The 90,092-nt window shown below is 66.9% G+C and carries 81 protein-coding genes, 3 tRNA genes and 1 riboswitch; of the genes, 17 read left to right on the forward strand and 67 right to left on the reverse strand.

What is annotated here, in order from left to right:
* The 20 genes from QUS11_02215 to QUS11_02310 all read right to left on the reverse strand — a co-directional run.
* Window positions 1–1,639: T9SS type A sorting domain-containing protein (locus QUS11_02215; protein MDM7992107.1), on the reverse strand; the 1,639-nt coding region annotated here is incomplete at its 3' end.
* Window positions 1,640–1,771: 132 nt separating this feature from the next.
* Entirely contained in the window at window positions 1,772–3,313 is a 1,542-nt protein-coding gene (locus QUS11_02220) for a hypothetical protein (GenBank protein MDM7992108.1), read from the reverse strand.
* A 29-nt stretch (window positions 3,314–3,342) separates the two neighbouring features.
* On the reverse strand, window positions 3,343–3,975 hold the full coding sequence (locus tag QUS11_02225) for a hypothetical protein (GenBank protein ID MDM7992109.1): 633 nt from the start codon (window positions 3,973–3,975) through the stop codon (window positions 3,343–3,345).
* Window positions 3,972–4,952 carry a VWA domain-containing protein gene (locus QUS11_02230; protein MDM7992110.1) on the reverse strand — a complete coding sequence of 327 codons (981 nt, stop codon included), beginning with the start codon at window positions 4,950–4,952 and terminating at the stop codon, window positions 3,972–3,974. The genes QUS11_02225 and QUS11_02230 overlap by 4 nt, the downstream gene beginning before the upstream one ends.
* A complete protein-coding gene (locus QUS11_02235; protein ID MDM7992111.1) occupies window positions 4,952–5,881 on the reverse strand; it encodes a VWA domain-containing protein in 930 nt (309 codons plus the stop codon). The genes QUS11_02230 and QUS11_02235 overlap by 1 nt, the downstream gene beginning before the upstream one ends.
* On the reverse strand, window positions 5,878–6,669 hold the full coding sequence (locus tag QUS11_02240; GenBank protein MDM7992112.1) for a hypothetical protein: 792 nt from the start codon (window positions 6,667–6,669) through the stop codon (window positions 5,878–5,880). Before QUS11_02240 ends, QUS11_02235 begins: the two co-directional genes overlap by 4 nt.
* 59 nt (window positions 6,670–6,728) lie before the next feature.
* A complete protein-coding gene (locus tag QUS11_02245) occupies window positions 6,729–7,613 on the reverse strand; it encodes a DUF58 domain-containing protein (protein ID MDM7992113.1) in 885 nt (294 codons plus the stop codon).
* A 9-nt stretch (window positions 7,614–7,622) separates the two neighbouring features.
* The gene (locus QUS11_02250) at window positions 7,623–8,615 is read right to left on the reverse strand and encodes an AAA family ATPase (protein MDM7992114.1); all 993 of its coding nucleotides are present in this window, start codon (window positions 8,613–8,615) and stop codon (window positions 7,623–7,625) included.
* The gene (locus QUS11_02255; protein MDM7992115.1) at window positions 8,587–9,954 is read right to left on the reverse strand and encodes a phosphomannomutase/phosphoglucomutase; all 1,368 of its coding nucleotides are present in this window, start codon (window positions 9,952–9,954) and stop codon (window positions 8,587–8,589) included. The genes QUS11_02250 and QUS11_02255 overlap by 29 nt, the downstream gene beginning before the upstream one ends.
* The gene (locus tag QUS11_02260) at window positions 9,926–10,765 is read right to left on the reverse strand and encodes a hypothetical protein (protein MDM7992116.1); all 840 of its coding nucleotides are present in this window, start codon (window positions 10,763–10,765) and stop codon (window positions 9,926–9,928) included. The genes QUS11_02255 and QUS11_02260 overlap by 29 nt, the downstream gene beginning before the upstream one ends.
* A 63-nt stretch (window positions 10,766–10,828) precedes the next feature.
* The gene (locus QUS11_02265; protein ID MDM7992117.1) at window positions 10,829–12,574 is read right to left on the reverse strand and encodes a tetratricopeptide repeat protein; all 1,746 of its coding nucleotides are present in this window, start codon (window positions 12,572–12,574) and stop codon (window positions 10,829–10,831) included.
* The gene (gene hutI, locus QUS11_02270; protein MDM7992118.1) at window positions 12,575–13,858 is read right to left on the reverse strand and encodes an imidazolonepropionase; all 1,284 of its coding nucleotides are present in this window, start codon (window positions 13,856–13,858) and stop codon (window positions 12,575–12,577) included.
* 13 nt (window positions 13,859–13,871) lie between these two features.
* Window positions 13,872–14,123: a 50S ribosomal protein L27 gene (gene rpmA / locus QUS11_02275; protein MDM7992119.1), complete on the reverse strand. Its 252-nt coding sequence runs from the start codon at window positions 14,121–14,123 to the stop codon at window positions 13,872–13,874.
* 11 nt (window positions 14,124–14,134) lie between these two features.
* Window positions 14,135–15,745, reverse strand: coding sequence for a M14 family zinc carboxypeptidase (locus tag QUS11_02280; protein ID MDM7992120.1), 1,611 nt, complete (start codon window positions 15,743–15,745; stop codon window positions 14,135–14,137).
* A 320-nt stretch (window positions 15,746–16,065) separates the two neighbouring features.
* A tRNA-Pro gene (locus QUS11_02285) sits at window positions 16,066–16,142 on the reverse strand.
* A 51-nt stretch (window positions 16,143–16,193) separates the two neighbouring features.
* Window positions 16,194–18,560 (reverse strand): glycosyltransferase, encoded by a 2,367-nt coding sequence (locus tag QUS11_02290; protein MDM7992121.1) that lies wholly within the window; start codon window positions 18,558–18,560, stop codon window positions 16,194–16,196.
* Window positions 18,561–18,584: 24 nt separating this feature from the next.
* Window positions 18,585–19,577 carry a hypothetical protein gene (locus QUS11_02295; GenBank protein MDM7992122.1) on the reverse strand — a complete coding sequence of 331 codons (993 nt, stop codon included), beginning with the start codon at window positions 19,575–19,577 and terminating at the stop codon, window positions 18,585–18,587.
* Window positions 19,574–21,529: a TonB-dependent receptor gene (locus QUS11_02300; protein ID MDM7992123.1), complete on the reverse strand. Its 1,956-nt coding sequence runs from the start codon at window positions 21,527–21,529 to the stop codon at window positions 19,574–19,576. The genes QUS11_02295 and QUS11_02300 overlap by 4 nt, the downstream gene beginning before the upstream one ends.
* An 85-nt stretch (window positions 21,530–21,614) precedes the next feature.
* Window positions 21,615–21,736, reverse strand: a riboswitch (cobalamin riboswitch).
* 90 nt (window positions 21,737–21,826) lie between these two features.
* Window positions 21,827–23,155: an FAD-dependent oxidoreductase gene (locus QUS11_02305; GenBank protein MDM7992124.1), complete on the reverse strand. Its 1,329-nt coding sequence runs from the start codon at window positions 23,153–23,155 to the stop codon at window positions 21,827–21,829.
* Window positions 23,142–24,125: a lysylphosphatidylglycerol synthase transmembrane domain-containing protein gene (locus QUS11_02310; GenBank protein MDM7992125.1), complete on the reverse strand. Its 984-nt coding sequence runs from the start codon at window positions 24,123–24,125 to the stop codon at window positions 23,142–23,144. The genes QUS11_02305 and QUS11_02310 overlap by 14 nt, the downstream gene beginning before the upstream one ends.
* 49 nt (window positions 24,126–24,174) lie before the next feature.
* Between QUS11_02310 and QUS11_02315 the strand changes: the two genes are divergently transcribed.
* Both QUS11_02315 and QUS11_02320 read left to right on the forward strand, forming a co-directional pair.
* Window positions 24,175–25,071: an ABC transporter ATP-binding protein gene (locus QUS11_02315; GenBank protein MDM7992126.1), complete on the forward strand. Its 897-nt coding sequence runs from the start codon at window positions 24,175–24,177 to the stop codon at window positions 25,069–25,071.
* A complete protein-coding gene (locus QUS11_02320; GenBank protein MDM7992127.1) occupies window positions 25,068–25,907 on the forward strand; it encodes a hypothetical protein in 840 nt (279 codons plus the stop codon). The genes QUS11_02315 and QUS11_02320 overlap by 4 nt, the downstream gene beginning before the upstream one ends.
* Before the next feature lie 18 nt (window positions 25,908–25,925).
* On the opposite strand, the gene QUS11_02325 is transcribed toward QUS11_02320, so the two are convergent.
* The 3 genes from QUS11_02325 to QUS11_02335 are packed head-to-tail and all read right to left on the reverse strand — an operon-like array spanning window position 25,926 to window position 31,819.
* A complete protein-coding gene (locus QUS11_02325; protein MDM7992128.1) occupies window positions 25,926–27,200 on the reverse strand; it encodes a M18 family aminopeptidase in 1,275 nt (424 codons plus the stop codon).
* The gene (locus QUS11_02330) at window positions 27,179–31,432 is read right to left on the reverse strand and encodes an acyl-CoA dehydratase activase (protein ID MDM7992129.1); all 4,254 of its coding nucleotides are present in this window, start codon (window positions 31,430–31,432) and stop codon (window positions 27,179–27,181) included. The genes QUS11_02325 and QUS11_02330 overlap by 22 nt, the downstream gene beginning before the upstream one ends.
* A 54-nt stretch (window positions 31,433–31,486) precedes the next feature.
* Entirely contained in the window at window positions 31,487–31,819 is a 333-nt protein-coding gene (locus QUS11_02335) for a hypothetical protein (GenBank protein ID MDM7992130.1), read from the reverse strand.
* A 21-nt stretch (window positions 31,820–31,840) separates the two neighbouring features.
* Between QUS11_02335 and QUS11_02340 the strand changes: the two genes are divergently transcribed.
* From QUS11_02340 to QUS11_02350, 3 genes are read left to right on the forward strand one after another with little or no spacing between them, the layout of a single operon-like run.
* The gene (locus tag QUS11_02340; GenBank protein ID MDM7992131.1) at window positions 31,841–33,901 is read left to right on the forward strand and encodes an alkaline phosphatase family protein; all 2,061 of its coding nucleotides are present in this window, start codon (window positions 31,841–31,843) and stop codon (window positions 33,899–33,901) included.
* Window positions 33,898–35,856, forward strand: a complete 1,959-nt coding sequence (locus tag QUS11_02345; protein ID MDM7992132.1) for an alkaline phosphatase family protein — start codon at window positions 33,898–33,900, stop codon at window positions 35,854–35,856. Before QUS11_02340 ends, QUS11_02345 begins: the two co-directional genes overlap by 4 nt.
* Window positions 35,849–36,664, forward strand: a complete 816-nt coding sequence (locus tag QUS11_02350; protein MDM7992133.1) for a hypothetical protein — start codon at window positions 35,849–35,851, stop codon at window positions 36,662–36,664. The genes QUS11_02345 and QUS11_02350 overlap by 8 nt, the downstream gene beginning before the upstream one ends.
* Here QUS11_02350 and QUS11_02355 read toward each other — a convergent pair.
* The 3 genes from QUS11_02355 to sat are packed head-to-tail and all read right to left on the reverse strand — an operon-like array spanning window position 36,639 to window position 38,424.
* Window positions 36,639–36,836, reverse strand: a complete 198-nt coding sequence (locus QUS11_02355) for a hypothetical protein (GenBank protein ID MDM7992134.1) — start codon at window positions 36,834–36,836, stop codon at window positions 36,639–36,641. The genes QUS11_02350 and QUS11_02355 overlap by 26 nt on opposite strands.
* 29 nt (window positions 36,837–36,865) lie before the next feature.
* Window positions 36,866–37,243, reverse strand: coding sequence for a hypothetical protein (locus QUS11_02360; GenBank protein MDM7992135.1), 378 nt, complete (start codon window positions 37,241–37,243; stop codon window positions 36,866–36,868).
* Window positions 37,240–38,424: a sulfate adenylyltransferase gene (gene sat, locus QUS11_02365; protein ID MDM7992136.1), complete on the reverse strand. Its 1,185-nt coding sequence runs from the start codon at window positions 38,422–38,424 to the stop codon at window positions 37,240–37,242. Before sat ends, QUS11_02360 begins: the two co-directional genes overlap by 4 nt.
* Before the next feature lie 107 nt (window positions 38,425–38,531).
* Between sat and QUS11_02370 the strand changes: the two genes are divergently transcribed.
* Genes QUS11_02370 through QUS11_02385 form a run of 4 tightly spaced genes read left to right on the forward strand, consistent with a single transcriptional unit; the run spans window position 38,532 to window position 41,119 of the window.
* Window positions 38,532–39,404, forward strand: coding sequence for an ABC transporter ATP-binding protein (locus QUS11_02370; GenBank protein MDM7992137.1), 873 nt, complete (start codon window positions 38,532–38,534; stop codon window positions 39,402–39,404).
* Window positions 39,401–40,156 carry an ABC transporter permease gene (locus QUS11_02375; GenBank protein MDM7992138.1) on the forward strand — a complete coding sequence of 252 codons (756 nt, stop codon included), beginning with the start codon at window positions 39,401–39,403 and terminating at the stop codon, window positions 40,154–40,156. Before QUS11_02370 ends, QUS11_02375 begins: the two co-directional genes overlap by 4 nt.
* A 22-nt stretch (window positions 40,157–40,178) precedes the next feature.
* On the forward strand, window positions 40,179–40,466 hold the full coding sequence (locus QUS11_02380) for a hypothetical protein (GenBank protein MDM7992139.1): 288 nt from the start codon (window positions 40,179–40,181) through the stop codon (window positions 40,464–40,466).
* Window positions 40,463–41,119, forward strand: coding sequence for a hypothetical protein (locus QUS11_02385; protein MDM7992140.1), 657 nt, complete (start codon window positions 40,463–40,465; stop codon window positions 41,117–41,119). Before QUS11_02380 ends, QUS11_02385 begins: the two co-directional genes overlap by 4 nt.
* Here QUS11_02385 and QUS11_02390 read toward each other — a convergent pair.
* Window positions 41,106–41,960, reverse strand: coding sequence for a GNAT family N-acetyltransferase (locus tag QUS11_02390; GenBank protein MDM7992141.1), 855 nt, complete (start codon window positions 41,958–41,960; stop codon window positions 41,106–41,108). The two genes, QUS11_02385 and QUS11_02390, sit on opposite strands and share 14 nt — an antisense overlap.
* Before the next feature lie 66 nt (window positions 41,961–42,026).
* On the opposite strand from QUS11_02390, the gene QUS11_02395 reads away from it, so the two are divergent.
* Together QUS11_02395 and QUS11_02400 are read left to right on the forward strand one after the other, a co-directional pair.
* Window positions 42,027–42,557, forward strand: a complete 531-nt coding sequence (locus tag QUS11_02395; protein ID MDM7992142.1) for a cyclic nucleotide-binding domain-containing protein — start codon at window positions 42,027–42,029, stop codon at window positions 42,555–42,557.
* 24 nt (window positions 42,558–42,581) lie between these two features.
* Window positions 42,582–43,112 (forward strand): cyclic nucleotide-binding domain-containing protein, encoded by a 531-nt coding sequence (locus QUS11_02400; GenBank protein MDM7992143.1) that lies wholly within the window; start codon window positions 42,582–42,584, stop codon window positions 43,110–43,112.
* A gap of 106 nt (window positions 43,113–43,218) precedes the next feature.
* Here the strand turns inward: QUS11_02400 and rdgB are convergent, their stop codons facing one another.
* The 6 genes from rdgB to smpB are packed head-to-tail and all read right to left on the reverse strand — an operon-like array spanning window position 43,219 to window position 47,536.
* On the reverse strand, window positions 43,219–43,806 hold the full coding sequence (rdgB, locus tag QUS11_02405; protein MDM7992144.1) for an RdgB/HAM1 family non-canonical purine NTP pyrophosphatase: 588 nt from the start codon (window positions 43,804–43,806) through the stop codon (window positions 43,219–43,221).
* A 7-nt stretch (window positions 43,807–43,813) separates the two neighbouring features.
* Window positions 43,814–44,548: a ribonuclease PH gene (gene rph, locus QUS11_02410; GenBank protein MDM7992145.1), complete on the reverse strand. Its 735-nt coding sequence runs from the start codon at window positions 44,546–44,548 to the stop codon at window positions 43,814–43,816.
* A complete protein-coding gene (gene murI / locus QUS11_02415; protein ID MDM7992146.1) occupies window positions 44,541–45,356 on the reverse strand; it encodes a glutamate racemase in 816 nt (271 codons plus the stop codon). Before murI ends, rph begins: the two co-directional genes overlap by 8 nt.
* A gap of 5 nt (window positions 45,357–45,361) precedes the next feature.
* The gene (locus QUS11_02420; GenBank protein ID MDM7992147.1) at window positions 45,362–45,961 is read right to left on the reverse strand and encodes a hypothetical protein; all 600 of its coding nucleotides are present in this window, start codon (window positions 45,959–45,961) and stop codon (window positions 45,362–45,364) included.
* 5 nt (window positions 45,962–45,966) lie between these two features.
* On the reverse strand, window positions 45,967–47,103 hold the full coding sequence (locus QUS11_02425) for an N-acetylmuramoyl-L-alanine amidase (protein MDM7992148.1): 1,137 nt from the start codon (window positions 47,101–47,103) through the stop codon (window positions 45,967–45,969).
* The gene (gene smpB / locus QUS11_02430; GenBank protein MDM7992149.1) at window positions 47,096–47,536 is read right to left on the reverse strand and encodes an SsrA-binding protein SmpB; all 441 of its coding nucleotides are present in this window, start codon (window positions 47,534–47,536) and stop codon (window positions 47,096–47,098) included. The genes QUS11_02425 and smpB overlap by 8 nt, the downstream gene beginning before the upstream one ends.
* Window positions 47,537–47,604: 68 nt before the next feature.
* On the opposite strand from smpB, the gene QUS11_02435 reads away from it, so the two are divergent.
* Window positions 47,605–47,690 (forward strand) — tRNA-Leu (locus QUS11_02435).
* On the opposite strand, the gene QUS11_02440 is transcribed toward QUS11_02435, so the two are convergent.
* Entirely contained in the window at window positions 47,669–48,913 is a 1,245-nt protein-coding gene (locus QUS11_02440; protein MDM7992150.1) for a sodium ion-translocating decarboxylase subunit beta, read from the reverse strand. The genes QUS11_02435 and QUS11_02440 overlap by 22 nt on opposite strands.
* Window positions 48,910–49,458 carry a dTDP-4-dehydrorhamnose 3,5-epimerase family protein gene (locus tag QUS11_02445; GenBank protein ID MDM7992151.1) on the reverse strand — a complete coding sequence of 183 codons (549 nt, stop codon included), beginning with the start codon at window positions 49,456–49,458 and terminating at the stop codon, window positions 48,910–48,912. Before QUS11_02445 ends, QUS11_02440 begins: the two co-directional genes overlap by 4 nt.
* A 107-nt stretch (window positions 49,459–49,565) precedes the next feature.
* Here QUS11_02445 and nth point away from each other — a divergent pair, with 107 nt between their 5' ends.
* On the forward strand, window positions 49,566–50,201 hold the full coding sequence (gene nth, locus QUS11_02450; GenBank protein ID MDM7992152.1) for an endonuclease III: 636 nt from the start codon (window positions 49,566–49,568) through the stop codon (window positions 50,199–50,201).
* Between the two features lie 51 nt (window positions 50,202–50,252).
* Here nth and QUS11_02455 read toward each other — a convergent pair whose 3' ends face one another.
* A complete protein-coding gene (locus tag QUS11_02455; protein MDM7992153.1) occupies window positions 50,253–50,891 on the reverse strand; it encodes a hypothetical protein in 639 nt (212 codons plus the stop codon).
* Between the two features lie 258 nt (window positions 50,892–51,149).
* Here QUS11_02455 and QUS11_02460 point away from each other — a divergent pair, with 258 nt between their 5' ends.
* Genes QUS11_02460 through QUS11_02470 form a run of 3 tightly spaced genes read left to right on the forward strand, consistent with a single transcriptional unit; the run spans window position 51,150 to window position 54,642 of the window.
* Window positions 51,150–52,193 (forward strand): radical SAM protein, encoded by a 1,044-nt coding sequence (locus tag QUS11_02460; GenBank protein MDM7992154.1) that lies wholly within the window; start codon window positions 51,150–51,152, stop codon window positions 52,191–52,193.
* The gene (locus QUS11_02465) at window positions 52,194–53,669 is read left to right on the forward strand and encodes a hypothetical protein (protein MDM7992155.1); all 1,476 of its coding nucleotides are present in this window, start codon (window positions 52,194–52,196) and stop codon (window positions 53,667–53,669) included.
* A 4-nt stretch (window positions 53,670–53,673) separates the two neighbouring features.
* Window positions 53,674–54,642 carry a CoA-binding protein gene (locus QUS11_02470; protein MDM7992156.1) on the forward strand — a complete coding sequence of 323 codons (969 nt, stop codon included), beginning with the start codon at window positions 53,674–53,676 and terminating at the stop codon, window positions 54,640–54,642.
* A gap of 3 nt (window positions 54,643–54,645) precedes the next feature.
* Here QUS11_02470 and QUS11_02475 read toward each other — a convergent pair whose 3' ends face one another.
* The 27 genes from QUS11_02475 to raiA all read right to left on the reverse strand — a co-directional run bounded on the left by QUS11_02475 (window position 54,646) and on the right by raiA (window position 82,876).
* On the reverse strand, window positions 54,646–55,524 hold the full coding sequence (locus tag QUS11_02475; GenBank protein MDM7992157.1) for a GNAT family N-acetyltransferase: 879 nt from the start codon (window positions 55,522–55,524) through the stop codon (window positions 54,646–54,648).
* A gap of 28 nt (window positions 55,525–55,552) precedes the next feature.
* Window positions 55,553–56,884 (reverse strand): sulfatase, encoded by a 1,332-nt coding sequence (locus QUS11_02480; protein MDM7992158.1) that lies wholly within the window; start codon window positions 56,882–56,884, stop codon window positions 55,553–55,555.
* A gap of 4 nt (window positions 56,885–56,888) precedes the next feature.
* Window positions 56,889–59,447, reverse strand: a complete 2,559-nt coding sequence (locus tag QUS11_02485; protein MDM7992159.1) for a DNA polymerase — start codon at window positions 59,445–59,447, stop codon at window positions 56,889–56,891.
* Window positions 59,444–60,358, reverse strand: coding sequence for a glycosyltransferase family 9 protein (locus QUS11_02490; GenBank protein MDM7992160.1), 915 nt, complete (start codon window positions 60,356–60,358; stop codon window positions 59,444–59,446). The genes QUS11_02485 and QUS11_02490 overlap by 4 nt, the downstream gene beginning before the upstream one ends.
* Window positions 60,359–60,361: 3 nt before the next feature.
* Complete coding sequence (locus QUS11_02495) at window positions 60,362–61,252, reverse strand: hypothetical protein (GenBank protein ID MDM7992161.1); 891 nt, start codon at window positions 61,250–61,252, stop codon at window positions 60,362–60,364.
* Window positions 61,249–61,941: a hypothetical protein gene (locus tag QUS11_02500; GenBank protein ID MDM7992162.1), complete on the reverse strand. Its 693-nt coding sequence runs from the start codon at window positions 61,939–61,941 to the stop codon at window positions 61,249–61,251. The genes QUS11_02495 and QUS11_02500 overlap by 4 nt, the downstream gene beginning before the upstream one ends.
* Window positions 61,938–62,543: a CDP-alcohol phosphatidyltransferase family protein gene (locus tag QUS11_02505; protein ID MDM7992163.1), complete on the reverse strand. Its 606-nt coding sequence runs from the start codon at window positions 62,541–62,543 to the stop codon at window positions 61,938–61,940. The genes QUS11_02500 and QUS11_02505 overlap by 4 nt, the downstream gene beginning before the upstream one ends.
* Window positions 62,524–63,186, reverse strand: coding sequence for a hypothetical protein (locus QUS11_02510; GenBank protein MDM7992164.1), 663 nt, complete (start codon window positions 63,184–63,186; stop codon window positions 62,524–62,526). The genes QUS11_02505 and QUS11_02510 overlap by 20 nt, the downstream gene beginning before the upstream one ends.
* Before the next feature lie 14 nt (window positions 63,187–63,200).
* Window positions 63,201–63,276 (reverse strand) — tRNA-Gly (locus QUS11_02515).
* Between the two features lie 50 nt (window positions 63,277–63,326).
* The gene (dapF, locus tag QUS11_02520) at window positions 63,327–64,142 is read right to left on the reverse strand and encodes a diaminopimelate epimerase (GenBank protein MDM7992165.1); all 816 of its coding nucleotides are present in this window, start codon (window positions 64,140–64,142) and stop codon (window positions 63,327–63,329) included.
* Window positions 64,139–66,364, reverse strand: coding sequence for a hypothetical protein (locus QUS11_02525; GenBank protein MDM7992166.1), 2,226 nt, complete (start codon window positions 66,362–66,364; stop codon window positions 64,139–64,141). The genes dapF and QUS11_02525 overlap by 4 nt, the downstream gene beginning before the upstream one ends.
* Entirely contained in the window at window positions 66,348–66,926 is a 579-nt protein-coding gene (locus tag QUS11_02530) for a hypothetical protein (protein MDM7992167.1), read from the reverse strand. The genes QUS11_02525 and QUS11_02530 overlap by 17 nt, the downstream gene beginning before the upstream one ends.
* Before the next feature lie 111 nt (window positions 66,927–67,037).
* Window positions 67,038–69,971: a DUF2723 domain-containing protein gene (locus QUS11_02535; GenBank protein MDM7992168.1), complete on the reverse strand. Its 2,934-nt coding sequence runs from the start codon at window positions 69,969–69,971 to the stop codon at window positions 67,038–67,040.
* Entirely contained in the window at window positions 69,968–70,876 is a 909-nt protein-coding gene (locus QUS11_02540) for a tyrosine recombinase XerC (GenBank protein ID MDM7992169.1), read from the reverse strand. Before QUS11_02540 ends, QUS11_02535 begins: the two co-directional genes overlap by 4 nt.
* Complete coding sequence (topA, locus tag QUS11_02545; protein ID MDM7992170.1) at window positions 70,840–73,026, reverse strand: type I DNA topoisomerase; 2,187 nt, start codon at window positions 73,024–73,026, stop codon at window positions 70,840–70,842. The genes QUS11_02540 and topA overlap by 37 nt, the downstream gene beginning before the upstream one ends.
* A gap of 47 nt (window positions 73,027–73,073) precedes the next feature.
* Window positions 73,074–74,435, reverse strand: a complete 1,362-nt coding sequence (locus QUS11_02550) for a hypothetical protein (GenBank protein ID MDM7992171.1) — start codon at window positions 74,433–74,435, stop codon at window positions 73,074–73,076.
* A gap of 85 nt (window positions 74,436–74,520) precedes the next feature.
* Entirely contained in the window at window positions 74,521–75,123 is a 603-nt protein-coding gene (locus QUS11_02555; GenBank protein ID MDM7992172.1) for an ADP-ribosylation factor-like protein, read from the reverse strand.
* A gap of 3 nt (window positions 75,124–75,126) precedes the next feature.
* Entirely contained in the window at window positions 75,127–75,315 is a 189-nt protein-coding gene (tatA, locus tag QUS11_02560; GenBank protein ID MDM7992173.1) for a twin-arginine translocase TatA/TatE family subunit, read from the reverse strand.
* Between the two features lie 18 nt (window positions 75,316–75,333).
* Window positions 75,334–75,606, reverse strand: coding sequence for a DUF4321 domain-containing protein (locus tag QUS11_02565; protein MDM7992174.1), 273 nt, complete (start codon window positions 75,604–75,606; stop codon window positions 75,334–75,336).
* A gap of 24 nt (window positions 75,607–75,630) precedes the next feature.
* Window positions 75,631–76,179, reverse strand: coding sequence for a Gx transporter family protein (locus QUS11_02570; GenBank protein MDM7992175.1), 549 nt, complete (start codon window positions 76,177–76,179; stop codon window positions 75,631–75,633).
* On the reverse strand, window positions 76,163–77,257 hold the full coding sequence (locus QUS11_02575; GenBank protein ID MDM7992176.1) for a glycosyltransferase: 1,095 nt from the start codon (window positions 77,255–77,257) through the stop codon (window positions 76,163–76,165). The genes QUS11_02570 and QUS11_02575 overlap by 17 nt, the downstream gene beginning before the upstream one ends.
* Entirely contained in the window at window positions 77,254–78,336 is a 1,083-nt protein-coding gene (locus QUS11_02580; protein ID MDM7992177.1) for a glycosyltransferase family 1 protein, read from the reverse strand. Before QUS11_02580 ends, QUS11_02575 begins: the two co-directional genes overlap by 4 nt.
* Window positions 78,311–79,288 carry a sugar phosphate nucleotidyltransferase gene (locus QUS11_02585; protein ID MDM7992178.1) on the reverse strand — a complete coding sequence of 326 codons (978 nt, stop codon included), beginning with the start codon at window positions 79,286–79,288 and terminating at the stop codon, window positions 78,311–78,313. Before QUS11_02585 ends, QUS11_02580 begins: the two co-directional genes overlap by 26 nt.
* A complete protein-coding gene (gene ptsP, locus QUS11_02590) occupies window positions 79,288–81,051 on the reverse strand; it encodes a phosphoenolpyruvate--protein phosphotransferase (protein ID MDM7992179.1) in 1,764 nt (587 codons plus the stop codon). The genes QUS11_02585 and ptsP overlap by 1 nt, the downstream gene beginning before the upstream one ends.
* Window position 81,052: 1 nt before the next feature.
* Entirely contained in the window at window positions 81,053–81,319 is a 267-nt protein-coding gene (locus QUS11_02595) for an HPr family phosphocarrier protein (GenBank protein ID MDM7992180.1), read from the reverse strand.
* Window positions 81,320–81,342: 23 nt separating this feature from the next.
* Entirely contained in the window at window positions 81,343–82,305 is a 963-nt protein-coding gene (gene hprK / locus QUS11_02600; GenBank protein MDM7992181.1) for an HPr(Ser) kinase/phosphatase, read from the reverse strand.
* A 1-nt stretch (window position 82,306) separates the two neighbouring features.
* Window positions 82,307–82,876, reverse strand: a complete 570-nt coding sequence (raiA, locus tag QUS11_02605; GenBank protein ID MDM7992182.1) for a ribosome-associated translation inhibitor RaiA — start codon at window positions 82,874–82,876, stop codon at window positions 82,307–82,309.
* 234 nt (window positions 82,877–83,110) lie between these two features.
* Between raiA and gatE the strand changes: the two genes are divergently transcribed.
* The gene (gene gatE / locus QUS11_02610) at window positions 83,111–84,805 is read left to right on the forward strand and encodes a Glu-tRNA(Gln) amidotransferase subunit GatE (protein ID MDM7992183.1); all 1,695 of its coding nucleotides are present in this window, start codon (window positions 83,111–83,113) and stop codon (window positions 84,803–84,805) included.
* A 9-nt stretch (window positions 84,806–84,814) separates the two neighbouring features.
* Here gatE and QUS11_02615 read toward each other — a convergent pair whose 3' ends face one another.
* The 4 genes from QUS11_02615 to QUS11_02630 form a co-directional block, all read right to left on the reverse strand.
* Window positions 84,815–86,095, reverse strand: a complete 1,281-nt coding sequence (locus tag QUS11_02615) for a sigma-54 dependent transcriptional regulator (protein MDM7992184.1) — start codon at window positions 86,093–86,095, stop codon at window positions 84,815–84,817.
* Window positions 86,092–87,726, reverse strand: a complete 1,635-nt coding sequence (locus tag QUS11_02620) for an ATP-binding protein (GenBank protein ID MDM7992185.1) — start codon at window positions 87,724–87,726, stop codon at window positions 86,092–86,094. Before QUS11_02620 ends, QUS11_02615 begins: the two co-directional genes overlap by 4 nt.
* Window positions 87,723–88,541 (reverse strand): glycosyltransferase family 2 protein, encoded by an 819-nt coding sequence (locus QUS11_02625; GenBank protein ID MDM7992186.1) that lies wholly within the window; start codon window positions 88,539–88,541, stop codon window positions 87,723–87,725. Before QUS11_02625 ends, QUS11_02620 begins: the two co-directional genes overlap by 4 nt.
* Window positions 88,538–90,092: hypothetical protein (locus QUS11_02630; protein MDM7992187.1), on the reverse strand; the 1,555-nt coding region annotated here is incomplete at its 5' end. The genes QUS11_02630 and QUS11_02625, both read right to left, overlap by 4 nt.

Below are 90,092 nucleotides of genomic sequence, written 5' to 3' on the forward strand. Positions count from 1 at the left end.
CGAGGACCATCCTTGCGCTCTGGGTCGAGCCCTGGGAGGTCATGCGGCAGATGTAGACGCCGCCCGGGACGGGTGCGCCGGAAGCGGTGCCGTTCCAGGTGACCTGATGGCTGCCGGAGGCGAAGGATGAACCCTCGGCAAGAGTCGTGACGAGCCTGCCGCTCATGTCGAAGATCTCGATGCTGACGGGGCCGCCGTTGTCGAGGCTGAAGCTGATGGTCGCGACGTCCATGAACGGGTTCGGGGAGACCCCGAGCCCTGTGACGGTGGAGACATCGCCGTCGGCTATGCCCGTGTTGTTGAAGCTGTCGAAGTAGAGGTCGTAGTCAGTCCTGGTGTACTCGACGGCCGAAAAGGAGCCCTCTGTGAGCCAGCCGGCGGTCGGCCCCCAGCTCACGGCAGCCTGGTCGTTGATCTGGACCGGATCCGTGAAGTCGCTGGGATCGGAGACGTTGGACCAGGCGAAGTTGACTATGTCACCCGGGTCGACGTTATAGGCGATCGTGTTGTGGCCCGAGCCCTTGGATGCGCGCATGGAGCCGGCGTACTCGTCTTCGACGTTCGGGAACGTGGTGCCGTACGTCCATGCCGCGCCGGAGTTGGTCGAGTAGTAGTAGCCGAGGTTGATGCCGCTGCTCGAGAAATCGAACGAAACGCAGATCCAGGCGCTCGTTCCCCTGGCGTGGGCGATGTCGGGGTCGTCGAGGCTGGCGCCGCCGGAGTTGTTGCTGACCTGCTGGGAGTCGAGCCAGGAGGAACCGTAGTTGGTCGAGCGCTTGATCCTGACCTCGTCGTTGGTGGTGAGCCTGGTGTCGATGAAGGCCACCGAGACGACCCCGCCCGTGCCGGCTGCGATGGCCGGGTACGGATGGGTGTCGGCGTCACCGAACAGCGATACGTTGTTGACCCAGCCGGCGCCGGAGAGCGCGTTGCGGGCGGCATAGACGTCGTAGTAAGAAGCATCTTTGGGAACGTAGGTTACGTAGAGATAGCCCGAGGAGCCGATGTCGCCGTCCATGTCGGCGAAGATGACGTCGTCGTCGACCTGCTCCCATGTGGCGTTGGAGCCGTCGGTGCGCCATCTCCGCATCCAGAGGGTGTCGCCGCCGCTTGCCTCGTCATAGAGGCAGAGCACGCATACCCAGGTGTAGCCGCCGGCTGTCACGACGCGGATCTTTGCGTTCTCGAGTTCTCCGTCGGTGTTGGTGCACACGCCCCAGCTAGACCAGGTTACGCCTTGGTCAGTTGAGCGGTAGACCCAGATGCTGTCGCCCGTGCTGTGGAAGGTGTCGAATGCGGCGTAGAGATAGCCTGTGCTCGCGTCGACGTCGAAGTCCTGGCACTGGCCTACTCCGGCGCTGCTGGAATAGATGAGATGGTCAGGACCCCAGTCGGAGCCCTCCCAGGGAAGGGTGCTGTATTCATCGTCCCTGGCGGGGGGCAGGACACCCTCGAGCGGGTTCTGGTGCCCCGGGATGTAGGTCGGATCGTCCGGATTGACGAGGGACGACGCTAGTATCGATCCGTAGTTGGGCTGTACCACTACGCCCTCGGGCGTGTCGACGCTGCTAGCTGCGGCGGTTCCGGCCGTGAGAGCCAGAACTGCGGCTGTCAGAACTGCTGACAGTCGGTACGTCATACTTCCCCTCCCTGGCGGATTCACCGCCCGATCGGTACCCTCCGAGCCACCCCGGCTTTGATGAGGGATACCATCGAACCGACATTTTCCTCCATTCCGGAAGAGATGTCAACGGAAGGGGCCTGTAGATAGTCAGCCCTTTCTCTCTCGCCCTGCCTCCGCGAGGACCTCCGAGCACTCGGACCTCAGCCGGTCGAGAGCCGCCCCGCCGGGCTCCCCCACCGCCAGGGCCTGCTCCAGGTCCTTCCAGAGCCTCTGGATGCGCCTCTGGAGCATGAGTGGCGCCCCTCTCTCGCAGAGGAGTTCGATGGCCTCGTCCCTCGCCAGGAAGGGTTTCCTCGAGGAGAGGACTCCGGCGATCCCCCTCTCGAAGGCGGAGAGCAGCTCCTCGACGTCTCCCGCATCCTCGATGCCTGAAGAGGGGTCGCTCCTGCGGCGGCTGCGGAGCAGCAGCACCAGGGAGAGCGCGGCAGTGCACGAGGCCACTGCTATGAGGATTATCACTGGTCCGGATCCATCGTCGGGCCGATCCATCCCGGCGGAAACCGCCGCGTCGCATTCGGGGGGCATGTAGTCGACGTGGACCGAGCAGGCGGGGATCGTGGCGTACCTGTACTCTAGGCTGCCGGTGTCGAACCAGGGCAGGCTGTCCCCGCCCGCCGAAACCGTTCCCGAGTCGGTCTGGACGAGGAGGAACCTCTGCCTGAGGGTATCGCCCGACATGGAGGGATCGCCGATCGGGGTGACGGTCGCCGGACCCTCGACACGAGGGATGGGCATCGAACGCATGGAGCGCGTTCCCGGGCCGGTCGCCTCGAGGAGCAGCAGCCTGTCGCATCCGCTCCTGGAGGTGTCGACGAGGCGCAGGCCGACGCTGTCGGCCACACCGGCGAAACCCAGAGGCATCCCGTCCGACGGGAACGGAGTCACATCGATGCGCATGGTGTCTCCGGTTACCGTGTGGATGGGGCCGTCGCCGAAGAACATCTCCCCCGCCTCGTACACGTTCGCCGACATCACGGGAAGGCGCACCTCACCATCCGAGGCTGCGGTCACCTCGAGGGTGTTGAGGCGGCTGCGCCTGGCGCCGTCATCCATGACGCGCCATACGAGGGTCTCCGGTGACGACACCAGCCTTGCGGTCCCGTTCTCCGGAGGCCCCCACCCCGTTTCCACGCTCTTCACCATCAGCCGTGACACCAGGTAGTAGTCCACGTCGAAGGGAACACCGGGGTAGATGCGCTCGGCCTCCACCACGGTCATTATCGCGAGCGGCTTCCCGTAGGGTGCCCCTCCTGAGGACCGCATCCCTCCGACGGGAATGACGAGGATGCTCTCCGCAGGCATGCGGAACACCCCGCCGCCGCCGAGGATCACGATCATGGGACCTATGCTCTGCGGACCCTCGAAGCCCTGGTATGTCTGGAAGATGAGTTCCAGCCTGCACAGTGACTCGGTGACACCGTTCACGGACCTGGTGCTCCGCATGGAGCGGCTCGAGAGGAATGCCAGCCCGTCGGAGAACACCGGCTGCGTCGAGAGGGACGTGCAGGACGGGTCGTTGGAGGAGAGCGAGAACGTGAAGGTCGATCCGGCTTCCATGGAATCGGGGTGTTCGACCACGATCGAAGGCTGTCCGAGGAGACAGGCGCTCAGGAGGAGCCCCGGGATCACCAGTCCGGACCTCCCGCGGTGCCGGCGGGCTATCCCCGCAGGCTGTCGGAGGGCGAAGCCTCCTGGACGAGGTCGAGCAGCAGCCGGGCCTGCTCCTCGGTCATCCCTGTCTCCGGATTGACGGAGTCCTGCTGATCCTGCTGCTCTTCCTGGTCCTGCTGGTCCTGCTGCTCTTCCTGATCCTGCTGGTCCTGCTGGTCTTCCTGATCCTGCTGGTCCTGCGGCGGATGATCGTCCAGCCAGTTGAGCGCGGCCTCCAGGTTGTGCGCGTCGCATTCAGGGAATTCCCCGTCTCCCAGCAGATCCTTGAGCATCCCGGCGGCTCTCTCGACCCCGGCTCTGTCCTCTCCCGCAACGGACGCTGCGAGCAGTGCGGCTGCCCTGGCGGATTCGAGAGTGTCGGGGCCGGCGCAGCCGGAAAGCGTCGACAGGATAGAATCGGCGCGCACATAGTCACCCAGCATGAAGAGAGTCGCCGCAAGGTCGTACGGGGCGCGTTCGAACCCGGGCATGCGTTCCGTCAGTTCCTCGAAGCACTCCCCCGCTTCCTCGAACCTTCCGCCCGCATATGCCGATACGGCCCTTTCGTAGATGTCCCTCAGAGGTTCGACCGCCGGCTGGGCGGGGAGGATCTGCAGGAGCGGCAGCAGCATCGCGATCATCTGCCCCTGGCCTCCAGGGTGAGTGCGACACAGGCGAGTACGAGCCCGCCCGCGAGGAACAGATGGAACCTGCGGCCGCCGGAACCGCCGGCCACCCTTGCGGCCATCCGGGCCCTCTCCCCCGAAAGGAGTTCGCTCACGAGCGCCGGGAAGTCGTCGGTCTGGGACAATCTGACGTAGAATCCCCCGGTCCTCTCTGCCAGGTCCCTGAGAGGCTCCTCGCACAGGGCCGTCCGCACCGTGTCGCCGCCAGTCGTCCTGAAGCCGCCCGTGCCGTCGGGGAGGGGTATCGAATCGAGCCCGCCCAGCCCCACCGTCACTATGGTGAGCCCGGCCTCCCGCGCCGCCTCCACCGACCTCTCCACGGAGAAGTCGTGGAAGCCCCCGTCGCTGAAGATGATCCCTATCCTGGTCTCGAGGTCCTCCTCGGGCAGAGAGGCCGACATCGCATCGACGAGGGTGCCCAGCTCGGTGCCGGCCGGCAGTGCGTTGTCGCCCCAGACGCCCGCGGGGAGCCGGGATGCCAGGAATTCCCTGTCCAGGGTGCCCGGGACGGCCAGCCTTGCCTGGGACGAGAAGAGGACGAGGCTGAACCTGACTCCCGGGAATCTGTCCATGAGGCCCAGGATCTCTGCCGAGGCCCTCCCGAGTCTGGATGGCGTCTCGTCCATCGAGGACATCGACGAGGAGACGTCGAGTGCCAGGGAGACGTTGTCACCTCCGGCCGGGATCGATGCCTCCACGCCTCCCCAGAGCGGGCCGGCCGAGGCTGCTGCCAGCAGCGCAGCCGTGATGCACCAGAGGATCCTCGATGCGATGCGCGCGGGCGGCGGGCAGATCTCCACCCTCCCCCACAGGGCGGGCCTCACGAACTCGCGCAGGCGCTTGTTCTCTGATTCGAGCCACCTCGAGCGGAGCCACCACCACAACGGGGCGGCGAGCGCGAACAGGAGGAGGAAAGGTCTCTCGAAGGACATCAGTCGCCCGCCACCTTCCTGAGCCTCCACCGGAGGATTTCGCCGAGTGCCAGCAGGATCGAGCCTGCGACGAGGAAGGGCATGTAGATGTCCTTGTAGACGAACAGACCCTCCGGGGGCAGCGTGGATGCCTCGAGGGAGTCGATGGCGGCGTACACGTCGGCGAGGTCGGACGGGCTGCCCGCGTCGAAGAGCCTGCCGCCGGTGATGGAGGCGATGCTCGAGAGCGTCTCCGTGTCCACCCCATAACTGCTCGATCCGGTGCCTATGGCCACCGTGTACACCCTCAGGCTGTCGCCGTGCAGCGTCCTGATGGCCTGCGCCACCTGGATGGGATCCACCGTCCCGGCGTTCTCCATGCCGTCGGAAAGCAGGACGATGACCCTCCGCGAGGTCTGCGAGCCCTCGAGCTCACGGGCTGCGACCGCCAGGCCCGCTCCTATCGCGGTGCCATCCTCTAGGGTGCCTATGCCCGCCTTGTCGATGAACCGTGACAGCGTGCCGTGGTCGAGGGTCGGGGGGCACAGGGCCAGAGGCTCGGCGGCGTAGATCACAAGGCCCACCCTGTCCGTCGGGCGCCCCTCGATGAACGTCAGTGCCGCATCCTTTGCGGCTTCGAGCCTGTTCGGGGCGTAGTCCTGCTCCAGCATGCTCGTGGAGACGTCCAGCGTGATGATGAGATCGACGCCCTCACCTGCGTCGGGCAGCCTCTCGAACCCGTTCTGCGGGCGGGATGCCGCCACCGCCAGCAGCAGGAGACCCGCGAGGGTCGGCAGACGCAGCGGGAATGTCGACGATGCGGCCTTCCCCGTGTCGAACGGGCCCGTGTAGCACTGTGCGGGGCCCCGCGACCTCCGGGTCGAGGCCAGATGGATGGCCAGGAAGACGAGGAAGGCCATAAGGACGGGCCAGAGCTCCAGCCGGGTCATTTCCCGCCCCCGAGCGATGCGAGCTTCCTGATGTCGGACTGGGCCTTCTCGCGGGTGGAGCCCCAGCCGGCATATCTCTGGAGTCCGATCTCGCGGACCAGATCCTCCGACCCTTCTAGTATCGTCACGATTCCGGAGTCGCCTGCGAGCGCCTTCCTTATCTGCCTGTGGGTGAGGGCGTGGAGGTCGCGGCCCGAGCGCATCCCCAGGAGCTTCCTGAGAAGGAGGTCCAGCTCCCTGTACAGCGCCATGTAGTCGCCGGAAGCGAGATACGGGCTATCGAGCAGGGCGAGGACCGCCTCGGCGAATCCATCCCCGGACAGAACAGGCCCGGTGCGGACGGGGGCCTCGGAACGCCTCCTCCTCCGCGCGAACCATGCGGCCAGGGCCGCGAGCACGGCGGCTCCGGCGCCGACGGGCAGCCAGGGGAATCCCGGAGGAGCCTCGCTCCACAGGGCCCAGAACGCCAGACGATCCAGATAGTCGGACGGGAAGCCCGGAGGGATGTCCATGGCGAGAGGGGCGATGAACACCTCGGCGACGTACGATGTGTCCGGCATCGTCCTGTCCACCACGAGGACGGGCGGTGCGACCATGAGCGTCTCCGGAGCGCCTCCCGGCCCCGGATCCACGACCGCTGCGAGAGCGGGAAGAGCCAGCGTGTCGAGCGCGAGCGGGACGATGAGGAAACCCGTCGAGTCGGAGGACAGGACGGTCCAGTCCTCCGTGGACTCGAGCGGCTGCAGGGTCGCGCCGGACGGGAAGTCGTAGGGAGCCCTCACCGGCACCCCGAGGCCTGCGCCGGCTGCGATCCCGGCGGCGGAGAGAAGTGCTGCCGCTGGACGGATCAGTGCCTGCGCCTCCTGCGTCTGAGCTCGAAGAACCTCCGGAGAGGGAGGACGAGGTCGTCGGATGTCGAGATGCTAACGAGATCGAAGCCGCATGTCCTTGAGAGGGCCTCCCGCTGGGCATTGATCTGGGCGACCATGGACGAGAAGGACTTCCGCCACGATGGCGATCCGGTGTCGACCACCCGGGTGGCGCCCGTTTCGGGATCCCTGAAGCGGACGAGGCCGATGTCCGGCATGCTGACCTCGCGCGGGTCGAAGACGTGGATGCCCACCAGGTCGTGCCTCCTCGATGCAGCCCCGAGGAGCCTGGAGGCTCGCTTGAACCTGAAGTCGCTTATCACGAACAGGAGAGCCTTGCGATGGATCACCCTGCCCAGGTAGGCGAGGGCCCTGTCGATGTCCGCCTCCTCCTGCCTGCCCTTCGAGGAGAGCACCTTCTGGACGACGGCAAGCGCGTGGTTCCTTCCCTTGTCGGGAGGTATGTAGTCGACCACGTCGCCCGCGAAGGAGAGCATGCCTATCCTGTCCCCCGTCCGAACCGCCGCGAGTGCCAGCAGGGCGGCAGTCTCCGCGACGCGCTCCTCCTTCGTCAGATTCATCGAGCCGAACCTGAGACTCCCGGAGAGGTCGAGCAGTATCACGACCTGGAGCTCCCTCTCCTCAGTCATCAGCTTCACATGAGGGATCCCGGTCCTGGCTGTGACGTTCCACTCGATCAGCCTGGGGTCGTCACCCTCCTGGTAGGTCCTGATGTCGGAGAACTCCATGCCCCGGCCCCTGAAGGCGGAGCGGTACTCCCCCCCCATGAGCTGGTCCACGAGTCGGCGGGTCGTGATCTCGATCCGCCTGACCCTCTTGATGAGGGAATGGGCGTTCTCCACGACTCCGACCTACTTGACCGGGACCCTGCCGAGGATCGTCTCGATGATCTCCTCGACGCCGACCTCCTCGGCTTCGGCCTCGAAGGAGCGGATGATGCGGTGTCTCAGTACGTCGGGGGCGACGTCCTTGACATGGTCGGGCGTGACGAAGCCCTGGCCCTCGAGCATGGCCCTGGCCCGTGCAGCAGCCTGGAGGCCCAGCGAGGCCCTCGGGCTGGCCCCGAAGCTTATCAGGCCCGCCAGCTCGGAGAAGCCGGCCTGCTTGGGGAACCGGGTCGCGGCCACTATCCTGACGATGTATTCCATCACGCTCTTCTCGACCGTGACGTCCATGGCGAGCCTCTGTACCTCGATCACCTCCGCGGGGGACATGACCTCCTCCGCCGAAGGCGGCTGCGAGGCGCCCATGCGGGAGATGATCTCCAGCTCCTCCTGCTGGGAGGGGTAGTCGACCCGCAGCTTCAGGAGGAACCGGTCGATCTGGGCCTCCGGGAGCGGATAGGTGCCCTCCTGCTCTATCGGATTCTGGGTGGCCATGACAAAGAAGGGTCTGGGAAGAGGGTGCGTGTTCCCCCCGAAGGTGACCTGCCGTTCCTGCATCGCCTCGAGAAGGGCGCTCTGGACCTTTGCCGGCGCCCTGTTGATCTCGTCGGCGAGAAGGATCTGGGCGAAGACCGGTCCTCTCCTGGCCTCGAAGACGGCCTTCTCGGGGAGGTAGACCATGGTGCCGGTGAGGTCGGCAGGGAGGAGGTCCGGAGTGAACTGGATCCTGGAGAAGGAGGCGCTCACACACGAAGCCAGGGTTCTGGCAGCGAGGGTCTTGGCCAGGCCCGGCACGCCTTCGATGAGCACGTGGCCGTCGCAGAAGAGGGCCGTGAGCAGCCCGAGCCTGAAGTCCTCCTGCCCCACGACGACCCTCGAGAAAGTGGCCTTGAGCCTCTCGATGCGCGGGGAGAGCTCTCCTATCCTCTTCTCAGTATCCTCGATGTTCTGCCTCGACATCCAGTTTCCTCCTGGCTTCGGCTAGTTCGTCCCTTACGATCCGCTCGTACAGGGCCAGATCTCCAACTTCGGAGGCCTCGAAGCGCATAACGAGAACAGGCTGGGTGTTGGACGCCCTTATGAGGCCCCATCCCCCGGGGAAGTCCACTCTGACCCCGTCGATGCTGGTGGTCGGGAAGCGGCTCGAGATCGACTCCCGGACGAGGTCTACGATCCTGAACTTGTCCCTGTCCGGGCAGTCCTCCCTGATCTCGGGCGTGGCGTGAGCTTCGGGAAGGCCGGACAGAAGGTCGGACATGGAGCCGCCGCTCGATGATATGGTCTCGATGAGCCTGAGCGAGGCGTAGAGGGCGTCGTCGAACCCGTAGTACCTGTCGCGGTAGAAGATGTGCCCGCTCATCTCGCCGGCCAGGAGGGCGTTCTCGTCGAGCATCCTCTGCTTGATGAGGGAGTGCCCCGTCGCCGACATCACCGGCCTGCCGCCCGCGGCCTCGACCAGATCGTAGAAGATGCGCGAGGCCTTCACCTCCGAGATGACGGTCGCGCCGGGATTGTCCTCGAGGAGAGCAAGAGCGAGCACGGTGAGGACCCTGTCGCCGAACACCGTCCGGCCGCGGTCGTCCACCACGCCCAGCCTGTCGGCGTCTCCGTCGAAGGCTATCCCCAGGTCGGCCTTCTCGGATACCACGGCCTCCTTCAGGACCGCGAGGTTCTCCTCGACGGTCGGATCCGGGTGGTGGTTCGGGAAGCGTCCGTCCATCCCGCAGAACAGAGGCACTACCCTGCAGCCCAGCTCACCCAGGATCCTGCAGGCGGGCATGCCGCCCGTGCCGTTGCCCGCGTCGACCACGACCTTGAGCGATCTCTCCAGGCAGAACTCCGCCCGGAGCCGGTCCATGTAGGGTTCCAGGACGTCCATCCGCCCGATCGCCGGTTCGCTGAACTCCCGAGGGGCCCGGGAGTCGGCCAGTACAGCGATCTCGTCGCCGGAGAGGGTATGAGTGCCCTTCATCAGCTTGAAACCGTTGTATTCCGGGGGGTTGTGGCTCCCGGTGATCATGGCCGTGGCGTCGGGGCCCGCGGTGTAGGCCGCGAAATAGGTCATGGGCGTGGTCTGCACCCCGAGGTCGACTATCCGGGCACCTGCGGATGCGGCGCCGATGGCGAGCTGTCCGGACAGAGCGCCTCCCGAGAGGCGGCAGTCCCGACCTATGGCCAGGAGGCCTCCGTGGCCGGCCAGCATCCCCGTGGCGTATCCGATCGTGCGGACCGTCAGGTCGTCGAGGTCCTCCGGGTAGAGGCCCCTGATGTCATACTTCCTGAAGATCTCTCTGTTCATCCGGTTCCCCCTGCGATCCTCGCGGAGCGGAGATGGTGGGGAGCTCGATCGTGAACTGGCCCTTCTTCGCAGCCTCCTGTATCCAGCCGCCGTGTCCGGCGACTATCTGCCTCGCGAGTTCCAGCGACAGCAGGGAGGGCGATGCTTCCGTGTTCACAGAGCCTCTATAGTCGAGCGAAACTCGGGCGGTTCCCTCCCCTGCGGACAGGTCGACATGGACCATGCCGCCCCTTCCGGCGAACCGTTCCGTCTCCGAGACGATCGCATCGAAGGCCTGCCGCAGGTATCCCTCGTCACCCGCCACGAGCACGCCCGTGTCCATGGCGACAGTCATCGAGACGCCCCGCTCCGACAGACGGGCGGAGGATGCCTGCACCACGTCCGTGAGCACGGCTTCGAGATCGGTGACCGCACCGCCCGAGAGCGGCGGCGAGGCCGACTTCCCCGAGAGCTTGTCCAGTGTGACTATCTCGCCGATCAGGTCGATGAACTTGCCTATGTTGTCGATCTCCTTGGAGAGGAGGCCGAGCTGCTCCTTCATCCATTCCGGGCATTCCAGCGGACGGGATATCTCCTCCGTCGCCGACCGGATGGACTCGAGCGGTTTCTTGAGGGACTGGCCTATCCTGGACAGCAGTTCCGAGCGCAGATTGGCCGCGGAATCGAGTTCCGCGAGCGCTCCGTCGAGATCGCGCCTGAGGGCTTCGTTACGCCTGCGGGCAGAGTTCAGCCGGCGCCTCGTGATCTCCAGTGCGAACAGGGCGCCGATGATCAGGAGAGCAGCGAGCCAGAAAGGGACGCTCTCGATCATTGCGGCACTTTCTCCGGGGATTCGGTGAAGGGGTGCTCCGGGCTTCCTGCCCGGGACGCCCCCCTACTCGACACGGGCCTGGATCCGCACCAGGACCGGGTCCAGCTTCTCGGCCGCCTTCCTCTCGGCTTCCGCCTGCCGCTTCCTTCCCGTGGCCTCGAACACCTGGGCGGTGTTGAGGTGGAATCCGACGAGGGCGACGGTATCCTTGCCGGCCAGGGTCATCCCCTTCTGGAAGTGCTCCTCCGCTTCGTCGAACCGGCCCATGTTGAGGTAGCACCTGCCGAGCATCTCGCGGGCCTTGATGCGGTGTTCGGGGCTGGCCAGGACCTGGCTGAACTCGTCCACCGCCTCGCGGAGCAGCCCCATCTCCCTGTAGGCTATGCCCAGGTCGTAGTGGGTGTTGTAGTCGTCGGACGGGACGGCGGCCTCGATGCCGTCCTGGAACTCCTTGACCAGCGCCGCGAGGGCGCGGGCCGAATCGGAGTCGAACATGCGGTCGATGTCGGCCAGGATCGACGCGATGTCGGCGTAGTTGTCGGCGTCGGCCAGGCCGGGCCGCACGCCCTCGAGCAGGGTCACGGCCATCGTGAAGTCGGGATCCGCCTGTACGGACGCATCCAGTGCGGCCACGGCCTCGTGAGGGCTGTCGTTGAGAAGGTACGCGACGGCGAGCCTGTAGAGCGATCGGGCCTGGCCCTCCGGGCCGAGAGAGGTCCTGGTGCGCACCAGCTCGCGCGCCGCCGCCAGGGATTCTGGGCAGATGTCGAGAACGCCCTCGAGAAGCTCGAAGACCATCTTCTCCCTGCCCGTCGCCCTGTATATCTCGGCCGCCTTCAGATATGCCTCGACCGCGCCGTAGAAGTCGCTGACATCGAGCAGGAGGTTGCCCAGCTCCACGTAGCCGAGGGCGTCGCCGGGGCGCTTCTCGAGGCGCTGCTTCATGTCGAGCACCTGTTTGGAGAGCGCCTCGCGCACCTGCCGGGTGGAGACCAGCCCCATGTCCACGAGCACGTCGCCGAGCCTCTTGTGGTCGCGCGAAGCGAGCTGGATCTCGAGACCCCTGAGGACGTCGCTCGCTTTGAGGAGGCCGTCGGCTACGAAGTACTCCCCTATCCGCTTCCGCTGGGGGACCTCGGGCTCCTCCTCCGCGTCATCGGCCTCTATGATGTCGCCCGAGTCGAAGGCGACCTGCTCTATCTTGATCTCCTCCTCGACGGTCTCCTTCGGCCTGAGTTCCTGGCGGAGCTCCTCGAGCATGCTGACCATCTTCTTGTGCTCGGGGAAGCCCCTCTCTGCAGCCATGGAGACGCAGCGGTCGAGGATGCTCTCCTTCTTCTGCACGAAGGCCACCCTGGCCAGGCGGAGCACCCAGTTCCTGTCCTCGGGATCCAGCCTGGCGAGCGCCGTCAGGGCCGTGAGGACCATGGGATCGTTCTTGTCGGTGGCGCTCTTCAGGAATGCGACATACTCGCGGCGCGCCTGATCGGGCTTGCTCTGCTCGTCGAAGCAGGCGCCCATGACGAAATGGGCCGAGGCGAAGGACGGTTCGGCCCTCAGGGCCTTCCTGCTCACGGACAGGGCCACCATGTGCAGCCCGTCCTTCATGTAGAGCTCGGACGCCCTGGCGAAGTGCACCAGGGCCTCGTCCTTGCGCTTGAGCTTGAGCAGCACGTCCCCCGCGCTGTTGTGGACCGAAGCCTCCTCCGGGTCCTCCTTCAGGACCGCCTGGAAGACGCGGAGGGCGCTGTCCAGCTTGCCCTTCTGGAGCAGGTCGTGCGCCTTCTTCTTCAGGGAGATGTCGGCCATCTATCGACTGCCCAGCCTTCCGTCCACTCTGTTCCAGGCGGGTTTCGACGAGGTGTGGACCGAGAGAATATCGGGCGCGGCGAGGTGATAGGGTATCCCCCTGTAGTCGTCCAGGTCCCAGATGGTGAAATCGGCGTCGGCTCCCGGTGCCAGGGTGCCCTTCAGGCCGCCGAGTCCGAGCGATGCGGCCGCGTTGGCCGTGGAGGCCACGAGCGCCTCCTCGACGGTGAATCCGCACCTCGATACGGCGGTGCTGATGACGAAGGGCATGGACGGGCAGTAGCAGCTCCCCGGATTGAAGTCGGTGGCCAGGGCCACCGCCGCGCCGGCGTCGAGGAATCTCCGGCCGTCCGGGAATGCAAGACCCAGGTTGAATGCAGTGCCGGGCAGAAGGATGGCCGTCGTGCCCGAGGCGGCCAGAGCCGCCACGCCGGCATCTGCCGCAGCCAGGAGGTGGTCTGCGCTGCCCGCGCCGATCCGGGCGGCGAGTTCCGCCCCTCCGCAAGCCGTGAACTCGTCCGCGTGGATCCGCAGACCCAGACCCGCATCGGAGGCGGCTCCGAGGAATCTCTCGCTCTGGGCTGCATCGAAGGCGCCATGCTCGCAGAATATGTCGGCGAAGACGGCGAGCCTTCTCCCTGCGACGACGGGCAGGACCTCCGAGATCAGGAAGGAGATGTAGTCGTCGGGCCTGCCTTCGTACTCGGGGGGTACGGCATGGGGGCCCATGAACGTGGGCACGATGGTCTGGTGCGATGAGCTGGACGCCTCGCGCAGGAGCTCCAGCGCGGCGATCTCGCCTTCGAGGTCGAGGGAGTACCCGCTCTTGGCCTCCAGGGTCGTGGTGCCGAACCTGAGCATGTCGGCCAGGTGCCTGTCGAGTGCGGCGGCAAGGGTTTTCCTGCCGGCCGAGCGGGTGGACCTCATGGTGGAGGCTATGCCGCCGCCGGCGCCGGCTATCTCCAGGTAGCTCCTGCCTTCGGCGCGCATGGCATACTCGGCCTCGCGAGTGCCTGCGAAGACGGGGTGAGTGTGCGGATCCACGAAGCCGGGCATGACGAGCATGCCCCCCGCATCGAGGGTCACCGCGCATGGCGATGCTGTGACTGCGGAACGGAGTTCATCGGTGGGGCCGGTCCAGACGATCCTGCCGCCACGGCAGGCGGCGGCCCCGTCCGTCACGATTCCGAGGAGGCGGGCGTCTGCGCCGCGCCGGGCGGCGGGGCCGCCCGGCACGGTGATCAGCTGGCCCGCGTGTACGAGCAGGAAATCGGCATCAGGCAACACGCCCTGCCCATCACTCCGGGAGTACGGAAGCGACCCTCCTGCTGTTCATGGTATGGAACCTGACCACGCCGTCCGCCTTGGCGAACAGGGTGTCGTCGGAACCGATCCCGACGTTGGTCCCGGGATGGATCGGAGTACCGCGCTGCCTGAGGATGATCGTGCCGGCGGTGACGAAGCTGCCGGCGGGGGCCTTCACGCCCAGTCTGCGGCCAGCGGTGTCCCTGCCGTTCCTGGAGCTGGAGCCGGATTTCTTGTGAGCCATGAGGTACCTTCCTAGTTCTGGCGTACGAGTCTGGCGGATGCAGTCCCGCTGCCGTCAGTGAGCCTGGCGATGTAGACTCCGGCCGGCACCGGGGCGCCCTCCCCCGTTGTACCGTTCCATGTGATATCGGCACCGCCTGCCGGAACATCGGCGGCGAAGACCGAACGGCCGGTAATATCGAAGATTGTGAGGCTTCCCTCAAGCCCTGTCGTGCAGCTGAGCGCGACAGGCCCGGAGGAGGGATTTGCCGATGCGGAGACGGCGAGGGAGCCTGCACCGGGCGTCGAGCCTCCGATGCCCGTGGCGTCGAACACGAAGCTGACCTCGACCCTCGCCGAGGAGCCGAGCACCACGTCGGACACGGTCTGGGGCGCGAACCCGGATACGGTGGCCGTGATGTCGTAGGTTCCGGGGAGGGCCGGCTTGGCGTAGTCGCCCATGGTGACGTCGTTGCGGCAGAACATCATCGGCTCGCTGTCGGCACCGTCCGTCCTGGTGACCTGGATGTTAGCGTCGAGAGGCGTTCCGTAGCTGTTGGTCACGGTGCCCCAGAATCCGTAGGTGCTGTTCACATAGAAGTCGAGCAGCGCCATGTAGTGCTGCGACGCAAGGAGTGGCCAGTCGGTGTACTGCTTGTCGCCGTGAACCTCTACCGTGTGGTCGATCCCGCCGTATTCGCCGTAGCTCCAGTCGTTCACGTCGCCGGTGATCACGTACCAGGCCCAGCCCTCGGTCACCCAGAATCCGGGAACCTGGCACAGGGCCGCGTAGTCGTTCGCCATGGAGACTATCAGGGTCGTGTCGGGGACGGCGGCCGAGGAGTAGTTCCACACGTAGTTGAAGCAGGCCTCCCCTCCGTGCAGCGACATGCTGGCGCAGAACGGATTGTGCAGGGAGGTCTGGGCGGGCCATTCCGTCATCGTGATGTCCCTGAGGTGCTGGGTCTCTGGTTCCGAGAACGGGCTCGATCCGCCGCCGGCACCCGGCTGCCAGTGGTAGCTGAGGTTGCGGTTCAGGTCGATGCCGTTGCCGTTGTAGCGGCTGTTGGAGAAGTAGCCGTCCGGGTTCATGACCGGGATCACCCAGGTCTCGGCCGTCTCCACCACGTATTCGCACATCGGGCTCGTGTCGGCGTTGTCGGCCAGGTTCCTGAGGAAGTTGAGGGCCACCATGCCGCCGGCCTTCTCGTCCCCATGGATGGCGCCGATGAGGCGGAACTCGGGCTCTATCTCCTCGGTGGCCACGTTGTCGGAGACCACCACGGCGTAGATTGGCCTGCCGCCGTAGCTGCTGCCGATGTTCTCGAGCCTGCAGATGCCGGGGTTGCGCGCCACTATGGCCTCCAGGGTGTCGTTCACTGCCGCGAGCGACGGATACGGGACGAGGGGCTCGGGCTGGGACACAGCCGCGGGCATGAAGCCCATGCGGAACAGGAGAGCCTCGCCGTCGGCATCGACGTAGATGCGCGCGCGGGAGTCGCGCACCGACTCTATGTCGAATCCCGCTGCCTCGAGTGCACGGATGTCTGCCGGGCCGACGGGGGCGATCCATACCGAGTGGTAGGCGCTTGGTTCGGAGTATGCGGCCTGGAACAGCAGGAAGAGCAGGGGCAGGAAACGCATTGCATCGCTCCCGGGTTGGGATGGGTGTATTCTGGATAGACTGGTATAAAATCGCCCGGGATGTCGTGCAAGTCAACACGGCGATTTCGCTCCGCGAAATCGCAGGGTAGCGTCTGAAGAAGTACGCTTCGGCCCTCTCATTGCCCGCCACGCAGGTGGATCCGGGAAGTGGCGGGCAACTGCCGGGCCTGCTTGTTCCTGCAGGCGCAGGAACAAGCGAACAGCGAGTGCGCGTGCAGCCAGCTTCCGGCTGGATCGCTCTCGCGACTTTGCTTCGCAAAGTCACTGTCGCTTCCGCCTCGCCCGCGACGCGGGCGAGGTGGTCGGGGCGGCCGGATTCGAACCGGCGACCCCCTGCTCCCAAAGCAGGTGCGCTACCGGGCTGCGCCACGCCCCGATCGCCACATTCTACGTCCTGGAGTCCGATCATTCAAGCCGGACAGGGGTCCTATGATCCCGAACCGCCGCCAGCGCCCGCGCCGGGCTCCGGCATGGCGTCCCATACGGCGTCGAAGGCCTTCTCCCACGTCCTCTCCATGGCCCTGCGCCTCGCGGCCTCCCCCATCCCCTTCCGGAGGGATGCATCGCGGGCCATGGCGAGGATCGCCGAGGCGAATCCCTCGACGTCGCGGCCACGGGCGACCACGCCCGAGACGCCCGGCTCGATGATCTCCATGGGCCCGCCCATGTCCGTGACGATGGACGGCACCCCGGATGCGGCGGCTTCGAGGACCACGTTCCCGAAGGTGTCGGTGGTGCTCGGGAAGACGAAGACGTCGGCCGAGGCATAGGCCCTGGACAGGTCATCGCCCCTGAGGATGCCGCAGAAGTGGCAGCCTCTCCCGCTCAGCCCGAGCGTGAGCTCGGCCAGATAGGGCCCGTCGCCGACGATGAACAGCTCGATATCCGGGAACTCCGCCCTGGCGGCTAGGAAGGCCTCGGCCAGCACGTCCAGATCCTTCTCGCGCGACACCCTTCCCACGTAGACCAGGCGCACCGAACCCTCCGAGGCTCCGAAGCGCCCGAAGAAGCCGGGATCCCGCCAGGACGGCGAGAAGGCTCCCGTGTCTATCCCTCTGGGGAAGATCGTCATCTTCTGTCTGGGCACTCCCAGCTTGTCCAGCTCCTCCATGTAGTAGCGGCTGGGGACCATCACATGGTCGGTGGCGGAGTAGAACCAGCCCATGGCCGTGGCTGCGAACTCGCCCATGTGCCCGTCGCGGGATATCTGGTTCACGTGCCGCGGCAGGTCGGTGTGGTAGATGCCGAAGGACGGGATCCCGAGGAGCTTGGATATGAGCAGGGCCGAGAGGCCCACCGGCCCCGGCGTGGAGATGTACAGCGCCTCGAAGTCGTTGTCCTCGACGAACCGCAGGAGGTCGAGGAAGGGCGGGATGGCGAGCATCTTCGACTCGTAGTCCGGCACGGGGAACTCGCGCACCGGCGGGAAGTTCACTACCCACCCCTCGAAGGACAGGGGCCGTTCCTGGCTGGCTATCACCGCGAGCTTCCGTCCCGAGTCGAAGGCCAGGCGGCTGAACTTCTGCAGGGTCCTGGAGACCCCGTTCAGGTCGTCTATGGTATCGGTGAACCAGGCCCTTGCTCCGCTGGACGGAGGCGGGGAGCATCCCGGGGTGCCTGCCGCGAACTCGGCGGCAGCCCTCCTGCCCCGCCGCATGTTGAAGAACGACATCGGGTAGGGCGCGTTCAGCAGCAGCACGGGGATCAGGGCCGAAACCGCCTCGAACGCCTCGAGGAACTTGCCGTCTGTTATGCGGCGGAACAACAGGCCGGAGAGGCGGTCGATGAGACGGTTCGTCGTGTTGCTGAAGATGCGGAACGTACGTTCGTCGATGTCCTCGCCCCTGGGCTCGCCCCTCGCCCAGAGGTCCTTGCCGATCTCGAGCAGCTCCTCGAGCAGGAAGCTCTCCGGGCCCGGGTCGGGTGAGGAGAGGGTCCGGTGATAGAGCGAATGCAGGGCCAGGTCGGCCTTCTGCCACAGGGTGGGAGGCTCGGGCCTCCCGGGTCCGAACATCCTGTCGGCCGCGGCCGAGGCGAAGAGCGGCAGCTTCTGTGCCTGGAGCCTCTCCCTGTAGAAGGAGTAGGCGATGGAATAGGTGGAGTAGGCCGACCGTATCGCCGAACCGGATGCGCCGCCGGGCGCTCCCCTCCCCGAGGCCACCTCCTTCAGGAACTCACCCGCCGTCGCGGCCCGGGGAACGGCGGTGAAGGCGTTGCCGATGAAGCGCCCGCAGCGGTCGTCCGAACCGCCGATGAAGCCCGCGAATCCCGGATCACCCCTGACGATCCCGACCGACGGTGCCACCATCGCGTTCTCGGCCGCCAGCCTGCTTCCGTTCAGGGCCTCGACGAGCGGACATCTTCTCATGGCCAGGGCCAGCTCGGCATAGGCCGGGGAGGGTCCCTCGGAATGGAACGGGTGGGCCAGGGCGAAGGGGATGCCCCTGTCGGAGAGGAAATCCGTCAGGTCCTCGAAGCTCTCGCGCAGCCTGGACATCTCGTCGTGGTCGGCCGGGTCGAAGCCGTAGGCCAGGATGTGGACGGCCGCCCTGCTGCCGTGGAGGAAGGTTCTGATCTCCTCGCCGGTGAACGTGCCGGGCAGGTCGATGATCCTCATCACGCCTTCGATGGTGTTGATGTCGGTTATCGTGACGAAGTCCATGCCCCTGTCGCGGGCCTTCTCGTACAGGAGCTCGGGCGGCGTGAAGCTCTCTGGGGCCTGCAGCGCCCTGAGGAACCAGTATCCCGTGGCGCGGGAGTACATGGAGTGAACGTGCATGTCGCACCTGGGCACCGCGGCCTCCTCCCCTCTGCTGTTCTATTCGGGGATTATCAGGATTCCCTGGGGGCCGTCGCCAGCCTGGAGGGTGTCGACCGGAGCCATGGTCGAGCCGTCCATCACCAGCATGATGTCGGAATCGAAGGCCGTCATGAAGAGGGTGTCCCCGGTCGCCGCGATCCCCGTGATGCCGAACCCGGCGTCGAAGGTCTCCATCGTGCCGGCTTCGTCGTAGAGATACACTCGCGAGGACGACCAGGAATCGCCGGCGACGAACCGGTCGCCGATCCTGCACGGCAGGCCCGGGGTTCCTCCGGTGGCGATGGTGCCTGCGATGGCCGGGGCGGATGGATCGATGATGGTGATGGCGCCGTCGTCGGTGTAGGTCGTCGAGGAAGCGTGGATCATCCCCGTCGCGGGGAAGTATCTGAGGGTGGTCGTGTTGGGCGGAGTGGCGAGCGTGTCGAGCACCTCCCCTGTCTCGGGGTCGAGCACGAACGTGCCCTGCACCGAGGCATCCGGCCAGTTCTGGGTGCTGACGAAGAGCCTGCCCGATGCAGCAGCGATCCCGCTCGCGTTGGGGACTCCGTAGAACTCGTCGATCACCTCGTGAGTCGAGAGGTCTATCACGCAAACTCCCGGCCCCCCGCTCGACTCTCCCAGGAGGCAGGATACGTAGAGCCTCGATCCGTCGACGCAGGCGCAGTACGGGTTCACGCCCGCGGGCAGGATGGTCTCGGCGACGAGCTGTCCCGGCTCCGCCGGATCGAAGAACGAGACGGAGTACGAGATCGAGTTGACCACGGCGATGGTGCCGTCTTCGAGCAGGACGATATCGTTGGGGGCCACGCCGGTTACGAAGGCTCCAGGAGAGAGGGTGCCGTCCTGCGGATAGTAGATGTCGACAGTGCAGGCGATCCCGTCGAACCAGGCCACGCCGGCGCCGGCCCCGGGACCGGATGGCCCCGTGCTGGAACCGCATCCGGATATCGCTGCAAGGCATGCCGCAAGAGCGGCTGAGAGCTTCTTCAACGGGGTCCCTCCCATCTGAGTTCGGCCGAGAATGTCCGGCGGCGGCCGGGATAGCCGTTCGTCTCCTCGTACCTGGTGTCGAGAACGTTCGTGCCGTCGAGCTCGAGTGAAAGGCCGCCGATCCACGGGACCGGAGCCGAGAGCGATGCCCCGAGAAGCGAATACGAGGGCAGATCGATGGTGTTCGCGGCGTTGATCCACCTGTTCCCGGTCGTCGAGATCGAGATGCCCGGGGTCATGCCCATGATCTCCGCCTCGACGAGGAGTCCGGCAGTGATCTCCGGTCTGTAGGGCAGCATCATGCCTTCGTTCGTGGAGCCTTCGACCGCATCGGTGATGCGCTGCAGGGTCACGGAGCCGGCGGCTGTGAAGGCTCCGGCGCGCAGCGTCCCGTCCAGCTCGACCCCGCGGCGGAGGGCACGTGAGATGTTGCAGGGGCTCCAGACCCCGCCGGCCCCCGGGGTCCAGATTATCAGGTCGTCGGAGACGGCGTAGAAGAGCGAGATGCCCGATGAAAGCAGACCGAGGGAAACCCTGGCCGACACATCCGCCTCCGTCGACGTTTCCGGCCCGAGATCGGGATTGCCTTCGGCGAAGGGGTCGGAGGGCCAGTAGAGTTCGTTGAACGTCGGCCTCCTGAAGCTCCGTGACAGGGCCGCCTCGACCGTGAGCCACCCCCGGTCCAGGGTCGCGGATACCCGCGCCCCTATGCCGGGGCGCTCGTCCGTGGCCGTCTCTGCCCTGGCGGCGGCCGAGACGAGCAGCGGACCTGCGAATGCGGAGCCCAGAACGCCGATCGAGGAAAGGGTCCTGCTCCGGGAACCGAGTGCCGTGCCGCCCGCCCATTCCCTCCTGATGTCGGCCGAGGTCTCGATGGAGAGGGGCAGGCCCGACGGGGTGAACGCCAGCGCGGCGTCCGAGGCGCCTTCGGAATGGCTGTCGCGCGTCGAATCGGGCGAATCCGAAACGTACCGCGTCCCCCCGGCATGGATCGAACCCTCTGCGGAGAATCCGCAGCCCATGCCGCATGTGACCCAGGAATCGAGCGACGAGCGGCGGATCGAGGCTTCCGAGGGAGACCAGTCCGGACTCTCCACCTCGCCGGAGGAACTGGTCATCAGCGTGCCCGTCGAGAAGGCCCCGGCCGATGCGGTGAAGAGGGTCCCCCCGGAACGCCCGTCTCCGCCCGAGGGTCCCTTCGGCGAGGAGAAGGAGAGGGAGAGTCTCGAGGAACCGCCGAGCGGGCTGGAGGCGCCGGCCCATAGGCCGTTCCTGGAATCGGCTCCTGCGAAGATCGACGGAGGGTCGCCCGGTGAAGCCGCGGCCAGTTCGACGGTGCCGGCCAGGCCTCCGTCGCTGAAGGCCGATCCCCCCCCGCGCGCCAGGCGCATGGAGGCGAAGAGCCCATGGAAGATGCAGACTGCGGGGGTGCCGTCCATGGAGCTCCCTATCCTGTGGCCGTCTATGCTCCAGCCTATCTGCGACGGGTCGGAGCCTCTCACGGAGAAGGAGAGGACGGATGCGGCCCCTCCGTACTCGCGCACGGCCACGCCGGGTGAGACGATCTCGATCCCGTGGGCGCCCGGCATGCCTGCCGACGGTATCCCGCCGGCCTCCACCTCCGTGACGGCCAGCCCCTGCGAGGCGGCCGAGTGTCTCCTCGCGGTCACGGGTATGAGAACGCCGCTCGGAAGGGCATCGGGGAAAAGGATTATCCCGCCATCCCACGGGACAATGCCGCTCCATGGCTCGTAGCCCATCGCGCTGACGCGGGCGGTGTCGCCCGGCATCACCGGCCCGGTGAAGCTGCCGTCGGGGCCGCTCATCGAGACGGTGCCCCCGGTCTCGAGGACCGCTCCTGCGACAGGGGAGCCCGATGGATCGAGCGCGCGGACGGGCCGGGAGGCAACCCCGGCCGCCGTGATCACCGCGATGATGGGCAGGATGAACAAACCGCCTCCTCCGCTTTCGGTGCGGATGGAGGCGGACCCGGGAATCCCCCTGGAGCGGAGGGATCGTTCCCGCTGTCACGCGGCGCAGTATCCTGGCTTCCGGATCATCCCCTTCCCGGCCTTCCCGCCCATCCGGGCAGTGGCAGCTATCGGTTCGGGTCCCCGGTCACAGTGGCGCCACCGCGGCGGATTCACACCGCCTTCCTGCACCCGCACAGGGTATTGATCGGCTGGGGGGAGCGGAGTGTCAAGGAGCCGCCGGAAGCCATGGCAAGACCCTGGAGGATATTGATGTTTCTAACTGGTCCCGACCGAAGCCTTCCAGAACTCTCTCGGGACGTCCCCGCCGGAAGCCATGGCAAGACCCTGGGAGATCGAATGATCCATGTTGTTGTACCAGAACGTACCGCAACGGCCCAGGAGCCTGAGGCCGGCGGGAGGGCGGATCGCAGCGAGGCGCTCCTTGTAGTCCAGCGTGTAGACGGGATAGCTCCGCCGGACCTTCTCGGGCGAGATGAAGAGGATGTCCTCCGGCGCCGCGGCACCCACCCTGCCAAGATCCTCCATCAGACGCTGGATCATGGACGAGGGCGAATCCCAGAGCGGATCCCCCGGCGGGCAGGTCACCTCGGCGACGAGGCTGTCGGCGCCCCTGGGCACCATGGCCTCGCTGAAGTTGCGGGGGATGGAGAGCCGGCTGAAGCAGATCCCGGGCTCCCCGAAGTAGCACCACTGGTATGCGTTTTCCGTCCTGGCCCTGAGCGCGACGTTGTAGACGATCGTGTCTATGAAGTGGAGTTCGAGCCCGGGGAAGGCTTCCGTGACTGGTGCGGACCAGAAGACTTCCGAACCTTCGACCTCGCTCCCGTCCGAGAGCCTGACCCCGCGTACGGCTCCCCCGTCCTCGAGGAGGCCCGCGACCCGGGTCGACAGGCGTATCGTGCCGCCCGACGCCTCGATCCTTTCGGCCAGCAGGTCGGGGAATCTCTGTATCCCGCCACTTTCCGGATAGATGAAGCTCGTGGTCACCGGGGAGGGGAAGACGAGGCTCCTGGCAAGAGAGAGCAGACTGTCGGCCTTCACCTTCCTGTCGATCACGGCCCTGTCGACACCTGCGGCGGCCCAGTCCGTGTGCAGCTCCGATCCGTCGAGGCCGGTGAACTTGCGCGTGTAGCCCCTGAAGAAATGCCGGTACAGGTTCCTTCCGTATCTCGCGATGATGTGGTCGGCGAAACTGGCGGGGGTCCCGCGGGTTCCCACCCTGAACAGGTCGAGCGCCGACGGGAGGAGCATCGAGAAGGGCAGCTTCGTCACGCCCCCGAGCGAGAGCGGCCAGTCCTGATATCTGCCGGCGATGTAGACGCTGCTGGCCCTGGGGATGGCCGTGATCTCGGAGCCGAGTATCTCGAGCAGGTACGACTGAACGGCTGTGTCGGAGGTGTGGAACCGGTGCGGGCCGATGTCGAAGCGGAAGCCCTCGCGCGTGAAGGTGCGGGCCAGCCCGCCCGGGGACTCCTCCCCCTCGAGGACGGTGACCTCGCACCCGCCTCCGGCGCAGAGCCTCTCGGCGAGGGTGAGTCCGGCCACTCCGGCGCCCACCACGATCTTCCTCTCAGCGATTGCCATGTCCGCCACCTTGTCCCGGGCGGCTGCTCCAGAGCAGGGGCACAGCCGCGAGCAGCCCGAGGAAGGCCATCATCATCCAGAGGATGTGCACGCCGAAGCCGGCCGTCACTATCCCCTCGCCGGACACTCCGAGAACCGCGAAGCCGGCGGTCCAGCCGGCCTCGGCCGTGCCCAGGCTGAAGAGCCCGTGGACCGGCAGGGCCATTATAAGATCGGTCACGGCTCCGGCAAGGAAGATCTGCCAGAACGGAGGCTCCTGCAGCCCTACCGCTCTCGCCAGCAGCACGAACATCGACATCTTGGCCGCCCAGGTCGCGACGGAGAGCACGAATGCCCATGCGAACCTTCGCTTCGACGTCATCCAGATCGCCGATGCCTCCGCAAGGGAATCCATGAAGCCCCTGGCCCGGCGGCCGCCTCCGAAACGCCTTCCGATTCCTGCGAGAATCCTCATCAGGAACGGGAGGAGCAGGATCCCGGCAGCTCCCGCGATGACCGCCACGCAGGCAGCGATCAGCACCCCGCCCCCGGCTCCGTACAGGATCGCACCCGACACCGTCAGGCCGAGAGACGCGACATCCAGCAGCTTGGCGATGATGACGATGCCCGTGCCCTGCCCCGCAGGCACGGATGCGTACCCCCGCAGGAGCCCGACGAGAGCCACGTCGGAGAGGCGGAGAGGCAGCGCGTGCCCCAGGCCGGCATGGATGGCGGTGATCCGGAGTGCTTTCGTGGACGGGATGCCGTCGCTGCTGAGGAGATGCATCCTGACGGCGCGGATGCAGATGCTGGCCGCGTAGAGCAGGAATGCCGGCGCCAGGAGGGATGCATCGGTGGATGCCAGGGTGTCGGAGATCTGCGACACCCTCTCGCCCAGCCTGCCGGAGGCCCCGCCCAGCATCAGCCATGTCGCCGCCGCCCCGGCGAGGACCGAGAGCGCAACTCTTGCCCAAGGGAACCGTTTGTCCAATGTTCCTCTCCGGTTTGCCGAAAACCCTCATGGATGGACACAAGCTATGATGCCTGCAGCTCTTCGTGTCGAGGGCCTGTCCAAGACCTACGGACGCCTCCGGGCGCTCGAGCCCCTTACCCTTGATATCCCTGGAGGCGCCGTCTTCGCCCTGCTCGGGAGCAACGGGGCCGGCAAGAGCACCTTCATGAAATCCGTCCTGACTCTGGTGAGGCCGGACTCCGGAACGGCTCTGATCGGAGGGGTCGATTCCAGGATCCCCACATCGCGGGAGCACGTCAGGTATCTCCCCGAGATAATCCGGTTCCCCGGCAACCTCACCCCTTCCGTCATGCACGGCATGCTCCTGCGCGTGAGGGGACGGGGCACCCAGGCCGACCTCATGGAAAGGTGCGAGCAGCTGTCGTGCACCGAGCTGGCCAACCGGCCGTTCTCGAAGATGTCCCGCGGGCAGGTGCAGCGCACAGCGCTCGCGATGGCCTTCGCGGGCGAGCCCGGGATGCTCTTCCTCGACGAGCCGTCCAACGGCCTCGACCCCGAAGCCAGGATCGAACTGAGAACGATGGTCAGGGAGCAGGCCTCGAGAGGCTCCACGATCGTCATCAACTCCCACCTCCTCGGCGAGGTGGAGGCGGTGTGCGGCATGGCCGCATTCATGAAGAAGGGCAAGGTCGTCGCCTCCGGAGAACTGTCCGGGCTCGTCCGCCACACCGGCAGGGCGAGGATAGAGACCCCCTCCCCCGTCGAGATGGCCTCGTTCCTGAGGAGATCGGACCTCGAGGTCTTCGAGTGCGATCACGGGATCGAAGCGACGGTCTCGGAGGAGGCCTTCCCCGGGTTCGTCGCCCTCGCGGCAGGCTCGGGGATACCCTTCACCGCCGTGGAGATGAGGCGCGAAAGCCTCGAGGACCTCTTCGTGCGCCTGGCGGGTGGAGGTGCGGCATGAAGGGCATGGCTGCGCTCTTCGAGGCGGGGATGAAGCAGATGTCGAAGAACCGCCTGATCACGGTCCCCGTGGGTCTCGCCCTCCTATATCCCCTTCTGGTGACGCTGCTGCTCACGGGGATCAGGACCACCGACCCGGGCGAGGCAGCGAGCCCCGACACGGCCTTCGGCGTGATCTTCATGACGGTGCCGATGGCGGCAACGCTGGCCACGGGCTTCATAATGATACTCGGGAGCTCCCTGCTCCCCGAGGAGATCTCTGCGGGCAGGGCGGGATACTGGATAGCCCAGCCGGTCTCCAGGAATTCCTACTTCTCCGGGATGACTGCGGCTTCCTTCGCGGTCTGCTGCGTCGTCACCTCGATCCTGTTCTACGGTACGTCGGCGTCGATACTCGCATTCCTGCCCTACAGGCCTGCTGCGATCGTCTGGGCCTTCGCCTGCCCGCTGTTCTGGACGGCCGCGAACCTCGCGCTCGTAACCCTGGTGTCCCTCCTGATCCCCAGGATCGCCTCCGTCATCGTCTGCCTCGGCGTGGCCGGAGTGTCGAACTTCCTCGGCAGCGTCTCGCAGGTGGCGGATGCCGTACCGCAGGGTGCCTTCTCCGAAACCGTTCGGGTGGTCTCGACGGCCGGCTTCTTCATCTTCCCGGCGGACCCGATGCTCCGGCTGGCGATGGCGGGTCTGAGGCCCGCGGACTCCTCGATCCAGGATATGATCACCTCGATGGGATTCGCGACGACTCCGCCGGCGTGGCAGATAGCCTACGCGGTCGTGTGGTCCGCCGCCGTCTTCTGGCTTGCAGCCGCCAGGTTCAGGAGGATCGACCTGGCCTGAAGCGCCTCGTGCCGGACTTCAGAGTCCGACTGCGCCCTCGAGGTGCTTCGCGAGCACGGCGGTCATCCGGCCGTGATCCTCGATCCCCGTGCACTCCCTTATCGAATGCATGGACATCACGGGATTGCCCGCGTCCACGGAGGGGACTCCGAGACGGGTGGCCAGCATGGGCCCGATGGTGCTCCCGCACGGGATGTCGTTCCTGCATGCGAAGACCTGTACCGGAGAGCCGGCGGCCGACGCGCACTCCCTGAAATAGGCCTCCGTGAGGGCCGATGTGGCGTACCTCTCCTGAGCGTTGACCTTGATCACCGGGCCTGAGTTGGAAACTGGCCTGTTGCCGCGCTCGTACTTCGACTCCCAGGCGGGGTTGACGGCATGTGCGGCGTCGATGGAGACCAGGATGCTTCCCAGGAGAGCCCTGTGCATCTCCCGGGTGCCGCCCGAGAGGCATTCCAGCACGGTGTCGAGGAATCTCGACTGGGCACCGGCGCCGGTCGAGGAGCCGACCTCCTCGTTGTCGAAAAGGCAGAGAACCGATGTGGACGGGGCCCTGCCCGCAGAGAGCAGCGCCTCGATCCCTGCATGGCACATGGCCAGGTCGTCGATCCCCTGCCCGGTCACGAATCCGCCCCGGATCCCGCCGACCGACGGCGGCTGGACATCGACGAGATGGGCCGTCCATCCCGACAGTTCCTCAGCCGTCAGCCCGCAGGCGCCCGCAACGGCTCCCGCCAGGTCTTCGTTGGAGAAGGAACCTGCCGTCAGGATCGGCTGGATGTGGTCCTCCTTGTTGAAGGAGAAGCCATCCTCGTTCATCCCCCGGTTCAGGTGCATCGCGGGCATCGAGACCCGCGCCGCCATCCCGGGGATGCGGAACGGCACGGTGCCGAGGCGGCCGCCGGGCTCCCTGCGGACCGCCGTGCCCGCCAGGCCCAGGTCCCTGTCGAACCATGTCGAGAGTATGGGTGAACCGTAGATCTCCACGGACAGTACGGAATGACCGCCTGCCTGCCTGACGGGGTTGTTGCGCAGGCGGAGTCCGGGGAAGTCGGTGTGCGCGCATGCGATCCTGAAGCCTGCGGCGGCGGGTTCATCCGTGCCGAGCCTGGCTGCGATCAGGGAGCCGGTGCCGCGCCTGACGAAGAACTCGACCGGGAACTGCCCGTCCAGCAGTCCGTATTCGGTCGTTTCGGAGAAACCGCCGCTTCGCAGCAGGTCGCAGGCCTTCCCGACGGCATGCCCGGAAGTGGGCGAGGATGCGAGGAAGTCTAGGAGTCCCTCCGATCCCATGCGGGAGCCTTCCTTTCTTCGGAATGGATGCGCTCCGGGGCGCCCGGGCGGTCCGCGGAGGCATCGGATCCGGCGCGGCGATCCGAACCTCGTGCTGCTGCGCCGCTCCTGACCTGGAACATGAATGCCTCGAGCCTCGCGTCGTTGTCGGTATCCTCCTGGCCGTCGAAGGCCAGGTTCAGCCACGGCAGGCCGGGCAGATCCCTGCGGAGGCGCTTGGACACAGCTGTGACGATGGTCCCGGGCAGGCAGGTGAACGGGAGCACGTTGACGGCCCCGTCGATCGCCCCCCTCCGGGCGAGGGCCACGGGCGCCCCTATGCAGAGTATCGCCTCTCCCCCGATGTTTTCCTTCATGTAGGGTCCGGCGGCTTCGAGAACCTCGGCCGCCCCCGGGTGGTGCCGTCCCTCAAGCAGCCCTGCGAAGGGGCGTTCCATGGAGCGCTTGACATACTTCATGAGCAGGCTCTTGGCCGCCGCCCTGAGGATGTCCGCGGGTTTCCTCGAACGCAGGGCGCGCGTCATGAACGTGTGGTTGACGAACTCGAACCACTCCAGCACCCAGGTAGGCAGGACCTCCCCGCCGAGCGCCTCGATCCGGTCCTCCGTCCATGAGTTCGCGTAGGGATCGTTCCTGACGTAGATCTCGCCGAAGACGAGCACCAGGGGCCTTTCGACTCCCGACAGGGGGATCCGGCCGAAGAGGCCGGCCGACTTCCGCATGGCTTCGCCCAGGCCTTCGCCCTTTTCCATTGCGTTCTCCACCAGGGACATGGCGATGGTGAACGCCCTCGTTGCGTCGCCTTCCCTGGCCTCGTACGGGCTCGTGCGCCTGTATGCGGCCTTCAGGATGTCCGCACAGGTGGTGCCGCGGAGCAGGTCGAGCTGGAACGACGGCGAATCCAGGCCGGGCACCGATGTGTACGAATCCCTCGAAGAGGCGGTGATGATGGGCACGGAGGAGAAACCGGACCGGTCGAGCAGGATCCTGTGATATGTGCAGTACTGGCCGAACCGGCAGGGACCCGATGCGGTGCCCATGAAGAAAGCCGTGCGGTCGGGATCGTTCTCCCCCAGAACCTTGAGCATGTTGCCCGAAGTGATGATGGCGGGATAGCACTCCTTGCCGGAGGTTACGGTCCTGCCCATCGCGACGGTCTCGCGGTCCGTCTCCGGCATCTCCCTGGCGTCGAGCCCCCTTCTCCTGGCGGCTGCGGCCACGAGTGCCGTGCCCGGGCCCAGCCTGGGGACCCAGATCGTGCGGCCCTCGACTCTTCCGGCCCGCCTTCCGGGGGCTTCCGTGAGGCCGGCCCGACCCGCGCCGGCCGAGGCGGGGAGGGAATCGAGGAAGGCCTCGCAGCGCGTGATCATCCCGGCATCGGCCGAGTGCTCGTCGGCCTCCAGGGTGAGGAACGGCGTCCCATCCATGAGGGAGGAGAAGTGGTGGTGGATGAAGGAATCCGGCCCGCAGCCGAAGTTCGTGAGATAGACGGCGCGGAGCCTCGGATCCCTCTTCACGGCCAGGGCCGCGGCCAGGATCTTCTGGCCGTAGTGCCAGTACATGTCGGGGCAGAGTCCGGCAGTCTCCCTCATCGGCAGGTCGAGCATCTCGGCGGGCATGACTCCGACCCCCATCCGCGACAGCTTGGCGGGGAGATCGGAGCTCACGGAGGGGTCGCATCCGTTGTAGGGCCTGCTCACTATCACGAGCATCGTGCCGTTGTCGGGCAGGGAGTCGAGAGCCTCCCTGCCGGCCTCCCGGATGGACCGTTCGAACGAGTGCTGCGCCTCGAGAGCCTCCTCGACCGCCCTCGAGGCCTCGCCCGAAGTGCATCCCATCGACTCGCCCAGGGAGATCATCGCGGCCTTCCAGTCCGACGTCTGCCCGGTGAAGTCGAGCACGGGGGCCAGCACCCCGACTCCCCTTCCGGCGAGTCCGAGGGAGGATTCGATGACGTAGGGAGAACCCGACACGTACGGGCAGTTCTGGGCCTCCTCGAATCCCTCGTGCCTGAAGGCTCTGAGCATGGATGGGAGGAAGATCCTGCCGGCACCCCGTTCGAGGAGATCCAGCACATGGCCGTGGGCGATCTTCACGGGGAAGCAGGTCTCGGCAGCGACGTTCTCGACGCCCTTGTGCACGGTAGCCCCGGTCGAGGGCGACGACAGCACCACCCCGAAACCGAGGGACTCGAAGAAACTCCTGAAGAACGGGAAGAACTCCCAGAACCAGAGAGCCCTCGGGATGCCGACCAGCCTCGACGGGTCTGCGCCGGGATCAGGCGGCGAGTAGCCCCGCAGGAGGATCTCCTCCCGGACCGGGAAGAGGTTGACGCCCTTCCCGCCGGCCGGTCTCCTGCCCGTCTCGTACTTCTCGCACCTTCCGCCGTAGTGGAGCCGCCTGCCGTCGTCGAACCCGACCGAGTGGATCTCGCACCTGTTGGGGCAGCCCTCGCACACGAAGCTGGACTGGGTGTAGGAGATCCCTGAGAGGCCGAAACCGCGGAAGGACGAAGGCTTCCCTCCCGACCTGTCCCTTGCGATGAGTGCGGCCCCGATGGCGCCGGTGACGTCGTGGTCCGGGGGGACCGTCACGGGTCTGCCGAGGACGGAGTTGAAGGCTGCCACCACGCCGGCGTTGTACGCCGTGCCGCCCTGGAAGAGTATCCTGCGGCCGGGCTTCCTGTCGCCGACCACCCTGTGGAGGTAGTTCTGGACTATCGAGTAGCACAGGCCGCCCACGATGTCCTCGACGGGGGCTCCCGCGGCCTGATGGGCGACCACGTCGCTCTCCATGAAGACGGTGCACCGCTCGCCGAGCCCGGAAGGGGCCGGAGCCTCAAGGGCCACCGGCCCGAACTCCCGGATGCCCAGTCCGAGCCGTTCCGCCTGCTCTTCGAGGAACGATCCGGTACCGGCGGCACAGACCTTGTTCATCTCGAAGTCGACGACCCTGCCGCCCTGGATGCTGATGTACTTGGAGTCCTGGCCGCCTATCTCGAACACGGTATCCACGTCGGGGCAGGCCTCGACGGCCGCCCTGGCCTGTGCGGTGATCTCGTTGACCACGGTGTCGGCTCCCGTGAAGTCGCCGATCATGTAGCGGCCGGATCCGGTGACACCCGCGGAGAGGATTCTCACCCCCTCGCCGAGAGTCGCGCCCACCAGCGCAAGGCCCTTCTTGACGGCCTCGATGGGCCTGCCCGCCGTCATCAGGTACTCGCGGGCGGCGAGGCGCCCCGCCTCGTCGATTGCGGCCAGGTTCGTGCTTATGGAACCAACGTCTATCCCGAGGTGGTACCCCGTGCCGGCTCCAGGCGCCGCACGCACGAAGGAAGGCGGCGGCGAGCCCCTGTGCTTCATCAGCGGGGGGTGGCTGCCGGCCGTGGCGGGATCGGCACCGAGGCCCGCGAGGAGGCCCGTGAACTGCTCCCCGGCGATGAATATCTGGTCGTCCTCGGCGCAGAGCGCCGCGCCGGCTGCTGTGAGTTCGGCCGAGTGGGAGGGGACTGTGATGCCTCCCCTGCATTCCGACAGGACTTCGCCGAAGGCCCTCACCATGCCGGCGTTGGATGCGACTCCGCCCACGAAGCCCACGGGAGGCCTGAACTCCTTCCCGCCCGCGATGATGCTCTTGAAGTTCCTTGCGACCGCGAGGCAGAGCCCGGCTACGATGTCCTCGGGAGGGGTGCCCACCTGCTGAAGGTGGATCATGTCGGACTTGGCGAATACGCTGCATCTCCCTGCCACCCTGGGCGGGTGCGGGCACCGGAGGGCGAGCCTCCCGAGCTCCTCGGCGTCCATGCCCAGCCGCGTGGCCTGCTGGTCGAGGAAGGAGCCGGTGCCGGCCGCGCAGACCGAGTTCATGGAGAAATCGTCGAAGACGCACTTCCTGCCTTCGATCCTGAAGAGCAGGAGCTTGGAATCCTGCCCCCCCATCTCGATCACCGAGCCGAACTCGGGATGCAGCCTGCAGATGGCCGCAGCGAGCGCCACCACCTCGTTCACCGGCCGTGCGCCGGCGACGGCTCCGACAGCCCGCGCGGCGGAGCCCGTGACGCATGCCGCGACGGTGCTCCAGCCCGGGATGGAGGGGAGGATGATCCCGAGGGTCTCGTAGGGGCGGCCGAGATGGCGTCTGTAGACCGTGCGCGTGATCGCGCCGTTCTCGACCAGTGCGAGCTTGACGCTTACGGAACCCAGATCGATGCCCAGAACCCGTTCAGAATGCATGTCGGTGTCCAGCTCCGTGGAGTCAGGCGCAGGGCCGCTCCCTGGCGGGGTGGTTCAGATGTCGTACCTGACGCTCGTGGCGTCGCCGGATATCCAGATGGAGACGGAAGATGCGTCCTCGCACTCCGGGGGGACCGCCAGGGTGTCGGAGATCGAGTTGATCCCGCTGGTGTACGAGATGACGAGCAGTCCCGAGACCGGACCGTGCAGATCGCGGGAGACGGAAGAGGAGGCCTCGATCGCATCCCATTCGTAAGTCGAGCCCGAGAGTCCGATCGAGATGCCGGTGATCGGTACGCCGGAATCGTTGGCCACCTCCAGCTTGGGACCGCCGCACCCGGCCAGGGCAAGGGCTGCGGCTAAGGCAGCGATGAGTCTCCCGCGCATCTTCCGGACCTCCCCGTTCGGGTGAAGAGCTTCACCGGCAGCGATGATCCGAGTATAATACGGCCTGCACGAATCGAGGAGGATCGACTGAAGCCGCTGCTCCTGCTGGCCCTGCCCCTGCTCCTGCTTCCCGGGGTCTCCCCTGCCTATGTCGGGCCGGGGGCCGGGTTCGGGGTTGCCACCTCCTTCCTCGCCGTGCTCAACGCGGTCGCCCTCTCCATGCTCTCCCTGCTGATATGGCCGTTCGTGTCCGCCAGGAGGGCTCTGCTGAGGTCGCGGATACCGAACCGGCCCCTAGCGAAGCGCGTGGTGGTGCTCGGCCTCGACGGCCTCTCCCCGGCGATCGCGGCAAGGCTGGCCGCGGAAGGCCGGATGCCCCGCCTAGCCGCTCTTGCACGCTCGGGAACCCTGGCGGAACTCGCCACCACCACTCCCGGCATATCCCCGGTGGCATGGACCACCTTCCAGACCGGTGTCGATCCCGGGAAGCACGGGATTTTCGACTTCCTGGCGCCCGACAGGGCCAGATACGCCCCGGTTCTCTCCTCCGTGGAGACGGTGCGCACCCGCCGGGGAAGGGATACTGTCCGGGGCCTGAGGGGCTCCAGGCCCTTCTGGGAGCTGCTTGGCGCCTTCGGACTCCGTTCGGTCGTGCTCAGGGTCCCTGTGACGTATCCCCCGGGTCCGCTGGACGGGTACCTCCTCAGCGGAATGTGCGTGCCCGACCTCCGGGGGACCCAGGGTCTCTACACGCTGTTCGGCGAACGTGAGGGAGAGCTCCCCGGCGGCATCGAGGCCGCTCTCTCACCGACAGGCAGGCGGCGCTGGGGGGCGTTGCTGGAAGGCCCCCCGTCGGGCTACGGGCCGCTGGAGGTCCATCTGGCAGAGAAGTCGGGAAGGTGGTCGGCTCGCATAGGGACTGGCGCCCCGGTACGGCTCGAGCCGGGAGTGCTCTCGGACTGGGTCAGGCTCTCTTTCCGCAGCAGGACCCGCGGACCCTCGGCCAGGGGCGTGGCAAGGCTCTGCCTTACCGCCGGAGACACCCCCGCGCTCTATGTCTCCGCCATCCACCCCGATCCCTGGTCTCCTCCGTTCCCGATATCGTCCCCCGTGCTCTATTCGAGATACCTTGCCTCGACTGCCGCGTCCGGCAGCTACGCGACCCTCGGGCTCGCCGAGGACACGTGGGCCCTGATGAACGGGGCGCTCTCCGAAGGGCAGTTCCTGTCCCAGGCATGGTCCATCTTCGAGGAGAGGCGCGGGATGTTCCGCGACGCCCTTCGCAGGGTGAGACGGGGGCTGGCGGTCTGCGTCTTCGACACGCCCGACAGGATACAGCACGTCTGCTGGGCCGCCGGCGACGGCCCCGGCACTCCGGTCGGCGACGCATACGAGAAGATGGACGCACTCATAGGCGAGACCGTCGACGCCCTGGGGCGCGACGACATTCTGATAGTCATGTCCGACCACGGCTTCACGGCCTTCGACACATGCCTGGACCTCAACAGGTTCCTTTTCGAGATCGGGTTCCTCGTGTTCCGCGACGGAGTCGTTCCTCCCCAGGAGGACCTGTCGGGGGTGGACTGGTCGCGGACGAAGGCCTATTCGCTCGGTCTGGCCGGGATCATGCTCAACATGAAGGGGCGCGAATCGCAGGGCATGGTGGAACCGGGAGACGAGGCCGCCTCGGTCATGGACGCGATCTCTGAACGGCTCCTCGCGCTCGCGGCACCCGACGGCCGCAGACCGGTGAAGTCCGTCGTCAGGGCCTCGGACGCCTATCGGGGCCCCTATGTCGGAAGGGCGCCCGACCTGGTGGTCGGGACACATGCGGGCTTCAGGTCGTCCTGGCACAGCGTGACCGGAGGCACGGGCCTCTCCGCCGTCCATCCCAACCCGTACCGCTGGACGGGCGACCACTGCCACGACAGCTCCCTCGTGCCGGGCATCCTGGCCTCGAATGCAAGGCTGGCCGGCCCTGCGTCGATCCGCGACATCGCCCCCACGGTGATGAGGGCTCTGGGGCTCGAAGCACCCCGGCACATGGACGGCAGACCGCTCGTGGAGGGCGCCCGGCGATGAGGAGGAGGGAGTTCCTCAGGCTCGCGGCCCTGGCGCCGGCAGCCGCCCTGGCATTCTCGTGCGCGCGGGGGTCCCGCACGGGCCGTGCCCGCAGGGTGATCCTGATCGGGATCGACGGGATGGACCCCGGGCTCGCCAGATCGTACATGGATGCCGGACTGATGCCCAACTGCTCGAGGCTCGCGCGCATGGGCTCGTTCTCCCCCCTTCGCACCGAGTTCCCGCCCCAGAGCCCGGTTGCATGGTCGAGCTTCATCACGGGAACCGGTCCCGAGAGCCACGGGATATTCGACTTCATACACCGCGACCCCGTGACTCTGGCGCCCTATCTCTCCACTTCGGCCGTCGAACCGGGCGGCCGGGACCTCAGACTCGGCTCACTCAGGCTTCCTCTCGAGGGGTCCGCCACCAGGCTCCTCAGGGCGGGCGACCCTTTCTGGAGGCACCTGCGCGACGACGGCATGCCGGTGACGCTGATGAAGCTCCCCGTCGACTTCCCCCCCGTGTCGGCGCACGGCGCGAGGATCCTGTGCGGGCTGGGGACCCCGGACGTCAGGGGCAGCCAGGGCAGCTTCACCTTCTTCACGGACAACCCCATGAGGATCAGCGACGATACGGCGGGAGGCCTGGTGATCGCCGTCAGGGCGGAGGACAGGCGATTCTCGTGCCCGCTCGACGGCCCCCCGGACGGCTTCAGGGATGGTTCCCCCGCCTGCAGGACGTGGATCACCGTCACGGCCGACCCGGTCTCCGAAGGTGTGCTCGTCGAGACCGGCAGCGGCTCGGCGGTGCTCGGGAGGGGAGAATGGAGCGGCTGGGTGCCGGTGGAGTTCGGGATGCTCGGAGGGCTCTCGAAGGTGCGGGCCATCGCCAGGTTCCATCTGCGGTCCGTCTCTCCGCACCTCGAGCTCTATGTGAGTCCTCTCAACATGGACCCGGCGCATCCCTCCCTGCCCATTTGCTCGCCCCGAGGGTACGCGCCCGATCTGGCCTTCTCCCTCGGCCCGTTCCACACCAAGGGATTCCCCGAGGACACGAAGGCCCTCTCGCGGGGAGTGCTCGACGACGTCTCCTATCTGGGCCAGGCCTTCGACCTCTACGACGAGCAGCTGTCCCTGATGAGGGAGGGCCTGGGCGGGTTCGACGAGGGGCTCTTCTTCTTCTACTTCAGCACCCTCGACCTCAACGTCCACATGTTCTACCGGGACATCGACGGCCTCAGCCCGACGCACTCCACGGTGATGGACGGGGCGAGGGGGATCGTACCGAGGCTCTACTCGATGATGGACGGCGCGGTGGGCGAGGCGATGGAGGCGATGGACGGCGACACCATGCTGCTCGTCTTCTCCGATCACGGATTCTCGCCGTTCCGCAGGGGTTTCAACCTCAACTCCTGGCTGGCCGCGGAGGGATACGCGAGGCTCTTCGATCCGGTGGCGGCCCGCGGCGAGATGTTCGCCGGGACCGACTGGAGCTCGACCTCGGCCTACGGGCTCGGCATCAACAGCCTCTACCTGAACCTCCGCGGGAGGGAGGAAGGAGGGTCGGTCGACCCGACCCAGGCATCGGTCCTCCTCGACAGGATCGCCTCCGGGCTGCTATCCGCGGTCGATCCCGCGACCGGGCTCCACCCCGTGAGCAGCGTCAGGATCCTCGGCGGGGGCAGGGTCGCAGGGCTGCCCCCCCACGCCCCGGACATGCTGGTCGGCTACGCATCCGGCTACAGGTCCTCCTGGGACACCTCCCTGGGAGGCTATTCCGAGGAAGTCATATCCGACAACACCGACCCATGGAGCGGCGACCACTGCATGGATCCCGATGCCGTGCCCGGCGTCCTCCTCTCCAGCATGCCGCTTCCGGGGGCATCACCGGCGCTTCGGGACATGGGCAGGACGGCCTGCTCGTTCCTCGGGTCGACCACCCTCCCGCCGGGAAGGGACCTCGGGGATGGATAGCCTCGTCCCCGCCGCATCCCGCATCATCGCAGCGATCCTCGACCCCGTGGCCGGCATCGCGGGGAACGCCGGACCGCTGGCGGGAATGGCGCTTCTTTCCGCTCCTGCCGGCGTGCTGATGGCCGAGGCCTTCCGCCTGGCCTCGCCGCGCAACCTGGGCTCTCTCCTCAGATCGGCCCTCTCCAGGATGGCCGGCATGATGCTCCATGTCGAGGATCCCGTCACTGTCGTGAAGCTGGCCTTCTCGTCGCTCTGGAGGACCGTGGTCCTCCTCGCGGCGCTGGTTCCTCCGATCCTGCTCGCCTCCCTGCCGTTCTCCGCGGCCTATGGGCAGATCAGGGCCAGGTACGGCCTCGCCTTCCCGCGCGACAACGCTGTCGTGACGATCGATTCCGATTCCGCGGTCCAAGTCGCGGGAGAGGGGGTCGTCCCGCCCGTGGTCAGGGGCGTGTCCCCCGGGACCGCCTCCTTCAGGATCGCAGGCGTCGGCCGGGGAACTCTGATGGTGGACGGCGTCCCGATCGACACCGGTTCGGGAGAGCCCGGGATGCCGCTTGTCTCCCGCTTCACGACAGCCCGGACGCCATCCGCCCTGCTCGATCCCTCGATCCGGATCGTGGAGGGCTCCGCGAACCGCTTCGACGGCAGGATCTCCCTCGGGCAGGCCTCCTACGAGATGGCCGGCATCAGGGCCGGATGGCTGGCCTGGTTCGTCATCTTCTCGAGCGTGGCGGCCACGGCATGGTTCGCGCTGGTGTCGGCCCTGAAGAGTGCGCGGCGCTTCAGGCCATGTAGCCCAGCCCCTTGAGCTTGCGCTTCAGGTCCTCCTCGGACTCGCCGGTGCCGGGGTCGAGCTTGTCGAGTTCGCGCGACAGGACATGGTGCGCCAGTTCCTCCGGTGAGGAGTAGCCCACCATGGCGGCGACCCTGGATAGCCTCTCGGCCATCTCGTCGTCGAGCTTCAGCTTGAGCGTCTTCAACGGCACCTCCCGCGACGGGCGAACAAATCCTAGAGGTATCCGAGCCTGCGGAGCCTCTCCCTTACTGCATCCTCCTCGGCACCGGCGCGGCCGGCGGGAGGGGGTATCATCCCGGCCAGCTCGAGCTTCCTGAGAAGGGCATCGAGCCGCTCTCCGTCGCCTATCTCGGCAAGGTCGGTCGACACGACGCGGAAGCCCTCGGCGGACTCGAATCCGCCCAGGGAGGTGACCACGGTGACGCCGTGCCTCGCCAGAGCGGCGCAGGCCGACCGATCCCGCAGCCCGTTCCCGCTCTGCGGGTGGACGATCTCCACGCCGGCCCCGCGCGACGAGAGCTCGGCTCCGAGGGCATCGAGCCTGGATACGTCGGAATCCCCGCCTGCAACGGATATGATCGTCCCGGTCATGCCCTGCTCCTTCCCGATGCCCATTCCACGAGGATCCGGGCTATCTCGGGCCTGGTGAACTCCGCCGGCGGGATCTCCCCCGCAGCCAGCATCTCCCTGACCCTGCGGCCCGAGAGCACCATATGCGCCTCGTCGGGATGCGGGCAGGTCTTGGTGGTGGCCATGCCGCCGCACGTCCGGCAGAAGAAGGAATGCTCGAAGCACAGGGGCGTGATGCCCAGCTCGCCGGGCTGGAAGCGGCCGAAGATGAGCTGCGCGTCGTAGGTGCCGTAGTAGCTGCCCACGCCGGCATGGTCCCTGCCGACGATGAAGTGGGTGCAGCCGTAGTTCTTCCTGACGAGGGCGTGGAAGATGGCCTCCCTCGGCCCGGCATACCTCATGGCCGCCGGGAACACGCTCATGACCGCCCTGCCCTTCGGGAAGTAGCCTGCGAGGAGCACCTCGTAGCATGCCATCCTGACATCGGCCGGGATGTCGTCGTCCTTGGTCGATCCTACGAGCGGATGGAGCAGGAGGCCGTCGGCTATCTCCAGTGCGCTCTTCTGGATGTACTCGTGGGCCCTGTGCACGGGGTTGCGGGTCTGGAAGGCCACTATCGACTCCCACCCCAGCTCGCGGAAGAGGACGCGCGTCTCTGCCGGATCGAGCCTGTACCTGTGGTAGGGCTCCGAAGCCCTTCCCCTGATGCTCGTGACACGGCCCCCCACATAGGTCCCCCCGAGCCCGAGGAGATAGGCAGCCCCGGGATGCGCGGGGTCGGCCGTGGTCAGTGTCCTCTCGGCCTCCAGCCGCAGATCCGCTCCGAATACGTCCTCCACCTCGATGACGCCCCTGACCGCACCCGAAGAGTCGCGAAGGCACATCCGGGCGCCGGCGGCGGGCGCGTTCATGCCATCCTTGAGGGACAGCGTGACCGGGAGGCTCCAGACGGGGCCCTGCGGGAGCCGCATCTCGTCGCGGACGAGTTCGTACTCCTCCCTCCGCATGAAGCCCTCGAGCGGGCTCATCGCGCCGGAACCGATCATCTCGAGATCGCAGGCCTCCCGTTCGTTAAGCGGGAATGAAGGAAGGGACGAGGCCTCCTCGAGGAGACCCGGGCTGTCGGAGAGCTCGGCCTGCCTCTGTACGAGGCGGCCACCATGGGGCTGCGAGGGCATCCGGTACTCCTTCCGGTTCATCATGCGCGCCGGTCCGTGGCGGAGGCGGCGTTCCCGAAGATAGGGTTTCCGCGGCCCGCTGTCTTGATGATAATAACGCCCGTGCCGTCCCGTTTTCGGATTGGAGAGCGATGGATCCTGTTCTCAGGGTGGAGGGACTCTCGAAGAAGTATCCGAGGCAGAGCGGTCTAGGCAGCTTCCAGGCCGTGTCCGACGTGTCGTTCGAACTGGAGCCCGGCGGCATACTCGGCTTCCTGGGCCCCAACGGTGCCGGCAAGACCACTACGATGAAGTGCATCCTCGGCCTGCTGGCGCCATCATCCGGCAGGATGGCGGTTTTCGGCCGGCCCCCGGCCTCCCCTGAAGCCCGGCGCAGGATGGGCTACATCCCCGAGAATCCCGACTACGAGGATTCCTTCACCCCCGAGGAGTATCTCTCGTTCTTCGCATCGATGAGGCATATCCCGTGGAGCCGCGGCGACTCGGCCCGCATGCTCGGCAGGGTCGGCCTCGAGAACTGGGGAAGGGCCAGGATACGCAAGCTCTCGAAGGGCATGAGGCAGAAGCTGAGCCTGGCACTGGCCCTCCAGGGCTCCCCCGAACTTCTGGTGATGGACGAGCCCACCGGAGGCTTCGATCCGCTGGCCCGGAAGGAATTCAGGGACATGCTCCTCGAGGAGAACTCGAGGGGCGCCGCATGCTTCCTCTCCTCACACATCCTCTCCGACATCGAGACGATATGCTCCCGGGCCCTGATACTCGCCGGCGGTCGGGTCGTCCGGGAGGGTTCGATGAGCGAGCTCCTCAGCTCGCAGAACAGGCACAGGATCTCGTACAGGAAGCCGGGAGCCGGGAACGCGGAGGAACTCGTCGAGCTCGCCGACCTCCAGGCTGCGATCGACCGCATCAGGTCTTCGGGCGGAGAGATCGAGGCGGTCGGCCGTGAGATCCTGTCGCTCGAGGAGGTCTTCCTCAGGGCGACTTCGGGTGGCGAGGAGCGTTGAGCACCATCCGGGCCTTCGCGCTGATGACCCTGAAGGGGCTCACCAGGCGCCGCACCTTCTGGGGCATTGCCCTGGTCACTCTCATCGCCCTGGCCGGGATCGGCTCTATCCCCTCGTACGACGTCACAGGCGAGGGCAGGTTCATGATAGACATGGGCCTCTTCGGCATCGAGATCGGCTCGCTCCTGCTGGCCATAGGGCTGGCCTCCAACATGTTCCCGAGGGACAGGGAGTCCCGTACCGTGATGCCACTCCTGGCGGTACCGCTCTCGAGGACCCAGTACGTCCTCGGGAGATTCGCGGGGGCGGCACTCGTCCAGACCGCCGCGATAATGGTGTGGTGCGCCTGCCTCGGCCTGATCCTCGCCGTGAACGGCTACTACGTCCCCGAAGCGATGCTGCCGGCCTCGATCCTCCTCGTGGCGGAAGGCTGGTTCCTGCTGGCGGTGGTGCTCTTCTTCAGCTTCTGGACATCGCCTCCGCTCAATGCGCCGCTGACCCTGCTACTCTTCATCGTATGCCAGATGACCCCCGCCCAGTTCTCGGGGCTCCTGCCCGGGGCGGAGCGTGTCATGGAGGCCCTGAGGATGCTCCTGCCCCGCATGGACGTGTTCCACATCAAGGATCCCGTCGCACACAGGATACCTGTTCCGACCGCATACTTCCTGCTCGCCTCGGTGTACGGGCTCGCCTACACGTCCTTCATGCTCTCCCTGGCGATCGCGGTGTTCCGGAGAAGGGACCTCAAGTGAGCCTCCGGAAGGAGAGCAGCGCGTGACCGCCGGGCTCCTCGCCCTGATGCTCGTGCTGGGGCAGTCCCCTCCCGACGGGCACGACCACGGTGCCGAGGACGCTCACGGAGATGCCGCGATCGACTCCGCCGGCTTCGGCGCGGATCGCCACCTGCACCCGCCGGGCGAGGAGAACCACGGCACCGAGTGGTTCTTCAGCCAGCCCTGGGCCACGCCGGAGAGATGGCGCTTCATGGCCAGGGATTCCGTCGTGCTGGCCTCCGCGGCCGCCGGCATCCTGATGCTTTCCGGGCTCAGGAGGCGGAAGTGAGGCGGCATGCGCCACTGACAGCCGCCATAGTCTCCCTGGCCCTGGCTGCCGCCGCGGTCCAGCCGCTCGACGGGATCAGGCGCTGGAGCCCGACGGACACGATGGGCCCGGCAGTGTCGGGCCTCGACCAGATCCGGCTCATCGCTGCAGAGGTGCTCTACCTGCAGATGGACGACTATCATCACATCATGATCTATCAGGGTTACGACTGGGCCGCGATAGCCGACTACCTCCCGCAGATATGGCTGATCGTCAGGCTCAAGCCCGACTTCTGGCAGGCCTACGAGGACGGAGCCTACCAGCTGGCGGTCAACCTCGGCATGCCCGAGGAGGGCATGAAGCTCCTCGGGCAGGGACTGGAGAACTGCCCCGGGAACAGGCAGCTCCTCTGGCAGGACGTGGTGATCAGATGGCGGCTGGAGATCGGCACGGTCCGCGAGAGGCTCGCGGCATGCGCCCGTTACGCCGGCTCCCTGCGGAGGGACGGCCTGCCAGACCCGAGCCCTGCCGAGATGAGGAACGTGTGTCTCATAGGCTCGTGGGTGTCCGGACACGGACCGGGGCATGTCGACAGCCTGGCGTCCCGGCACTACTCCCGAAGGGCGGAGATCCTCGAATCGATCCTCTCGGCCTCCAGGCTCACCTCATCCTGAAGATCCAGGCATTGGGCTCCCTGGGCTCCTCCCAGTAGCTCCAGCCGTCGGACATCAGCAGGGATTCGGCAGCGGCGGCTCCACCCGGAAGCATGATCTCGACGGTATCGTCACCAGAGGCATGCGCGGCGCGGGCCGCGGCCCGTCCGGCCTCCACCGGGTCCTCCAGGGCGGAGGCGCAGAACGTGAAGACGTTCTCCCCGGGCCGGGACATGAACCTCAGTCCGGAGGCCTCCCGCACTTCGCACAGCCCGGCGATCGCCCCAGCCGTGTCCTCCGTCCTGAGAAGCGCCTTCCATCCCAGCGGGACCCGCGTCGTGTACGGCAGCAGGTCGCGTTCCTCGAGAGGGACGACGGCCGCGGGCGCAGCGCCCTCCTGCGGGATCGATGCCCGGTACAGGAATCGGAATGTCTCGACCCGCTCGAAGCCGCAGGATTCAGCGATGGCGATGCTCTCGGAATTGTGGTAGTAGGTCTCGAACTCCACCCAGTCGACGGTGCCTCCGTCCCTCAGGGCCCGGGCCCTCCTGAAGCAGTCCTCGGAGAGAAGCCTCCCCAGACCCCTGCCCCTCATCGAGGGATGGACGCGCAGCCCTTCGAGCCATGCCACCCGTCCGGGCATCACCGTGATCTTGTAGCATCCGAACAGCCTTCCGGCGATGATGCCGGAATACATGCCGCCCTCTGCGATCCACGAGGCCGCGACTGCCTCGAGGTAGTCGCCCCCGTCCCATGTGCCGCGGGAGATCTCGGCCAGCTCCGGGATGTCCCCCGGGACTGCCGCCCTTATCGAGGGCCGGGGCATGGCATCTTCCGTCAGTTCCGAGGTTCCGTCCGGCATCTTCTTTCCCCATAATCGGAATGTTTTGCGGAGACGGCCCACCCGTGTCCTCCGGAGGGAAGGAATATGAACACACAGGAGATGTTTGGGGACTTCCACCCGCTCGAGAGCAGTTCCTTCCAGTCATTCTGCGAACTGGTCAAGGTGGGCGACGGCGGCACCCTGGTCACCCAGGGCGAGCAGTCGACGGACTTCTTCGTGCTGCTCAGGGGCTGTCTGAAGGTGATGGACCAGCGCACGGGCGAGGATTTCGTACTCGCCCAGCTCTGCGAGGGAGACGTGTTCGGCGAGATGTCGTTCCTCGACGGGAGCCCCAGATCGGCCACGGTCATCTCAGAAGGCGAATCCGAGATACTCCGCATGAGCCGCCAGAGCTTCGCCCTCCTCCAGTCAGTCAACCCGTATCTCGGGCTTCTCATCCTGGTCTTCCTGGGTCGCATGATGTCCGGCAGGCTCAGGAGCGTGGACGAGAAGATGGCGGGGATGGCCAGGGAGCGCGACAACAGAGAGCTCTCCGAGCTCCGCAGACTCATCTCCGGCATCCGGAGCTCCGTGCGGTCGCAGGTGGGCGATTCCGGAGAATCGGATCTCCTCTAGAACCGGGGGGTGCCAATGTCCGGCGTGAAGAGGGTTTTCCCGCAGCTCAGCGCCTCCGAGGAGGCCGAGATCCTGTCCGAATGCACCAGGATGGAGGCAGGGGCGGGCACTGCCGTGCTGCGCAAGGGCGAGGGCGGAGGAGACCTGTACATCGTCGAATCCGGGGTGTTCAAGGTCTACGAGGAAACCGCCGGCGAGGACTTCGTGCTCGCCCTCCTGAACAGGGGCGACGTGTTCGGCGAGCTGTCCTTCCTCGACGGGTCGCCCAGGTCGGCCTGCGTGAGATGCCAGAACGACGGGAGTCTCCTGAGGTTCGGAAGGCCGGACTTCCCGAAGCTTCTGCTGAAGAACCCCTACACAGCCTCCAGGCTTCTCTTCAGCCTGGCCTCGATCGTGTCGGCGCGGCTCAGGAAGGCGGACGAGGCTCTCGCAGTCCTTGCCTTCGACGAGCCGGACGCGTCGTCCGACGAGATGCACAGACTCGCAGCCGAGATGCACCGGGCCGTCCACATGGAGCTGTCCCCGGGTTCGAGCGAATCGGCGCTGGAGTTCTGACCCCGGCCGGCCGCCGGCTGGTCTTCAATCCGGCGGGATATGGAGATGCCTCCGGGTTCGAGAGAATCGGCCCCGGGTTCCGACCCCGGTCGGCTGCCGCTGATCTTCAATCCGACAGGATGAGGGAGGCGAGCTTCGTGAAGGCCCTCGCCCTGTGGCTCGCGGCGTTCTTCTGGCAGGCGGGGCATTCCGCATAGGTACAGCCCAGCGAAGGCACGAAGAACACCGGATCGTAGCCGAAGCCTCCGTCGCCTGCGGGTGTTTCGAGGATGATGCCCTCCACCTCGCCTGTCGCCGTCACCACGCCGCCGTCCGGGCGGGCGAACGCCGCCGCGGTCCTGAAGAAGGCCTGCCGCGACGCACCCTCCTCCCACTTGAGCACGCGCAGGAGCTTGGCTACGTTGTCGGCATAGCCCGCGGAGGAGCCTGCGTACCTGGCCGAGTACACGCCGGGGGCGCCCCCGAGAGTCGACACGAACAGCCCCGTATCGTCGGCGACGCAGGGCATGGAGGTCGCACGGGCCGCGGCGAGCGCCTTGATCGCGGCGTTCTCCGCTATCGTGCCACCCGTCTCCTCGCAGTCCCAGCCGGGCATGACGAGGGTCACCGGCACGACCTCTCGAGCCGGACCCTCGAGGATGGCCCTCACTTCGGCCAGCTTGTCGGGGTTGCCCGAGGCCAGGACGAGTCTCACGGCCTCGCTACTCCCCCGCCGCCAGCTTCTGGCACGGTATGACGTAGCCGAGGATGGAGGACATCGCTGACCGCGCCATCTCCTGGACATCGTCGAAGGGTATCGGCCTGTGCTCGGCCGAGGCCTGGAGCTCGACGAGGAGCCCTGATGACATGCAGACCACGTTCATGTCCATCATCGCGCCCGAATCCTCTTCGTAGGTCAGGTCGGTGAGGACGCGGTCGCCCACGATCCCGATGCTCAGCGCTCCGACGAAACCGCGCCAGGGATCGGTCTCGACGTCGCCCCTTTCGAGGAGCCTCTGGATGGCGAGTCTCAGGGCCACGGCACCGCCCGTGATGGCGGCCACCCTGGTCCCGCCGTCGGCTACGAGCACGTCGCAGTCGATCGTGATCGTCCTGTCGGGCAGCTTCGAGAGATCGAGGGTCTGCCTGAGGCTCCGGCCGATGATCCGCTGGATCTCCTGGCTCCTGCCCTTGGTGGCACCGCCCCTGTCGCGCCTGACGCGCCTGTTCCCGCTGCCCGGGAGCATGTCGTACTCGGCCGTCACCCAGCCGCCGCTCTTCGGGGCGATGAACGGCGGCACCCTGTTCTCGATGCTGGCCGAGCAGAGGACCCGTGTCTCTCCCCAGGAGATCAGCACGCTCCCCTCGGGGGATGGCTGGAAGCCCGTCTCGAACGATATCTCCCTGACGTCCGAATCTCCCCTGCCGTCGCTCCTGGTCCTGGCGCCTTCAGGCATCACCGACCTCCACCTGGGTTACTAGCGGTATGGAGCGGCCCAGGAACCTCTGGGCGATCTCCTGGAACTTGAGCGGGATGTCACTTACATAGAAGGAATGGGAAGGAAGACCCGGAACGCCGGGCCCGCTCAGGAGCCCCGCCTCCCCCAGCGTCCGGCCTACGACCGATGCCGTCGATTCGGCCGAATCCACCAGGGCGACCTCCGGTCCGAGCACGTGGCCCAGGACCGCCTTGAGGAGCGGGTAATGGGTGCAGCCCAGCACGAGCGTGTCGATCTTCTCGCGCAGAAGGGGGGCCATGTATTCCTCGACCACGAGAGTGGTGATCCTGTGGTCGAGCCAGCCCTCCTCCACGAGGGGGACGAGGAGGGGACAGGGCTGGGCCACTACGGTCCGGATTCCCCCCGCCTCCCTGAGGGCCTTCTGATACGCTCCGCTGGAGATCGTGCCGTTGGTCCCGATCACGCCGACGATGCCGCTCCTGGTCGCCCGGGCGGCGGCCGAGGCCCCGGGTTCGATCACGCCGATGACGGGTACGCTGCTCCCGCCGCGCAGGGCCGGCATGCTGACGGACGAGGCGGTGTTGCAGGCGGCGACCAGCAGCTTGACGCCCTTGCGGAGGAGGAATGCGGAATCCTCCAGGGAGAAGCGTATGACTGTCTCGGGCGACTTGGATCCGTACGGGACCCGGGCGGTGTCTCCGAAATAGATGACGGACTCGTCCGGGAGCTGCCTCGTTATCTCCCGGACGACCGTGAGGCCCCCTATGCCCGAATCGAAGACGCCTATCGGAGCGGTGCGGTCCAAGACCGTCAGATGGCGTCGGGGACGCCGCGCAGCGGGAGCCCGTCGGGGAATCCGTCCATGGTGGCTCCGGAGACCAGCGGGATGAGCCTGGTGTAGTTCACGAACCTGCCCTCCACCGTCCGGGCGAGGCCCGCGGGGTCGTAGGTCCCCGGGAGGTCGGCATAGAGAGTGTCGCTCCGCGGGAACACGAACACCCTTTCGAGCTGGGTGTCCTCGAAGCCGGCACAGGCAGCCCAGGCCTCGACCAGCAGCATCGTCTCCAGGGGGATGTCCGAAGTGGCAGGGGCTTCGGGGAGCTGGACCACGACGGCGTCGGATCCCGCCGAGACGAAGAGCGAGCACGGGGTCGCGGGCCAGGATGTCTGCGGGAGTTCGGCCACCTGCTCTTCGCGGCTCACGGCAGTGCTGTCCGGGAGAGGGACGACGAGGGAATCGGGAACGGGGATGTCGCCGGCGAGAGCCTCCTCATCGGCCTGGGCATCGGAGAGTCCGAGCCGGCTGTTCATGATCCTGAGCCCTGCAAAGAGCAGGAGGGACAGGGCCGCGATCACTGCGAGTTCGATCAGGATGCCCCTCAGTAGCGGATCCCTGGTTCTGCCGGGCATTTCGTTCATCTCCCCCGTGTGTTTGCGAATGCTTCGATTCCCGCAACAATAGCCCGCGCGGTCCGGAACCGGAAGTCCAGATCCCGGAGGAGGCCCTCCTCGCCCGGATTCGAGATGAAGGCCACCTCGAGGAGCACCGATGGCATCCACGCCCCCCTGAGGACGTAGAAGCCGGCCTGTTTAACCCCTCTGTCCGATCCGGAGGGCCACTCCCCCGACATGCTCCTCTGCAGGCTCTCGGCCAGGCTGCTGCTCTGGCTGAGATACAGGTTCTGCGCGATGTCGGCCAGCAGGAACGACAGGGCTCCGCCATCGGACTCCGGCTCAGGGTCGCCGTACAGTTCGGCCACTCCGTTCTCCATGGCGGCTACCGCCCTCGCGTCATCGGTCCTGGCGAGGCTGAGGAAGTAGGTCTCGAAGCCTCCCGCCCCGCGGTTGGTGCTCGCATTGCAGTGGATGCTCACGAACAGGTCCGCCCTCGCGCGGTTGGCGAACCGGGTCCTCTCTCCCAGGGAAACGTAGGTATCGGTATCCCGCGTCATGAGGACTTCAACTCCCGGCATGCCCAGGGCGAGCAGATCCCTGACGAGAAGGGCGATTTCGAGATTCCTGTCCTTCTCTGCGTCGCCGCTGGGTCCCACCGCCCCGGGGTCCCTGCCGCCATGCCCCGGATCGAGGACGATGCAGTCGAAGTCCGAGAGCCATGGAGCCGGGAGCCCCGAGGAGAGTGCGGCCAGGGCGAGCGAGTCGGACGATGCTGCGGGGCCGGCCGGCTCGTCGGGAGGCCCCGCCCATGACAACGCAGGAAGGTCGAATCCCACCGCCGATCTGAAGAAGACCACCAGGGTCAGGCTGTCGGCGCTCAGGGCCCAGTCGACGGACTGTACGAGCGGGCTCCCTGCGGCCCTCAGGGTGGTGCCGTCACTGGACACGGACAGGCTCTCGATCCAGAACGATCCCCGGGGCGGAGCGGGGGGCAGTGTGAACCCGGTGCGCACCAGCACCGTGAAGCCCTCTGCAATGAGGGACGGCGACATGGCGGAGTCGCTGACGATCTCGAGAAGCGCACCGTCCGGCCTGGGTACGACTCTGACGCCGGGCGCCTGGACAAGCGCCAGGATCGCCAGGAGGAGGTCAGTCACGCCTGACCTTCATGGCGGCCTCGATCCTCCGGCGGTCGTCGCGCCTGGCTATCTCCTCCCGCCTGTCGTGCTCCCTGCGGCCCCTGCAGACACCCAGGAGCATCTTCACGATACCGTTGCTGTAGTGGAGATCGAGCGGAACGAGGGTCAGACCCTTCTCCTCTATCCTGCGCCTCAGCCTGTCGAGCTCCCTCCTGTGCGCGAGGAGCTTCCGCCTCCGGTTCGGGGGATGGTTCTCCCGGGCCTGGTCGTATTCGGGCACGTGCATGCCCGTGACCCATAGCTGGCCCCTGTCGTCGAAGGAGGCATAGGAGCCGGCCAGGCCGGAACCGCCCTCCCTGACGGACCTTGCCTCCGTCCCCCTGAGAACGAGGCCGACCTCGACCGTGTCGAGGATCTCGTAATCGTAGAACGCTCTCCTGTTGCGGGTGATCGAATCCTTCAGGGGATCCTCCGGTCATTGACGCCCGGCCCCGGCCGGGCTAGAATCTCGCGCCCGGTGCCGAAGTGGCGAAATGGCAGACGCGCTAGGTTCAGGACCTAGTAAGGGAAACCTTGTGGGGGTTCAAGTCCCCCCTTCGGCACCAGACTTCCTCCTCAGACGCGAGACGCCCTTCATCACCTGTACGGTCAGCCCGATCATCACCAGCCCGAGCAGGACCTTGCCCATTCCTCCCGCCAGTATCGACAGACCCTCCGAGACACCGGTGGTGTCGCCGGTACGGATGCAGAGATCCAGCAGGACCCCGCCTGCCAGGACCGATCCGATCTGTCCGGAGACATTGGCGCTGACGGCGTGCATGAGCAGGAAGTTGCCCTTGTCCTCCTCCCGTCCGAGCTGCTGGACCAGCCTTGCGGACATGGGGAAGGACGAGAGGCCGGCGGCCCCGATCAGGGGGTTCACCCTGACGCCGAGGGCATGGAGGATCTTGCCCATGCCCACGCCGAACGCGGTCGAGACGATGAAGGCCAGGAGCCCGAGCCCGAAGATCAGGAGGGTCTCCGTCTGAAGGAAGATGTCCGCCCGCATGGTGGAGCCCACTGCGATCCCGAGGAACAGGGTCACTAGGCTGGCGAGCGTGTTGCGGGCCGAAGCCGCGAGGCTCTCCGTGGCGCCGGAGGTGGCGAGGATGTTGCCGAACATCAGTGTGCCTATCAGGGGGATGCTCAGGGGGCTGAGCATGGCGCTGATGAGGATGATGGTGTATGGGAAGATCTTGAGAAGGACCGGCGGCACTCCGGTCTCCGATGTCGGCATCCTCACCGCCCGCTCCCTGCGGGTGGTCATCAGCCTCATGATCGGGGGCTGGATGAGAGGCACCAGGGCCATGTAGGAGTAGGCCGCCAGGGTGACCGACCCGACTATGCGCGGGGCCAGCCTCGACGCCACCACGATGGAGGTCGGGCCGTCCGCGGTGCCGATGACGCCTATGGACGCGGCCTCGAAGAGCGGGAACCCCGCAATGAGAGCGGCGAGGAGGGCACCGAAGATCCCCACCTGGCCGGCCGCGCCGAAGACCACGAGCCAGGGCCTCTCGAGAAGGGGCTTGAAGTCGAGCATGGCCCCTATCGCGACGAATATCAGGAGGGGGAACAGCTCGTTGGAGATGCCGTACTGGTAGAGGAGCCCCAGGAAGGAATGGGCCTCCCTCATGGGCGAGAGGGGGAGGTTCACGAGGACCATCCCGAGCCCGATCGGGAGCAGCAGGAGAGGCTCGTATCCCTTCCTGACGGCGAAACCTATCAGAGCCAGGCCGAAGGCTATCATCGCGGCCTCGCCCGGACTCGGGAGATAGAGACCCCAGTTCATATGCCTGTTTTCCTCCTGAAGGCCAGCGGGCCCGCAGACGAGAGAGGCGGGTTCGAGGAATCGCGTCCGCTGAGCACGGGATCGACGACACCCCAGTCGATACCGTTCTCCGGGTCGTTCCATGCCGTGCCGTACTCGTCGCTGCCGTCGTAGAGGGCGTTGACCACATAGACCATCGAGCAGTCGGTCAGCGCGAGGTATCCGTGCGCGACCCCCGGGGGTATCAGCACCGACGAGCCCGAACCGGCGGAGAGCGGCAGGCTCGTCGAAACTCCGAGAGTGGGAGATCCGGGTCTCAGGTCGATGAAGCCGGCAAGCATCTCGCCATCGACGGGAATCCAGAGGTCGTGCTGCCTGAGATGATAGTGGAGGCCCCGCAGGACCCCCGATCTCGATCTCGTGCAGTTCACCTGCAGGTCGCCGCCGAAGACCCCCCCGAACCAGGAGGAGCGGAAGACCTCGCTGAAGCTCCCCCGGTCGTCGGGGAAGAAGGGTGCGTCCACCGTGAGGAGGCCGTCTATCCCGGCCCCGGCTCTGCTGTCCAAGGAGCCTCCATCCCTCGCGGGGCTTCATGACAAGCGGCCCCGCCGGCTTTAGATTGCCCGACAAGCATACACAACACGCGCACGTCCCTGCAAACGCGGAGGCCGCGGTGAGAGCAAGCGAGAGAGCCGTCGAGATCGTGCGGATCCTGTCGGAGGAGTACCCCGACGCCCGCTGCATGCTCGAATACGGGAAGGTGCCCTACCGGCTACTGCTGTCCACGATAATGTCCGCACAGACCACCGACGAGGCGGTCAACAGGGTCTCTCCCGCCCTCTGGGAGTCCTATCCCGACCTCGGGAGCCTGGCCGGGGCGCCGAGGCCCGAGGTGGAACGGATCATCCACCCGCTGGGCTTCTTCCGGGCCAAGTCCGCCTCCATCCAGGGGGCCGCGGCATGGCTCCTAGAGAACACGGGCGGCCGCGTCCCCGAGTCGTTCGACGACCTGCTCAGGATCCCCGGCGTCGGAAGGAAGACGGCCAACGTGGTGAGGGCCGAGCTCTACGGGCTGCCCGCCCTGATAGTGGACACGCACGTGAAGAGGCTCTCCTTCAGGCTGGGTCTCACTGCCTCGGATGATCCCGTCAGGATCGAGACGGACCTCGAGAAGCTGGTCCCGCCCCGTTCGAGGACTCTCTTCAGCCATTCCGTAGGCTTCCACGGCAGGAGGGTCTGCACGGCCCGGAAGCCATCCTGCGCCGCATGCGTGCTCGCATCGCTCTGCCCCAGGAAGGGTCTCGCATAGAAAGAAGCCGGCCGCCCGGAGGCGGCCGGCCGTTTCAGAAGACGGGAATCGTCAGTCTATGTCGCCCAGGTCGACGGACCAGTAGAACCCGGCGGCGTCGATCCAGACCTCCCACAGAGTGTAGGTGTCGCCGTCCTCGTCCTGGCAGTAGATGTCGTAGTAGTCGCCGGCAGGGACGTAGAAGGTGTAGGAGTCGCCGGGGACGATGGTGCTGCTGCCGAGGCGGTCGGAACCCCAGTCGGAGGTGGAGGAGGGGTTGCAGTAGACGTAGAAGATCGTCCAGCTGCCGAGGTCGTTGTAGATGGTCACGGGAGCGCTGCCGCCGCCGGTGGTGACGCCGGTCTTGTCGTCGATGGCGGTGGTCGAGGAGGAGTAGTAGTACTCGCCGAGGTCGTCGAGGGTGACGTACCAGGACCAGGTGCCGGAGACGGGCACGTCGTAGAGGATGTACTCATCGCCGTCCTCGTCGACGAGCTTGATGTCCCAGGTGCCGTTCGTGACCGGGAACTCCCACGTCTCGCCGACGCTCATGACTTCGCTGCCGAGCCAGTCGGAGCCCCATTCGTCCGAAGTGGACGGCGAGATGTAGGCATAATAGATGTCCCAGCTGCCGGTATCGTTCGTGATCTCGATGGTGCCGGCAGAGGCCGCCATGCCGAGCACGGCCAGGGTAAACAAGGCTTGCTTCATATCCCTCCTCCAGGGAAGTGAGTGACACCCGCGGAAATTCTAGCACTTGCCGCGGCGGTGTCAATGTCGACACGCAGCGGAGGCTCTTCCGCCCCGCCTCGGATGATACAGCCGGGGCGACGATCCATTCCACGGCCGTATATTACCGGGCATCGCACGGGCATCCCGGCCCTGCGGGAACGGGAACCGCCGGCAGCCCTCCCGGGCGAGCCCGTCGGGCCGGAAGGAGCTGGCTCCTTGAATATTCCAGGGCAGTTGATGATGGGTTTCGATGCTCTCCTGGGCATCCTCGGGAGACGCAGACCGGTCAATGTGATGATCTCCATCACGGACCGCTGCCCGAGCAGATGCGCCTACTGCCAGATCCCCGAGCAGGGCCGGCCGGATCTGCCCACAGCCGTCTGGATCGACCTCGTCTCGCAGATGGCCCGGGCGGGCACGAGGCGCATCGGGGTATGGGGCGGCGAACCCCTCTCGCGGCCCGACATTGCGGAGATCTGCGGGCATGCCAGGAGCCTCGGGATCTATGTCAGCCTCGACTCCAACGGATACCTCGTGCCGTCTCGGCCCGAAGTGCTCGGCGCCATCGACCATCTCGTGCTCGCATACGACGGTCCCGAGGAGGCCCACGACGCCAACAGGCAGCCCGGCAGCCACGCCAAGGTCATGGCCGCGATGGATGCCGCCGCGGGCAGGGTCAGGCTCTGGTCGATCACCGTCTTGACCCGCAACAACATCGGCCACATCGACCACATACTGTCCGAGGCCGGGAGGCGCGGGTTCCTCGCCACCTTCCAGACCCTCCACCACAACGACAAGCTCGGGAGGAACCCCTCCGGCATGATGCCCTCCGCGGAGGAGTACAGGGAGGCCTTCAGGCACCTCCTCGAGAGGAAGAGGGAGGGCGCTCCGATAGCCAATTCGCCGCGATACCTGAAGAGCCTTGCGGCATGGCCCGACTACCGCTCCACGAGGCTCGCCGGAGCCTTCCACGGGGTGTCCTGCAGGGCCGCGAGGATGTACTGCAACGTCGACGTCGACGGCCGCGTCTACCCGTGCTCCCTCCTGATGGGACTCTCTGACGGCGCCCCGGATGCCGTCGAAGTGGGCTTCGACCGCGCCTTCAGAGCCCTGGGCCCCCTCCCCTGCCAGGCCTGCGTGGCGGGATGCTATACCGAATACAACTACCTGTACGGCCTCTCCGTGCCGGTCGCGCTCGACTGGTTCGCATCGGTGAGGAGGACCGACAGGGTCATGGCGGAGGCCGCCGCCAGACGGCCCTTGCGAAAGACGGAGAACTAGATGCCAGCACTGCCGGAATATCTCACACGGGCCCTCCTCGAATCGGAGGGCGTCCCTGTCGTCCCGGGGGTCATGCTCACCTCCGCTCCCGCCTCTGTCGCCGGTTTCCCGGTGTTCCTCAAGGCGCAGATACCCGGAGCGACCAGCAGGAAGAGCGCGGGTCTGGTGAGGCGGATCGACTCGCCCGCCGAACTCGGCGCGGTTCTGCCCGACCTCCTGTCCAGGGACCGCTGCGAAGGCGTCCTTGCGGCCGAAGCTCTCGATATCGAGCTCGAGCTCTATGCCGGGGTGGTGTTCGACGCCGGATCGTCCTCGGCCCTTCCCGGCGGCAGGCTCCTGTTCAGCCTCGCCGGAGGCTCGGGCATCGAGGCGAGGGCCGGCTCCCTGACCGAGATACGATTCCCGCTCTCGTCCCCCCCATCCCCCGGGACCCTGGCGGCCTCCCTCCCGGACGCCCCGTGGAGGACTTCCGCCGCAGACCTTCTGGCCGGCATGGCCCGGACGTTCTGCAGGTACAGGCTCCTCGTCCTCGAGGCCAATCCGCTCGCGGTGCTGCGCGGTGACGGCAGGGTGCTCGTGGTCGACTGCAGGGCCGAATTCGAGGGCAGGGCGGTGAGAAAGGGCGAGGAGGCGCTGTTCGGGACCGCTTCGGCCAGGGCCGGTGACTCGACGCGCCTCGAGAGGATGGTGGACGCCTTCAACAGGAGCGACCCTGCCGGCACCGCCTTCTTCAGGCAGAACAGGGGGGCGCCCGCGCCGGGAGCGGTCAGGGTCGCGACCAATCTCTGCGGGGGCGGCGGCAAGATGCTGTGGGAGATGGCGGTCGGCGGGAGGGACGACATCTTCGCCCTAAACGAATCCGATACCTCCGGAGGGCTCTCGGCGTTCAAGAGCTACAGGTTCCTCATGGCCGTCCTCGCCCAGGAGGATGCCGATCTCCTCCTCTTCACGGGATCGGGGATGGCGTTCCAGAGCCAGCTCAACATAGCCGCGGCCATATGGAAGGCTCTGCGCGAGAGCCCCTGCGTCGTCCCCGTCATGGTGCGGTTCGGCGGCACCGACGAGGACAAGGCGAGGGCGATGTTCGAGCGGCTCTCCGGATCGCTCAGGGTCCCTGTCCGCACGTACCCCTCCGAGGTCTTCCCCAATGCAATGGTCGACTCCATCCGCGGCTTCCTGGAAGATGCCGGGACGTCCTCGCCCGTCCCGCCCGCCTGTCCTCCCGGGGGATCCCCGGCCTTCGAGGTGGCCGTGCCCCCGGGGAGATTCCACGTAGACGGCGCCAGGTGCGCCGAGTGCCGTGAGAGGCCGTGCCTCGGGGCATGCCCGACGCACTTCCTGGCCTGGGCGGACGGATCGGGCCCTGCTCCGGTGGAGGGCCAGCGCTGCACGGGCTGCCTGATGTGCGAGGCGGCCTGCCTTCTCGACGGCTCCGCCGGGTTGTTCATCGAACTGGAAATGCCGGAGGTGGAGTGAGGACATGGCTGGCATTCTCGGACACCTTGCAGGAATCGACGACCCCGGCGTGGTCGTCTTCGGGATAACGGGCAAGCAGGGCCAGAGCACAACCAGGGTGATGACGGGATACGGCACCAGGGTGCTCGCCGGAGTCACCCCCGGCAAGGGCGGCCAGGAGGTCGACGGCATACCGGTGTTCGATTCCTGCGCCGATGCCGTCTCCGCGGTTCCCGGCCTGAACTCGGCCGTGTTCTTCGTCCCGGCCGGAGCCGTTCTGCAGGCCACGCGGGAGGCATCCTCGGCCGGGATACGCTTCATGGTCCACACCGCCGACGGAGTCGCTTCGCACGATGCCGCGCTCATGCGCGAGATGTCGGTCGACGGCGGCTTCAGGATCGTCGGACCCAACACGGTCGGCATGCTCGACACGTCGGGCTGCCTCTTCGGGCTCATCGGGGGCGGGGCATCGTGGGCCAGGAAGAACTACCTCCCTGGCTGCGTGGGGATCATCTCGCGCTCGGGGGGGCTCTCCCAGCTCCTGGGCGCCTTCCACTGCAGGCCCCATCTCCCCGGTCCCCTCCCGGGCGGGGGATACGGCGAGCTCTGGGGCGACACCGGGCCCGGGGTCTCGGCGGTCATCTGCGTAGGGGGGGATCCCGTGCCGGGGACCACCCTGCTCGAGGCGGCGCTGGCCTTCGAGGCCGATCCGCGCACGAAGGTCATCGCCGGCTACGGCGAGACCGGGACCTCGCAGGAGAACGAACTCGCGGAGGCGGTGGCGGGCGGTATGATCACCAAGCCCGTAGTGCTCTTCCTCGGCGGCAGGTTCACCGAGGCGGGGGTTTCGCAGAGCCATGCCGGCGCGATGATCCGGTGCGAGGCCGAGACATGGGCTGCCAAGCACGAGGCCCTGGTAGCCGCCGGTGTCACCGTGGTGGACAGGCCGGATGCGGTGTTCGGGTCGGTCGCGGGAGTCCTGGGGCTGGTCTGAGGGTCAGGTCCTTTCGAGCTGGAAGTACCTCGCCCATTCCGTGACCTGGTATCCGGCCCTCTCGAGCAGCATGAGCGCGGGTCCGTCGCTTGCCGGGACGGTCTGCCTCGTCCTCGTGCAGCCCCTTTCCGCGAGCATGGACAGACCGGTCAGCAGTATGGCCGTCCCGAGCCCCCGCCTCCTGAAGCGGGGCAGGACGCCGAGGAAGTAGAAGGCGCCCTCCTTCGCGTCGAGGCTGTCGAGGCGGGCCATCATCACTCCGGCCGGCTCGCCATCCTGCATCACGACCCTGAACAGCTCGGGATCGAACCTGGCGCCCGAGCTCCAGGCCGTGAGATAGCCGTCGAAGTCGATCTCCGCCCAGGGGGTCCTGCCGGCGCAGTCCCTCGCGATGGCCGCCATCCTCGCCTGTCCGGTCCTCCCCAGGCCGATGGATTCCGGTGCGATGCCGGGAGGCTGCACCCCCGAGAGCGACCGGGACAGGATCGTGCTGTCGCGAAGGAATCTGAACCCGGCGCCCCTGTAGATCTCCTGCAGCCTCGTCATGTCCTCCCGCGCCTGATCGGAATAGACGGCCGCGAGGACGCTCCTGGCCCTGGTCAATGCCGATCTCACCGCTTCGCGCACCAGGGCGGCCTCGAGCTCCCTCGCTCCCGGGGGGTTCCCTACGGCGTGGGGTATCCCGATCAGGACCTCCCCCTCCTCGCGTTCGTGTCCCGTGAAGATGAAGCCCGCGGGTTCCCCCGACTCGTCGAACGCTCCCAGGTAGGCCCCGTCGAAGAAGTCGTCGAGAGCGAAGCCGAGGAGATGTCCGGAGAGGAAGCCGAGAAGGTCCCTCCTCTCGAGGATCCTGATCTGGTATGCATGACCGGTGTCGCTCACGGCAGGCTCCCGACTCCGGGGACCGGACTCACCTTATGTAGCCGAGATCGCGGAGGGTCCTTCCCACGGTCTCGGCGAAATCCACGACCGCCGGCGCCCCGGCTGCCGGTGTCGCCCAGTACGTAAGCGCCTCCGAGAGCAGCAGCGAATCGGCAACGAGCGGGGAGACCTCGCCGGGGTCGGACATCAGGTCGAAGGTCACGGAGCCGCCGGACCCGGTGTCGAATATGACCTTTCTCCCGGAGGCCGTGCACGATGCGAGATCGGCGTCCCTCCAGAGCACTCCGCTGGCGAACACCCGCCTGTCGGGCGGCTCTCCCCCGGCGGCGAACAGATCCAGTCCCGGGCGCCCTGGAGGCGATTCCAGCCCGCACAGCGCGGCAAGGGTCGGAAGGATGTCCACCTGCGACGCCGGGGCGGCCGAAGATCCGGGCTGCACCCCGGGACCGGAGATCACCAGCGGGACGCGGACCGATTCGTCGTAGAGGCTCACCCCGTGTTCGATGCACCCGTGCTCCAGGAATTCCTCGCCATGGTCGCCGGTCACTGCCACGACAGTGCTCCCGGCGAGTCCCCTCTCCCTCAGACCGGCCAGCAGCCTCCCGAGCTGGGCGTCGGAATAGGCTATCTCCCCGTCGTAGAGGGCGATGAGATTGAAGAGCCCGTCGGCGGGCAGGGAGTCGACCCCCCGGTTGACCGCCAGGAGCTGCGGAACGGTACCCCAGGCCGAATCGCAGGGCCCCTGGTAGGCCGGGTCGGTGAACATCCCCGAGTACGGCGCGGGGGGATCGTAGGGCATGTGCGGATCGTAGAAGTGGACAACGGCGAGGAAGGGGCGGCCGCCTCCGGTCCCGTCCAGCCAGGACAGGAAGAGGTCGACCGTCTCGCCCGCCCCCCTCTGCGACATGCGGTCGCTGAGTCCGGCACAGTCGAACGTGTCGAAACCCACGTGGAATCCGAAGTCCTCGTCCAGGAAGATCACGTTGAGGAATGCCGCAGTGCCGTAGCCCGCGTCGCCGAAGATGCGCTGGATGGTGGGAAGGGCCGGATCGAGCCCGTAGAAGACCCCGTCCCTGCGGCCGGCCATGTGCTCTCTCGGGGTGAGGCCGGTGAGTATCGAGGCGAAGGCGGGCAGGGTCCAGGAGGTCTGGGCACGGAATTCCGTCCAGGAGGCGCCGGACATCGCCAGGCTGTCCAGGACGGGGGTCGTGGGCCGCCCGTAGCCGAGGAAGGAGACGTGATCGGCCCGGAAGGTGTCGATCACGACCAGCACCACGCTGGGTCCCTCCGGCTCTCCTCCGCATGCACAGAGGAAGGCGAGCGCCGAAAGCAGCGGCAGGAGACGGGCCGTAGTCTTCACCCCTTCAGGCATGGGCGGCCAGCCAGTCCGCACCCCAGCCCGTCTCGGCCCTGAGAGGTACTTCGAGATCCATGGCGCCCTCCATGGACTCCTTCAGGATCAGGGCCACCCTGCCGGCCAGGTCCCCGGGGCAGGATGCCACCATCTCGTCGTGGACCTGCAGGACCAGCCCCGACCCCGGCACCTCGTCCCCGAGGCGCTTCGCGGCCCGCAGCATGGCCAGCTTCATCAGGTCGGCAGCCGAACCCTGGACGGTCGTGTTCACCGCCATCCTCTCCATGGCCTTCCTGGCCGTACCCTTCGCAGCCGCCAGGCCGGCGAACGACCTCCTCCTGCCGAGTATCGTCCTCGTCTCCCCAGTCGACTCCGCCGTGGATATGCAGGCCCTGAGGAACGAGTCGATCTCCGGATAGGCGTCGAAGTACCGGTTGATTATCACCGCCGCCGAGGACCTGTCCAGGCCCAGCCTCTGCGCCAGCCCGTGGGCGCTGACGCCGTAGACTATCGAGAAGTTGACCTCCTTCGCCCTGCGCCTCTGCTCGGGACCGGACGAGCCGAAAACGGCCAGGGCGGTCATGGCATGGATGTCGGCATCCTCCATGTAGGCCTGCCTCAGCCGCCCTTCGCCGGCCAGGTGGGCCAGGAGCCTGAGTTCGATCTGTGAATAGTCCGCACTCACCAGCACTTCCCCGCGCCCGGGGGCCCTGAAGCACTTCCTGAGGGTCCTTCCCCTCTCGGTGCGGATCGGGATGTTCTGGAGGTTCGGGTCGCTGGAGCTCAGCCTCCCGGTGGCCGTGACGGCCTGGTTGAAGGAGGTGTGCACGAGCCCGGTGTCGGGCGAGACGAACGAAGGCAGCCTGTCGACGTATGTCGAGAGGAGCTTGGAAACCTCCCTGTGTTCCGAAACGATACCCACGAAGGGATGCGCTCCTGCAAGGTTCTGGAGCACCGTACCGTCCGAGGAGTCCGCCCCCCTGCCGGTCTTCCCGAGCCTGGGGAGGCCCAGCCTGTCGAAGAGGATGGCCGATATCTGGGCGGGGCTCCGCAGGTTGACCCGGGTGCCGATGAGCTTCGAGGCTTCCGCCTCGATCCCTTCGAGTTCCGAGAGCAGGCCCTTCCTCATCTCCGCGAGGTTCGCCGTGTCCAGGGAGACTCCCCGCCGTTCCATCCCCGCGAGAACGGCCGAGAGCGGGAGTTCCAGGTCGCGATAGATGCTCGAAAGGGATGGATCGCTGGAGATCCGGTCCTCCAGGGTCCTGAGGGTTCGGAGGCCGAGGCGCGCCGAGCTGCAGGAAGCCCGGGCGTGCCCGCCGGCGGAGTCTCCGGGTGACCCGGGATCGAGGACGTAGGCAGCAAGACCGAGGTCGCCGGCGGGGGGTTCCGGGCGGACACCCATGCTCCATGCCGCGTGCAGGAAGCTCTTGGAGTCGCGGCAGAGAAAGCGCCCCGAGCCGAGTATCGCTGCGATCCCGGCGGGAGGCGTCTCCTCCCCGGCTGTCTCGAAGAACCAGTCCTCCCCCTCCCCGTCGCCCGAGACCGCGATTTCGCCTGGCGCGCGGTGGATGGATGGCGCCGGGGAGAACTCCACGAAGGGGGTCGATCCTTCCGAGAGGAGGCGGATGAGCCCGGCGGCGTCACCGGAGGGTTCCACCCGCGGCTCCTCCATGCCCGGGGAGGTCGGGGAAGGCTCTCCCGGCGCGGACCGCAGCCCGAGTTTCGCCGCTAGCGCCCTCATGCCGAAGCGTTCCAGGACGGGGGCCGATTCCGCACCCGGCGGGCGCAGCAGGAACGAGGAGGGGTCACCGGTGCCCGGGGCGTCGTATCTGAGCCTGACCAGTTCCAGGCTCATCGCAACCGAGTCCCTCGATTCGAGGAGCTTCCGTCTCAGCGACCCGGGCTCCACGGAATCCAGATGCGCATAGATGTCCTCGATCGAGCCGAATTCCCTCACCAGCATGGACGCGGTCTTCGGTCCCACCCCCCTGGCTCCGGGCACGTTGTCGGAGGAGTCCCCCGCGAGGGCCAGGAGGTCGGCTATGTGCGCCGGCGGAGCACCGGCGACCTCCTCGACCCGGTCGGGACCGACGGTCTCCTGTGGCTTTCCGGGGCGCCCCGGCCTGATGACCGACACCCTGTCGGAAACGAGCTGGAGGAGGTCCTTGTCGGCCGAGAGTACGATCACGTCCCAGCCGGATGCCTCCGCGCCCCTTGCTGCCGATGCGATGAGGTCGTCGGCCTCCCAGCCGGGTTCCTCCAGCGTGCTGATGCCCAGGGCCCGCAGGAGGGCGGGAGCCGCCAGCGCCTGGTCGACCAGCTCCGCGGGGGTTTCGGGGCGGTTGGCCTTGTACTCCGGGAAGAGCTCGTTCCTGAAGCCCGGTTCGTGCGAGTCGAAGGCGGCGGCGGCGGCATCCGGCGAGAGCCGGGCGAGCAGCGTGATCGTCTCGGTCAGGAGATGGTGGAGCCCGCTCGTCACCATCCCGTCGGGTGCCCGAAGAGGATTGCGCGACATGGCGAAGTGGCCCCGGTAGAGCATGCCCATGCTGTCGACCAGAAGGAGCTTCACGGGCCGGTCCCGAGCATCGCCGAGGCGGCGTTCGCCACCTCCTCGACCGTGATCGATCCGAGGCAGGGCGGAGCGCCGCCTTCGGGGCAGCGTTTCCGGAAGCATGGCGAACATGCGTATCCGGCCGCACGCACCGTCGTCACTCTCCTCCCGGATGGGGCCGTCCACGCCGGGGAGGTCGAACCGAACACCACGACGGACGGGACTCCCAGGAGTGCTGCGAGGTGCATCCCTCCGGAATCGTTGCCGATGGCTGTGCGCGAGCCTGCGAGCGCCGCGCACAACAGCGGATAGGAGAGGCCGGCCGCAGTCCGGGCTCCGCCGCCCGAGGCGCTGCAGATCTCCGAGAGCAGGGGGGCCTCCCCGGCGCTGCCGTAGAACACCGCCGGGAGCCCGGTGCGGGACGAGACGATCCGGGCGGCTTCGGCAAAGCCGTGCCACCTCTTGGCCGGTCCGAACGCCGCTCCGGGGAAGACTGCGATGTGCGGAGGCGAACCCGGCTCGAGGTCAGGTATCTCCACCGGTGCGGGCTCGGAACCGGCCTCGCGGGCCAGACGCTCGAAGTCCAGGCTGTGGTGGTGCCCTCTGCCGGCGGGAGGGACAATGCGCCTCGACAGGAGGAGGTCCCTCATCTGCCCGGCATGGCCGATCCTCTCCGGGATGCCCGATCTGAATCCCATCCAGGCCGATCTGAAGGAGTCGGTGAGGAGCAGCAGGCGCGAATAGTCTCCACGGCGAGGCAGGGATCGCGAATCGATGACGGGGACGCCCGGGAACATCACGGGAAGGAGGCCCGAAATCCTGCCGTGCGCCCAGAACCCCATGCCTCCGGGACTCCTCGACAGGCCGGACAGGGCCTCCATGCTCATCACGAGATCACCAAGCCAGTTGGGGACTCTGACCAGGAGCACGGATCACCAGCCGGTCCTCAGGAGTTCGGCCCATGCGTCGGCCAGACCCTGCGCATCCCCGGCGGGAGGACGTCCCCAGTTCGGGAAGGCGGACTTCCTGTCCAGGCCAACAACCGGCACGCCCATGGCCGATGCCTGGGCCCAGTGGACCGGATCGTCCGTGGCCACCACCGTCGCCCCGGCGATGACGGCGGCCTTCACCGACGGGGGCTGTCCGGCCACGGGTCCCTCCTTCGAGTCCATCGAGACGATCCTCATGGGCAGCTCGGCGCCGTGCCTCCTCAGGATGTCCGCGACTCGCAAGGTGGAAGCCATGTAGGGCAGCACGGAGCCCGATACCGGCGACAGCAGGGAGGCGGCCTGAGCCATCTCGCCCCGGGGCATGGAAGGCCTCCACGAAGTGTCCGGGCTGGCCCCGAGCAGCTTGGACAGCTCGTACATCCTCGCCGGAACCGGCATGGCCTTCAGGTTGAAGACGAGGTTGGCATCCTCGTCGGGCCTCGTGTAGATGCGGATCGCGTCACGGAACCTCTTCGCGATCGGCCTGATGGCGCTGTCGGGAAACTCCGACACCACCAGGACTATCCTGGCGTCGGGGAGCACGTCGGTGAAGGACCCGCGTCCTCCCCTGCCCGGGACGTAGACGGTCACGGCCGGGGGCACGTCCAGCAGGGACGGCACGTCGACATCCTCCGCGGGCAGGATCATCTCGATGGCCGTGCCGGGGAGCGAGCGCGCCACGGAATTGGCCAGGAAAAGCGCAGCCCACGAGTCGAACCCCGTGGATCCCGCCAGGATGGCGATCCCCTCCGGTGACAGCAGGTCGTCGGGGAGATGTATCATGAGTTCCTTCGGAGCCGGTCTTCGTCCCGTGAGGAAACCGGGCAGCCTCATTCCAGATCCTCCAGAAGCCTGCGCGCCATGTCCCTGACGGCGATCGACGCCTCCGGCGAGCCCGCCAGGGAATCCAGCAGGAGCAAGGATCTCGAGGTTCCTCCGGCCCTCCAGGAGCATAGCGCCTCCTGGATCCTGGGAAGCCCCTCCGAGGGGAAGGCCCGGGCGAGGAACTCCGCCTGCGCCACGGCGTCGTCATCCCTGCCTGCGGAGAGTGTCGCGAACGAGAGGTCGAGCGCCGCGTAGTAGGATCTCCTCACCGTGGTGGCGCAGTCGATCGCCTCGGCGAACTCCGAGGCTGCATCGCCCGGGAGGCCCCTGTAGAGGAGGGCCGTTCCTCTGGCCCTGTGGACCAGCCAGGGATCCCCCTGCACCGATTCGAGCCCCGCGACGGCCATGCTGTCCAGCCCGGCCGTCCATGCGAGCCTGGCATACCAGTAGTCGAACTCGCCCCGGAGGGAGTCCGTGCCGGCGATCCGCTCCAGATCGCACAGCAGCATGTGGGCCCTTCCGGAATGGCCGGCATAGAGAGCTTCCTCGAGGAGCGTGCAAAGGACACGGCATTCCCCCGCGGCACTGCCCGCCTGCTCGTAGAGGACCCCCGCCTCCCACAGCCTGCCTGCGGTCTCCAGCTCCCGCGCATCATCGAGAATTCCGCAGAACAGAGCGGCAGTAATGAGGAGCGTCATTTCGCGTACCTCGCGAGCAGCCGTCTGATGAGCCTCAGATAGCCGGCCGCCCCGAACAGGGTCGAAGCCAGCGCCAGGAACTCGGCGGTTCCGGCAATGGTGGAGTATACGGCCTTTCCCGGAAGGGCGGCCGATCCGGCGGCACTCGCGGCAAGGACGAAGCTCAGGATCACCACGAGCTTCTCGCTGGTCGGGATGACGACGAGCGGCTTGCCCACGCCCCAGGAGACCACCGTGGTGGCCGCGAGCACCAGCAGGTGGTACCCCGACAGGGCAGCCGCCGCGAGTGTGTCCACCCATCCCGCCCTGGCCATCACCAGCAGGGTCACGGACAGGAATATCTTGTCGGCTACGAAGTCGAGTACCTTCCCCTCGAAGGAAGACCTGCGGAGCCTGCGGGCGGTCCACCCGTCGAGGTAGTCGGTGGCTGCCGCCCCGAGCACTATCCAGAACAGGGCCAGCGGTTCGATCCCATAGTATGCCATGGCGCCGACCCAGATGGCGGCCAGCATCCGCAGGCCGGTGACCAGGGCGGGGACGACGGGCGGCCAGCGCACCGCCTGGGAATCCGGCGGGAAGGCCTCAGCGCCCTGCTGCCTCATCGGTCCTCCTGAAGAACGGATCGATCTCGTCGAGCCAGATGATGCCGTCATGGGGGAAGCTCCCCGACGGGAAGGCCTCCGAGATGCAGGCCATGTCCACGGGCGAGGGGAACGCTTCGGGATGGAACAGCCCGTCGGGGGGCAGGACCATCCATCCGGCGGCCAGCACCGCCGCGATGGACTGGGCGGCGTCGTCACCTTCGAGGTCCGGAGGGGGTTCGGGCAGCATGGCGAGATAGGGATGAAGGGAATAGCGCCCGTACCACGAGGCGGCCATGGCCAGATCCCGCCTGTTGGCCGGGATCCTGGCGCCGCGGCCTTCGAGGCAGGCCGACGCCCTTCCGGGCTCTCCGCCGGCGACCAGGACCAGAACGAGGGGCATGAGGGCCGTCCTGTCGCCTGCCCTGAGCCTGTCCCGCAGGCGCTCCTCGGCCGTGATCCCCTCCGTGGCTATCTCCGCGGATGTAGGCGTGGAGTATGTGGACGACATGCCCGAAAGCGCATCGAAGCCTCCCTGGTCCATCACGACGAGGGAGACGAGGGATGCGGCCGCAGCGGAACCCGTCCGGGGGATCATGCCCGCCCTGAGCTGCCATGTCGCGGTGTCGGCGGAGGCGCCTGCGCATAGCAGCATGGCGATCAATCCGAAGGGGATCCTGGAGCGGGCAACGGGATTCGAACCCGCGACTTTCAGCATGGGAGGCTGACACTCTACCAACTGAGCTATGCCCGCTCCGGACGGGGGAATTGAATAGGCGAAGGAGCTCCCGGCGTCAAGCCCGTTCAAGAGAGGGGCTCCAGGGTTTCGCCCTCGTAGACGGGCCTGGCTTCACCCTCGAGCCACCACCCTGCATCATCCATGCCGACTTCGAGAGGAGATCCTCCCGGAGGATGCACCGTGCAGGGCAGGGAGACACGCCCGCAGCGAAGACCCGCGAAGACCGCAGCGACCGCTCCCGTGCCGCAGGCCAGGGTCTCGCCCTCCACGCCCCTCTCCCATGTCCTGATCCGCATCGATCCGGGTGTCTCGACGCATGCGAAGTCCACGTTCGCCCCTGCCGGCCCGGTTTCGGGGGCCCGCCTCAGGGTCGCGGCGGAGGACTCGAACAGGCCGTCGTAGAGATCATCCCTGAAGACCACGAGGTGGGGCACCCCGGTGTCCTCGAGGGATGCCTCCAGGGTCGCCGCGACTCCGCCGGGTCCGGGAGCAGCGAGCGACAGACTCCCGGAGAGAGCGACCGGGGCGGTGAACCAGAGCCTCACCGTCCCGCCCGGCCTCACTTCGGCCCGGTGCGTTCCGGCGTCGCTCTCGAAAGTCTGCACGGGTCCGGCGGCGCCCCTCATGACGGCGAAACGGGCGATGCAGCGGCCTCCGTTCCCGCACATGGAGGCCCGGCCCCCGTCGCTGTTGTAGTAGACCATCCGGTAGTCGGAGGTGCGGGACTCCCTGAGTTCGAGCATGCCGTCGGCCCCGACCGAGAGCGCCCGCCTGCAGAGACCTGCGATCCGGGGCTGCGTCAGGAACGGGCCCAGGGAGCCGTCCCTGTTGTCCACGGCTATGAAATCGTTGCCTGCGCCGGTGAGCTTGGTGAACTTCATTCCATTCCCCGCTCGGCGAGCCGGAGCAGATCGGCCGCGTTCCCCGATCCGGCCAGACCCGGATCCTCCTCCAGGGCCGCCCTGACCTCCGACGAAGCCTCGTCCTCCATGCCCGCGGCGAGATAGAGCCTGGCGAGGTCGAGCCGCAGCTCGGGATCGGGGCCGAATGACGACAGGTAGGCGTGGAAGTCGGCCGCTATCCCTTCGATGGGATACAGCCCGTCCAGATGGAGCCCGACGAGTTCCTGCATGATGCCGGTGGCTGCGTCCAGGTCACCGCCGTCGTCGCATACCAGTACGAGAGCGGCGGAGAGCAGTTCCGGCGACCTGTTGTCCCGTCCGGCGAGGGCCAGGGAGCGGGCGGTCCCCAGGGGGTCGGACAGCGCCTCCGCGGCCTTCCGATAGTCTCCGAAGAGATCCGTGAACCTGGCGTCGAACAGGAGCCCCGAGCGGGCCGGGGATGTCGCGGCCGACCCTGACGGAAGGGAGAAGACCCTCAGCGAGGGGCCCTGGAACACCAGGCGGAGCTCCGACAGACCGTCCGGTTCGTACTGCATCAGGAGGGCCGCGGAGTTCTCGGGCGGGGATGTCAGCCCCGCCAGGTAGAGCAGGCCCGCCGGACCCTGGTCGAGGAGGAAGTCGGCCTGATGGACCACGTACTCTGAACCTGTTCTCCGCATGAATGCAGTCAGGCTGTCCTCGGGCTGGAAGACCCGCACTGCGAACTCCTCGATGTTCCTCCGGTTGGATGCGTTCTCGAAGAAGGTGTGCGTCACGACCGGCCTCCCGGCGTACGCCGAGATGAAGCCGGAGATGTGCCAGTAGGAGAGGAATGCCTCGTCGGCATCGGTGGAGGAGTCGGCCCACGCGACGAGGTCCGAGAGCTCCTCCTCGCCGAGCAGGGAGGCCTGCTGTCCGAAATGGAGCCCGGCGCCCTCCAGAATGCCTGAATAGGGGAGCACGAAGACCGACTGCAGCGCCAGGATCGCCCCGAACACGGGATACCTCCACCTCGTCCTCAGGGTTTCGACGGCTGGCGCCAGAAGGACGGGGGCGAGGAGCACATGGAGCCTGTCCATCATCATGTAGGCCGCGAGTGCCGCGGGGACCGCCCAGCGCAGCAGCGACGGCCCCCGCTGCCAGAGCCTGCGGGCACCGAAGAGGGCGAAGACGATCAGCGGGCCGAAAAGGAGCAGTATCTCGCCGACGGGAGGGGTCTCGTACCCTCCTACCCAGAACAGCCTGGCATCCGGCGGGAGCTGAAGGGGATCCCCGGGGTGCAGGAAGAGGAACCTGAACTTGGCAAGGATCATCGCCCCGACGTGCGCCGTCGCGTCGTTGAACCCGAACAGGGCCACCATCGCGGATGCAGCCGCCGCGAGCACGGGCAGTGCGGTCACCCTCGCGACCGTGGAGACGAGCAGGGCGAAGGCCACTACGGATGCGGGCGACAGGATGGCTCCCTCGGCGCGCATGTGCGGGATGAGCAGCGCGGAAGCTATCTGCGCGACTGCCGGCAGGGCCACCGCGGGAAGGGGCAGCTTCCTCCCGATGTGGAGAACCAGGATGTAGAAGAGGATCGCCGCGCACACGAAGCCCGACGCCTTCCACGACGCCGCGGCGGCCGACAGGAGGATGGCCGAAACTGCCGAGGGGACCAGGCTGGCCCGGGTCGAGGTAGACCTCGTCGACCTCTCGACCGACCAGCACAGGAAGAGGATGACGGGGACGGCGACGGTCTCCCTGTAGAACGACTCCCCCCTGGCCCGGAGCATCGCCGGGAGCAGGAAACCGTATGCGAGCGCGGCCATCGCCGCCCGGCTCCCGCCGAGGCCGGCCTCCCGGAACCACAGCAGGATGGCGACCATTCCCAGAAGCGGGAATGCGAGGCAGAACACCCTGAGGAAGGCCTGGAAGTCCGTGCCGGGGAACAGGGCGCGGTGGAGCCCTCCGGCGATGTACTCCTCGAAGATGGAGTTCTCGGAGGTGAGCATTCCCGACGGGTGCATCACGAGCGTGTCCAGCGCGGGGATCGCCCGGCCTTCGGACACCATCGAGGCGTATCGGTACGACTGGGTGGTCTCGCCCTGCATGCGGGGCGGAGGGGGAAGGATCACCGACGAGAACCACGACCTGAGGAGGAAGGCGGCCATCAGGGCCGCCGCCGTCAGGATGGGAAGAGAGAGCGCCCTCCCGAGCGGATGGTCACGACAGGCGGGCATGGCGCCGCGCCATCATAGCCGCAATGAGCTTGAGGGTCTCGGCCGGCCCGCCACCTCCGAGGGCCACGGCTTCGACCACGGGCCAGCCGTGCCTGTTCAGGAGCCTGTCCATCATGTCGACGGGGGCGATGCCCGGGAGATCCCTCTTGTTGTACTGGAGGACGACAGGGATCATGGAGAGGTTGAGGCTGAAGCTCTGGAGGTTCTGCTCGAGGTCGTCCAGGGTGTCCACATTGGCGTCCATGCGTTCCATCTGGCTGTCCGCGACGAACACGAGACCGTCCAGGCCGTCGAGGATCACCCTCCTGCTCAGGGCATAGTACGCCTGGCCGGGCACGGAGTAGAGGTGGAGCCTCACGTTCGCGCCCTTCACCCAGGCGAAGTCGACAGGGAGGAAGTCGAAGAACACGGTTCTCTCGCCGCGTGTGCAGAGGGTCACCAGCCGGCCCCTGTTCTCCGGGGCGATCAGGTCGCGGATCCGCCTGAGATTGGTCGTCTTGCCGGAGAGCCCCGGGCCGTAGAAGACGATCTTGTAGGCTACCTCGCTGCCGGATCTGTGCATTCGAGCTCCCGCGGCTTCATGGCCGACTGACCGGACAGAAACTACCGATTGCCGGCCCCCGGTGCAAGTCCCGGCGCATCAGGACCACTCAATCCGCCGCCCGGCGTATCTTCAGAGGGCTGGCGCGGCCATCCCGCGGGCGTATGCAGCGGGGTCGGCCAGCATCCTCCCCAGAGTCTCCTCCGTGGCATCCGTCCTGGCGAGTGCCGCATAGCACAGGGCATTCTCGCCCAGGCGCGCGCACTCCCAGGCCAGGATCCCGGGGGACGTCCTGACCGACTCGAGCGTGAACCACTCCCCCAGAGCCTCCGCGCCCGCCGGATCATCCGCGATCGAAGCGGCGAAGCCGGACAGGAGGGATTCCGCTCCGGGTTCCCCGAGCGCCGCCGAGTAGTACGCTCCGCACGCGTAGGCCGAACCGGCCTCCCCGGCGGCGAGGAAGGAGATCATCGCATCCAGGGCGTCGCTGACGCGTGCGGTGTCGCCAGCCTGCACTATCGTCGAGACGGCGCTGTTCTGGAGGTCGAACCTGTCCATGCGGTCCGTGGTTTCCAGATAGGCATCCATCTCGGATCTCAGGAAGTCGGTCGTCGGATCGCCCGGGTTGGTCTCCTCGTAGCCCCTCAGAGCGTTCCACGCCCCTATGTGGTTCCCGAAGTGGAGGTCCACCTCCACCTGCAGCCAGACGTTGGCAGCCGTGCCGGGCTGGAGCGAGTCGACCACCCTCTCGAGCTGGCCCTCCCTGTCGTAGTCGATGGCCACCTGTCCGAGGAGGACGGCGGTCTGTGAGAGCCTGGAGTCCGAACGGGCAGAGGCGAAGCCGGCCAGGCGGTCCGCGGCCGAGAGGATGTACGCCGCGGCCGAATCGCATCCCTGGACGCCGTCGACGAGCCTTGCCGCCAGAAGGGCGTGCGTGGGGAGGAACTGCATCCATTCCGAAGGCATGGCCACGAAGAGTGACTCGGCTCGTGCGAGGGCGATCCCGGCGCTGTCCGCCGAGCCCCCGTCGTAGTGCGCGTCCACGAGCCTGTGGTAGGCCAGCACGTAGTTCCTGGCAAGCAGCACGGCCTGGTCGTCCTTGAAGATGCCAGGATCGTCCAGACCCTCGAAACGGTACGAATCCATCAGGCGCCAGCTCCGGCCCACGTCCACCATGCCGGTGCCGGGTTCGTCACCGACCCTGAAGGCGATCCCCTCCATGATCAGGTAGGGTTCGACGTAGATCCTGCTGTCCTCGGCGACGGTTCCCGCAAGATAGACATCGCGCCCGTGGACGTCCCTCCGCGCCACCATCGACAGCATCACGAGGTCCTGCATCCCGATCGAGCCCTGGACACCGTAGGATTCGCTCGGCAGCGCGAGCGCGAAGTCGCCGCGCCGGATCGCCCATGGCCAGGCCTGCGGGAACACGGACCGGAGTATCCCGCTGTCGGTCTCCGAGAGGAGAGGCATGCCGTCGTTCGTGACATGGAAGTAGTGCGGCCCCCAGATGAACACGGGGCGCATCGAGTCCACCAGGCCGAGATCCCCGAAGGGGATGAGCGCAGGGTCGCGGTCGAGGAGCTGGTAAAGGTACCAGTCCGTGTTCATCAGGCTGAGGTTGCTGACGATGACGTCCCTCCTCACCCCGAGGACGGACTGCGCGAACCAGAGGGGGAAGGTGTCGTTGTCGCCGTTGGTTATGAGAACGGCCCCCTCGGAGCACGATTCGAGGAGGTTGATGCCGTAGTCGCGCGCCACGACGTCCCGGGAGCGGTCGCACATGAAGTAGTTCCCCGCCAGGCTGGCGACGGGCAGGAGCATCACGGCCCATGCGGCTTCGTCCCTGCGCGTGGCCGTCCTGAGGAAGGCTCCCGCGCCGAATGCCGCGAAGACCGCGAAGAGGGCGAAGGAATCCGCGTAGAAGTAGTCCCTCTCGCGCACCTCTCCTGTGGAGGATGCGATCGGACCGGTCTTGAAGTTGAGGTAGAAGATGAAGAACACGCTTGCCATCAGGAAGATCGTACCGACATAGAGCAGGATGCGGCGGTTCCGCCGCCACAGGAGCACGCACCCCCAGAGGGCCGAGATCGTGACGGCGAACCTGATCGCGAAGAACAGCGGGGTGCCGGCGGCGCCCAGCATCCTGTCCCACGACTGCGGCAGGCCGGACTGCCATGAGAGGTATCTGAAGTACTGGGCGATCTGCTCGGGCACCGGGCCCTTCCTGTCGAAGACGGAGACCTGGCCGTACTGCTCCCTGGCGAGCGCGGATCTGAAGGCGGGCCAGTTCGAGGGGTCGGTCTCGTTGATCTCGGGCCTCTGGACGGCCCTCAGGGGCATGTAGAGGTGCACGCTGAAGGCCAGGACCATCAGGCCCAGCGCCGTCGCCAGGAATCGAGGGCTCCTCCAGAGAGCCGACCTGCCCTTCGCGGCGGACAGGGCATAGATCACGGCGATGCCGGGCACGGCGATCAGGGCCGCCAGATGCACCCCGACGGCCATGGTGAGGAGATAGAGGACGAGATAGAGCTGCCTGTCGGCCGGGCGCGACTCCTCCGTGCGTACGATCCAGATGTCGAAGACCCAGATGGCTGTCACCGCGATGCACTGGGAGATGGCGTAGGTCTCCATCGCGTTGTTGTTCTGCCATACCGTGAAGCTGAAACCGGCGAGCAGGGCCGCTGCCACGGACACCGGCCTGTAGAAGGAGGGCGAAAGCCCCATCCTGACGGACCAGCGCTGGGTGAGCCTGGCCAGGAGAGCCATCGAGACGGCTCCGGCGATCACGCACATGAGGTTCGTCCTGGTGGCGATGTCAGGGATGAATCCGAACAGCAGCGTGAAGAACCTGCCCAGGAGAACGAAGAGCGGGACGCATGGCGGGTGCGGTATCCCGGCGATCCAGGAGCAGGCGATGTACTCGCCGCTGTCCCAGAAGCTGACGGTCCTGGCCATGGTCAGCAGATAGACCAGACCGACGATGATCCCGGCAGCCGCAGCGAACCAGCGGTCGGTCGGAACCGTCCTGCACACGGGATCCGTGTGGCCTGCGCCCTGACTCATCCCTCGTCCTCTCCCCTGGGGTGCGCCCTTCTGTAGACTTCCCTGAGCCTGTCCCCGGTAAGGTGTGTGTATATCTGCGTCGTGGAGAGGCTGGCATGCCCCAGCATCTCCTGCACCGCCCTCAGGTCCGCCCCGTTGTCGAGAAGGTGGGTGGCGAAGCTGTGCCTGAACGTGTGAGGGGTCGCACCCAGTGTCCTGGATGCGCCGCAGAGCCCTTTGGCGACTATCCTCCTTATGTCCCTGGGATCGAGCCTCCTGCCGTTCCTGCTCACGAAGAGCCAGGGCGACCCGGGGTCCCTCCTGGTGAACGACGGTCTGACGGACAGCCAGGAAGATATGACTGCTACCGACATTTCCGCCACAGGCACGATCCTGTCCCTTCCCCCCTTGCCGGAGACGATCCGCAGCATGCAGCGCTCGAGGTCGAGATCCTCGAGCCTTGCGGCGGAAGCCTCCGAGACCCTTGCGCCCGAGCCGTACAGGAGCTCCACGACCGCCCTGTCCCTCATGCCCGTCGCCGTGGACGTGTCGTAGGACTCGAGTACGGACATCACTTCCGAGACACCCAGGAATCCCGGCAGTCTGCGCGGGGCCTTCGGCATCGGCAGTCTCGAAGCCTGCGAACCCTCCGACCCGCCGCTGAGTTCGAGCCAGCCCTCGAGGGCCCTGAGAGCGGAGATCTCCCGGGAAACCGACCTCGGGGAGAGCCCTCGCTCCGATTCGCCCCTCACGAACGCTCTGAGTGTATCCGAATCGAACCTCGGGGTTCCTTCGCAGAAGTCGAGGAACTTCCGGAGGTCCGAGATGTACGAGGATGCCGTCCGGGCGGACAGACCCCTGGCGCCGGTGAGCCAGGAGGAGAAGGCAGCTAGGAGTTCCCGGCCGGCTTCCGGCAGCTCGGACACATCAGCCCCTTCGCTGTCTCCTCGAGGTACGGGAAGCCGCATCTCTCGCACCTGCGAGCCACCGGCTTCCTCCACGAGGCGTGCCTGCACTCGGGGAAACGGCTGCAGGAATAGAAGATGCGCCCTTTCTTCGACCTGCGCTCGACCAGCTCGCCGCTGCATCCCTCCTCGGGGCAGGCCACTCCGGTGGGGGCCGGTTCGGTGTGACGGCATGCCGCCCCGGAACAGCCCAGGTACCTCCCGAACCTGCCGGTCCGGAACACGAGCGGGGAGCCGCATTCAGGGCACTTCCTCCCGCTGTCGACCGCCGTTTCGGCCGACTTCCTGAACCTGCACGAGGGATAGTCCGAGCACGAGAGGTAGCTGCCGAACCTGCCGGGCTTCAGGAGCAGAGGCGAACCGCACTGGGGGCACTTCTCGCCGGTCTGGCGCGAGAGCTCGCTCCGCACCCGCCCCAGGTTCTCGACAGCCGATTTCAGGGACTGCTCCAGGGGCTCCTGGAGCCGTGAGACCGCCTCTTCGTAGCTCGTGCCGCCGGAAGCGACGCTGTCGAGCATCTCCTCCATGGACGCCGTGAACGATGTCTCGAAGATTGCCGGGAAGAGGTCCACGAGGAGCCGCACCGTCGCGGTGCCGAGTTCGGTGGGCCTGAGCCTCTTCTCGCTGAGCACCACGTAGCTCCTCTTCCTGATGGTGTCTATGATGCTCACATAGGTCGACGGGCGGCCTATCCCGAGCTTCTTCATCTCGGCCACCAGCCCTGCCTCGGTGAACCTGGACGGAGGCTTCGTGAAGCACTGTTCGGCCGTCACTTCGAGGAGTTCGGCCCGGCCTTCGGCGAGGGAGCCGGGCATCGGCGACTCTATCGATGCCTGGCCGGGGTCTATCGTGAGGAAACCTCTCGATCTCAGCGCTTCTCCCGTAGCCCGGAACTCGTAGACGCCTCCCGTGAACGTCACCACTGTGCGGTCGACAATGGCGTCGGAGGCCTGCGAGGCTGTGAAACGCCTCCAGATCAGGCCGTAGAGCCTGAGATGCTGGTCCGGGATCCTGCCCTTGAGCATCTCAGGGGTCCTGGCGGGATCGGTGGGTCTTATGGCCTCGTGCGCGTCCTGGGAGCCGGACGAACTCCTGAACCTCCTCGGCGAGGGAGGGAGCATGCCGGGACCGAAGGCGGCCTCCAGGAATTCCCTGGCGGCCTGCTGCGCCTCCGGGGCTATCCTGACCGAATCGGTCCTCATGTACGTGATCAGGCCCGAGTGCTCTCCACCGATGTCCATGCCCTCGTACAGCTCCTGGGCCAGGGACATGGTCCTGGAGGGAGAGAGTCCGAGCGTGCTGGATGCACTTTGCTGGAGGGTGCTCGTGATGAACGGAGGGAGCGGCCTGAGAGTGGCCTCCCTGCGTTCGATCGAGGAGAGCATCCACGATTCGGCCCTGATCCCCGGGAGGAGCAGGTCGACCTCCTCCCTGGATCCGGGCGCGTGCCTGTCGCCGTCGGCCCGCTTTCCCGCGATCCGGACGAGCGTGGTGGAGACCTCCTCCCCTCCCTGTCCGAAGCGCGCCTTCACGGGCCAGTACTCCACGGGGACGAAGGAGGAGATCTGATCCTCCCTCTCCTGTACGAGTCTGAGCGCGACGGACTGGACCCTGCCTGCGCTGAGCCCCGAGCTTATCGCCCGCCAGAGATAGGGGCTGATCCTGTATCCCACCAGGCGGTCCATCACGCGCCTGGCCTGCTGGGCATCGACGAGGTCCATGTCGATCTCGCCGGCCTTCTTCAGGGAACCCAGCACGGCGTCCTTCGTTATCTCGTTGAACTTCAGCCTCTTGAACTTCACGCCATCCCTCTTCAGCAGCTCGGAGAGGTGCCAGCAGATGGCTTCGCCCTCCCTGTCGGGGTCGGCTGCGAGATAGATGGTGTCGTACTTCTTCGCGATCCTTCTGAGGTCATCGATCGTCGACCTCTTCTCCGGCAGGATCGTGTACTGGGGCTTGAAGCCGGAGTCAGTGGAAACACCCAGGCGCTGCCTGGGCAGGTCGCGGACATGGCCCATGGAGGCGACGATCTCGAAGTCACCGCCCAGGTATCCCCTGAGCGTCCGGGCCTTGGCGGGAGATTCAATTATGACGAGGCTTCTTGCGCTCATCTCGGTTCCGTCACTGTCTGTTCGACGGCGGGGTGCGGGTTGGCGGCTCAGTAGCGGGCCATCCAGTCCTGCAGGGGACCCGAGAGGATGTTCCAGACCTCCTGGTTCGTGGTCCCGGCGCAGTTCTGGAAGTCGACGGGGCCCATGCAGGCCGACACCGTCGGGAAGCTCGCCCTGACGAAGGACACCGTCCTCACCGGGTAGTACTCGCTTTCGCTGTAATAGAAGACGAGCTCGTCGACGGGGCCCTCGCCCAGCCATGCCGTCAGCGCCCTCAGGAGCGCGTACCTGTAGGTGTCCTCGACCGGGTGCAGGATTGTCACCGCGGCGACGACCGTGCTGTCGGGCATCCTGAAGACCGCGAACCTGTCCACGGTGACCGGGATCGAAGCTGCGATCCTGGCCAGGTCGCCTTCGAGCATCTCCCCCGCTTCGGCCATGACATCGATCCCGGACGGCGCCTGGGTCTCGAGGGGCACGGCCGGAGCGTCTGTTATGGAGTCGACTCCCGGGGGGAGCGGAAGGCCGGACAGGGATGACAGGATGTCTTCGTCGCCGGGATTGTCCGGACCCTGGATGGCCGTCGAATCGGGCGGCAGGGTCAGCGTGTCGGCAGGCATGGTGTCGAGAGGCGCCACTTCGGTGGAATCGGCCGGTTCCGCATCCGGGGGGACGGCGTGGAACAGCCCGAGCGGGTCGAGGAGATAGAAGGCCGCGAGCAGCCCCAGCACGGCCACTCCAGCCGCTACGTACGCGATGTTCCTGGATCCGCCCCTGCCCGACGACGCCGGTGCCGTCTGCATGGTCTGGTCGGAGCCGTGCCTGGACTGGGGTCTGGACGAGGTCGTGCGCGCGAGGGGCGCATCCACCACCTTGCCGTCCGCGGCGCATTTCTGGCAGACATGGGCGATCCTGTCGAAGCAGTCGCGGCATGTCAGCTCGGCGCAGGAGCGGCATGGCGCCAGCTTCTCCCCTCCCGTGGGGGTCCTGCCGCAGACGTGGCAGCGCTCGATGGACAGGACCTCCTCGCTGGCGGAGGTGACCGAAAGCTTCTCCTCGTGCTTGACGGGGGCGGGAGGGGTGTGTGAAGCCGATTCATCCAGCTCCCCGAAATCCTCTTCCTCCTCCGGGACCCGGGGCGGTTCCTGGGGAGCCTCCTCCTGCTGGTCCTCGACGGTCTCCATCCTCGGGAGCAGGTCGACGAAGGGATACAGCCTGTTCTGTATGACCCTGGCCCGGCCCATCGGCACGGCCTCCAGCAGGACGAGCGGGGCCTTGTCGACGGAAGCCCTGGCTTCCTCGCGGGTCATGTGCAGCTCGGACACGAGGAGTTCCAGGACGCGCTGCTTCTCCTCCTCCCTGCCGAGCCGGACGAGGAGGAGATCGACGAGAGCTTCTGAGAGGTCCATCAGACCATCCCCCTGTCTTCTTCGTATCCGCGGTGCGGACTGACGGAATGCTCCTGGCCCGGATAAGGCACAGCAGGGTCGTTCGTCATGCCGTTCCCTCGTCGGCCTCGAACTGCCGGTGAAGCCTGGTGATGACCATGCGGCTCACCTTGCGCAGGGTCTCGAAGACACCGATGCCCTTCGAGGCCACGGCTTCGACGACGGGTATCCGGCTCAGCCCGAGAGTCTCGCTGATCTCCTCCACCGAGGCTATGTCGGGCAGGTCGCGCTTGTTGCACTGTAGGACCAGGCTGACGCCCTTCCTCTTCTGGTTCTTGAGATTGTCCCTGAGATCCCTGAGGGAGGCGATGTTGGCCTCCATCCTGTCCCTCTGGGAGTCGGCGACGAATACGATGCCGTCAACGCCCTGGAGGATCAGCCTCCTGCTGTCGGAGTACATGGCCTGCCCCGGGACGCTGTAGAGATGGAGCCTGATCTTGAAACCGTTGATCGTTCCGGTATCGAGGGGGAGGAAGTCGAAGAACAGGGTCCTCTCGTTGCCGGCGGCGAGGGAGATGAGCTTGCCCCTGTTGTCGGCGGGAACCTCTCCGTGGATGACCTTGACGTTCGTCGTCTTGCCGGAGAGCCCCGGACCGCAGTAGACGATCTTGCAGTCGATCTCGCGGGCGCTGTAGCTGACGGTCGCCAAGCGTCACTCCCCCCCGGGCTGCCCGGAGCCGCGATGGCTCTGGTTGTCGTCCATGCCGTCACGGATGCCCTTCTTGAACTCCCTCAGGGCCTGGCCGAGGGATCTGGCGATGTCGGGTATCCGCTTCGCCCCGAAGAGCAGGAGCAGAGCCACGACTATCAGGCCTATCTCCAGGGGCGAAGGACGGAACATACCCACCTCCAGGCGGGGTCAGAACCACCTGTAGAGGACACCTACCAGTATCAGCCCGAGGAAGCTCATCAGGTTGACCCTGAAGGCTATCTCCTCGAGAGCGAATCTCATCACCACGAGGTCGAGCCGGAATGGTCCGAGCGAGAACTCGAGCGAGCCGGCGAAGAAGGATCTGAGCGTGGTCGCCGTGTCAGGGAGGATCAGGGCCATGCCCTCGCCGAATGCCGTACCCGCCATCATCCCCAGCAGGGACATCGCTATCCAGAACCCGGGTGGTCTCTTGTTGAGCAATTCGCCTCCGACGACAGCCCGAATCTATCCTTGGCCCGGTTCCCGAACAAGCCCGCCCTGCAGGCGCGCCATCACACCCGACCTCATCAGGGATGCCGAGGCGATGCCGACTATCGCACCGGAAAACACGGCCCACGCTGCGGCCGGCGGCAGGAGCGCCCGCACGGGAAGGCCCGGGAGTATGGCGCATGCGGCTATGAGCTGGGCGGCCATGCCGGCCGCGCTCCCTGCCACCGAGAGGGCGGTGATGGACAGGCGCCCGGGCACCAGCCGGGAGCATGACCCCATCATCAACGCCGACGAAAGAGCGCTGCTCATGGACAGGACGAACGAGGGAGTCGCCAGGGTGCCCGTCGCCAGCGCCACGGCAAGGCACCTGGTGGCGTTCACCCTCAAGGCTCCCCGCGTTCCCAAGGTGATCGCCGCCAGGACGCCCGCGATGTTCGCGAATCCCGGCTTGAGGAACGGGAGCGGTCTGGGGAGCAGGCTCTCGGCGAAACCCAGCGCCGTCCCCGCGATGACCAGCAGGAGGACGGACGGCCTTCCCGCGCCTCCCTCAGATCCCTGCGGCATCCCTGCAGATCCTCTCGAGCTCGTCCATGGTCCTCTCCATGTCGAAGTGCGTCAGGGCCCTGGACCTGGCTCCGGCCGACAGGTCATCCCTCAGGGCGTCGTCATCGAGCTTCTCCACGGCTTCGCGTATGGCCCCCGGATCCCCGGCGCGCACCGTCAGACCGCTCTCTCCGTCCCTGTTCACCCAGGGGACCCCTGTGGCTATGTCGGTGCTGATCACCGGGGTTCCGCACGCCATCGCCTCGACCTGGACGAGCCCGAAGGCCTCCGAGCGTTCCGTCGACGGCAGGATGAGCGCCCTGGCCCCCCTGTACAGCTCCACCAGCCTGTCGTCGCTGACGTCGCCTGCGAGCTCGACGAGCGAACCGTCCCTCGATGCGGCCTCGGAGATCTCCTTCGAGAGAGGCCCGCTCCCCGCCATGACGAGGCGCCGCCCCGGAAGGCCGCGCCAGGCTTCGAGGAGGACGGGGATGCCCTTGTAGCGGCGGAACCTGCCCACGAAGAGGAAGTACCCATCCCTGCCGTCCGCGGGGCCCGGGCTGAATCTGCGGGTGTCCACCCCGAGGGGGACCACATGGACGTTCGAGAGTCTGCGGAGGAATCTCGATGACTCCGCGTATGCGGGCGAGGTGGCCAGGACGGCCCGGGCCCTGCGGAGAAAGGGCCAGAGGAATGGTTCTATCAGCGGCACCAGGAGGGACTGCCTCACTATGTCGCTGTGGTAGGTCACGATGTGGGGGGCATCCAGCCCCGCGAAGGCCCAGGAGACAGCAGCCGTGGGCAGCGGATGATGGTAGTGCACCAGGTCGAACCGCATCTCGCGGTGGAGTCTGCGCAGGAGCGACGCCAGCCCGGGGCACACCGGATTCGAGAACAGCCGCCCCAGGCACGGGGCTTCGATCACGGGACTGCCGTCGATGGAACGCCTGCCTATCCTGAGGGCCGGCTTCCGGGAGGCGACGAGGATGGTGGATTCATGCCCCCGCGCCGCCATGGAGGATACGGTGTCGTGAATGTACCTCTCTATGCCGCCGTGAACCGGAGGATACACATCCTTGTAGACGTGCAGGATCCTCATCCCCCGGCCTCCCTGTAGATGCCGGCTACCCGCCCGGCCATGGCCCGGTCGCTCAGCCCGCGTGCGAAATCCCTCAGGGCCGATGGTTCGCGACGGCTCTCGAGTGCATCGAGGACGGCATCCCTGATGGATTCCGGAGATTCCCCGCAGAAAGCCGCCGCCACGTCGCGGTACACCTCCCGCAGAGCTTCCGCAGGCCCCAGTACGCTCGGCGTCCCTTCCAGGGCGGCCTCCAGGGGGGGCAGCCCGAAACCTTCGTACAGGGACGGGTACACGAGCAGTTCGGCGCCTGCATAGGCGTCGGCAAGGTCGCTTTCGCCGAGAGGACCGGTCCAGAGAACGCCCGGCATCGAACAGAGCCTTCTCCTGGTCTCCGCCGGCCCCCATCCCCACCGCCCGGCGACCACCATGGTCATCCCGGGCCTCGCTGCCGCAATGCCCTTCCAGGCATCGAGCAGGGCGGGGATGTTCTTCCTGGGTTCGATCGTGGAGACGCTGAGGATGTAGGGGCCTCCGCCCGTGAGCATCCTCCTCCCCCTCTCCGCGTCCCCCGACCCGCCGGGACCCGAGGACAGGGGGACCACTCTCAGCTTTACCGGATCGAGCCCCAGCAGCCTCACCGCTTCCGATGCGGTGAAGGCGCTGTCGGCCATGACGATGTCGGCCGACCGCGCCGAGCGGGGGAAGACGAGCCTGTAGTAGAGCCTCCGCAGGGGCGGGAACCAGCCCGGGTGCGCCATGAAGGCGAGATCGTGAAGGGTCAGGAGGGATGCGGCCCCCGGGGGTGCGCATCCCGTGAATGCAGGCATGTGGACGGGCGCGCCCTTCATCCGCGAAGCCGCCAAAGGGGCCAGGATCATCTCGTCGATGACCTTGCGGGAAGATCCTGCACGCGCCGGGGAGAGAGCCTCCCGGAGGCCGGTCAGCCTGCCTCCCGCGGCAACCCTGACGCCGTCCTCGCCTGCCTCGATCAGACCCCGGAGGAGTCTGGCCAGGTATACCCCGGTGCCGCCCCTCGAACCGAGGGAGGCACCATATATGACTGCCCTGCAGTCACCGGGAGATCGTGGAATCGTCACCCAGGCAGACCGAAACCGGCCTCCCCGTCACGGAGGCCCGGAAGCCCAGCACCGAACCGTCCAGGACGGAGTCCTCTATCGTGTTGTCACCGCTGGCGATGGTATCGCGCACGACGGACCCGGCCAGCCTGCAGCCAGGCCCGATCGACGCGTACGGACCCAGGATGCACCCCTCCACGGAGGCTCCGGGGTCGATGTGGCACGGAGGGATCACGAGGGAGCCAGGGATATCCGGCGGAGGGGTGCCGCGATCCTTGTCCAGGAGGATCCTGTTGGTCTGGAGGAGCGTCTCGGGCCTGCCGCAGTCCAGCCAGTCGTCGACCCTGACCAGTTCGAACTCCTCCCCTCCGTCGATCATCCTCTGCATCGCGTCGGTGAGCTGGAATTCGCCCCTGGTCCTCACACCCTCGCGCATGAGATCCTCGCAGGCGCGGATCATCCCGGCCCCGCTCCGGAACATGTAGATGCCCACTATGGCGAGGTCGCTGACGAACTCCGAGGGCTTCTCGACGAGCCTGACGGCCCTGTTCCCCTCCGCGACGACCACGCCGAATCGCGAGGGATCGTCCACGGGGCAGACCGCCAGCCTGTTGCGGCTCTCCGAGGCGATGCCCGAAAGGTCAGCCTCGAACAACGTGTCGCCCAGCACGACGAGAGTGGGGCCGTCGTCGATCAGGGGGGCGCAGAGCGCAATGGCGCCTGCGAGTCCGTTCATGGTGTCCTGCCTGACGAAATCCACCCTCATCCGGTACTCGGACCTGACCCATTCCACGATCGGATCGCCGAGATGTCCCACCACCAGCGTGATCCTGTCGACTCCCGCAGGGATGATCCTGTCAATTATGTGGCCCAGCACGGGCCTGCCCGCCACCGGCACCAGCGCCTTCGGCGTCGTGTGGGTGACAGGCCTGAGCCTGGTCCCCATTCCGGCGACAGGGATGACAGCGTGCATCATTCCTCCGTTCCCTGGAAACCGTTCAGGAGAATGGTGGGGAACCTGCCCTGGACATAGCTCCTCGCGAGCTGTCTCACCTTGAGGGCCGAGTCGGCGGCGAGCGCCTCGCCCGCCAGTCCGGCGGCCTCCGCGGTGTCGACGACCCCTATCATCTTCTTGATGTCGGGGATGAGGGAGATCGACACGCTCAGCTCGTCAACCCCGAGCCCGAGGAGCAGCGGCACCGCCAGCGGTTCCCCTGCTATCTGGCCGCAGACCCCGACCCATCTGCCGGCAGCATGGCACATCCTGACGACATGGTCGATCTGCCTGAGCACGGCCGGGTGGAGGGGGTCGAAGAGGTGGGCGACATAGGGGCTCCCCCGGTCGACTGCCAGAGTGTACTGCGTGAGGTCGTTCGTGCCTATCGATACGAAGTCGACGTGCGGAAGGAAGATGTCGATGGCGATGGCTGCCGCCGGGGTCTCGACCATGATGCCGAGGGGGATGGCGGGATCGAACGGGATGCCGTCGCGTGCCAGTGCGAGCTTGGTGTCCTCGAGCATGTCCCGGGTTCTCAACACCTGGTCGAGCTCGGTGACCATGGGTATGAGCAGCCAGGCCGTCCCCTCCACTGAAGCCCTGAGAATGGCCGAGAGCTGGCGCCTCAGGATGTCGGGCTTGTCGAGGCATACCCTGATCGCGCGCCAGCCCAGGAACGGGTTCCTCTCCCTCAGTTCCGGGACTCCGGGGAACTTGTCGCCGCCTAGGTCGAGCGTGCGTATCACCACCGGATAGGGCTTCATCTCTCTCAGCGCGTGGGAGTAAGCCATGCACTGCATGTCCTCGTCGTCCGCATCCGGCGAGAGGAGGCGGAGGAACTCGGTGCGGAAGAGGCCAATGCCTCGGCCGCCGTACTTCTTTACCTGATCGGCCTCCTGGGAGAACTCGATGTTGCCGGCCAGCTCGACCGGCCGGCCGTCCGCGGTGACTGCGGGATCGGAGGCGTTGCGGGCTATCGCGGCCTCCATCTCGGAGTACTTGTCCCGCAGGCGGGTGTAGTATTCGAGCTCGTCCTGCTGGGGATCCAGGATCACCCTCCCGTGGATCCCGTCCACGATGACGGTCATGCCCGGCTGGACTGCTTCGGCGGCCTCCCTGAGGGCTACGACCGCCGGGATGCCCAGGCTCCTGGCGAGGATGGCGGTGTGCGAGGTGCTGCCGCCCTCGTCCGTCGCGAAGCCGAGGACCTGGTCCCTGCGGAGCCCGGCCGCCACGGACGGATCGAGCTCCCTGGAGACGAGCACCACCGGCCTGGAGACCCTTCCGAGGGCCTCCCTCTCGGAGCCGAGGAGCTTGGCGAGCACCCTCCGGCCTACGTCCCTGACGTCGGAGGCCCTCTCCCTTATGAGCGGGTCCTCCATGGCGCGGAATCTCTGGATCACGTCGTTGAGTACCTGGCTGAGGGCGTGCTCCGCGTTGTCGCGGTGTCCGGTGATGCGCCTGCGGACGTCGGCCAGCATGACGGGGTCGTCGAGCAGCATCATGTGCACGTCGAGGATCTGCCTGCCCTCTACGAGCTCTCCCATGCCGTCCGAGAGGCTGCGGAGCTCCTCGCGGGTGGCGGAGAGGGCGTCATCCAGCCTGGCCAGCTCCTTCCCGGCCTCCGTCTCCCCGGAGATCTCCCTCCTCGCGACCCTGAGCTCCTCGACGTCGAGCAGGAAGGCGGGTCCGACCGCTATCCCGGGCGACGCCGGGGTGCCCTCGAAGGAGCGGCTCACCTCAGTCCTCTCCGAAACCGGAGGAAACGAGGCTGCAGAGCTCCTCGACCGCCCTCTCCTCATCTTCGCCCGACGCCGATATGAGCAGCTCGGTCCCCTGGCCGGCCGCAAGGGTCATGACTCCCATGATGCTCTTGCCGTTGACCTCTTCGATCCCGTTGGAGATGGTGATCTCGCTGGCGAATACGGCGGCCTTCTTTACGATCAGCGCCGCGGGCCTGGCATGGACCCCCAGCCTGTTCGGGACTGCTACGGCTTTCTGGTACAACTCTCGGCTCCTGATCTACGGCATCATCCGCCGCCGGGGGTTTCCCTCATCCTCTCGATCAGCTTGAGATCCAGTTCCGCAGGGACGTCCACTCCGCGGCTCTCGAGCAGGAAGGACATGGCCGCCACCTCGAGCAGGAGGGCGATGTTGCGCCCCGGCAGCACGGGCAGGACTATCTGCGGAATCCTGACCCCGAGATAGGTGGTGGTGCTCCTGTCGAGGCCGGTCCGGTCGAAATCGGGCTTCTGGGTCCAGTCTACCAGCCTGACCTCCATGTCTACGGGATGGCGGTCCTTGACGGTTCTGATCCCGTAGAGCACGGGGATGTTCACCATGCCGAGGCCCCTGATCTCCATGTGGCTGCCCATTATTGCGTCGCCCGTGCCCAGGAGCTGTTCGCCCGTCCGCCTTATCCTGACTATGTCGTCGGCGATCAGCCTGTGCCCGCGCTCCACGAGTCCGAGGACCGCTTCGCTCTTCCCGATGGCGCTGCGCCCCGTCACCAGCTGACCGACGCCGAACACATCGACCAGTGTGCCATGCACGCACTTCCTCGGCGCGAACACCTCGGACAGGTACCCGGTCAGGTCGTGGATCAGGGGGGTGGTGTCCCTCGGAGATCTGAACACGGCGCAGTCGCAGCCGGCGGCCTCCTCGGCGATCTCCACGGGCGGTTCGAACCCCTTGGTGACTATGAAGCAGTACACCGGGAACTGGAACAGGTTTCGGACCGCGGACTCCCGGGCCTCCTGGTCCAGAGAGGACAGGTACGTGATCTCTGTTTCGCCGATTATCTGTATCCTGTCGTGCAGGAAGCGGTGCGTGAAGCCGGTCAGGGCCAGACCGGGCCTGTTGATGTCCGGGCTGCCGACGAGCCTGGAGTAGCCGGTCTCGCCGGCGACCGGGGTGATGAGGAGCTTCTGGCCAATCAGTTCGACGAGTCTGCGTACCGTCATGTCCCCGGGTTCGGGGTACCTGTCCCTCATCTCAGGCGTTCTCTTCCCTGAGCGGCTTCAGCTCGACGACGCGGCTCGAACCGTCGGAGGCCCTGTAGACAGCGTTCACGGAAGACGTCTCGGTGTTGTGGAAGAGCATGCAGTGTCCGCCTGTGAGCTCGTACTCCGTCATGGCGTCCTCCGTGCGCATCCTGGGGAGGGAGTCTATCCTGTCGATCACGAACGGCCCGGTGAGCTCGGACCCGGCATCGGGCATCCAGATGTCGCCCGCGGAGAGGAACGCGGCGTTTGCGTCCTCCTGCCCGGGCCTGTGGGGATGGCTGTGGAGCCTGTCCTTGAAGCGCCTGAGCTGCTTCTCGAGATTGCCGACCGTCTCGTCCAGAGCGGCGTACATGTCGTGCGACTGGGCTCTGGCGTCGATCTTGAGCCTGTCGCCGCGCACCTGGATCCTGGAGTGGTTGATGCCGGCCGTGACCTCGAGCACGACGTGTATGTCGTCTATCCCGTCGTAGAACTTCTCCATAACGGAAAGCTTCTCTCTCGCATAGGTCTTGATGCCCTCGGAGAGCTCGAAGTGCCTGCCGCTGATGTCGATGTTCATTGCCCGCTCCTTTCGAAATGCCGGCGCACCGCACGTGCACACCCCCGGATATGACAAAACGCTGCCCCCCTTGACGGAGCAGCGCATTGAAGGGCCGGGAATGCCACGTGTGCCTTCACGCTCGGATCATACCCGGGGAGTGTCCCCCGGTCAACGACGGGGATGCGCATTTCTTGACCCGCCGGCGCGTCCTGATATGTTCGTCCTGATTTAACCACCGGAAGGAGCCCTCCCTTGTCTGCTCGCGCCGACGGCTATTCTGAACTCGTCGAACTGGGCTTCCGCAGCGGTCTGGAGACCCACCAGCAGCTCGCCACACCCAACAAGCTCTTCTGCCGCTGCCCGGCATCCATCAGGAACGACGCCCCGGACTCCGAACTCCTCCGCCACATGAGGCCGACCCTCAGCGAATTCGGCGAGTACGACGGCACGGCCCTCATGGAGTTCAAGACCAGGAAGCAGGTCCACTACCTGCTCTACAACAGCAGTGTCTGCACCTACGAGATGGACGACACTCCCCCCTTCAAGGCCGATCCCGAAGCAGTGGAGTCCGCCCTCGAGATAGCCATGATGTTCGGGATGTCGCTCGTCGATGAAATCCACATCACCAGGAAGCAGTACCTCGACGGCAGCATCCCGACCGGATTCCAGCGCACCGCTATAGTCGGCGTGAACGGAAGCGTTCCATTCCTCGGGAGGACTCTCGGCTTCTTCCAGCTGAGCCTCGAGGAGGATGCCTGCCGCGAGGTGGACGACGTCGGACACCACGTCTTCTACCGCACCGACCGCCTGTCGATCCCCCTCGTCGAGTCGGTCACGAGGCCCGAGTTCTACACGCCTGCGGAGGCTGCTCTCGGAGCCGCCCTCGTGGGCGATGTCATGCGTTCGACGCGCAGGGTCAGGAGGGGCATCGGCTCGGTGAGGCAGGACGTGAACGTCTCCATCCGGGGCGGCACCAGGATAGAGATCAAGGGTGTCCCGCGCATCGGCATGATCGAGGCTCTCTGCTCCACGGAAGCCTACAGGCAGAAAGGTCTCCTCGACCTGAGGGCTGCTCTCCCCGGCTCCGGGGCGGACAAGGGTTTCTACAACGCGTCCCCGATCTTCCTGGACCCCGCCGCCGTCTCGGTGTCCGGCCTGGGAACCCTGAAAGCGGGGGAATCTGCAGCGGTGCAGGTCCTGCCCGGATTCGCCCCCTTCATACACTGGCCCCTCCAGCCCGGAATGGACTTCCTCGACGAGATCGACGGCAGGATCAGGGTCATCGCCTGCCTCGAGCGCCGTCCCTGCGTCTCGGAGGCTCCCGAAGCCCTTCGCGCCGCACTGGGCGTGACCGATCCCGGAGATGCCGTGCTCCTCTTCGCCGGTCCCCAGGAGGATCTCGTCACAGCCTCCCAGGAGACGGTCATCCGTGTGAGGGAGGCCTTCGACGGAGTCCCCTCCGAGACGAGGCAGGCCCTCGCCGGCGGCAGGACGACATTCGAACGGATCCTTCCCGGGCCGGACCGCATGTATCCCGACACAGACCTCCCGCCCGAACCCGTCTCGGACGAACTCCGCGCCAGGATCATGGCCAGGCTGAAGCCCCGCCCCTGGGAGCGCAGGGAGTCGTATGCCGCCCTGGGAGTGCCGGATCAGCTGGCTGGAAGGCTCATCAACTGGGAGTCGGCGGACCTCTTCGACACGGTCAGGCCCCGGGTCGGCTGGCCCGCTTCGGCGCTCGCCTGGCTCCTGACCGACAGGCGCAGGGGTTCGAGGAGGGCCGGGGCCGACTGGTCCGGCATCGGCGAACAGGGCATCGCCGGAGCCCTCGAGGAGTGCTTCGTGAAGGGCGTCTCCCTCAAGGGCTCTGCCAGGGTCCTGGATGCGATGTCCCGTGCTGTCGGACTCACCGCGGCTGAGGCGATGGAGGCCGAGGCCTCCAGCTGACGCTCGCGCTCAGCTCTTGGACAGCCCCAGATCCCTGATCTTGCTCGAGAGAGTCTGCCTGCTGACCCCGAGCCTGCGTGCGGCCTCGGTCCTGTTCCACCCGCACTCCTCGAGAGCCGCGAGCAGCATGGCCCTCTCGGCCTCGCGGGCAGCCCGCGAGGATGCATCCAGCAGCCCTCCGGTCGCTTTCACCGGCTCGGGGATCTCCAGATCCGCTCTCTCGATCTCCCTCCCCGCGGCGAGCGCACAGGCCCTGTGGATGATGCTCCGCAGCTCCCTGACGTTCCCCGGCCAGCCGTAGCCTTCCAGCGCGTCGACGGCCCCCGGCGGCAGAGGGCATCCGGGCCTCCCCGCCTCGGCCAGGAAATGCGCGGCGAGCGGGACGATGTCACATCTCCTGTCACGCAGCGGCGGGATCGAGACGGGGAACTCCGAGAGCCTGAAGAAGAGGTCGGGCCTGTAGCGTCCGCATGCCGCCTCGGCAGCCAGGTCCCTGTTGCTTGCCGAGACGATCCTCACGTCCACCGTCCTCTGGACGGAGCCGCCCACCCTGGTGAAGGTCCGTTCCTGCAGAACCCTCAGGAGCTTCCCCTGGAGTGCGGGAGCCAGGTCTCCCACCTCGTCGAGGAAGATCGTGCCCCCGTCCGCCAGCTCGAACCTCCCGGGCCTGGGCGAATCGGCGCCTGTGTAGGCGCCCTTCTCGGCTCCGAACAGCTCGCTCTCGAGGAGCTCCGACGGGATCGCCGCGCAGTTCACCGGTATGAAGGGGCCGCAGGCCCTCTCGCTCATGTCGTGGATCCTCCTGGCCAGGAGTTCCTTCCCGGTTCCGCTCTCGCCGAGCACGAGGACGTTGAGGCGGCTCCCGGAAGCCTTCGCGGCTCTGTCGAGAGCATCCCGGAACCCCCGGTCGGAGCCGACCATGCAGCCCGGCGAACCGGGCGAGAGGCCCGCCAGGAGCGCCGTCAGGCTCGACAGTTCGAACGGCTTGGTGATGAAGTCCCTCGCGCCGAGCTTCATCGCCCTGACGGCCAGGTCGATCGTGCCGAACGCCGTCATGAGGATCACCGGAGTAGCCGGTCTGTGGGTGGCGAATGCCGACAGGACCTCCAGCCCGTCGGCACCGGGAAGGCAGACATCGCACAGCACGGCGTCGAAGGAGGATCCGGGCGCGAGCGAAACCGCTTCGAGGCCGTCGGCGACGGCCGTGACTGCCCAGCCGTCCTCGGCGAGTGCCGCCGTCAGCATCGAGCGCATGCCCCTCTTGTCCTCGACCAGCAGGATCGACCTCATCGTGCCTCCATCAGAGGAAGCATAACAACGAACGTGGCTCCTCCGCCCTCCCGGGCGCATGCCCTGAGATCCCCTCCGAACGACAGTGCGATCCTCTTCGCGAGCGTCAGACCCATCCCCATGTGGCCCTGGTCGCCCCGGGTCGAGAAGAACGGCTTGAGGACTACGGAGGGATCGGGAGGCAGGCCGTGCCCGCGGTCCGATACCGTGATCGTCAGCCATCCCTCCCCGGTTTCGAGCGAGAGTTCGATCATGCCTGACGGATCGGCATCCCGTGCGTTCCGGAGGAGGTTCACCACGGCCTTCTCCAGCAGGGCCGGATCGGCCGCGACCGAACCGGTCGGACCCTGGGCGCGGACGTCGACGGGGCCCTGGATCTGCGAGGCCCATGAGCGCGCGGCCCTTACGAGGCCGGAAGCCTCCATCGCGACCGGGGAACCGGATCCTGCGGACGACATCATCTTGAAGGACTCGATCATCTTCAGGGCCGAATCCACCTCGGCCCGCGCCTCTCCGATGAGTTCGAGCGCCCTGGGATCGTCCCTGCCCCTTGCGAGAAGGTCTATGAAGCCCGAGAGGGCGCACAGGGTGTTGCCCATCTCGTGCGCGATGCCGGCGGACGCCGTGCCGAGCCCTGCCATCGCGGCCTCCTCGGCGAGGCGCCTCTCCAGGGCCCTCATGCCGCTCAGGTCGGTCGCGAGCACCGCCGTCATGCCTCCGGGAGAACGGCTCACCGATATGGAGAACACCTTCTCCCCTCCGTCCTCCTCGACGGTCCGTTCCGAGAGGCATGTCCCTCCCTCTCCCGCGGCGAGCATCTCCGAGACCACGGACCCGAGGGCGGTCCTGTCCTTCGGGAAGGGCTTCCCGCGGTCCTCCTGCACGATGCCGAAAAGATCCTCGGCGGCGGCGTTGAAAGCCATGAGCCCGCCCTCGGGGTCGATCGCACACACCGGGGAGCCGACGGCCGACGTCATGGCGGAAACGCCGGCCTCTGCGATGTCAGCCCTCTCCTCGGCCTTCGATCTGAGGGCATCCAGCTCGGAATCCCTCTGTGCAAGCATGTCCACGAGCCTGGAGAAGGAGGCGCGAGCCGAGACGGCGCTTGTCGAGTCTCCCGCGCCCGACCTCCCGGCGTCGGCAAGAAGCCCTCTCAGGGGGGCGGTCAGATTCCTCGAGACATAGGAAGGCGACAGGAGGGCGAGCAGGACCAGCACCGCGGCGATCGCCCCGAGCAGGGGGCCCAGGCCTTCCCACGCCTCCCCGCCTGCCGGAGGGATGCGCACAGCCACCGTCGAGCCCCCGCGGACAGCGCTGCCGAACCAGTCGCCGCCTTCCGGAACGGCCTCCCCCGGCTCGAGGAGCAGGGCCTCCTCTGCTATCCCCGCTATCTCGTACCTCCTGAAGAGGCCGGCCAGGGCCTCGGGTGACGGGCTGTCGCCGAGGCCGGACGCAAGTGCCTCCGCCACGAGGAATCCCCTGCCGCGCCTTTCGTCCTCGAGCCTCCTGCCCTCGAGCATGACGACGAGGAAGGACACGAGAGCCGCGAGTGCGGCGGCCCCGAGGGCGAGCCCGAGCAGCAGCTCGACTCCTACCATGAACCTGCGCCCGCCGGTGCGGTTTGTGATCATCGGGCCCGGTTCCTCCTCCACTTCAGATAATCCAGCCATCCCGCGAGGAATTCCGTCCTTCCGCGTGCGAGCGACGAAGCGGCGTGGAACGGCAGGAAGGCGGCGGTCTCCATCCTCCTGCTGCGGAAATGCGCATCCATCAGTATGAAGCGGTTCCTCTCCCGCATCCTCCTCATCGCGGTGCCGTGGCCCGCGCTCGCGGCATGCCTGTGGAGGACCCGGAAGCCCTCCGCCCTGCGGACCTCCATCCCGGCGGCGGAGGCCCTGAGACCGAGATCCACGTCCTCCCAGTACATGGGCGCATATCTGGTATCGAGCCCGCCCAGGGTCCTCCAGTGCCCGGTCCTGAACATCGAGCAGGCTCCCGAAGGGTAGGCCGTGCCGGAACCGCTCAGCGTCATCGCGAGGCCGAGCCTGAATCCGCACCCGAGGAGGCTCTCGTCTTCGCTGCCTCTCATGATCCGGGGCATGACGGCCATAACGTTATCAGGGGAGGATTCCAGGACGTCGGCCATGCCCGGGATCGAATCCGGCTGGACGATCACGTCGTTGTTGAGCAGGAACAGCAGCCCGTCATCCGCGACGGCGGCTCCGGTGTTGACGGAGTGGCAGAAGCCGCGCGGGCCTGCGTTCGGGACGAACCCGACCCCGGGGAAGAGGCCGGGGCCCGAGTCCGCCGTCCCGTCGGAGGATCCGTCGTCGACCACGATCACCCTCAGATCGAGGTTCCTTCCGGCGTCGAGGAGGGGAGGGATGCAGTCGGCCAGCAGATGGAGCCCGTTCCACGAAGGGATGACCGCGGTGACCCGCGTCATATTCCCGTGATCCTCACCCGGTCGAGGAAGATCCCCTCGCCGGGCGGATAGGACCCTTGCGGAGAGAGGATCAGCACACCGGCCCCGCCGGCACGGGGCATCTCCAGCACGATCAGGGTGTCCCGGGCGTTTCCGGCGGAAGGCGGCGGAGCCTGGCCCTCCCTCACCCTTCCGATCCAGTCCGGGAGGGGCTGCTGGGGTGTGGATGCTCCGGACAGCGCGGACCAGTCGCCCAAACGGGCGGCCAGCACGGGTGGCTCCGCCCCGGAGGTGAACCCCCTGAGCACGAGTTCCACCCTGACCGAATCGCCGACACCGGGTTCCACGGGCAGCATGACTGCGTCTCCGGCTTCGCCCAGCCTGAGCAGCCTCTCCCTCGATCCGGGCCAGGCCATCCTCTCGGGCGGATCCTGAGAGAGGGGATAGAGGGAGCAGCCTATCCGGTAGTCGGGAGACAGATCCTCCGCCTCGTATACGCCGCGGGTCGAGGCGGCGAGCGCGACGGCGGCGGGAACGGCCAGCGCCGCCAGGACGAGGGCCGCCCCGTTCCTCCTCGCGAGCAGTAGGATCGAGAGGAGGACCCAGAACGCGAACCATGCCGCAGTCACAATCGCAGCGGGCCTGACCATCGAAGGGAAGGCCAGGCAGAGGTTGCCGGGCAGACCCCGGCCGAGGATGTCGAAGAATGCGTCGCAGCCGTCCAGGTGGTTGAAGCGCAGGCCCGGCACGGCGATGTACATGGCGGAGGCGAGTACCGACAATGCAAGGAGTGGCCGCGGTATGCCGCGGAAGCTGGCGGCGGACGCGGCCAGCGGCATGAGGGCGATGAAGAACCGCCCGGCCGGAGTGGGCATGGAGTGCCACTCCATGGGAGTCCAGATGACCAGGCCGGCGAGATAGAGAGATCCCGACACGAGCAGCGCCCGCCCGGCCGGAGTCTTCGCCCTCGCGAGCGCAACGGCTCCGGGGACGGCGGCGATCAGCCACGGAGCCCTCCAGAGGAGCCCGGCCTCCTGGTCGACAAGGGCGAAGACCGGCAGCCGGAGCAGGTCTCCTCCCGAGGACACGGTGCGGTTCCAGAGCGTGCTCAGGAATTCGACGTTCCCGTATCTCACCCAGAAGACCCTGCCTCCGAGCAGGTACCGGTCCGCCGCCAGGGCGACGGCGGTGAGTGCGATCACCGCGAGCGCCGTCCTTGCCGGCCCCATGCCCCTGCTGCCGGCGAGGGCGGCGATGACGAGGCCCGCTCCCAGCGGGGCGAATCTCAGCTTCAGGGCTGCGAGGGCCAGGGCAGCTGCGAGGGCGGTCAGGAGGGGTCTCCTGCCTCCGGCCCCGACAGCTCCGGCAGCCACCAGCCCTGCCGCCGCCCAGTCGGCATACGCCAGCCCCGCACATGCAGCTCCCGGCAGGAGAAGAAGGGCCGCCGCACCAGCCATGGCGCCATCCTTCGATCCGGCCGCCCCTGCGCATCTCCCGGCGAGCCACGCGGCCAGTATCGAGACGATCAGGGGCAGGATCCTGTACCCCGGTATCCCGAACCACAGGCCCGGG

It is taken from the genome of Candidatus Fermentibacter sp., from assembly GCA_030373045.1.
Lineage (GTDB): Bacteria > Fermentibacterota > Fermentibacteria > Fermentibacterales > Fermentibacteraceae > Fermentibacter.

Bases quoted from the DNA above. Each gene is read 5' to 3' on its own strand.
- QUS11_02265 (MDM7992117.1), bottom strand. From the start codon at position 12,574: ATGGCCGACATCTCCCTGAAGAAGAAGGCGCACGACCTGCTCCAGAAG.
- raiA (MDM7992182.1), bottom strand. From the start codon at position 82,876: ATGAACATCGACATCAGCGGCAGGCACTTCGAGCTCTCCGAGGGCATC.
- QUS11_02255 (MDM7992115.1), bottom strand. From the start codon at position 9,954: ATGAACAGAGAGATCTTCAGGAAGTATGACATCAGGGGCCTCTACCCG.
- QUS11_02625 (MDM7992186.1), bottom strand. From the start codon at position 88,541: ATGACGCGGGTCACCGCGGTCATCCCTTCGTGGAACGGGCTCCATCTG.
- QUS11_02330 (MDM7992129.1), bottom strand. From the start codon at position 31,432: ATGCATTCTGAACGGGTTCTGGGCATCGATCTGGGTTCCGTAAGCGTC.
- tatA (MDM7992173.1), bottom strand. From the start codon at position 75,315: ATGTTCCGTCCTTCGCCCCTGGAGATAGGCCTGATAGTCGTGGCTCTG.
- QUS11_02420 (MDM7992147.1), bottom strand. From the start codon at position 45,961: ATGCCCGGCAGAACCAGGGATCCGCTACTGAGGGGCATCCTGATCGAA.
- QUS11_02225 (MDM7992109.1), bottom strand. From the start codon at position 3,975: ATGATCGCGATGCTGCTGCCGCTCCTGCAGATCCTCCCCGCCCAGCCG.
- QUS11_02250 (MDM7992114.1), bottom strand. From the start codon at position 8,615: ATGTCGAGGCAGAACATCGAGGATACTGAGAAGAGGATAGGAGAGCTC.
- QUS11_02370 (MDM7992137.1), top strand. From the start codon at position 38,532: ATGGATCCTGTTCTCAGGGTGGAGGGACTCTCGAAGAAGTATCCGAGG.
- QUS11_02570 (MDM7992175.1), bottom strand. From the start codon at position 76,179: ATGCCGCAGGGATCTGAGGGAGGCGCGGGAAGGCCGTCCGTCCTCCTG.
- QUS11_02395 (MDM7992142.1), top strand. From the start codon at position 42,027: ATGAACACACAGGAGATGTTTGGGGACTTCCACCCGCTCGAGAGCAGT.
- QUS11_02315 (MDM7992126.1), top strand. From the start codon at position 24,175: ATGCCTGCAGCTCTTCGTGTCGAGGGCCTGTCCAAGACCTACGGACGC.
- QUS11_02525 (MDM7992166.1), bottom strand. From the start codon at position 66,364: ATGCCCGCCTGTCGTGACCATCCGCTCGGGAGGGCGCTCTCTCTTCCC.
- QUS11_02500 (MDM7992162.1), bottom strand. From the start codon at position 61,941: ATGACGCTCCTCATTACTGCCGCTCTGTTCTGCGGAATTCTCGATGAT.
- QUS11_02585 (MDM7992178.1), bottom strand. From the start codon at position 79,288: ATGCACGCTGTCATCCCTGTCGCCGGAATGGGGACCAGGCTCAGGCCT.
- QUS11_02455 (MDM7992153.1), bottom strand. From the start codon at position 50,891: ATGAAGCAAGCCTTGTTTACCCTGGCCGTGCTCGGCATGGCGGCCTCT.
- QUS11_02280 (MDM7992120.1), bottom strand. From the start codon at position 15,745: ATGCGTTTCCTGCCCCTGCTCTTCCTGCTGTTCCAGGCCGCATACTCC.
- topA (MDM7992170.1), bottom strand. From the start codon at position 73,026: ATGAGCGCAAGAAGCCTCGTCATAATTGAATCTCCCGCCAAGGCCCGG.
- sat (MDM7992136.1), bottom strand. From the start codon at position 38,424: ATGATGAACCGGAAGGAGTACCGGATGCCCTCGCAGCCCCATGGTGGC.
- QUS11_02325 (MDM7992128.1), bottom strand. From the start codon at position 27,200: ATGGGATCGGAGGGACTCCTAGACTTCCTCGCATCCTCGCCCACTTCC.
- QUS11_02465 (MDM7992155.1), top strand. From the start codon at position 52,194: ATGCCAGCACTGCCGGAATATCTCACACGGGCCCTCCTCGAATCGGAG.
- dapF (MDM7992165.1), bottom strand. From the start codon at position 64,142: ATGAAGTTCACCAAGCTCACCGGCGCAGGCAACGATTTCATAGCCGTG.
- QUS11_02260 (MDM7992116.1), bottom strand. From the start codon at position 10,765: ATGATCGAGAGCGTCCCTTTCTGGCTCGCTGCTCTCCTGATCATCGGC.
- rpmA (MDM7992119.1), bottom strand. From the start codon at position 14,123: ATGGCTCACAAGAAATCCGGCTCCAGCTCCAGGAACGGCAGGGACACC.
- QUS11_02495 (MDM7992161.1), bottom strand. From the start codon at position 61,252: ATGAGGCTGCCCGGTTTCCTCACGGGACGAAGACCGGCTCCGAAGGAA.
- QUS11_02360 (MDM7992135.1), bottom strand. From the start codon at position 37,243: ATGACCGGGACGATCATATCCGTTGCAGGCGGGGATTCCGACGTATCC.
- QUS11_02320 (MDM7992127.1), top strand. From the start codon at position 25,068: ATGAAGGGCATGGCTGCGCTCTTCGAGGCGGGGATGAAGCAGATGTCG.
- QUS11_02235 (MDM7992111.1), bottom strand. From the start codon at position 5,881: ATGACCCGGCTGGAGCTCTGGCCCGTCCTTATGGCCTTCCTCGTCTTC.
- QUS11_02350 (MDM7992133.1), top strand. From the start codon at position 35,849: ATGGATAGCCTCGTCCCCGCCGCATCCCGCATCATCGCAGCGATCCTC.
- hprK (MDM7992181.1), bottom strand. From the start codon at position 82,305: ATGAGGGACAGGTACCCCGAACCCGGGGACATGACGGTACGCAGACTC.
- QUS11_02535 (MDM7992168.1), bottom strand. From the start codon at position 69,971: ATGAGTCAGGGCGCAGGCCACACGGATCCCGTGTGCAGGACGGTTCCG.
- QUS11_02575 (MDM7992176.1), bottom strand. From the start codon at position 77,257: ATGAGGATCCTGCACGTCTACAAGGATGTGTATCCTCCGGTTCACGGC.
- QUS11_02530 (MDM7992167.1), bottom strand. From the start codon at position 66,926: ATGCACAGATCCGGCAGCGAGGTAGCCTACAAGATCGTCTTCTACGGC.
- QUS11_02620 (MDM7992185.1), bottom strand. From the start codon at position 87,726: ATGATCACAAACCGCACCGGCGGGCGCAGGTTCATGGTAGGAGTCGAG.
- QUS11_02615 (MDM7992184.1), bottom strand. From the start codon at position 86,095: ATGAGGTCGATCCTGCTGGTCGAGGACAAGAGGGGCATGCGCTCGATG.
- QUS11_02345 (MDM7992132.1), top strand. From the start codon at position 33,898: ATGAGGAGGAGGGAGTTCCTCAGGCTCGCGGCCCTGGCGCCGGCAGCC.
- QUS11_02335 (MDM7992130.1), bottom strand. From the start codon at position 31,819: ATGCGCGGGAGACTCATCGCTGCCTTAGCCGCAGCCCTTGCCCTGGCC.
- QUS11_02440 (MDM7992150.1), bottom strand. From the start codon at position 48,913: ATGAACTGGGGTCTCTATCTCCCGAGTCCGGGCGAGGCCGCGATGATA.
- QUS11_02550 (MDM7992171.1), bottom strand. From the start codon at position 74,435: ATGGACCTCTCAGAAGCTCTCGTCGATCTCCTCCTCGTCCGGCTCGGC.
- QUS11_02305 (MDM7992124.1), bottom strand. From the start codon at position 23,155: ATGGCAATCGCTGAGAGGAAGATCGTGGTGGGCGCCGGAGTGGCCGGA.
- QUS11_02470 (MDM7992156.1), top strand. From the start codon at position 53,674: ATGGCTGGCATTCTCGGACACCTTGCAGGAATCGACGACCCCGGCGTG.
- QUS11_02460 (MDM7992154.1), top strand. From the start codon at position 51,150: ATGATGGGTTTCGATGCTCTCCTGGGCATCCTCGGGAGACGCAGACCG.
- QUS11_02230 (MDM7992110.1), bottom strand. From the start codon at position 4,952: ATGTCCTTCGAGAGACCTTTCCTCCTCCTGTTCGCGCTCGCCGCCCCG.
- rph (MDM7992145.1), bottom strand. From the start codon at position 44,548: ATGCCTGAAGGCGCCAGGACCAGGAGCGACGGCAGGGGAGATTCGGAC.
- QUS11_02505 (MDM7992163.1), bottom strand. From the start codon at position 62,543: ATGAGGCAGCAGGGCGCTGAGGCCTTCCCGCCGGATTCCCAGGCGGTG.
- QUS11_02390 (MDM7992141.1), bottom strand. From the start codon at position 41,960: ATGCCGGACGGAACCTCGGAACTGACGGAAGATGCCATGCCCCGGCCC.